Annotated in this window: 105 protein-coding genes (2 of these 105 only partly in view); 46 read left to right on the top strand and 59 right to left on the bottom strand. The window is 66.1% G+C overall.

Annotated elements, in window-relative coordinates; genetic code table 11:
• The 8 genes from fusA to H9K76_RS00780 form a co-directional block, all read right to left on the bottom strand.
• On the bottom strand, nt 1–1,932 hold the 5' portion of the coding sequence (gene fusA, locus H9K76_RS00815; RefSeq protein ID WP_187597732.1) for an elongation factor G. 177 nt of this gene lie to the left of the window's left edge; the window shows 1,932 of its 2,109 coding nt (coding positions 1–1,932); the start codon lies at nt 1,930–1,932; the stop codon falls past the left edge of the window.
• A gap of 167 nt (nt 1,933–2,099) precedes the next feature.
• The gene (rpsG, locus tag H9K76_RS00810) at nt 2,100–2,573 is read right to left on the bottom strand and encodes a 30S ribosomal protein S7 (RefSeq protein ID WP_187597731.1); all 474 of its coding nucleotides are present in this window, start codon (nt 2,571–2,573) and stop codon (nt 2,100–2,102) included.
• Nucleotides 2,574–2,740: 167 nt separating this feature from the next.
• A complete protein-coding gene (rpsL, locus tag H9K76_RS00805) occupies nt 2,741–3,118 on the bottom strand; it encodes a 30S ribosomal protein S12 (protein WP_013517317.1) in 378 nt (125 codons plus the stop codon).
• A gap of 300 nt (nt 3,119–3,418) precedes the next feature.
• Nucleotides 3,419–4,582, bottom strand: coding sequence for a D-alanyl-D-alanine carboxypeptidase family protein (locus H9K76_RS00800; RefSeq protein ID WP_187597730.1), 1,164 nt, complete (start codon nt 4,580–4,582; stop codon nt 3,419–3,421).
• A 100-nt stretch (nt 4,583–4,682) separates the two neighbouring features.
• On the bottom strand, nt 4,683–5,330 hold the full coding sequence (locus H9K76_RS00795) for an alpha/beta hydrolase (protein ID WP_187597729.1): 648 nt from the start codon (nt 5,328–5,330) through the stop codon (nt 4,683–4,685).
• A 109-nt stretch (nt 5,331–5,439) separates the two neighbouring features.
• Nucleotides 5,440–5,799 carry a (2Fe-2S) ferredoxin domain-containing protein gene (locus H9K76_RS00790; RefSeq protein ID WP_187597728.1) on the bottom strand — a complete coding sequence of 120 codons (360 nt, stop codon included), beginning with the start codon at nt 5,797–5,799 and terminating at the stop codon, nt 5,440–5,442.
• Nucleotides 5,800–5,808: 9 nt separating this feature from the next.
• Complete coding sequence (locus H9K76_RS00785; protein WP_187597727.1) at nt 5,809–6,906, bottom strand: VanZ family protein; 1,098 nt, start codon at nt 6,904–6,906, stop codon at nt 5,809–5,811.
• 27 nt (nt 6,907–6,933) lie between these two features.
• The gene (locus H9K76_RS00780; RefSeq protein WP_187597726.1) at nt 6,934–7,356 is read right to left on the bottom strand and encodes a CopD family protein; all 423 of its coding nucleotides are present in this window, start codon (nt 7,354–7,356) and stop codon (nt 6,934–6,936) included.
• A 248-nt stretch (nt 7,357–7,604) separates the two neighbouring features.
• On the opposite strand from H9K76_RS00780, the gene hemB reads away from it, so the two are divergent.
• Together hemB and H9K76_RS00770 are read left to right on the top strand one after the other, a co-directional pair.
• On the top strand, nt 7,605–8,615 hold the full coding sequence (gene hemB / locus H9K76_RS00775; RefSeq protein ID WP_187597725.1) for a porphobilinogen synthase: 1,011 nt from the start codon (nt 7,605–7,607) through the stop codon (nt 8,613–8,615).
• 59 nt (nt 8,616–8,674) lie between these two features.
• The gene (locus tag H9K76_RS00770; RefSeq protein WP_246475230.1) at nt 8,675–9,904 is read left to right on the top strand and encodes a magnesium transporter CorA family protein; all 1,230 of its coding nucleotides are present in this window, start codon (nt 8,675–8,677) and stop codon (nt 9,902–9,904) included.
• Between the two features lie 2 nt (nt 9,905–9,906).
• Here H9K76_RS00770 and H9K76_RS00765 read toward each other — a convergent pair whose 3' ends face one another.
• Nucleotides 9,907–10,599: a dienelactone hydrolase family protein gene (locus H9K76_RS00765; RefSeq protein WP_187597723.1), complete on the bottom strand. Its 693-nt coding sequence runs from the start codon at nt 10,597–10,599 to the stop codon at nt 9,907–9,909.
• 148 nt (nt 10,600–10,747) lie between these two features.
• Between H9K76_RS00765 and H9K76_RS00760 the strand changes: the two genes are divergently transcribed.
• From H9K76_RS00760 to H9K76_RS00735, 6 genes are all read left to right on the top strand, one after another.
• The gene (locus H9K76_RS00760) at nt 10,748–11,494 is read left to right on the top strand and encodes an SDR family oxidoreductase (protein ID WP_187597722.1); all 747 of its coding nucleotides are present in this window, start codon (nt 10,748–10,750) and stop codon (nt 11,492–11,494) included.
• Nucleotides 11,494–12,141, top strand: a complete 648-nt coding sequence (locus H9K76_RS00755; RefSeq protein WP_187597721.1) for a MarC family protein — start codon at nt 11,494–11,496, stop codon at nt 12,139–12,141. The genes H9K76_RS00760 and H9K76_RS00755 overlap by 1 nt, the downstream gene beginning before the upstream one ends.
• 37 nt (nt 12,142–12,178) lie before the next feature.
• The gene (creB, locus tag H9K76_RS00750) at nt 12,179–12,889 is read left to right on the top strand and encodes a two-component system response regulator CreB (RefSeq protein ID WP_187597720.1); all 711 of its coding nucleotides are present in this window, start codon (nt 12,179–12,181) and stop codon (nt 12,887–12,889) included.
• Between the two features lie 11 nt (nt 12,890–12,900).
• A complete protein-coding gene (gene creC / locus H9K76_RS00745) occupies nt 12,901–14,346 on the top strand; it encodes a two-component system sensor histidine kinase CreC (RefSeq protein ID WP_187597719.1) in 1,446 nt (481 codons plus the stop codon).
• 148 nt (nt 14,347–14,494) lie between these two features.
• Nucleotides 14,495–15,967, top strand: coding sequence for a cell envelope integrity protein CreD (creD, locus tag H9K76_RS00740; RefSeq protein WP_187597718.1), 1,473 nt, complete (start codon nt 14,495–14,497; stop codon nt 15,965–15,967).
• Entirely contained in the window at nt 15,964–16,227 is a 264-nt protein-coding gene (locus H9K76_RS00735) for a hypothetical protein (RefSeq protein WP_246475229.1), read from the top strand. The genes creD and H9K76_RS00735 overlap by 4 nt, the downstream gene beginning before the upstream one ends.
• Here the strand turns inward: H9K76_RS00735 and H9K76_RS00730 are convergent.
• The 9 genes from H9K76_RS00730 to H9K76_RS00690 all read right to left on the bottom strand — a co-directional run bounded on the left by H9K76_RS00730 (nt 16,224) and on the right by H9K76_RS00690 (nt 24,126).
• Nucleotides 16,224–16,751 (bottom strand): hemerythrin domain-containing protein, encoded by a 528-nt coding sequence (locus tag H9K76_RS00730; RefSeq protein WP_187597717.1) that lies wholly within the window; start codon nt 16,749–16,751, stop codon nt 16,224–16,226. The genes H9K76_RS00735 and H9K76_RS00730 overlap by 4 nt on opposite strands.
• Nucleotides 16,752–16,907: 156 nt before the next feature.
• The gene (gene map / locus H9K76_RS00725; RefSeq protein ID WP_187597716.1) at nt 16,908–17,714 is read right to left on the bottom strand and encodes a type I methionyl aminopeptidase; all 807 of its coding nucleotides are present in this window, start codon (nt 17,712–17,714) and stop codon (nt 16,908–16,910) included.
• The gene (locus tag H9K76_RS00720) at nt 17,711–17,944 is read right to left on the bottom strand and encodes a ParD-like family protein (protein ID WP_187597715.1); all 234 of its coding nucleotides are present in this window, start codon (nt 17,942–17,944) and stop codon (nt 17,711–17,713) included. The genes map and H9K76_RS00720 overlap by 4 nt, the downstream gene beginning before the upstream one ends.
• A gap of 227 nt (nt 17,945–18,171) precedes the next feature.
• A complete protein-coding gene (locus H9K76_RS00715) occupies nt 18,172–18,822 on the bottom strand; it encodes a phosphoadenosine phosphosulfate reductase domain-containing protein (protein WP_187597714.1) in 651 nt (216 codons plus the stop codon).
• A gap of 36 nt (nt 18,823–18,858) precedes the next feature.
• Entirely contained in the window at nt 18,859–19,581 is a 723-nt protein-coding gene (locus H9K76_RS00710; RefSeq protein ID WP_187597713.1) for an ABC-type transport auxiliary lipoprotein family protein, read from the bottom strand.
• A 14-nt stretch (nt 19,582–19,595) separates the two neighbouring features.
• Entirely contained in the window at nt 19,596–20,588 is a 993-nt protein-coding gene (locus H9K76_RS00705; protein WP_187597712.1) for an MlaD family protein, read from the bottom strand.
• Nucleotides 20,588–21,463, bottom strand: coding sequence for an ABC transporter ATP-binding protein (locus tag H9K76_RS00700; RefSeq protein WP_187600387.1), 876 nt, complete (start codon nt 21,461–21,463; stop codon nt 20,588–20,590). Before H9K76_RS00700 ends, H9K76_RS00705 begins: the two co-directional genes overlap by 1 nt.
• A gap of 27 nt (nt 21,464–21,490) precedes the next feature.
• Nucleotides 21,491–22,612, bottom strand: coding sequence for an MlaE family ABC transporter permease (locus H9K76_RS00695; protein WP_187597711.1), 1,122 nt, complete (start codon nt 22,610–22,612; stop codon nt 21,491–21,493).
• A gap of 254 nt (nt 22,613–22,866) precedes the next feature.
• On the bottom strand, nt 22,867–24,126 hold the full coding sequence (locus H9K76_RS00690) for a pyridoxal-phosphate-dependent aminotransferase family protein (RefSeq protein WP_187597710.1): 1,260 nt from the start codon (nt 24,124–24,126) through the stop codon (nt 22,867–22,869).
• A gap of 102 nt (nt 24,127–24,228) precedes the next feature.
• On the opposite strand from H9K76_RS00690, the gene H9K76_RS00685 reads away from it, so the two are divergent.
• Nucleotides 24,229–24,984 carry a GntR family transcriptional regulator gene (locus tag H9K76_RS00685; protein WP_187597709.1) on the top strand — a complete coding sequence of 252 codons (756 nt, stop codon included), beginning with the start codon at nt 24,229–24,231 and terminating at the stop codon, nt 24,982–24,984.
• Between the two features lie 57 nt (nt 24,985–25,041).
• Here H9K76_RS00685 and H9K76_RS00680 read toward each other — a convergent pair whose 3' ends face one another.
• The 3 genes from H9K76_RS00680 to H9K76_RS00670 all read right to left on the bottom strand — a co-directional run bounded on the left by H9K76_RS00680 (nt 25,042) and on the right by H9K76_RS00670 (nt 28,216).
• A complete protein-coding gene (locus H9K76_RS00680) occupies nt 25,042–26,562 on the bottom strand; it encodes a tripartite tricarboxylate transporter permease (RefSeq protein ID WP_187597708.1) in 1,521 nt (506 codons plus the stop codon).
• An 87-nt stretch (nt 26,563–26,649) separates the two neighbouring features.
• Nucleotides 26,650–27,174 (bottom strand): tripartite tricarboxylate transporter TctB family protein, encoded by a 525-nt coding sequence (locus H9K76_RS00675; protein ID WP_187597707.1) that lies wholly within the window; start codon nt 27,172–27,174, stop codon nt 26,650–26,652.
• A 28-nt stretch (nt 27,175–27,202) separates the two neighbouring features.
• Complete coding sequence (locus tag H9K76_RS00670) at nt 27,203–28,216, bottom strand: Bug family tripartite tricarboxylate transporter substrate binding protein (protein WP_187597706.1); 1,014 nt, start codon at nt 28,214–28,216, stop codon at nt 27,203–27,205.
• Between the two features lie 261 nt (nt 28,217–28,477).
• Here H9K76_RS00670 and H9K76_RS00665 point away from each other — a divergent pair, with 261 nt between their 5' ends.
• Both H9K76_RS00665 and H9K76_RS00660 read left to right on the top strand, forming a co-directional pair.
• Entirely contained in the window at nt 28,478–31,546 is a 3,069-nt protein-coding gene (locus H9K76_RS00665) for an FAD-binding and (Fe-S)-binding domain-containing protein (protein WP_187597705.1), read from the top strand.
• Between the two features lie 157 nt (nt 31,547–31,703).
• Nucleotides 31,704–33,374 (top strand): GMC family oxidoreductase, encoded by a 1,671-nt coding sequence (locus tag H9K76_RS00660; protein ID WP_187597704.1) that lies wholly within the window; start codon nt 31,704–31,706, stop codon nt 33,372–33,374.
• 45 nt (nt 33,375–33,419) lie between these two features.
• Here H9K76_RS00660 and H9K76_RS00655 read toward each other — a convergent pair whose 3' ends face one another.
• From H9K76_RS00655 to H9K76_RS00645, 3 genes are all read right to left on the bottom strand, one after another.
• Nucleotides 33,420–34,913 carry a hypothetical protein gene (locus H9K76_RS00655; protein WP_187597703.1) on the bottom strand — a complete coding sequence of 498 codons (1,494 nt, stop codon included), beginning with the start codon at nt 34,911–34,913 and terminating at the stop codon, nt 33,420–33,422.
• Nucleotides 34,914–35,049: 136 nt separating this feature from the next.
• Nucleotides 35,050–35,355, bottom strand: coding sequence for a hypothetical protein (locus H9K76_RS00650; protein WP_187597702.1), 306 nt, complete (start codon nt 35,353–35,355; stop codon nt 35,050–35,052).
• A gap of 71 nt (nt 35,356–35,426) precedes the next feature.
• Nucleotides 35,427–36,671: an ammonium transporter gene (locus tag H9K76_RS00645; protein WP_246475225.1), complete on the bottom strand. Its 1,245-nt coding sequence runs from the start codon at nt 36,669–36,671 to the stop codon at nt 35,427–35,429.
• Nucleotides 36,672–37,189: 518 nt separating this feature from the next.
• Here H9K76_RS00645 and H9K76_RS00640 point away from each other — a divergent pair.
• The 6 genes from H9K76_RS00640 to H9K76_RS00615 all read left to right on the top strand — a co-directional run bounded on the left by H9K76_RS00640 (nt 37,190) and on the right by H9K76_RS00615 (nt 42,556).
• On the top strand, nt 37,190–37,948 hold the full coding sequence (locus H9K76_RS00640) for a sulfite exporter TauE/SafE family protein (protein WP_187597700.1): 759 nt from the start codon (nt 37,190–37,192) through the stop codon (nt 37,946–37,948).
• Between the two features lie 62 nt (nt 37,949–38,010).
• Nucleotides 38,011–38,928 carry an arginase gene (gene rocF, locus H9K76_RS00635; RefSeq protein ID WP_187597699.1) on the top strand — a complete coding sequence of 306 codons (918 nt, stop codon included), beginning with the start codon at nt 38,011–38,013 and terminating at the stop codon, nt 38,926–38,928.
• A 189-nt stretch (nt 38,929–39,117) separates the two neighbouring features.
• Entirely contained in the window at nt 39,118–39,882 is a 765-nt protein-coding gene (locus H9K76_RS00630) for an ABC transporter substrate-binding protein (protein WP_187597698.1), read from the top strand.
• Nucleotides 39,883–39,956: 74 nt separating this feature from the next.
• Nucleotides 39,957–40,739: an amino acid ABC transporter permease gene (locus tag H9K76_RS00625; RefSeq protein ID WP_187597697.1), complete on the top strand. Its 783-nt coding sequence runs from the start codon at nt 39,957–39,959 to the stop codon at nt 40,737–40,739.
• A complete protein-coding gene (locus H9K76_RS00620) occupies nt 40,736–41,500 on the top strand; it encodes an amino acid ABC transporter ATP-binding protein (protein WP_187597696.1) in 765 nt (254 codons plus the stop codon). Before H9K76_RS00625 ends, H9K76_RS00620 begins: the two co-directional genes overlap by 4 nt.
• Before the next feature lie 162 nt (nt 41,501–41,662).
• Nucleotides 41,663–42,556: a DMT family transporter gene (locus H9K76_RS00615; protein ID WP_187597695.1), complete on the top strand. Its 894-nt coding sequence runs from the start codon at nt 41,663–41,665 to the stop codon at nt 42,554–42,556.
• 27 nt (nt 42,557–42,583) lie between these two features.
• Here the strand turns inward: H9K76_RS00615 and mrdA are convergent, their stop codons facing one another.
• Genes mrdA through H9K76_RS00595 form a run of 4 tightly spaced genes read right to left on the bottom strand, consistent with a single transcriptional unit; the run spans nt 42,584 to nt 47,180 of the window.
• Nucleotides 42,584–44,539 carry a penicillin-binding protein 2 gene (mrdA, locus tag H9K76_RS00610; protein WP_187597694.1) on the bottom strand — a complete coding sequence of 652 codons (1,956 nt, stop codon included), beginning with the start codon at nt 44,537–44,539 and terminating at the stop codon, nt 42,584–42,586.
• Nucleotides 44,540–44,593: 54 nt separating this feature from the next.
• A complete protein-coding gene (gene mreD / locus H9K76_RS00605) occupies nt 44,594–45,109 on the bottom strand; it encodes a rod shape-determining protein MreD (protein ID WP_187597693.1) in 516 nt (171 codons plus the stop codon).
• Entirely contained in the window at nt 45,106–46,080 is a 975-nt protein-coding gene (gene mreC, locus H9K76_RS00600; RefSeq protein WP_187597692.1) for a rod shape-determining protein MreC, read from the bottom strand. The genes mreD and mreC overlap by 4 nt, the downstream gene beginning before the upstream one ends.
• Before the next feature lie 56 nt (nt 46,081–46,136).
• A complete protein-coding gene (locus tag H9K76_RS00595; RefSeq protein ID WP_166067978.1) occupies nt 46,137–47,180 on the bottom strand; it encodes a rod shape-determining protein in 1,044 nt (347 codons plus the stop codon).
• A 541-nt stretch (nt 47,181–47,721) separates the two neighbouring features.
• Between H9K76_RS00595 and gatC the strand changes: the two genes are divergently transcribed.
• The 7 genes from gatC to H9K76_RS00560 all read left to right on the top strand — a co-directional run bounded on the left by gatC (nt 47,722) and on the right by H9K76_RS00560 (nt 55,895).
• Nucleotides 47,722–48,021 carry an Asp-tRNA(Asn)/Glu-tRNA(Gln) amidotransferase subunit GatC gene (gene gatC, locus H9K76_RS00590; RefSeq protein ID WP_187597691.1) on the top strand — a complete coding sequence of 100 codons (300 nt, stop codon included), beginning with the start codon at nt 47,722–47,724 and terminating at the stop codon, nt 48,019–48,021.
• Nucleotides 48,022–48,053: 32 nt separating this feature from the next.
• Nucleotides 48,054–49,535, top strand: coding sequence for an Asp-tRNA(Asn)/Glu-tRNA(Gln) amidotransferase subunit GatA (gatA, locus tag H9K76_RS00585; RefSeq protein ID WP_187597690.1), 1,482 nt, complete (start codon nt 48,054–48,056; stop codon nt 49,533–49,535).
• A gap of 20 nt (nt 49,536–49,555) precedes the next feature.
• Complete coding sequence (gene gatB, locus H9K76_RS00580) at nt 49,556–51,010, top strand: Asp-tRNA(Asn)/Glu-tRNA(Gln) amidotransferase subunit GatB (RefSeq protein ID WP_187597689.1); 1,455 nt, start codon at nt 49,556–49,558, stop codon at nt 51,008–51,010.
• Nucleotides 51,011–51,049: 39 nt separating this feature from the next.
• A complete protein-coding gene (locus H9K76_RS00575; protein ID WP_187597688.1) occupies nt 51,050–51,601 on the top strand; it encodes a YcxB family protein in 552 nt (183 codons plus the stop codon).
• Between the two features lie 347 nt (nt 51,602–51,948).
• Nucleotides 51,949–53,217 carry a SorA family sulfite dehydrogenase catalytic subunit gene (gene sorA, locus H9K76_RS00570; RefSeq protein ID WP_187597687.1) on the top strand — a complete coding sequence of 423 codons (1,269 nt, stop codon included), beginning with the start codon at nt 51,949–51,951 and terminating at the stop codon, nt 53,215–53,217.
• A 44-nt stretch (nt 53,218–53,261) separates the two neighbouring features.
• Nucleotides 53,262–53,597, top strand: coding sequence for a SorB family sulfite dehydrogenase c-type cytochrome subunit (gene sorB / locus H9K76_RS00565; RefSeq protein ID WP_187600386.1), 336 nt, complete (start codon nt 53,262–53,264; stop codon nt 53,595–53,597).
• Between the two features lie 450 nt (nt 53,598–54,047).
• Nucleotides 54,048–55,895: a sensor domain-containing protein gene (locus tag H9K76_RS00560; RefSeq protein WP_187597686.1), complete on the top strand. Its 1,848-nt coding sequence runs from the start codon at nt 54,048–54,050 to the stop codon at nt 55,893–55,895.
• Between the two features lie 19 nt (nt 55,896–55,914).
• Here H9K76_RS00560 and H9K76_RS00555 read toward each other — a convergent pair whose 3' ends face one another.
• Nucleotides 55,915–56,523 (bottom strand): DUF4124 domain-containing protein, encoded by a 609-nt coding sequence (locus tag H9K76_RS00555; RefSeq protein WP_187600385.1) that lies wholly within the window; start codon nt 56,521–56,523, stop codon nt 55,915–55,917.
• 78 nt (nt 56,524–56,601) lie between these two features.
• The gene (gene pyrE / locus H9K76_RS00550) at nt 56,602–57,300 is read right to left on the bottom strand and encodes an orotate phosphoribosyltransferase (RefSeq protein ID WP_187597685.1); all 699 of its coding nucleotides are present in this window, start codon (nt 57,298–57,300) and stop codon (nt 56,602–56,604) included.
• Nucleotides 57,301–57,310: 10 nt separating this feature from the next.
• On the opposite strand from pyrE, the gene H9K76_RS00545 reads away from it, so the two are divergent.
• On the top strand, nt 57,311–58,114 hold the full coding sequence (locus H9K76_RS00545) for an exodeoxyribonuclease III (protein ID WP_187597684.1): 804 nt from the start codon (nt 57,311–57,313) through the stop codon (nt 58,112–58,114).
• 40 nt (nt 58,115–58,154) lie between these two features.
• On the top strand, nt 58,155–59,123 hold the full coding sequence (locus H9K76_RS00540; RefSeq protein ID WP_187597683.1) for an alpha/beta hydrolase: 969 nt from the start codon (nt 58,155–58,157) through the stop codon (nt 59,121–59,123).
• On the opposite strand, the gene H9K76_RS00535 is transcribed toward H9K76_RS00540, so the two are convergent.
• Genes H9K76_RS00535 through H9K76_RS00525 form a run of 3 tightly spaced genes read right to left on the bottom strand, consistent with a single transcriptional unit; the run spans nt 59,105 to nt 62,105 of the window.
• A complete protein-coding gene (locus tag H9K76_RS00535; protein ID WP_187597682.1) occupies nt 59,105–60,142 on the bottom strand; it encodes a phosphotransferase in 1,038 nt (345 codons plus the stop codon). The two genes, H9K76_RS00540 and H9K76_RS00535, sit on opposite strands and share 19 nt — an antisense overlap.
• Nucleotides 60,139–60,915, bottom strand: a complete 777-nt coding sequence (locus H9K76_RS00530; protein ID WP_187597681.1) for an SDR family NAD(P)-dependent oxidoreductase — start codon at nt 60,913–60,915, stop codon at nt 60,139–60,141. The genes H9K76_RS00535 and H9K76_RS00530 overlap by 4 nt, the downstream gene beginning before the upstream one ends.
• Nucleotides 60,912–62,105: an acyl-CoA dehydrogenase family protein gene (locus tag H9K76_RS00525; protein WP_187597680.1), complete on the bottom strand. Its 1,194-nt coding sequence runs from the start codon at nt 62,103–62,105 to the stop codon at nt 60,912–60,914. Before H9K76_RS00525 ends, H9K76_RS00530 begins: the two co-directional genes overlap by 4 nt.
• 228 nt (nt 62,106–62,333) lie before the next feature.
• Here H9K76_RS00525 and H9K76_RS00520 point away from each other — a divergent pair, with 228 nt between their 5' ends.
• Nucleotides 62,334–63,023, top strand: coding sequence for a GntR family transcriptional regulator (locus H9K76_RS00520; protein ID WP_187597679.1), 690 nt, complete (start codon nt 62,334–62,336; stop codon nt 63,021–63,023).
• A gap of 138 nt (nt 63,024–63,161) precedes the next feature.
• Here H9K76_RS00520 and H9K76_RS00515 read toward each other — a convergent pair whose 3' ends face one another.
• Nucleotides 63,162–64,577 (bottom strand): aminotransferase-like domain-containing protein, encoded by a 1,416-nt coding sequence (locus tag H9K76_RS00515; RefSeq protein WP_187597678.1) that lies wholly within the window; start codon nt 64,575–64,577, stop codon nt 63,162–63,164.
• 209 nt (nt 64,578–64,786) lie between these two features.
• Between H9K76_RS00515 and H9K76_RS00510 the strand changes: the two genes are divergently transcribed.
• The 5 genes from H9K76_RS00510 (at nt 64,787) to H9K76_RS00490 (ending at nt 69,381) form a co-directional block, all read left to right on the top strand.
• Entirely contained in the window at nt 64,787–66,076 is a 1,290-nt protein-coding gene (locus tag H9K76_RS00510) for a hydroxymethylglutaryl-CoA reductase, degradative (protein WP_187597677.1), read from the top strand.
• Nucleotides 66,077–66,310: 234 nt separating this feature from the next.
• Complete coding sequence (locus H9K76_RS00505; RefSeq protein WP_187597676.1) at nt 66,311–66,787, top strand: hypothetical protein; 477 nt, start codon at nt 66,311–66,313, stop codon at nt 66,785–66,787.
• Between the two features lie 18 nt (nt 66,788–66,805).
• Nucleotides 66,806–68,188, top strand: a complete 1,383-nt coding sequence (locus H9K76_RS00500; protein WP_187597675.1) for a tripartite tricarboxylate transporter permease — start codon at nt 66,806–66,808, stop codon at nt 68,186–68,188.
• Nucleotides 68,189–68,521: 333 nt separating this feature from the next.
• On the top strand, nt 68,522–68,782 hold the full coding sequence (locus H9K76_RS00495) for a VF530 family protein (RefSeq protein ID WP_187597674.1): 261 nt from the start codon (nt 68,522–68,524) through the stop codon (nt 68,780–68,782).
• 35 nt (nt 68,783–68,817) lie between these two features.
• Nucleotides 68,818–69,381 carry a CbrC family protein gene (locus H9K76_RS00490; RefSeq protein WP_187597673.1) on the top strand — a complete coding sequence of 188 codons (564 nt, stop codon included), beginning with the start codon at nt 68,818–68,820 and terminating at the stop codon, nt 69,379–69,381.
• A 161-nt stretch (nt 69,382–69,542) separates the two neighbouring features.
• Here the strand turns inward: H9K76_RS00490 and H9K76_RS00485 are convergent, their stop codons facing one another.
• A complete protein-coding gene (locus tag H9K76_RS00485; RefSeq protein ID WP_187597672.1) occupies nt 69,543–69,788 on the bottom strand; it encodes a hypothetical protein in 246 nt (81 codons plus the stop codon).
• Nucleotides 69,785–70,378, bottom strand: coding sequence for an immunity 22 family protein (locus H9K76_RS00480; protein ID WP_187597671.1), 594 nt, complete (start codon nt 70,376–70,378; stop codon nt 69,785–69,787). The genes H9K76_RS00485 and H9K76_RS00480 overlap by 4 nt, the downstream gene beginning before the upstream one ends.
• 248 nt (nt 70,379–70,626) lie before the next feature.
• Here H9K76_RS00480 and H9K76_RS00475 point away from each other — a divergent pair, with 248 nt between their 5' ends.
• Together H9K76_RS00475 and H9K76_RS00470 are read left to right on the top strand one after the other, a co-directional pair.
• Entirely contained in the window at nt 70,627–70,977 is a 351-nt protein-coding gene (locus H9K76_RS00475; RefSeq protein ID WP_187597670.1) for a hypothetical protein, read from the top strand.
• Between the two features lie 181 nt (nt 70,978–71,158).
• Nucleotides 71,159–71,797 carry an MBL fold metallo-hydrolase gene (locus tag H9K76_RS00470; RefSeq protein ID WP_187597669.1) on the top strand — a complete coding sequence of 213 codons (639 nt, stop codon included), beginning with the start codon at nt 71,159–71,161 and terminating at the stop codon, nt 71,795–71,797.
• A 49-nt stretch (nt 71,798–71,846) separates the two neighbouring features.
• Here the strand turns inward: H9K76_RS00470 and H9K76_RS00465 are convergent, their stop codons facing one another.
• The 3 genes from H9K76_RS00465 to H9K76_RS00455 all read right to left on the bottom strand — a co-directional run bounded on the left by H9K76_RS00465 (nt 71,847) and on the right by H9K76_RS00455 (nt 75,484).
• A complete protein-coding gene (locus tag H9K76_RS00465; RefSeq protein WP_246475589.1) occupies nt 71,847–72,671 on the bottom strand; it encodes a M48 family metallopeptidase in 825 nt (274 codons plus the stop codon).
• Between the two features lie 79 nt (nt 72,672–72,750).
• Nucleotides 72,751–74,754, bottom strand: a complete 2,004-nt coding sequence (locus tag H9K76_RS00460) for a sensor histidine kinase (RefSeq protein WP_246475223.1) — start codon at nt 74,752–74,754, stop codon at nt 72,751–72,753.
• 22 nt (nt 74,755–74,776) lie between these two features.
• On the bottom strand, nt 74,777–75,484 hold the full coding sequence (locus tag H9K76_RS00455; RefSeq protein WP_187597667.1) for a response regulator: 708 nt from the start codon (nt 75,482–75,484) through the stop codon (nt 74,777–74,779).
• Nucleotides 75,485–75,659: 175 nt separating this feature from the next.
• Here H9K76_RS00455 and H9K76_RS00450 point away from each other — a divergent pair, with 175 nt between their 5' ends.
• Entirely contained in the window at nt 75,660–79,475 is a 3,816-nt protein-coding gene (locus tag H9K76_RS00450; protein WP_187597666.1) for a choice-of-anchor U domain-containing protein, read from the top strand.
• Here the strand turns inward: H9K76_RS00450 and H9K76_RS00445 are convergent.
• Together H9K76_RS00445 and H9K76_RS00440 are read right to left on the bottom strand one after the other, a co-directional pair.
• On the bottom strand, nt 79,450–80,436 hold the full coding sequence (locus H9K76_RS00445; protein ID WP_187597665.1) for a DMT family transporter: 987 nt from the start codon (nt 80,434–80,436) through the stop codon (nt 79,450–79,452). The genes H9K76_RS00450 and H9K76_RS00445 overlap by 26 nt on opposite strands.
• A 71-nt stretch (nt 80,437–80,507) precedes the next feature.
• Nucleotides 80,508–81,218: a helix-turn-helix domain-containing protein gene (locus tag H9K76_RS00440; protein ID WP_187600383.1), complete on the bottom strand. Its 711-nt coding sequence runs from the start codon at nt 81,216–81,218 to the stop codon at nt 80,508–80,510.
• 88 nt (nt 81,219–81,306) lie between these two features.
• Here H9K76_RS00440 and H9K76_RS00435 point away from each other — a divergent pair, with 88 nt between their 5' ends.
• From H9K76_RS00435 to H9K76_RS00425, 3 genes are all read left to right on the top strand, one after another.
• Nucleotides 81,307–82,692 carry an AmpG family muropeptide MFS transporter gene (locus tag H9K76_RS00435; RefSeq protein ID WP_187597664.1) on the top strand — a complete coding sequence of 462 codons (1,386 nt, stop codon included), beginning with the start codon at nt 81,307–81,309 and terminating at the stop codon, nt 82,690–82,692.
• Between the two features lie 148 nt (nt 82,693–82,840).
• Nucleotides 82,841–83,557, top strand: coding sequence for a response regulator transcription factor (locus H9K76_RS00430; RefSeq protein ID WP_187597663.1), 717 nt, complete (start codon nt 82,841–82,843; stop codon nt 83,555–83,557).
• A gap of 44 nt (nt 83,558–83,601) precedes the next feature.
• Nucleotides 83,602–84,840: a HAMP domain-containing sensor histidine kinase gene (locus tag H9K76_RS00425; RefSeq protein ID WP_187597662.1), complete on the top strand. Its 1,239-nt coding sequence runs from the start codon at nt 83,602–83,604 to the stop codon at nt 84,838–84,840.
• Between the two features lie 19 nt (nt 84,841–84,859).
• Here the strand turns inward: H9K76_RS00425 and H9K76_RS00420 are convergent, their stop codons facing one another.
• Nucleotides 84,860–86,167, bottom strand: coding sequence for a YbfB/YjiJ family MFS transporter (locus H9K76_RS00420; protein ID WP_187597661.1), 1,308 nt, complete (start codon nt 86,165–86,167; stop codon nt 84,860–84,862).
• Nucleotides 86,168–86,279: 112 nt separating this feature from the next.
• Here H9K76_RS00420 and H9K76_RS00415 point away from each other — a divergent pair, with 112 nt between their 5' ends.
• Entirely contained in the window at nt 86,280–87,206 is a 927-nt protein-coding gene (locus H9K76_RS00415; RefSeq protein WP_187597660.1) for a LysR family transcriptional regulator, read from the top strand.
• 17 nt (nt 87,207–87,223) lie between these two features.
• On the top strand, nt 87,224–88,282 hold the full coding sequence (locus tag H9K76_RS00410; RefSeq protein WP_187597659.1) for an NAD(P)H-dependent flavin oxidoreductase: 1,059 nt from the start codon (nt 87,224–87,226) through the stop codon (nt 88,280–88,282).
• A 34-nt stretch (nt 88,283–88,316) separates the two neighbouring features.
• Here H9K76_RS00410 and H9K76_RS00405 read toward each other — a convergent pair whose 3' ends face one another.
• The 10 genes from H9K76_RS00405 to H9K76_RS00360 all read right to left on the bottom strand — a co-directional run bounded on the left by H9K76_RS00405 (nt 88,317) and on the right by H9K76_RS00360 (nt 97,801).
• Nucleotides 88,317–89,075, bottom strand: coding sequence for a hypothetical protein (locus H9K76_RS00405; RefSeq protein ID WP_187597658.1), 759 nt, complete (start codon nt 89,073–89,075; stop codon nt 88,317–88,319).
• A gap of 22 nt (nt 89,076–89,097) precedes the next feature.
• Nucleotides 89,098–90,111, bottom strand: coding sequence for a glycosyltransferase family 32 protein (locus tag H9K76_RS00400; RefSeq protein ID WP_187597657.1), 1,014 nt, complete (start codon nt 90,109–90,111; stop codon nt 89,098–89,100).
• A complete protein-coding gene (locus H9K76_RS00395; protein ID WP_187600382.1) occupies nt 90,108–91,142 on the bottom strand; it encodes a glycosyltransferase family 2 protein in 1,035 nt (344 codons plus the stop codon). Before H9K76_RS00395 ends, H9K76_RS00400 begins: the two co-directional genes overlap by 4 nt.
• Nucleotides 91,143–91,171: 29 nt before the next feature.
• Nucleotides 91,172–92,359 carry a glycosyltransferase family 4 protein gene (locus H9K76_RS00390; RefSeq protein ID WP_187597656.1) on the bottom strand — a complete coding sequence of 396 codons (1,188 nt, stop codon included), beginning with the start codon at nt 92,357–92,359 and terminating at the stop codon, nt 91,172–91,174.
• 81 nt (nt 92,360–92,440) lie between these two features.
• Entirely contained in the window at nt 92,441–93,718 is a 1,278-nt protein-coding gene (locus tag H9K76_RS00385; RefSeq protein ID WP_246475221.1) for an O-antigen ligase family protein, read from the bottom strand.
• A gap of 187 nt (nt 93,719–93,905) precedes the next feature.
• On the bottom strand, nt 93,906–94,112 hold the full coding sequence (locus tag H9K76_RS00380; RefSeq protein WP_187597655.1) for a zinc-finger domain-containing protein: 207 nt from the start codon (nt 94,110–94,112) through the stop codon (nt 93,906–93,908).
• 4 nt (nt 94,113–94,116) lie between these two features.
• Nucleotides 94,117–95,055, bottom strand: coding sequence for a branched-chain amino acid transaminase (locus tag H9K76_RS00375; RefSeq protein WP_187597654.1), 939 nt, complete (start codon nt 95,053–95,055; stop codon nt 94,117–94,119).
• A gap of 44 nt (nt 95,056–95,099) precedes the next feature.
• Nucleotides 95,100–95,546, bottom strand: coding sequence for a glycerate kinase (locus tag H9K76_RS00370; protein ID WP_187597653.1), 447 nt, complete (start codon nt 95,544–95,546; stop codon nt 95,100–95,102).
• Between the two features lie 123 nt (nt 95,547–95,669).
• Nucleotides 95,670–97,058: a DNA repair protein RadA gene (radA, locus tag H9K76_RS00365; RefSeq protein WP_187597652.1), complete on the bottom strand. Its 1,389-nt coding sequence runs from the start codon at nt 97,056–97,058 to the stop codon at nt 95,670–95,672.
• Nucleotides 97,059–97,174: 116 nt separating this feature from the next.
• Nucleotides 97,175–97,801, bottom strand: coding sequence for a GntR family transcriptional regulator (locus H9K76_RS00360; protein WP_246475587.1), 627 nt, complete (start codon nt 97,799–97,801; stop codon nt 97,175–97,177).
• A gap of 192 nt (nt 97,802–97,993) precedes the next feature.
• Here H9K76_RS00360 and H9K76_RS00355 point away from each other — a divergent pair, with 192 nt between their 5' ends.
• From H9K76_RS00355 to H9K76_RS00335, 5 genes are all read left to right on the top strand, one after another.
• Entirely contained in the window at nt 97,994–99,697 is a 1,704-nt protein-coding gene (locus H9K76_RS00355; protein ID WP_187597650.1) for a thiamine pyrophosphate-binding protein, read from the top strand.
• Between the two features lie 119 nt (nt 99,698–99,816).
• Nucleotides 99,817–100,800: a tripartite tricarboxylate transporter substrate binding protein gene (locus tag H9K76_RS00350; RefSeq protein ID WP_187597649.1), complete on the top strand. Its 984-nt coding sequence runs from the start codon at nt 99,817–99,819 to the stop codon at nt 100,798–100,800.
• A 23-nt stretch (nt 100,801–100,823) separates the two neighbouring features.
• On the top strand, nt 100,824–101,630 hold the full coding sequence (locus tag H9K76_RS00345) for a VOC family protein (RefSeq protein ID WP_187597648.1): 807 nt from the start codon (nt 100,824–100,826) through the stop codon (nt 101,628–101,630).
• A gap of 251 nt (nt 101,631–101,881) precedes the next feature.
• A complete protein-coding gene (locus H9K76_RS00340; protein ID WP_187597647.1) occupies nt 101,882–102,526 on the top strand; it encodes a cysteine hydrolase family protein in 645 nt (214 codons plus the stop codon).
• 53 nt (nt 102,527–102,579) lie between these two features.
• Nucleotides 102,580–103,527, top strand: coding sequence for a LysR family transcriptional regulator (locus H9K76_RS00335; RefSeq protein WP_187597646.1), 948 nt, complete (start codon nt 102,580–102,582; stop codon nt 103,525–103,527).
• Here the strand turns inward: H9K76_RS00335 and H9K76_RS00330 are convergent.
• The 4 genes from H9K76_RS00330 to H9K76_RS00315 all read right to left on the bottom strand — a co-directional run bounded on the left by H9K76_RS00330 (nt 103,493) and on the right by H9K76_RS00315 (nt 108,465).
• Nucleotides 103,493–104,221: an ABC transporter ATP-binding protein gene (locus H9K76_RS00330; protein WP_187600380.1), complete on the bottom strand. Its 729-nt coding sequence runs from the start codon at nt 104,219–104,221 to the stop codon at nt 103,493–103,495. The two genes, H9K76_RS00335 and H9K76_RS00330, sit on opposite strands and share 35 nt — an antisense overlap.
• A gap of 38 nt (nt 104,222–104,259) precedes the next feature.
• Complete coding sequence (locus tag H9K76_RS00325; protein WP_187597645.1) at nt 104,260–106,149, bottom strand: branched-chain amino acid ABC transporter ATP-binding protein/permease; 1,890 nt, start codon at nt 106,147–106,149, stop codon at nt 104,260–104,262.
• Nucleotides 106,146–107,177 (bottom strand): branched-chain amino acid ABC transporter permease, encoded by a 1,032-nt coding sequence (locus H9K76_RS00320; protein ID WP_187597644.1) that lies wholly within the window; start codon nt 107,175–107,177, stop codon nt 106,146–106,148. Before H9K76_RS00320 ends, H9K76_RS00325 begins: the two co-directional genes overlap by 4 nt.
• 139 nt (nt 107,178–107,316) lie before the next feature.
• The gene (locus H9K76_RS00315) at nt 107,317–108,465 is read right to left on the bottom strand and encodes an ABC transporter substrate-binding protein (RefSeq protein WP_187597643.1); all 1,149 of its coding nucleotides are present in this window, start codon (nt 108,463–108,465) and stop codon (nt 107,317–107,319) included.
• 342 nt (nt 108,466–108,807) lie between these two features.
• On the opposite strand from H9K76_RS00315, the gene H9K76_RS00310 reads away from it, so the two are divergent.
• Complete coding sequence (locus H9K76_RS00310; RefSeq protein WP_187597642.1) at nt 108,808–109,422, top strand: glutathione S-transferase family protein; 615 nt, start codon at nt 108,808–108,810, stop codon at nt 109,420–109,422.
• A 144-nt stretch (nt 109,423–109,566) separates the two neighbouring features.
• On the opposite strand, the gene H9K76_RS00305 is transcribed toward H9K76_RS00310, so the two are convergent.
• From H9K76_RS00305 to alr, 3 genes are all read right to left on the bottom strand, one after another.
• The gene (locus H9K76_RS00305; protein WP_187597641.1) at nt 109,567–110,589 is read right to left on the bottom strand and encodes a cytochrome-c peroxidase; all 1,023 of its coding nucleotides are present in this window, start codon (nt 110,587–110,589) and stop codon (nt 109,567–109,569) included.
• Between the two features lie 295 nt (nt 110,590–110,884).
• Complete coding sequence (locus H9K76_RS00300; protein WP_187597640.1) at nt 110,885–111,712, bottom strand: hypothetical protein; 828 nt, start codon at nt 111,710–111,712, stop codon at nt 110,885–110,887.
• A gap of 61 nt (nt 111,713–111,773) precedes the next feature.
• Nucleotides 111,774–112,675, bottom strand: partial view of an alanine racemase gene (alr, locus tag H9K76_RS00295; RefSeq protein WP_187597639.1) — the 3' portion only. The gene runs 193 nt beyond the window's last position; only the last 902 of its 1,095 coding nucleotides appear in the window; its start codon lies beyond the right edge, outside the window; the stop codon is at nt 111,774–111,776.

Below are 112,675 nucleotides of genomic sequence, written 5' to 3'. Positions count from 1 at the left end.
GTCTTCCATGCCCTGCACCATGCCGCGACGCGACGACAGGTCGCCCATCACGGTACCGGCGTAGTCTTCCGGCGTTTCCACTTCCACGGCCATCATTGGCTCAAGGATGACCGGATTGGCCTTGCGGGCGCCTTCCTTGAAACCGAAGATGGCGGCCATCTTGAACGCCATTTCGTTCGAGTCCACGTCGTGGTACGAACCGAAGGTCAGGCGAACCTTGACGTCCACCACCGGGTAGCCGGCCAGCACGCCTTGCGTGAGCGCCTCTTCCACACCCTTCTGCACCGCAGGGATGTATTCGCGAGGAACCACACCACCCTTGATTTCGTCGACGAACTCGAAGCCCTTGCCAGCTTCCTGCGGCTCGAGCGTCAGAACCACGTGACCGTACTGGCCCTTACCGCCGGACTGACGAACGAACTTGCCGTCCACGTCGGTGACCGTCTTGCGGATGGTTTCGCGGTACGCCACTTGTGGCTTGCCCACGTTGGCTTCCACGTTGAATTCGCGCTTCATGCGGTCAACGATGATTTCCAGGTGCAGCTCGCCCATGCCGGCGATGATGGTCTGACCGGATTCTTCGTCGGTACGCACGCGGAAGGACGGATCTTCTGCAGCCAGACGCGACAGAGCGATACCCATCTTTTCCTGATCGGCCTTGGACTTGGGTTCCACAGCCTGTGCAATCACGGGCTCAGGGAACACCATGCGCTCGAGCACGATCGGCTGATCGACGTCGCACAGCGTTTCGCCGGTCGTCACGTCCTTCAGGCCCACGCAGGCAGCGATGTCGCCGGCGCGGATTTCTTCGACTTCGATACGCTCGTTAGCCATCATCTGCACGATACGGCCGATACGCTCCTTCTTGCCCTTCACGGCGTTGAACACGGTGTCGCCCTTGCTCAGGACGCCCGAATACACGCGCACGAAAGTCAGCTGGCCCACGAACGGGTCGGTCATCAGCTTGAATGCCAGAGCCGAGAACTTTTCGCTGTCATCGGCCTTGCGGGTCAGCTTCTTCTCTTCGTCGTCTGGATCGGTGCCGGCCACGTCAGGGATGTCCACCGGCGAAGGCAGGTAGTCGATCACGGCGTCCAGCATGCGCTGCACACCCTTGTTCTTGAACGCGGTACCGCACAGCATCGGCTGGATTTCGGTCGAGATGGTACGAGTGCGCAGACCGTTCTTGATCTCTTCCTCGGAGAGGTCGCCCTCTTCCAGGTACTTGTTCATCAGCTCTTCGCTGGCTTCGGCAGCAGCCTCCACCATGTTCTCGCGCCACTTCTGGGCGTCAGCCTGCAGTTCGGCCGGGATGTCCTGGTACTCGAACTTCATGCCCTGGGAAGCTTCGTCCCAGATGATGGCCTTCATCTTCAGCAGATCGACCACACCCTTGAAGTTGTCTTCGGCACCGATCGGGATCACCACGGGCACGGGGTTGGCCTTCAGGCGCAGACGCATCTGGTCGTAGACCTTGAAGAAGTTGGCACCGGTACGGTCCATCTTGTTCACGAAGGCCAGACGAGGCACCTTGTACTTGTTGGCCTGACGCCACACAGTTTCAGACTGTGGCTGCACGCCGCCCACGGCGCAGTACACCATGCAGGCACCGTCCAGCACGCGCATGGAACGCTCCACTTCGATCGTGAAGTCCACGTGGCCGGGGGTGTCGATGATGTTGAAGCGGTGCTCGGGGTACGACAGGTCCATGCCCTTCCAGAAGCAGGTCACTGCAGCGGAAGTGATGGTGATGCCGCGCTCTTGCTCCTGCTCCATCCAGTCGGTGGTGGCAGCGCCGTCGTGCACTTCGCCCAGCTTGTGGGTCACGCCGGTATAGAACAGGATACGCTCGGTGGTAGTGGTCTTGCCAGCGTCGATGTGCGCCGAAATACCAATATTGCGATAGCGCTCGATGGGGGTTTTGCGAGCCATGATGAATCCTTGGGTTAGATCGCTATTCTTTGGAACAGCCTACGCATATGCGAGTGGCCATCCGGTCTTCAAGGGGCCTCAATCAACACAAGGCCGCAGCGTGAAATACACACTGGCGGCCTTTATCGTGTCTGGAGATGAACCCCTGATGACTTCCGATCAGTAAATCAGAAGCGGAAGTGGCTGAATGCCTTGTTGGCTTCGGCCATGCGGTGCACTTCGTCACGGCGCTTCATCGCGCCGCCACGGCCTTCCGTTGCCTCGACCAGTTCGTTGGCCAGGCGCTGGGCCATGGACTTTTCACCGCGCTTGCGGGCGGCTTCCTTGATCCAGCGCATCGACAGGGCCAGACGACGCACAGGGCGCACTTCCACAGGAACCTGGTAGTTCGCACCGCCCACGCGGCGGGACTTCACTTCGACCATCGGCTTCACATTGTTGATGGCCGTGACGAACACTTCCAGAGGATCCTTCTCGGGGGACTTCTTGGCGATCAGTTCGAGAGCACCGTAGATGATGCGCTCTGCAACCGCCTTCTTGCCGCCTTCCATGATCACGTTCATGAATTTGGACAGCTCTACATTGCCGAACTTTGGATCCGGCAGAATTTCACGTTTGGGGACTTCGCGACGACGTGGCATTTTTCACCTCAATCTTTGCTTCAGTTGGTACCGTTCCCAGTACCGCGAGAGCCATCTTGAACTCTCACTTACTCGACCCGGACAAAACACTTGTCTTTTGGGTCACTACGTTTGAACGACCCGCCAAGGCCGACAAACACCGAAAATTTGTCTTGCAGAACGACCTATCAGGCCTTCTTCGGACGCTTTGCACCGTACTTGGAACGGGCTTGCTTACGGTCCTTGACGCCTTGCAGGTCAAGCGAACCGCGCACGATGTGGTAACGCACACCTGGCAAGTCCTTCACACGGCCGCCGCGCACCAGCACGACGCTGTGCTCTTGCAGGTTGTGGCCTTCACCGCCGATGTACGAGATGACCTCGAAACCGTTGGTCAGGCGCACCTTGGCAACCTTACGCAGAGCGGAGTTAGGCTTCTTAGGCGTCGTGGTGTACACGCGAGTGCACACGCCACGGCGCTGTGGGCAGTTTTCCATAGCAGGGCTCTTGGATTTGACAACTTCTACCGTGCGGCCCTGACGCACGAGTTGGTTAATGGTTGGCATTAAAAATGTCCCTAAACGTGAATTTGCTTCGTGAAAGCAAAAGGTTTGCTCGCTCCCGGCACCCCCGCAACAAGCTTGCAACGAGGACCAGAACGACAACGTGAATCCCTTCGGAATTTCCGAAAAGCCTTCTAATGTACCAGCTTGCCGTTTTTTAGGCAATCGCTGTTGCAATTTCCCATGCACCGGCCGCCGGCCAGGGCTCTCCCCCAAAGACGAACGCCCGCCAGATGACTGGCGGGCGTCCATTCGATACCTTCCGAAAACGCAGCCTGTTGCTATGCTTTCAGCAGCAATGGCTCACTTGATCCACAGGCGGATGGCATCCCACGCGCGGCCGAAGATGCTGGCCTGGGGCACGTCCTCCAGCGATTCCAGCGGCACCGCGGCCACCTGCTGGTCGCCCAGCATCACCTTGAGCGTACCGATCTTCTGGCCCTTGGTGAAAGGAGCGATCAGCGGCTCCTGGCGCTCGATCTGGGTCGTCACCTTGCCGGCGCTGCCCGAGGGCACGGTGATCACGATGGCTTCCGGGCGGCCGATCTTGAGCGTGTTCTGCGCGCCCTTCCAGATGGCCGGCGTCGCTGCGGGTGCGCCCGCATCGAACAGTTTGACGGCGTCGAACGCCGTGTAGCCCCAGTTCAGCAGCTTCTGCGATTCGTTGGCGCGAGCGGCCTCGGAGCTCGTGCCCAGCACGACGGAGAGCAGGCGGCGCTGGCCCACGTTCGGGAAGTCGCGCTTGGACGTGGCCACCAGGCAGTAGCCTGCGGCGTTCGTGTGGCCGGTCTTCATGCCGTCGACGGTCGGGTCGCGGAACAGCAGCGAGTTGCGGTTGTAGCTGTTGGATTGCGGCGTGCCCGGGTAGCGGTAGTTCTTCGTCGCGTAGTAGTGCATGTACTCCGGGAAGTCCTTCATCAGGCGCTGTGCCAGCAGCGCCATGTCGCGCGCCGTGGTCAGGTGGGTGGCCACGGGCAGCCCTTCCGGATTGTCGAAATGCGTGTTGGTCATGCCGAGCGCCTTCGCCTGCTCGTTCATGAGGCGCACGAAGTTTTCCTCGCTGCCGCCGACACCCTCGGCAAGCGCCATCGAGGCATCGTTGCCGGACTGGATGATCATGCCGCTGAGCAGATCGTCGACCTTCACCTGCATCTTGGGATCGATGAACATGCGCGAGCCGGGCATCTTCCAGGCCTTCACGCTGACGGGCAGGGTCTGCTCCAGCGTGACCTTCTTGGCGCGCAGCGCGTCGAACACCACATAGGCGGTCATCAGCTTGGTGAGCGACGCGGGTTCGATCTGCGCATCTACATCCTTGGAGGCCAGCACCTGGCCCGCGGTCACGTCCACCAGCAGGTAATTGCGCGCGGCGATTTCCGGAGGCTGAGGAACCTGCGCCATCACGAGCGTGGGGGCCAACAGGGCGGCACATGCGAGGGTTCGCATCTGAGACAGAAGTGACTTCATGGAATCGGGCAATCCAGACTGACTTGAGAAACAAAAACAAAAGGGCGATTCGCGCCGCCGCACTGGGCAGCGGCACGCAGGCCGGACGGACGGCAGCGCCTCAGGACACCGCGCCGGAGCGCAGGTGCCTGAGCACCAGCCCCTTGAGCAGCGGCAATTGTCCGTGAAAGAAATGACCGCCACCCGGCACGACAGTAACCGGGAGTATCTGAGGACGCGCCCAGTCCATGACCGAGGACAGCGCCACCGTATCGTCCGCCTCGCCATGAACGATCAACGTGCGCTCGTGAAGTTCCTGCGGAATCGGTGCCACCGTGAATCGGCTGGCGGCGGTTCCGACAAAGACGACCTGCTCGATCGCCCTGCTTGCCGCGAGCCGCTGCAGGGCATGGCTCGCGACGAACGAACCGAACGAGAAGCCCGACAGCGCGATCGGCCCGTCCGGCGCCACCTGCTCGATCACGGCCAGCATGTCGTCGAGCTCGCCCACGCCGTTGTCATGCACGCCCTCGGTACCGCCCACGCCGCGGAAGTTGAAGCGCACGCAGTTCCAGCGGCTTTGCACGAAGGCGCGCGCCAGCGTCTGCACGACCTTGTTGTCCATGGTGCCGCCGAACAGCGGGTGGGGATGTGCAACGATGGCCACGCCGCGCGCAGTCTCCCCGGGGGCGAGCTGCGCCTCGTCACGCAGGGCTTCTATGCTGCCCACGGGGCCGCGGAGGGTCAGGCGTTCGGTTTGAGCGTTCACGTCAATTCCGGGAGTTGGGCCCGGTCCGCGCCAACGGGCCGGGCAAGGGATGGAGAAAAAAGATGGAGGAAGCGTGTGGGAGGGAGCGCAAGACGCTGCCGGGCGGCGCTCACCGGCCCACTTCGGGCGGAGTGAGCAGGCGCTCGACCACCTGGCCATTCTTCAGGTGCGACTCGACGATCTCGTCGATGTCGCTTGCGTCGACATAGGTGTACCAGGTGCCTTCCGGATAGACCACGGCGATCGGGCCGCCGGCGCATCGGTCAAGGCAGCCCGCCTTGTTCACCCGCACCTTGCCCGGTCCGGCCAGGCCCGCCGCCTTCACCGCCGCCTTGCAGCGGGCAAAGGCGTCCTCCGCGCCGTGGTGGGCGCAGCTTTCCTCACCGTTCGTGCGGTCATTCAGACAGAAGAAGATGTGGCGCTGGTAGTAACCGGTCTTGCCTTCCGGTGTCTTGGTGCTGTCGCTCATGCGCGCATTCTAGGCGTCATCATGGCGGCGCGACACCCGGAGCACCACATAGACCAGCGCCGCATAAGGCCAGATCCAGCCCAACCATTGGGCCACGCCATAGAAGCGGATGAAGCGCCCCTGCTCCCAGGCCTGCAGGGTCTGCGCAAAATAGGCGCTCGTGGGAGCCTGGTTGAGCAGGTTCAGGTGCAGCATCAACACCAGCAGCAGCAGGGCCGCGCAGACCCGCCGAGGCACGGCCACCAGCAGCATGGAAAGCGTCAGCCCCAGCCCCAGGCCGATGCGCGTAGGCACGCTCTGCCATTCCCATGCGTGGCTCGGGCCATAGCTCAGCACGAAGGTGAGCGCGGTGACCAGCACGCCCACCGCCGCCGTCGTGACGGTGAAGATCGCACGCCGCCCCATGCCGCGAATGATGCAGTAGCCCAGAAGGCATGGAATCATCAGCCCCAGCATCACGGCGATCAGCTCACGCCCCGGGGACAGCGGCTCCATGATGTCGTCGGTGACGGGCAGCCACTCCAGGAACGGCGTGTCGGAAAGCCATTCGGTGAGCGCCATCTCGAGGCGCTCCCACATCTGCCCCAGTCCGAACGGCACGGCCGACGGGAACAACAGGGCCACGGGCCACATCGCGAGCAACACCAGGCCGCCGCGCGCCTGCGGCACGAACCAGCGGTCGCGAAAGCGGCTCCAGCGGGCGATCGCACCCATTTTTTCGAGCAGCTCCGCCAGCAACGCGCCCAGCAGCGTGCCGGCGGAATTCAGCACCAGATCCATGTTCGACGGCACACGGCGCGGCAGGTAGATCTGCGTGAACTCCATGGTGAGCGACAGCAGCGTCCCCGCGAGAAACGCCACCGGCACCGCGGAGCGCGTCCAGCCTGTCCGAAGCAGCGCCAGCGCCAGCAGGAACCCGAGCGGCGCGTATCCCGCGACGTTGGTGTTGATGTCGAACCAGGTCCAGTAGGGCGGCGGAATCTTCGCGAACAGGAAGACCCGCGGATCGACCCCTTGCGTGCGCCAGCCGTCGAACGGAAACAGGCTTGCAAAGACGATCAGCGCTGCATAGATCAGCGCGAGCGGCCAGGCGGAAGTCTTGTGCATGGACGATGTCTGCGCCTGGGCACAGCCTCAGAAAGGCTTGACCACCACCAGCAGCACCGCAGCCAGCATCATGAACACCGGAATTTCGTTGAACCAGCGAAACCAGACATGCGAGCGGGTCGACCGGCCCTGCTCGATCTTGCGCAGCAGCACGGCGCAGGCATGGTGATAGCCCACCACCAGCAGCACCACGAACAGCTTGGCATGCATCCACCCCTGCCCCCGGCCGATGCCGTAGCCCAGCCAGAGCCATGCACCCAGCAGAACCGCAGGCACGGCGATCATCGTGGTGAAGCGCAGCAGCTTGCGCGCCATGAGCAGCAGCCGGTCGCGCTCGGCCGTGGAGCCTTCCGGAACCATGGCGAGATTCACGAAGATGCGCGGCAGGTAGAACAGCCCCGCAAACCAGCTGGCAATGAACACGATGTGGAAGGCTTTGACCCAGAGCATCACCGCAGTGTAAGCCAGCCCACCCCTCCCACGGCCGGCCTTTTTGTCCCGGGGGAACCACGCCTTCACAAACCAACTCAATTGCCAGAATCTCGATTCGAGGAAAAGATGAATCGCCAGGGCCTGGTCACGGGATTCCAGAAGCTGGCCAAGCTCGGCGACTTGCCGCAAGCCTGCGATGTGGGCGAACGTCGCACTGGTGTCCTCGGCATTACCACCTTCGCCGCAATGTGGAGCACAATTTCGGAATGCATCTCTCCAACCCGACTCCCTTCCCCATCAACCGCCCCCGCCGCCTGCGCCGCGATCCCTTCACCCGCAACCTCGTGCGCGAGAACACGCTCACACCCCATGACCTGATCTATCCGGTCTTCGTGCATGAAGGCACGAACAAGCGGGTGGCCGTGCCGTCGATGCCCGGCGTGGATCGCCTGAGCCTGGACCTGCTGCTGCCCGTGGCCGAGGAATGCGTGAAGCTGGGCATTCCCGTGCTGTCGCTGTTCCCCTCGATCGAGCCCGAGCTCAAGACGCCGGACGGCAAGGAGGCACTCAACCCCGACGGCCTGATTCCGCGCGTGGTGCGCAAGCTGAAGGCGGAATTCCCGGACCTGGGCGTGCTCACCGACGTGGCGCTCGATCCCTACACCAGCCACGGCCAGGACGGTGTGCTGGACGAGACCGGCTACATCATCAACGACGAAACCGTGGAAATCCTGGTCGGCCAGGCCATGGCGCATGCCGACGCCGGCGTGGATATCGTCGCGCCCAGCGACATGATGGACGGCCGCATCGGCGCCATCCGCGAGGCACTCGAGGCCAACGGCCACATCCACACCCGCATCATGGCCTACAGCGCCAAGTACGCCAGCGCCTTCTACGGCCCGTTCCGCGACGCGGTGAACACGCGCGGTGCGCTCGGCAAGGCCGACAAGAACGTCTACCAGATGGACCCGGGCAACTCCGACGAGGCGCTGCGCGAGGTGGCGATCGACCTTGCCGAAGGCGCCGACATGGTGATGGTCAAGCCCGGCATGCCCTACCTCGACATCGTGCGCCGCGTGAAGGACGAATTCCGCGTGCCCACGTTCGCTTACCAGGTCAGCGGGGAGTACGCCATGATCAAGGCCGCGTCCGCCAACGGCTGGCTCGACCATGACAAGGTGATGATGGAGGCCTTGCTGGCATTCAAGCGCGCGGGAGCCGATGGCGTGCTGACCTACTTCGCCATCGACGCCGCGAAGCTTTTGAAGACCCCCTGAGGCGCTGCGCGCCATCTGCCGGGCCCATGCCCCCGTGATCCCTCATGTCGGAGACGCCGTTGGCCGAACCCTCCCCTCCTGTTCCGTTCCGCGTGTTCCATGTGCAGCCGGGCGCTCCGGCGCACGAGCTATTTGAATTGCCCACGGCCGCGCCGGCCGCGGGTTTTTTCTGGGTGGCCTGCACGCGCGCGTTTCTGGGCGACCACCTGCAGCGCGTTCAATCCACGCTGCAGGCCGTCACGGGCCAGCAACTCGTGGACCTGCATGTCTCCGACCTGCTGAACGCCCAGTTGCCCTCACACTACGACTACACCTCGCACTACGACCTGCTGGTGTTCCGGCGGCTGGTCGGGAGCGGACGGCCGCGGCCCAACGGCGCCGTCGATGCCCCGCCCGGCCCTGCTGCCGCGGACGGCGACAAACCCTCGGCCTCGACACCCGCGCCGGCGCTGCGCCGCATCCGCACCGGCGCCGTGGGATTCGCCGTGTTCGATCAGCTGCTGTTTTCCGTGCATCCCGACGAATGCACGGTCCGCGAGGCCTACGCGGCACGCCTGCTCGCTCTGAACACGGCGACGGCGGGCAGTCCCGCGGCGGAGACGGCCAGCATCCCCCAGGAGACCGCACAGCGCGACCAGCGCGCCGGACTGCTCACGGCCGCACGCATGCCCACCAGCCCGGCAGACATCATGCTGCGCGTAGTGAATCTCATCGTCGATGGCTACCTTGATCTGCGCCGTGAGCTCTCGCGCCAGCTCGACCACTGGCAGGTGGAACTGCTGCGCCCACGTGCGCGTGCCATCAACTGGACAGCGCTGCTCGAGTCGCGCCTGGCCCTGCACCAGCTCGACGAGATCTGCGAGGACCAGCGCACCGCCGTGCAGGACTGGATCGACGCCATCGAGGGCTGGCCCCAGCCCGCCACCCCCGCCGGGCTGCGCGAGATCGAACTGCTCAAGGTGCGCAGCCGCGACGTGCTGGAGCATATCGAACGCGTGGTACACCACGTGCGCCGCCTCGAGCAAAGCGCCGAGACGGCGGTGCAGATGCATTTCTCGCTGCAGAGCAACCGCACCAACGACATCATGCGCACGCTCACGGCCCTCACCGCCGTGTTCCTGCCGCTGAATCTGATCGCCGGCATCTTCGGCATGAACTTCGAGTTCATACCGTTCGTGCACCTGAAGGCAGGCTTCTGGTGGGCTCTGGGCACCATGCTGTGCATCGCGCTGGCGCTCACCCTGTTCTTCTGGCGCAAGCGCTACCTGGCGCGCACCGGGCAGGGCTGACGTCAGCCCACGTGCCGCGCGAAGAATGCCTGCGTGCGCTCGTCGGCGAGCTGCGACGCCGCGGCATCGAACGAGCCGCGCTGGTCGCAGTTGAAGCCGTGATCCGCCGCATACAGGAACACCTGGATCTCCGGGTGCGCCTTCTCGAGCGCCTTCACGCTCTCCACGGAAATGTGGGCATCGCGGTCGCCGAAGTGCGCCATCACCGGCACACCGGGCCGGCGGGCCATTTCCGTTTCCGTGGTCACGCCACCGCCGTAGTACGGGACAGAGGCCGAGAGCCCCTGCAACTGCTCTGCGGCGCGCCACGCGAGCAGCCCGCCCCAGCAGAAACCGAAGATGCCCACCCGCTTGCCGCCCGACTCCCTGGCCGCATGGTCGATGGCCGTCTGGATGTCGGGCAGCACGCCCGGTGCGGGCAGGCCTTCGACCCGGGCCTTGAGCGCGACACCTGTCTTCACATCCTCGCCGGTGTAGCCCAGGTCCACGTCCTGCTGCACGCGCGAGAAGGTCGCCGGTGCCACCACCAGGTAACCGCGCGCCGCCCAGCGGTCCGCCACCGAGCGGATGTGCGAATTCACGCCGAAGATCTCCTGCAGGACGACCAGCGCCCCACGTGCCTCGCCCTCGGGCCTTGCGACATACGCGGGGAAGCTGAAACCGTCTGCGGAGGTGAGTTGGACGAACGTGCTCATGGTGCGGGTCTCCAGAAAAGGGAATGTGGATGAAAATGACAAGCGGTGTGAGTCAAGAAAACCACACGGCTGGGGAACAGATCGCGGCAGAACTGAGGTTTTGGCGACAATCCAGTATTCAGAATCTTGGCATAAACGGAGATTTCACTTGGACAAGATCGCACTCATCACTGGCGGCAGTCGTGGTATCGGCGCGGCGACGGCGCTGCTTGCGGCCAGTCAGGGCTGGGCTGTGGCGATCAACTATGTGCGCCATGCCCATGCCGCCGAGGACATCGCTCGCCAGATCCGCGACGCGGGTGGCAAGGCCATCACCATCCAGGGCGACGTGTCCGTCGAGGCCGACGTGATCACCATGTTCGACACGCTCGACCATGAGCTCGGTCCGCTCACCGCGCTGGTGAACAACGCGGGCGTGGTCGATCACGCATCGCGCGTCGACCAGATGCTCGGCGAGCGCCTGCGCCGCATGTTCAGCATCAACGTGCTGGGCAGCTTCTATTGCGCGCGCGAAGCCGTGCGGCGCATGAGCACGCGCCATGGCGGTGCGGGCGGCAGCATCGTGAATGTGTCCAGCGCGGCTTCGCGCCTGGGCTCTCCCCATGAGTATGTGGACTACGCCGCTGCGAAGGGCGCCATCGACGTGATGACCGTCGGCCTGGCCAAGGAGGTGGCCGGCGAAGGCATCCGCGTGAACGCCGTGCGCCCGGGCTTCATCGAGACGGAGATCCACGCCAGCGGCGGCCGTCCGAACCGCGTGCAGGAACTCGCACCCGGCATCCCCATGGGGCGCGGCGGCTCCGCCGAGGAAGTGGCGCAGAGCATCGTGTGGCTGATGTCCGATGCCTCGCCCTACACCACGATGTCGTTCCTTGAGATATCCGGAGGCCGCTGATGGACCTGAAACCGCTCATCTCGCTGCTCGCCATCGTCAACCCGCTGGCGATCGTCCCCTTCTTCATCCACTACACGCAGGGCTTCAGCGACGACCAGAAGCGACAGACCGTGCGCACCGCCGCCATCAGCACCTTTCTCGTGATCTCGGGCTGCGCGCTGCTGGGCCTGCAGGTGCTGGACTTCTTCAACATCTCGCTGCAGAGCTTCCAGGTCGGCGGCGGCATGCTGCTGTTGATCAGCGCGATCAACATGCTCAACGCACGGCCCGCGGAAGACAAGCCCAACAGCGCCACGTTCGAGGCCGGCGCGGAGAAGGCCGCCATGGGCAACAGCATCGCCGTGGTACCGCTCACGATCCCGCTGCTCACGGGACCTGCCGCCATGTCCACGGTGGTGATCTATGCCAACCAGGCACACACGATCTGGCAGCACGTGGTGCTGCTCGGCTATGGCCTCGTGCTGGCGCTGGCGGTCTGGATCTGCTTCTCGCTCGCCGAACCGATCTCGCGCGTGCTCGGCAAGACCGGTATCAACGTGATGACGCGGCTGATGGGCCTGATCCTCGCGGCGCTGGCCGTCGAGGTCATGGCGGTGGGCCTGACCAAGCTGTTCCCGGTCCTGACCACGCGCTACCCACCGCTCTGATTTGCTCTGATTTGCCGCGCTGATCCACTCCATCGCCATGCCCGCCCGCCTGCTGCTTGTCGAAGACGATCCCGCCATTGCGCGCACCGTGATCTACACGCTCGAGCGCGAGGGCCTGCAGGTCAATCACAGCCTGCTGCTGGGCGACGCGCGCTCGCTGCTCGCGCAGGCGCATTTCGATGCGCTGATTCTCGATGTCGGCCTGCCCGACGGCAACGGCCTCGAGTTGCTGCGCGAGCTGCGCCAGCATCCCGCGCGCCAGTCGACGCCGGTGCTGGTGCTCAGCGCCCACGGCGAGGAAATCGACCGTGTGCTGGGGCTGGAGCTGGGCGCCGACGACTACGTCGCCAAGCCGTTCAGCCCGCGCGAGCTCGCCGCGCGCGTGAAAGGCCTGCTGCGCCGCGCATCGCCCGCGCAGGCACCCGTCGCCGCCACGCCGCATGCAGGCCCCTTCCATGACGACACCGTGGGCCAGCGCATGCATTTCAACGGCCAGCCCCTGGCGCTGACGCGCCGCGAGTACCGGTTGCTGTCCACGCTGCTCGCAGGAGCGGGCCGCATCCATTCGCGCGACAGCCTGCTCGCCGCCGCGTGGGGTGACGACAGCGACAGCACCGACCGCACCATCGACACGCACATCAAGACCTTGCGCGCCAAGCTGCGCGCCATCGACGCCGGCTGCGACTGCATCACCACGCACCGCGGCATGGGGTACTGCCTCGACCTGCCCGCCGCCGCGCGGGGCTGAGGAGAAGCCTCATGCGCCTGGGCCTGCGCCTGCTGTTCGCCTTCTTCCTCATCAACGGCATCGCGGCCTTCTTCATCCTGCGCGTGTTCACAGCGGAGATCAAGCCCAGCGTGCGCGAGGTGATGGAAGACATGATGGTGGACACCGCCAACATCCTGGCCGAGCTCGCCAGCGACGAGGTGGCCAGCGGCCGCATGCGCCTTGCCCTCCCCGGCCCCGAGAGCGACAGCACCTTCGCGCGCAGCGTGCGGCGCTATGCCACGCGCCCCATCGATGCGAGCATCTGGGGACTGTCCAAGCAGTCGCTTGACTTCCGCATCTACGTGGTGGACACCTCGGGGCGCGTCATCTTCGACAGCGAAGGCCGCGCCGAGGGCATGGACTATTCGCGCTGGCGCGACGTGGCGCTCACGCTGCGCGGCAAATACGGTGCCCGCGCGTCGCGCGACGTGGAAAGCGACGACTCGAGCGGCGTGATGTACGTGGCCGCGCCCATTTTCTCGGGCGACCGGATCATCGGCGCGCTCACCGTCGCCAAGCCCACACGCACGGTGCAGCGCTTCATCGAGCGTGCCGAGCGCAAGATCATGAAGGGCGGCGTGCTGCTGCTGGCCCTGTCGGCGCTGGTGGGTATCGCGGTCACCCTGTGGATCGTCTGGCACGTGCGAAGGCTGCGCGACTATGCACTCAGCGTGCAGGCCCCGACCGCGCTGCAGAGCACGCCGCCGGCGGTGCCCGAGGTGCCCGGCGAGCTCGGCGACCTGGCGCGCGCCATGGATCGCATGCGCGAGCGGCTCGAGGGCCGCGACTATGTCGAGGGCTATGTACGCGCCCTGACCCACGAACTCAAGAGCCCCGTGGCCGCGATTCGCGGCGCGGGCGAACTGCTGCAGGAAGACCTGCCACCCGCCGACCGCGCCCAGTTCGCCGCGCAGGTGGTGGAGCAGAGCGAGCGCCTGCAGCGCGTGATCGACCGCCTGCTCGAACTCAGCAAGCTCGAGCAGCGCCAGCACGTCGATCCTGCCGCACCCACGTCCCTGCGCCAATGCGCGCAGCAGGCCGTCCTTCAATGCTCCGCGCGCGCGGCCCAGCGCCATGTGCGCCTCGTGCTGCAGGGCGAAGGCGCGAGCGGACCGTGGGAAGCCGATCTCATCACGCTGGCCGTCGGCAACCTGATCGACAACGCGATCGACTTCTCCCCGGAAGGCGGCACGGTGCGCGTCTCGCTGCAAGGCGCCAGCATCACCGTGGACGACGAAGGCCCCGGCGTGCCGGAATATGCGCTGCCGCGCCTGGGCGAGCGATTCTTCACCACGGCACGTCCGGACGGCGCCCGCAGCGGCTCGGGCCTGGGCCTTGCCATCGTGCGGCGCGTGCTGGATCTGCATGACGGCGCCTGGGACATGGCGAACACGCACCCCGGCTTCAGCATCCGGTTGCACCTGAGCAAGAAATAGCACGCCGTGGCGGGCGACAGCGCTGCGCCCCGGGCCCGCGCGCAGCGACTTCACACCCGGACTTCACGCCCGCTTCACAGACTTCATGCGTGCATCACCCATGCACTGAAAACTGCGCTCCATGCATCTTCGATCCTGGAGCACTTCCTTGAAATTCCCCCTTCTCTCCAAACTCTTCGCGCTGGCGCTGGTCATCGCGCTGCTGCTGTTCGGCCTCGGCATGATCGAGAGCGTCGTGAACGACCGGCAGTACTACCGCAACGAGACCGAGCGCAGCGTCGTGCAGAGCCTTGCCGGCACACAGACGCTGGTCGGCCCCCTCATCCACAGTGCGTGCGTGGAAAGCTGGGATGTGGTGAGCGGCACCGGCAAGGACCGCAGCGTGAGCGAGCAGCGCCGCGAGTTCCTGCTCACCACCCTGCCCGAAAACCTGAAGGTGCGCACGCGCGCCGCCATGGAGGAGCGCGCGCGGGGACTGCACAAGGTCAACGCCTACACGCTCAAGGCCCAGGTCACGGCGCAATGGCCCGACATGCAGCAACTGCGCCCGCAGCGCACGATGAAGGATTCACGCATGCAATGCGGCGACCCCATCCTGATGATGGCCGTGGGCGATGCGCGCGGCATCCGCACCGCGCAGATGGAACTCGACGGCAAGAGCATCGCGCTCAAGCCCGGCACGTTCCACCCCATCTACACGCGCGGCCTGCATGCAGCCCTGCCCGAGGCCATCCGCAATGAGAAGGAGGCGCTTGAGGTCTCCCTCGACCTGGAACTCGTCGGCACACGCAGCGTGGCTTTTGTTCCGATCGGCGGCAACAACGACGTGCAGGTGCAAAGCAGTTGGCCGCATCCGTCCTTTGCCGGCCGCTTTCTGCCTTCCGAGCGCGAGGTGAGCGACGAGGGCTTCGATGCCCGCTGGCGCGTGTCGTCCCTCGCCACCACCGCGCAGCAGGATGTGCGCCTGGGTCGCAGGGCATGCACCGGAGACAACGATTTCGAGGATCGTGGCGAACCGAGCCAGGCGTACGAAGCCACCACCTCGGCAGCCGTGGACGTGGCCGCCGCCCTCCCCGCCCACATGGCCAGGCCCGTATCGGGCTGCGCGGACAGCTTCAGCATTGCCTTCGTCGATCCCGTGAATCCCTACCTGCTGGCCAACCGCGCAACCAAATATGGCGTGCTGTTCATCGCCCTCACCTTTGTCGCCGTGGGACTGTTCGAGCTGATGAAGAAGCTGCGCGTGCACCCCGTGCAGTACCTGCTGGTCGGCGCCGCGCTCACGAGCTTCTTCCTGCTGCTGGTCAGCCTGTCGGAGCACCTGTCGTTCGGGCTGTCCTACGCCATCGCTTCGAGCGCCTGCGTGCTGCTGCTCGGCTACTACGCGAGCCACATCCTGGGAAGCGTCAGGCTCGGCATTCCATTCGGCCTCGGTATCGCGACGCTCTACGGCATGCTGTACGTGCTGCTGCAGCTGGAGCAGACCGCACTGGTGGTGGGCTCGGTCGCGCTGTTCCTCGTGCTGGGCGCCATCATGGTCCTCACGCGCAGGGTGAACTGGTATGAGCTCGCCAGCCGCAACGGCCAGCGCACGTCGGGCGCCGAAGGAGCGGTGGCATGAGCACGGGCCCTCACCTTCCCGAGGGCTGCGGACCCGCCCTGACCTTCACCGAGGTGCAGCGGGTACAGCGTTACCAGGACCGCCTGTCGCGGGCGATTGCCGCGCGCGACCGGCAATCCCTGCACCGTGCCAAGCAGCAGGTGCTGGCCGCCGCCTACGCTCCGCGCCGGCGCGCGGTGTCGCCCGCATTGCGCCAGGCGCTGCGCCAGCTGTCCTGGCACATGGCGGCCCTGCTGCTCACACGCGATCGCAGCCGCTAGGCATCCGTGGTCGCGGCAGCCAATTCACCCCGTTCGCCGTGCGCCTCCTCATCCCGCGGCGAGCAGGCACCGCCGCAGCCATGGATGGGCTCGGCGGGCAGGTGGTCGGGCGACAGCACCTCGCCCGTCTCGGGGTTGTATCCCACGCGGCGCAAATGCAGCGCCAGGGCCGCATCCATGAGCTGGGTGTGCTGCACGACCCAGGCCTGCAGTTCACGGCCCATTTCGCGCAACACGAACAGTTCACCGTTTTCGGCGCGCTCCGTTCCCTCGCGCATCACCTGCAGCACCACCTTGTGCTGCACGCTGTGGCAATTGCCCGATGCGAACCGGGTGGCCGCCATCCAGCGGTCTTCCTGCGCGAAGTGGGCGTCGGTATGCGCCACCAGTGCCTTCCAGGCCGCGAGCACCGAGGCGTCGTCCGCCGTCTCGACCGCCTGCAGCAACTCGACGAACTCCTGATGCGTCTGATCCATCAAGGGCAGGTCCAGCGCCATTTCTTCAGACCATTGCAGTGCCACCATGGCTGCTCCTCTTTCTTCCGTCTTGGGTCCGGATAAGCGCGCTGCGGCAATCGGCAGCGCGCACGGACGACTCGACAGATTAGGAGCGTGGCTCTTCCTGCACTTTGATGTATGTCAGTCGCCAAGAGCGAAGCTATCGCCTGCTCATTGCGAGAATCAGATGGTGGCGTAGGGTCCCGTCCCGTCGGGCCAGCGCGTGAGCACGTCATAGCCTGTCTCGGTGACCGCCACCATGTGCTCCCACTGGGCCGACAGCGACTTGTCGTTGGTGATCACCGTCCAGCCGTCGCTGAGCTCGCGCGTGGCGGCCTTGCCGGCATTGAGCATGGGCTCGATCGTGAAGATCATGCCCGGCTCCAGCACCAGGCCGTGGCCCGGGACGCCATAGTGCAGCACCTGCGGCTCGTCGTGATAGACCGTGCCGATGCCGTGCCCGCAATACTCGCGCACGACGCCGAAGCGCTCGCGCTGCGCGACGCTCTGGATCGCAAATCCGACATCGCCCAGCGTCGCGCCAGGCTTCACGGCACGAATGCCGGCCAGCAGCGCCTCATAGGTCGTCTCCACCAGCCGCTTTGCCTGGTTCCCTGGCTGCCCCACGTAATACATCCGGCTCGTGTCGCCGATCCAGCCCCGGGACGTGGTGACGGCCACGTCGACATTGATGATGTCGCCGTCCCTGAGGATCTCTCCCGGCGACGGAATGCCGTGGCACACGACATGGTTGACCGAGGTGCACACGGTCTTGGGGAACCCCCCGTAGCCCACATTGGTCGGCACGCACCCGAGTTCGTTGACGATGAAGTCATGGCACAGCCGGTCGAGATCATCGGTGGAGACCCCTGGCTGCACGTGCGGCGTCAGCATGGCCAGCACACTGGCCGCCAGTCCCCCTGCCTCACGCGAAAGGGCAATCTCATCGGCGCCGCGAATCGGCACCACGCGCTGCTTTCCCCGTCTCACGACCGGCCTCCCTTGACCAGCCGCACAGGTGCTTTCGCCCCCTGCTCGGCACTGCGCGCCTCTTCGAGCAGCAGCGCACAGATGCCCGCGTAGTTGAGCTCTGGATGATGCTCCGCCATCTGTCCCACGCGCAGCCAGTGCTCGGCCTGTGCATTGATGGAGCGACTGAGCGCCGCGCTGGAGAGGCGGATGCAGTCGTGCAATTCGTCGGATATTTTTACGATTCCCATGAGGGGATCATACGATGAATATACGTTTCGTATATTCGCTGTTGGGAACAGCCTTGGGGTGGGGGGTGTCTTTGCCTTGCCTTGCTGTGCCATGCAGAAGTTTCTGCTGGGGTGTTGAGGGCGGAGGCCGGGCGTGCCCCCGCCGGGGGCAGTCCCGGCCTCTGTCCTAAAACGGACCTTGGCAACAAAAAAGCCCCAACCCAAGCGAAAAAAAGACTCCGCAAAAATCAATGCGAGAGATGCAACCCGCACTCCCGATTGTCCTCCCCCTTCGTGGGATCGACATAATCAAAATTGTTGGGCAACCCGTGCTCCACGAGGTATTCATAGAGCTGCTTGGACGACCAATGCAGCAGAGGCGCCACCTTGATGAGCCCATCCGGATTGATGCTCACCGGCTCCATCTGCGCCCGCACCGCCGTATCCGTCGCGCGCAACGCCGTGAACCAGACCTCGGGGGCCGTCTCGCGCAGAGCGCGGGCGAACGGCTCGAGCTTCACTTCCTCGGTGAATGCCGCATGGCGCGGATCGTCCAGCGCCGGCACCGGGCCGTCGACCGCCTCGCGGTGCGCACGGCTGCGGCGCGGCAGGTAGATCGACAGGTTCAAGCCCAGTTGCTTCGTCACCTCATCCGCGAACTGGTAGGTCGCCTCGGTGTTGTAGCCGTTGTCCATCCAGATCACGCGCATGTCGGGCTGCGCGCGTGCGCACATGTGCAGGATCACCGCCTCGAAGGGGCGGAAATTGGTGGTCACGATGCTGGTCTTGCCGAGCCCCACGGCCCAGTCCACGAGACCCTGCGCATCACGGCCCAGGGTTGCGTTGATGTGTGCCAGATCGATGGTCTGTTGCTGTTGCAGTTCTTGATTCGTCGTCATCTTGGTCTTCCTGAATGCCTTCCCGTGCAGGCCGGCTCAATACCCACTCTGCGCAACCCATTGCGCGATCTCGTCGGCCACCTGCGCTGCGGCTTCCGAAAGCGCCTTCGCGCCACCCGCGGCGTCCTGCGACGGGGCCGGGCGCTGCACGACAAAGAGGCGCTGCGCAATGAGTTCGTCACCTGCCTTCAGCGAGGCGACAAGCGAGGCACGCACCCGCACGAGGCCCGTGCTTTCCTTCTCGGAGCTGAACACGTGGCTGAACTCCTCCACCTCCGCGCGCAGGACCGTGGGTGACTTGCCGCCCGTGACCTGCTGGTCGATGTTCTGGTCGCCATAGATCACCGCGCGGCTCTGCAGGCTCAGGCGATCGCGCACGGCCATCTGCATCAGCGTGGCAGGCGTCTGGCTCCAGCGCGCGAGCGTGTAGGGATACAGCACCTGCGGGTTCGCATAGGCCAGCCGGTAGAACAGCGCGGTGCGGCCATCGGGCAGGCCGGCGGTGGCGAAGTCGGCCAGCGCGATCGGTGGCAGCGGCTGGCGTGGCTGTGCCGATGGCGCCGACGGTGCGTTCGCCTGGGCAGCGGTCAGCCCGGGGCCGAAGTCATAGACATCCGCGCGCTGCGGTGGCGTGGGCAGGATGGAGCCGCAGCCTGCCAGCAGGGCCGCCAGCGCCAGCGAGAGCGCCACGCGTGGAGCAGGGAAGAAAGAAAAATAATAATAAGAAGAAGAAAAAGAAGAGGAAGGTGTGGTTGCCATGGACGCTGCACCTTTCAATGCGCAGGGGTGGTTTGTGTGGCCAGCGGCGCCACGAACCCGGGCTCGCCGGGGCCCGCCGCACCGGCGCCGGGTCCGAAGATCAGGGCCTGCGGGTTCTCGTTGATGTTGTCCGCCGTACGGCCCAGGCGCTGCGCGGCGCGGCCGGTCTGATCGGCGGCGTTGTTCAGACGCGGGAGCGTCACGCGGCCGAAGCGGTCGGCTGCGGCGGCAAGCGCCTGGGCACTGACCGCGATCTCCCTGACCGGGCCGCCGTCCTGGCCCAGGCCCTGCACGGTCTTGCCGATGTCGTTGGCGGCGCGTGCCGCGCTGTCACCCGCCATACGCAGCGAAACCATGGTCTTCTGCGCGTCCCTGGCCAGCTCCGGCATCGACGCCAGGGCGGGGTCGAGCTTGGTGGCGACGGTGTTGTCCAGGCGTTTGACCAACGTGTTCACATTGCCTGCCGCCTTGCCGAGCTCGTCGAGCGCCGTGCCGAAGCGTTGCTGGTTGTCGTCGCCCAGCAGCGTGTTCAGGCGACGCGTGGCCTCGTTCACCTGCACGAGGATGTTCGGAATCTGTTCCGCGATCTGGCTGAACTGCGACGACTGCAGCGGCAGGCGCGGAACACCGTCGGCACCGGGCGGCACGGTTTCCAGCGGCGCATCGGCATCATCGAGCTGCACATGCGCGAGGCCCGTCACGCCCTGGTAGCCCAGCGTGGCGAAGGTGGTCCGCGTGACCGGTGCATTCTCGTTCACGGCAATACGGATCAGCACATTGCCCGATGCCTCGGGATCGAAGCCTATCGAAGTGACCTTGCCTACGGCCACGCCCTTGTAGCGCACGGCGGCCTGCGGCTGCAGCCCGGTGACGCTCTCCTTGCTGGACAACTCGTACAGCGTGTAGTCGGTCTTGTCGCGCGAGAGCCAGAGACCGAGGCCCGCGAGCAGCGCCGCAACCACGATCACGAAGATGCCCGCTGCCAGTGCATGTGACTTGTTTTCCATCAGCTCTCCTTGGCCGCAGGTACGGCCACGCGTTCTTCCTCGTGCTCGGCAGGCACCGCCGCCATGGCCCTGCGGCCGCGTTCTCCGAGAAAGAAGTGGTGAATGAAGGGGTGATCGAACCGCACCACCTCGGAAGGCGGTCCTTCGATGATCACGCGCTTTTCCGCCAGCACGGCCACCGTGGTGGACAGCGCGAACAGCGAGTCCAGATCGTGCGTGACCATGATGACGGTGAGACCCAGAGCGGCATGCATTTCCTTGAGCAGTTCGCAGAATTCATCGGAGCCGTTGGGGTCGAGCCCCGCGGTCGGCTCGTCGAGCAACAGCAGCGGCGGGTCCATGATGAGCGCGCGCGCCAGCGCCACGCGCTTGATCATGCCGCCCGAAAGGTCGGCCGGCATGCGGGTCGCCACCTCGGGCTTGAGGCCCACCATCTGCAGCTTGACCATCGCCGCATCGCGCACCAGCGCCGGCGGCAGCGTGCCCTGCTCCTGCAGCGCAAAGCCGATGTTCTCGAGCACGTTGAACGCGGAGAACAGCGCGCCATGCTGGAACAGCATGCCCACGCGGGCGGCCGCGCCCGCCGTGCTGAGCTCCGACGCGGGCCGTCCCAGCACCGTCACCGTTCCGGTGGTCGGCGTGGTCAGCCCGAGGATGTGGCGCAGCAGCACCGTCTTGCCGGTGCCCGAGCCCCCGACCAGCGAGACGATCTCGCCGCGCCGCACCGTGAGGTTCAGGTCCTTGTGCACCGTGAAGGCATCCGCGCCGGAGCCGAAGACGGTGGAGAGATTCCGGATGTCCACCACCACGGGCGCATCCTTGGGCGGCGGCGCGGGTGCCTGCGTGAACGCGGGCCGCGAGACATCCGTTTCCATGTATTGTTGGCGCGTGGCACTCATGGCTCAGAACCCCACGTTCTTGAATGCGATGGCGAACAGCGCATCCACGATGATGACCATGGTGATCGCGCTCACCACCGAAGCGGTCGTGCCCTCGCCCAGGCTCTGGGTGTTGGGCTCCACGCTCAGGCCCCAGTGGCAGCCGATCAGCGCGATGAACACGCCGAACACCACCGACTTGATCATCGCGAGCCACAGGTTGGCGGAGTTGACCGCGGCCGGCAGCGCCTGGACAAAATAGGCGGGCGAGATGTTCATCGCCATGTCGGCGGCCAGCATGCCGCCGGCCAGCGCCGCCAGCGTGGTCCACAGCGCGACGAGCGGCATCGCGATGCCCAGCGCGAGCGCACGCGGCATCACCAGGCGAAAACCGTGCGGAATGCCCATCACGCGCAACGCATCGAGCTCCTCGGTCACGCGCATCACGCCGATCTGGGCGGTGATCGCCGAGCCGGAACGGCCCGCCACCAGGATCGCGCCCAGCATCGGTCCCAGCTCACGGATCAGCGAAATGCCCAGGATGTTGACGATGAACGCCTCGGCCCCGAACTGCCGCAGCTGCAGGGACATCAGGTAGGCCAGCACCACGCCGATCAGGAAGCCCACCAGCGCCGTGATCGGCAACGCGGTGGCGCCCATGCGATAGAGGTGCGCAGAAATGTCGCGCCAGGGCCCCTTGCGGGGCTGCAGGACAAGGCGCAGCAGGTCGAACACCAGTTGCCCGATCAGTTGCACGAGATGCTTGAAATGATCCGCGGCCTTGAACAGGCGCGCGCCGAAGTTGTCGAGCTGCGCGTAGATCCAGGAGGGCCCGGGAGCGGGCTCCTTCACCTGGCTGAACTTGACGAGCTGCGCGAAGATCTCCTGTTGCGCAGGCGTGATCTCGAGGCCCGCCGGCTCGCGCTTGCCCCAATGGTTCCAGAGAATCTGTGCGCCCACATGGTCAAGCCGCGCGATGCCCCGCAGATCCCAGGAGGCGGCAGAGCCGGCACGCTCGAGCTCTGCATGCAGGGTGCGCCAGGCATCGCGGTCCGCAAAGGCCGCAGCCACCCAGTCTCCCTGCGCCTTCACGCTGGAGGCAGTGCCTGAATCGGCTTGTATCGACGGCGGATTCGTATTCTGCATCGCAAAGAAAATGGTGCGGAGCACGCACCCCTCAGGGCGCGCTCCGAAAGGCGGATTCTGCACGCTCGGCCCGGACCGCAGCGCCGTCCGTCGCAATGACCGGAAAGCGCACAAGCCCTATGCAAGGCCCCGGCTCCCGTCCGCCGCGCACATGGCCGCGTTCAGGCGTTGCCTCAGGCACCCATCATTCCACAAAAAGAAAAGGCGCTTGCGCGCCTTCTCTTCCCTCAAGTGTCAGACAAGTGCCTGTCCGACTATGCCACACGCAGTCGTGACTCGTCGATCTGCCCCACGGCCTGCGAAGGGTTGTCCGCGAAATGCCCCATGATGGCTTCGACGCCACTGCCCTCCAGCGCCACGCCCGAGAGCTTCAGGCCCATTTCCACACCGGCGACCATGGCCACCAGGGTCAGGTCGTTGCTGTCGCCCAGGTGGCCCAGCCGGAACATGCGGCCGCGCAGCTTGCCCAGGCCCTGCCCCAGCGAGAGGTCGAAGCGTTCGTAGATCAGCTTGCGCACCGCATCGGCGTCCACACCCTCCGGCATGATCACACCCGTGAGCACGGGGGAGTAAACACTCGCATCCGCACATTGGATCGGCAGGCCCCATGCATTGACCGCGGCGCGCACGCCCGCCGCCCAGCGCTGGTGGCGCGCGAACACCACGTCGAGCCCCTGGCCGAGGATCATGTCGAGCGCCTCCGAAAGCCCGTACAGCAGGTTCGTGTTCGGCGTGTAGGGCCAGTAGCCGCTCTTGTTCACCTCGATGATTTCATCCCATGCCCAGAAGGCCTTGGGAAGCCTGGCGGTCTTCGACACCTCGATCGCCTTCTGCGAGACCGCATTGAAGCTGATGCCCGGTGGCAGCATGAGACCCTTCTGCGAGCCCGACACCGTCACGTCGATGCCCCAGGCATCGTGCTCCAGATTCGCGCAGCCCAGTCCCGAGATCGAATCCACCATCAGCAGCGCCGGATGGCCCGCGGCGTCGATCGCCTTGCGCACCGCCGCGATGTCGGAGGTGACGCCCGTCGACGTTTCGTTGTGCACCACGCACACGGCCTTGATCCGGCGCTCGGTGTCCTTGCGCAGACGCGCCTCGATCATGTCGGCCTGCACGCCACGGCGCCAGCTCGGTGCATGCGGCAGGTGCTTGTCGATGCCTTCGTAGGCCATCACCTCGGGCTGCAGGCCCAGGCGTGTCGCCATCTTGATCCACAGCGATGCGAAATGGCCGGTCTCGTACATCAGCACATGATCGCCCGGGCTCATCACGTTGGTCAGCGCCGCTTCCCACGCGCCCGTGCCGGAGGCGGGATAGATCACCACGGGCTGCCGGGTCTTGAAGATCTGGCCGATCTCGCCGAGCACCTTGCGGCCGAGCGCGCCGAACTCCGGCCCGCGATGATCGATCGTCGGCAGGCTCATTGCACGCAGAATGCGATCGGGCACCGGGCTCGGCCCCGGAATTTGCAGAAAATGGCGACCTGTAGGGTGAAAATCCAGTTGCAGCATGTCGTGTTCCTTTCAGATCACATTTTGAATGCAAAATACAAAAATGGATGATCGATAACCCTTAGTATTGCCTATAACAGCGTAAAAATTGAATTCATTTTTATGATCAACGCGAACCAGACGAGCAGCAAACCCGTGGACGAGATTCCGCGCATGGCCCTTCACGAGCAGGTGGCCCAGCGCCTGCGCACCATGCTGGTGGAAGGCGTGATCGCACCGGGCGCCAAGCTCAACGAGCGTGAAATCTGCGAAGTGCTCAGCGTCTCGCGCACGCCGCTGCGCGAGGCCATCAAGCTGCTGGCCGCCGAGGGCCTGGTGGAACTGCTTCCCAACCGGGGCGCGGTGGCCGCGCGGCTCGACGAGAGCGACATCATCAGCACCTTCGAAGTGCTCGCTACGCTCGAGGGCATGTCGGGGGAGCTGGCCGCCGAGCGCATCACCGAGGACGAGCTCAACGAGATCCGGGCGATGCATTACGAAATGATGGCCTGCTTCACGCGCAAGAACCTCGCGGGCTACTACGACCTGAATGCCCGCATCCATGCGGCCATCAACGCCGCGGCGAAGAACCCGGTGCTCACGCAGGTCTACCGCAGCGTGAACACGCGCGCCCATCCGGTGCGCTTTCACACCAACCACGACGAGAACAAGTGGAAGCTCGCGGCCGCGGAGCATTCCGACATGCTGGACGCCCTGGCGGCACGTGATGGAGAGAAGCTCAAGCGCATCCTGGTGGGGCATCTGGTGAACAAGCGGGACGCCGTTCTGGGACAGTTGCGCGAGGCCCGGCTCGCCGCGGCCGGCAGCGAGAAAACCCGGGGCAAAGGCGCCAGGGCAACGGCGCAGGTCCGGCAGTGAGCAGGCGGCGCCATGCGCCGTCCTGCAGCGGCACCGCCGTAGCCCCAAGTCAACCGCTCAAGCCGCGTCGGCCACGAGCTTGTCCTTCTGCCCCCTGAGCTTTCCCAGCACCGCGCCGATCACCGGCCAGAACAGCAGCACCAGGGCCAGCGTCACGATCGTTCCCGACAGGCCGTTGTGCCAGAACACCGCGATGTTCCCGTTGCTGCCGAGCATGCTCTGGCGGAACGCGTCCTCCATGCGGTCGCCAAGCACCAGCGCCAGCACCATCGGGGCGAGCGGGTAGTCGAGCTTCTTGAACACGTAGCCGACCACGCCGAAGATCAGCATCATCCAGATATCGGACGACGAGCCGTTCACGGTGAACGCGCCGATCGCGCAGACCATCAGGATCATGGGCGCGACGATGGAGAACGGAATGCGCAGGATCGCGGCAAACAGCGGCACGGTCGAGAGCACGATGATCAGCCCCGCCAGATTGCCCATGTACATGCTCGCGATGAGGCCCCAGACGAAATCCTTCTGCTCGGTGAACAGCAGCGGGCCGGGCTGCAGGCCCCAGATCATCAGGCCGCCGAGCAGCACGGCCGCCGTTGCCGAGCCCGGAATGCCCAGCGCCAGCATCGGCAGCAGCGCCGACGTGCCCGCCGCATGCGCGGCCGTCTCGGGTGCGAGCACGCCTTCCGCCTCGCCCTTGCCGAAATGGTCGCCCCTGCGCGAGAACTTCTTGGCCAGGCCGTAGCCCATGAAGCTTGCCGCCACCGCCCCACCGGGCGTCACGCCCATCCAGCAGCCGATGGCGGACGAGCGCAGCATGGTCATCCAGTAGCGCGGCAGCCCGGCCCAGGTCTTGAGCACCACCTTGAGGTCGATGCGCGCCTTCTTGCCCTTGAAGGCAAGGCCTTCCTCGATGGTCATGAGGATCTCGCTGATGCCGAACAGCCCGATCACCACGACGAGGAAGTCGAACCCGCGCAGCAGCTCACCAGAACCGAAAGTCATGCGCAGCTCGCCGGAGATGGTGTCCATGCCGACGGCGGCCAGCAGCAGGCCCACGCCCATCGCCGCGACGATCTTGGCCTTGGCCTCCTTGCCCATGCCGATGAAGCTGCAGAAGGTGAGGAAGAACACCGCGAAGAATTCCGGGGGTCCGAACTCGAGCGCGAACGAGGCCACCAGCGGCGCGAGGAACGTGATGAGCAGCACGCCCGAGATCGCTCCGAGGAACGAGCCCGTGAACGCGAGCGTGAGCGCCTCTCCGGCCTGGCCCTGCTGGGCCATCGGATAGCCGTCGAAGGTGGTGGCGACCGACCACGCCTCGCCGGGAATGTTGAACAGCACCGAGGTGATCGCGCCGCCGAACAGCGCGCCCCAGTAGATGCAGCTGAGCAGGATGATGGCCGACGTCGGGCTCATGCCGAAGGTGAGCGGCAGCAGGATCGCCACGCCGTTCGGTCCTCCGAGGCCCGGCAGCACGCCGACGACGATGCCCAGCAGGATGCCGACGAACATCAGCCCCATGTTGTGCCACGAAAGCACGACGCTGAAGCCGTGCATGAGTGCGCCAAAGTCTTCCATCGTCCATGTCTCCGTTATCTGCAGGCCCGGCCCCGACCTTCTTCACGCCCCCGCTTCACAGGAGACGTCCGGCCATCACACTCAATATCAATACCCCAGCCACGCTTCCAGCGGCCCCTTGGGCAGCGGCACCTTGAACTGGATCTCGAACACCACGAACAGCACAAGGTTGGTGATGGCGCCCGTGGCAATGCCCTTCCACCAGGCATAGCCGCCCGCATAGCGCATGAACGCCGCGATGAACAACGCGGAGGCCACGTAGATGCCGAGTACACCGATCAGCGCGACGTAGATCGTGAGCGGCACCAGCACCTGTGCCACGCCCTTGAGCTGGGACCAGGTAGCGAACAGCTCCTTCGACGGGTGGCGAAGCACATGCCAGGCCACGCACAGCGCCGAGACCAGCACCGCGATGCCGATGCGCATGGGGAAGTAGCCCGCCTGCGGGCCCGTGTCGTCCCACCCGGCGCCTATGCGCTGGTTGTCCCAGATGACGATGGCTGCGAGCGCGAACAGAAGCGCTGCGACGGCCCACTCGACCGAGCGCCTGCTGACGCCCCGCTCCTCCTGGCCGCCAGTGGTTTCATCGAGATGGCTTGATGCGTCCGACATGATTGCTGGGCTCCGCTTGATGGCCTGCTCACTTCTTGCTCATGAAGCCGGCGGTCTTCATGATCTCGGCATGGCGCGCCTCGTCGGTCTTGAGGAACTCGACGAACTTCTGGCCCACCATGAAATCGGGGCGCAGCGCGTTCTTCTCGAGATACTCCTTGAACTCCGGCGTCTCGACCACCTTGGCGAGCAGGTTCTGATAGAACGTGGCCTGGTCGGGCGTCACGCCGCCGGGAAGAAAGAAGCCGCGCAGCATGTTGTAGGTGACATCGAGCCCCTGCTCCTTGCACGTGGGAATGTCGGCCCAGCCCTGCGAATCCGTGACCTTGGCGGTGTAGCCGCTGCGCTTGTCGGAGAACAGGCACAGGGCGCGCACCTGGCCCGCGCGCCACTGCGCGATCGATTCGCTCGGGTTGTTGGGGTTGGAGTCGATGTGCTTGCCCACGAGCTGGGTGCTGGCCTCGCCGCCACCCTTGTAGGGGATGTAGGTGAATTTCGCGCCGCTCCTGAGCTCGACCTCGGCGGTGATGACCTGGTCCTCGCGCTTGGAGCTCGTCCCGCCCATCTTGAACTTGCCGGGGTTCTTCTTCACTTCGGCGAGATAGTCGGCCGATGTCTTGTAGGGCGTCTCGGCGTTCACCCAGAGCACGAACTCGTCCTGCGCGACCATGCCGACCGGGGTGAGGTCCTTCCAGTTGAACGGCAGGCCCGTGGCCATGGGCACGGTGAAGATGCCGGTCGATGCCACCAGGATCTTGTGCGGCTCCTTGGCCGCACTCTTCACATCGAGAATGCCTTCGGCGCCCGAGGCACCCGCCTTGTTCTGGATGACGATCGGTACCTTCACCAGTTCGTGCTTGGTGATGGCCGCCTGGATCACGCGTGCCATCTGGTCGGACGCGCCGCCCGGCGAGAACGGCACGACGAATTCGATCGCCTTGCTCGGCGCCCAGTCGGCATGGGCCGTTCCGGCCAGCGCGAAAAGGGACAGAACGGATATCGCAGCCGCAGACGCGGCACGGACGGGTGTGGTGGCTTGCATGGTGGTTGTCTCCTTCATCTCATGTGTCTCATGTGAATCGGTCTGTGCCGCCCTTGCGGTACGAAAGAGCCTCGGCCCTTCGCATCGATCTGGGCGCTAGTTTTGCATTCAAAAGACAAATATGAATCATGGATTTCCCTGAATACCTCAGGAATACATGAGCAAATAATGCATGCAAAATTGAAAAACTGGTGTTTTCAGGAACGCAGGCCGTCTCAACGCACGACGGCCGCACCCCACAGAGAGCAGAAGGAAGAACTCATGCAAATCGACCCGCAACAACGCCTGGCGCCCGCAGGCACCGTGCTTCCACCCAACGAGGTCTGCCATGCGCTGGAGCAGCGGCTGCGCAAGGAGACGCAGGCCGAGGTGATGTTCGATGCCGCCTCGCGCGGCCGCTATGCGACGGACGCATCGATCTACCAGATCATGCCGGCAGGGGTGATGGTCCCGAAGACCGAGGACGACATCACCACCGCGCTGGCCATCGCACGCGATCTCAAGGTACCCGTGCTGCCGCGCGGCGGGGGCACGAGCCAGTGCGGCCAGACCACCGGCGCCGCGCTGGTGATGGACAACACCAAGCACTTCCGCAAGGTGCTCGACATCGACGTGAAGAACGGCACGGCGACGGTGGAGCCTGGCATCGTGCTCGATCACCTCAACGCGCAGCTCAAGCCCCATGGGCTCTGGTATCCGGTGGACGTGTCCACCAGCGCGCAGGCCACGCTGGGCGGCATGGCGGGCAACAACTCCTGCGGATCGCGCTCGATCCGCTACGGCAACATGGTGCACAACGTGCTCGGCGCGAGCGCCTGGCTGTCGAGCGGCGATCTGCTGAACTTCGGCCCCGTTGCCAGCCTGGGTGCGAAGGAGGCGAAGCTGGCCGGGTTCGTGCGCTCGCTCGCTCGCCAGCACCAGGCGGACATCGAGGCCCGCTGGCCGAAGGTGATGCGCCGGGTGGCGGGGTACAACCTCGACATCTTCCACAACCAGAACGAGCGCCCGTACACCGGCGACGGTTCGGTGAATCTCGCGCACCTGCTGATCGGCTCGGAGGGCACGCTGGCCTATACGAAGAGCCTCACGCTGCAACTGTCGGAGCTGCCGAAATCCAAGGTGCTGGGGGTCGTGAACTTCGAGTCCTTCCATCGCGCGATGGACTCCGCCCAGCACATCGTGAAACTCGGCCCCTGCGCGGTGGAGCTGGTCGACCGCACGATGATCGATCTCGCGCTGAGCAACCCCGCATTCCGCCCTACCATGGAGACCGCGCTGATCAACGGCACGCCCGCCGCGATCCTGCTGGTCGAGTTCGCGGGCGCGAGCAAGGAGGAACTGCGGCCCCGGCTGCGGCAGCTCGTCGAACTGATGGGCGATCTCGGCCTGCCCGGAACCGTCGTCGAGATGCCCGACGATGCGCCGCAGAAGAACCTGTGGGAGGTTCGCAAGGCCGGCCTCAACATCATGATGAGCCTGAAGGGCGACGGCAAGCCGGTGAGCTTCATCGAGGACTGCGCCGTGCCGCTCGAACACCTTGCCGAGTACACCGATGCGCTCACCGAGGTCTTCGCACGGCACGGCACGCGCGGCACCTGGTACGCCCACGCCTCCGTCGGCACGCTGCACGTGCGCCCGATCCTCGACATGCGCATCGACGGTCCGCTGGGCGGCGCGGCCAAGATGCGCGCCATCGGTGAAGAGGCTGCGGAGCTGGTGCGCAAGTACAAGGGCGCCTTCAGCGGCGAACACGGCGACGGGCTGTGCCGTGGCGAGTGGATCGAATGGCAGTTCGGCCCCGCCCTCAACGAGGCGTTCCGAGCCATCAAGCAGCAGATGGACCCGCTCTGCCTGTTCAACCCCGGCAAGATCATCGACACGCCGCGCATGGACGACGGCACGCTGTTCCGCTTCGCACCCGAGAGCAGCGGCAGGCCCTACAGGCGCATCCCGATCACGCCCGCGCTCGACTGGTCCGCATGGAACGTGAACGCCGACCCGGTCACGGAGGAGATCACCGCGCCCGGCACCGGCGGCGATGTGACCGGAGGTTTCGCCAAGGCCGTGGAGATGTGCAACAACAACGGCACCTGCCGCAAGTTCGACGCCGGCACCATGTGCCCGAGCTACCGCGTCACGCGCGACGAGCAGCACCTCACGCGCGGCCGCGCCAACACGCTGCGCCTGGCCCTGTCCGGCCAGTTGGGGCCCGACGCCTTCACCAGCGAGGAAATGCACGACACCATGGATCTGTGCGTGGGCTGCAAGGGCTGCAAGCGCGACTGCCCGACCGGCGTGGACATGGCGAAGATGAAGATCGAATTTCTCTCGCACTACAAGGCCCGGCACGGCCACACGCTCAAGGACCGGCTCATCGCCAGGCTACCTGACTATGCCGCGAAGGCCAGCCAGTTCTCATGGCTCATGAATCTGCGCAACACCCTGCCCGGCGCGGCATGGCTGGGCGAGAAGATGCTCGGCCTGTCCGCCCGCCGCAGCCTGCCCGCATGGCGCAGCGACACGTTCTGGCACATGCAGGACGAGGACCGCGCGCTGTTCTCCGATCTCGAATCCACGCTCGCCGCATCGCGTGCCCACAGGAAGGCCGCGGTGCTGTTCGTCGACACCTTCAACGGCACGTTCGAAACCGAGAACGCCCTGGCGGCAGCGCGCGTGCTCAAGGCGGCGGGCTATGTGCTCCACACCGTCGAGAAAGGCCAAGGCAGCCACCACTGCTGCGGCCGCACCTATCTTGCGGGCGGCATGGTGGATGAGGCACGCGAGCGCGCCGGCGCCCTGATCGACGCGCTGCTCCCCCTCGCGCAGGCCGGCGTCGCGGTGGTCGGCCTGGAGCCCTCGTGCCTGCTCACGCTGCGCGACGAGGCCCTGGTGCTGGGCCTTGGCGACAAGGCCGTCGCCGTGTCGAAACAGGCGCTGCTGTTCGAGGAGTTCATTGCCCGGGAGATCAAGGCCGGGCGCTTCGCGCTGAAGCTGCGTCCCGCCGGCAGGCAGATCCTGCTGCATGGCCATTGCCACCAGAAGGCATTCGGCGCCGTCACGCCGATCATGGACGTGCTCGGGCTCATTCCCGAAACCCGGGCGGAACTGATCGAGACCAGTTGCTGCGGCATGGCCGGCAGCTTTGGCTACGAGGCCAGGCACCACGAGGTCTCGATGCAGATGGCGGAGGCCGCGCTGCTGCCCGCCATCCGCCGGCAGCCCGATGCGATCGTGGTGGCCGACGGCACGAGCTGCCGCCACCAGATCGCCGACGGGGCACAGCGCGAGGCGGTGCATGTGGCGCGGCTGCTGGAGTCGCTCATGCTTTGAGAAAACATCACAAAGCTGCCGGAAGCGGCTGACGGCGTCTGACTCGCGCCACAAAATCAATAGCAGATCAGCGCTTCCCCTCTCGACACCGCCATGCCTTTTTGCACAATGACTGCACGAGACACAAGGCCCGTGCAGGGCAAGGCATCCGGTATCCATGAGCGACAACACCGAATTCGACTACATCATCATCGGCGGCGGCACGGCAGGCGCCCTGCTCTCCAACCGTCTGAGCGCAGACAAGCAAAAGAGCGTGCTGCTCATCGAGGCCGGACGCCGCGACGACTACCACTGGATCCACATTCCCGTGGGCTACCTGTACTGCATCGGCAACCCGCGCACCGACTGGCTCTACAACACCGAGCCCGATCCGGGCCTGAATGGCCGCACGCTGCGCTATCCGCGCGGCAAGACGCTCGGCGGCTGCTCCAGCATCAACGGCATGATCTACATGCGCGGCCAGGCGCGCGACTATGAGCATTGGGCGCAGGTCACGGGTGACGACGCCTGGCGCTGGGACAACGTGCTGTCGGCCTTCCGCCGCCACGAGGACCACTGGCGCCTCGACGATCCCGCCAGGGCCGACGACGCCTTCAAGCGCCTGCACGGCAGCAAGAGCACGGGTGGCTCCGGCGAGTGGCGCGTGGAAAAGCAGCGGCTGCGCTGGGACATCCTCGACGCATTCGCACAGGCCGCCACGCAGGCGGGCGTTCCCGCCACGGACGATTTCAATCGCGGCACGAACGAGGGCGTGGGCTACTTCGAGGTGAACCAGAAATCCGGCTGGCGCTGGAACACGGCCAAGGCGTTCCTGCGTCCCACCTGCTACGGCCGCCCGAACTTCGAGATGTGGACGAACGCACAGGCATCGAAGCTCATCGTCGAGACAGAGGCCAATGGAGTGCAGCGCTGCACCGGCGTGCAGGTGTGGACCGGCCAGGAGATGGTCACCGTGAAGGCGCACCAGGAGGTGATCCTCTGCGCCGGTGCCGTGAATTCGCCGCAGCTGCTGCAGCTCTCGGGCATCGGCCCGGCCGGCCTGCTCAGGCAGCACGGCATCGATGTGGTGCGCGACCTGCCCGGCGTCGGATCCAACCTGCAGGACCATCTGCAGATCCGCGCCGTCTACAAGGTGAAGAACGTGCCCACGCTCAACGTGCTGGCCAGCAGCCTCGTCGGCAAGGCGAAGATCGGCCTCGAGTACGCGTTCATGCGCAGCGGCCCCATGAGCATGGCGCCATCGCAACTCGGCGCATTCACTCGCAGCAGTCCCGAGATGGCGCACCCCAACATCCAGTACCACGTGCAGCCGCTCTCGCTCGATGCGTTCGGCGAGCCGCTGCACAGCTTCCCCGCATTCACGGCCAGCGTGTGCAACCTGAACCCGACCAGCCGCGGCACGGTGACGATCAAGCATGCGGATTTCAAAGCGGCGCCCGCGATCGCGCCCAACTACCTCTCGACCGACGCCGACCGCAAGGTGGCCGCCGACAGCCTGCGGGTGACGCGCCGCATCTGCGCCCAGCCGGCGCTCGCGAAATACTCGCCCGAGGAATGGAAGCCCGGCCCGCAGTACGAGACCGACGAAGACCTGGCGCGTCTTGCGGGCGACATCGCCACCACCATCTTCCATCCCGTGGGCACCACCCGCATGGGCCGGGACGACGACCCGATGGCCGTGCTCGACTCGCACCTGCGCGTGCGCGGCATCGCGGGCCTGCGCGTGGTGGATGCGGGCGCGATGCCGACCATCACGAGCGGCAACACCAACTCGCCCACCCTGATGATGGCGGAGATGGCATCGCAGTGGATCCGCAACGGGCAGTGACCCTGCCGGGTCACCCGTACGGAAAGTACGGGATATGCAGGAACCTCATGGCTTGCTCAACGCACCTGCTGCAACACCATATCGATCCTTGATGCGCCACACGACGATCTGATCACGATCGTCGTTCATTGCCTGTCCCACCGAAGTGCCGTTGCCGTAGGAGGGTGTGAAGCGGTACTCGTCGCGTGGCCCCTGGCATCGCACGGTGCCCTGGGGCGTGCTCTCGAACCAGCATCGAGCCGCACCAGCGTCGTCCGTAGCGCGGCCGTTCTCCACCCTCGTCAAGTTGAGCACGGTGGAGATGTAGCTGCTGAATTCGCCCTCGTTCCACACCAGCCATTGTCCCAGCAAGCTCTCGGCCGCAGGTGCGTCAGCGCCCACACTGAACTTCTGCATGTCCGTCCACTGCTCGCCGGGCAGCCGGATCTGGCCCGTGGTCGGCGACGTGAAGCGAATCTGCGCGTTGCCGTCGCTTCCAGCATCCACGCCGGACTGCGCGCCCCCACCATAGTGTCGGCCTCCTCGTACTTTCATCAGCGGCACGGAGCTTTCACCCTCCACATAGCTTCCTGATCCAATGCGGAACGTCGGGCTCCCATCCGCTTCGTACGCGTACACCTGCACAACCAGCGTGGAGGCCTGCAGATCCAGCGACAGGCCACGTCCAGGCCGGCCGGTGTTCTCCGAGTTGATGATCCACATGCCGGACTGAGGCACGCTATAGCTCTTGGCCGGATCGGCCCAACCCGTGGTCGGTGTGTCGTACTGAGGGCGGGTATTGGGTCCCACATTACCCGCGGCCATCCGCACCCCGACAAGCCTGCGTTTGCCCGCAGAGAACGACCTCGTCACCGAGCCCTCCAGCTGGCGGTCAAATCGCTGGAAGCTCACGTCCGCATAAGAGTCCGGAGCCTGCCAGCCCGTCCGGCAACTGAAGGTGATGCTGCCGTCGACAACGGCGTTCTGGCATGCGCCTTTGTTGGTTCGAAGACCCTGCGCGTCGTCCGTGATGATCAGGGGATAGGCGCTGGTGGGCTTGTTGTGTGCGTCGAGTTCGGCCACGAACCAGTACTCGAGAAAGTCCTTGCGCAAGAACTGGGTGGGCTGCAATCCATCGAACTGGAAACGGGAAATGGCCTTGGCCTGCTCCCCTGGGAACTTGATCGTGCCTCGAGTTGCGTCGGTGAACTGCAGTTCGACTGCCCCCGCCGATCCGGTTTCTGCAGCATCCAGCGCCGGGCCACCGAAATAGCGCCCGCCCTTGTACTCCATCAATTGCCCGCTGAAGCTGTTGCCGTTCATGGCTCCCGCCGTCAGATGGAAGGTGGCCTGTCCCGTGGGCGTGTAGTTGTAGACGGCCATCACCAGCGTGCCATCACGCACCTCGATGCCCATGCCTCGGCCCGGCTGGCCGTTGACCTCATCCGTCACCACCCAGTTGCCGGGGCTGACCGTGAAACCGGAGGCCGCCATCGCCACCGATCCCATCCAGGCCATGCCGAGAAGATATGCCGTGGCAGCTGCTTTCAACTTTCGCATGTGTCCGTCCATCAATGAAGTTGCGGGGACTGTATCAGCGGGCAACATCGACTTCCAGGCGCATGGGACCAGATGGCCCGCGCGAACCGGGGGATCACAAGGCGGCGCGCGCCACTCCGCGCTTTGCCAACAACTGTCAGCGCAATCGTCCCACGTACTTCCGCTCCTCCAGCCGTTGCCGGAGCATGTCGCCTGCGCGCTGGGCGAGCGGGACGCGCTGCCGGGTCTCAGGCTCCTCAAGCCATGCGGCCTCGAGGCGCGCGGCCCATTCGGGAAGCTCCGGCACGCTGTGGCTTTGCGCGTGCGTGCGTGCGAAGGTGATGATCGCCAGCGCATATTCCGGATTGGCTGCCATCCACTCGGTGTCGGTCACGCGTCCGGTGTGACGTCGCAGCAGGACATGCAGGTGCGCGGCGATGGCCAGGCGATCGTTTTCGCTCATGTCGTTTTCTCCCATGATGATCGAACCTCACTGTGCTCACGGTCGCATGCACCAGCCCGCACCCCTGTGGTTCAGGTGCCTGCGCTCTCGCGGTGCAGCGCGATGTCGAGCCCCACATACTCGGCCTCTTCGTCCACGCGCAGACCGATCAGGCTGTCGACCAGCCAGAACAGCAGCGCCGTCGCCACCAGGGTGAAGGCCCCGACGCCGAGCACGCCGATGGCCTGCGTGAGCACGCTGCCGCTGGCTCCCCCGATCTCCGGATCGGCGAACACTCCCGTGAGCAGCGATCCCACGATGCCGCCCACGCCGTGCACACCGAAGACATCGAGCGAATCGTCGGCACCCAGAAGGCGCTTGAGGCTGGTAGCGCCCCAGTAACAGGCCACGCCCGCCAATGCGCCGATGAGAAGCGCGCTGCGCGGTGTGACGAAGCCCGCGGCCGGCGTGATCGCCACCAGCCCGGCGACCAGGCCCGAGCACAGGCCCAGCAGGGAGGTCTTGCCGCGCACCAGGTACTCCGCGAACATCCAGCCCATCGCGCCCGCGCTTGCGGCAATGTGGGTCACGGCCAGCGCCAAGGCCGCACGCCCGTCAGCGGCCAGCGACGAGCCTGCATTGAAGCCGAACCAGCCGATCCACAGCAACGAGGCGCCGATCATCGTGAAGCCCAGGTTGCAGGGCTCGAAAGGTTCGCGGCCGTAACCGCGGCGGTGCCCGAGCATCCAGGCACAGACCAGCCCCGCGATGCCCGCATTCACATGGACCACGGTGCCGCCCGCGAAATCGAGCGCCCCCATGCGCGCGAGCCATCCCCCCGGCTCCCACACCCAATGAGCGATCGGCGCATAGACCAGCAGGCTCCACAGCCCGACGAACACCAGCATCGCACCGAAACGCATGCGTTCCACCCAGGCGCCGACCAGCACCGCCGCAGTGATCACCGCGAAGGCCAGCTGGAACATCGCGAATGCCGCCTCGGGCAGGTGCGGCGCGAGATGGCTGACCGCCACACTGCGGTGCACGGCGCTGAACTCGAGCCCTGCAAACCAGGCGCGCGAGTCCGATCCGATCCAGCCGTTGCCCGGCGTGAACGCCAGCGAATAGCCCAGCGCCAGCCAGAGAATGCTCACCACGGCCGCGATCGCCACCACGCTTGCCATGGTGTTGAGCACATTCTTCCTGCGCACCATTCCGGCATAGAACAGCGCAATGCCCGGAAGGGTCATGAGCAGCACCAGAATGGTGGCCACCATCACCCAGGCGGTGTCGACGGGACTGATTCCGTCGAGCGGAACCACGGATGGACGGCTCATGGAGTCCGCCAGCGCCTGCAGGGGCAGAAGGCCCACAACACAGGCACCGACACATCCCCAGGCCCTGAATTTGCCGCTACAAACCTTGCGCACTGTCATAGTTCCCCGCGTGTCCATGATGACGATCTGCAACCAAAATGCACAAGTCGTGCCAAGGTGTTTTTCATCGCACTGCATCAAAAGGGGCCGCGCCTGCGGATGTACGCTCCAAAATAGGGTGGGGAAATCACCAATGCACTATCGATGTGCAACCATTACAGTCTCCTTACTCGAAAGCGCGCCTCGGCACGCAGCGAGGGGACCGAGGAGACGCCACAATTCGAACACCATCACAATATCCGAGCATCCCCCATAAGATGCCAGTTCACCCAAGCGCCGCACATGCGGCGCTTTTTTTTGCCTGATGTTTTTCAATGGCGGCACCGCACTGGCCGTTGCTGGCAGACAGCGCCAAGAGGCGGTGCTGCTCTCCTCGCAAGGAGCCCGGCAAGCCCATGCGTCAATGAGACAATCGCGGGATGGAATGGATCATCGTTTCGCTGGCCTCGATGCTCGGCGGTTTTGTGGATGCAATCGTGGGCGGAGGCGGGTTGATCCTCGTCCCTGCGCTGTTCGCTACGTTTCCCACGGCGCCGCCCGCGACGCTGCTCGGCACCAACAAGAGTGGCGGGATCTGGGGCACGGCCGTCTCCTCATGGCAGTTCAGCCGCAAGGTGCAGATGCGCTGGCATGCCCTGCTGCCGGCGGCAGGCGCGGCGCTCGCCGGCTCGTTTCTCGGTGCATGGGCCGTCACGCTGATCTCCGGCGAGTTCCTGCGCAAGCTGCTGCCCTTTGTCCTGATCTGCCTGCTGCTGTATACGCTGGCCAAGAAGGACCTGGGCAAGAGCCATGCGCCGCGCTACCAGGGCAGCCGGGAGGTGACCATCGCCTGCGCGATCGGCCTGACCGTGGGGGCCTACGACGGCTTTTTCGGCCCCGGCACCGGCAGCTTCTTCATCTTCCTGTTCGTGCGCCTGCTGGGCTACGACTTCCTGAACGCCTCGGCCTCCGCCAAGCTCATGAATCTCGCGAGCAATGCCTCCGCACTGGTGCTGTTCGGCATGAAGGGGCACATCTGGTGGCACTACGCCATTCCTCTGGCGCTCTTCAACATCATCGGCAGCGTGGCTGGCACCCACCTCGCTCTCAAGCATGGCGCGGGGTTCGTGCGTAGCATCTTCATTCTCGTGGTGAGCGCGTTGATCCTGAAGACGGGCTATGACGCCTTCCTGAGATGAACATCCCAGGGACCAAGCCGCCTATCATTCCATCCGGGACTCAAGGAAGGTCGGGTATCTCTATGCGAGGAATCACTTTGATCGGCGCGCCCACCGATGTGGGGGCCAGCGTGCTCGGAGCCAGCATGGGGCCGGAGGCGCTGCGCATCGCGGGCATCGCCCAGGCATTGCGCGCGCGGGACATGAAGGTGTTCGACTATGGCAACCTGCTCGGCCCGGGCAATCCGCAGGCCCCCGCGGAGGGCGGATTTCGCCACCTCGACGAGGTGACGGCCTGGAACCGCGCCCTGTTCGCCGCCACGCTGGACACCCTGTCCGCAGGCCGGCTGCCACTGATGATGGGCGGCGACCACTGCCTGGCGATCGGCTCGATCAGCGCCGTCGCGCAGCACTGCCGTGCACGGCAGCAGCGCCTGAAGGTGCTCTGGTTCGACGCGCACGCCGACTCCAACACGCCCGCATCGAGCCCGAGCGGCAACCTGCACGGCATGCCTGTCGCCTGCCTGCTGGGCCACGGGCCCGAGCAGCTGACGCATCTGGCCGACACCTCCCCGGTGCTCGCGCCCCGGGAGGTCACGATGATCGGCATCCGCAGCGTCGATCCCGCGGAGCGGCAGTTCGTGAACGAACACGGCATCGACGTCTACGACATGCGCACCATCGACGAGATGGGCATGCGTGCGGTCATGCAGTCCGCGCTGGCGGACGTCGATGCGGGCACCCACCTGCACGTGAGCTTCGACATGGATTTCCTCGATCCCGGCGTGGCACCCGGTGTGGGAACGCCCGTGCGCGGCGGCCCGACCTACCGCGAGACGCAACTGTGCATGGAAATGCTGGCCGACTGCGGCGCGCTGGCCTCGGTGGACCTGGTGGAGCTCAATCCGGCGCTCGACATCCGCAACCAGACCGCCGAGCTGGCCGTCGAATTGCTGGAGAGCCTGTTCGGCAAGTCAACGTTGATGCGCGAAAAGCGTTGATCGTGTGGGATCCCTGCGTCTGCGGGTTAATCCCCGCAGATCGGGATGACCACGGCCAGTCCGTTTTTTTATAATGTGGCTGCTTTATGACACCGCCCCGCTACAAGAGGGGGTCAAACGGTTCCGGCTTGTGATCTGCAATGCCGGATTTTTTTGTACCTGATGCGATCCCGCAGGAATGAGACCTACATGAAGAAAATCTTTGCATCCGTAGCCGCCGCCGTGGCTCTGTGCGCCGCTGTGTCGGTGCAGGCTCGCCCACTGGACGCCATCCAGAAGAGCGGCAGCATCACCCTGGCCTCCGAAGGCCAGTACGCGCCTTTCAATTTCTTCAAGGGAAAACAGCTGACGGGCTATGAAATCGAGGTGGCGGAAGCCGTCGCGAAGAAGATGAACCTGAAGTACGAGTGGAAGGCCGTCGGCTTTGACGCCCTGCTCACCGGCCTCGCGCAGGACCGCTGGGATCTGGTGATCGCATCGCACGGCATCACCGAAGAACGCGCCAAGGCCGTGACCTTCACACACCCCCACTACTGCTCTGGCGGCATCATCGTCTCGATGAATCCCTCCATCAAGACCGCCGCCGACCTGGCAGGCAAGGTGGTGGCCGTGCAGACCGGTACGAGCTACCTCGAGCACGTCAAGCAGGTGCCCGGCGTGAAGGAAGTGAAGAACTTCCCGACCGACGAAGCCGCCCGCAGCGCGCTGGCCTCCAAGCGCGTGGACGCCTGGGTGACCGACCGTTTCGTCGCCAAGGAAATGCTGGCCAAGGCACCGAAGGCCGGCTTCAAGACCGGCGACATGCTGTTCATCGAACAGATCGCCGCCGCCGTCTCCAAGGGCAACACCGGCCTGGCCGACGCCTACAACACCGCCCTGAAGGCACTGATCGCGGATGGCACCATCAAGGCCATCTCCCAGAAGTACTTCCAGGAAGACGTGACCTGCAAGTAACAGGCACGCCCTTTCATTCCACACCAATGACGCCGGAGCCTTACGCTCCGGTCGTTCGTTACGCCTGATTTCCCATGCTTCTAGCCCTCTGGCCCGCGCACTGGAGCCGCAACCAACGCAGCAATGCGACACTGGTTGCGGCTTTGGTGTTGATGGTGCTGGTTCTTGCACTGCTCGGCCAGCTTCTTTCGTTTTTCCCCGAACCCATCGGCTCCAACGCCGAGCTGTTCAAAGAGGGCGCACTGACCACGCTGTACCTGACCATCATCAGCGGCGTCGTCGGACTGATTCTGGGCACGAGCGCAGCGCTCGCCCGCACCTCGCGCAACATCGTGCTGCGCTGGATCGCCAGCATCTACATCTGGGCCATTCGCGGCACACCGCTGCTGGTGCAGATCCTGTTCGTCTACTTTGCCCTGCCGGTGCTCGTGCCGGGCCTGAACCTGCCTGATTTCGCCGCCGCAGTGGTGGCGCTGGGCCTGAACGTCGGCGCGTACAACGCCGAGGCGGTGCGTGCCGGCCTGCTGGCCGTGCCGCGCGGCCAGACCGAGGCGGCGCGTGCGCTCGGCCTGCCCAGGAGCCGCGTGTTCCTGGACGTGGTGTTCCCCCAGGCGTTCAAGATTTCCCTGCCGCCGCTGGTGAGCAACTTCGTCGCGCTGCTCAAGGACTCCTCGCTCGCCTACGCGATCGGCGTGGTCGAGCTCACCAACGTGGGCAACCGCATCCAGTCGGCCACCTTCCAGCCGGTGGAAACGCTGGTGACGGTGGCGATCACCTATCTGATCCTGACCACGCTGGTCACGCAGGTGGCCGCCGCCATCGAGTACCGCTTCGATGTGGAGGGCCGCGCCAAATGAGCCACGCCAACAAGCAGGATACGCAGAAGTGCTACATCGTGGCCGACAAGGTCTGCAAGTCGTTTGGCACCCACCAGGTGCTCAAGGACGTATCGACCTCGTTCAATACCGGTGAAGTGACCGTGATCATCGGCGCCTCGGGCTCCGGCAAGAGCACGCTGCTGCGCGCCATCAACCGGCTCGAGCCGCACGACAGCGGCACGATCACCATCGACGGCGTGCCCGTCACCGACGATGCGAAGACGCTGCAGGCCCAGCGCTGCGAGGTCGGCATGGTGTTCCAGCAGTTCAACCTGTTCGGCAACATGACGGTGCTGGACAACGTGTCGCTCGCGCCGCGCCGCATCCGAGGCCTCTCGCGCGAGCAGGCCCATGCGCGGGCGATGACGCTGCTCACCCGCGTGGGCCTCAAGGACCATGCGAACAAGTACCCCTGGCAGCTCTCGGGCGGGCAGCAACAGCGCGTGGCCATTGCCCGCGCGCTCGCGATGGAGCCCAAGGTGATGCTGTTCGACGAGCCCACCTCGGCACTCGATCCCGAGATGGTCCAGGAGGTGCTCGACGTGATGCGCGAGCTTGCGCGCAACGGCATGACCATGATCATCGTGACCCACGAAATGGGCTTCGCCCGCGAAGTGGCCGACCGCGTGATGTTCTTCGACCAGGGCCGCATTACCGCAGAGGCACCGCCTGCCGAGTTCTTCGGCAACCCGGCGAATGACCGCATCCGTGCCTTTATCGGCAGAATGTCGAATCATTGACAGCGCGGGGCCAACCGGTTTTCCGGCCACCTCCGCAGTCCTGCGAGCGCGGGAAGCCCCAGCCACAATGATGAGATAGCCCCTCAGACGCGACGCAAAGCCGCGACAGTACTCTCGTACGGCAAGGCTTTGGCCGAACCACCCAACAGAATTCCATCCGCTATGCGTTCCGAGCGCCGTGGCCTCGTGGCCCTTTTGATCGTCACCATCGTCTGGGGAACCACCTTCCCGGCGATGAAACTGCTGTCCAGCCATCTGGACGCCCTGCAGATCATCTGGGCGCGCTTTGCGATCGCCCTGTGTGTGCTGCTGCCCATGTGGCGCGGCATGCGCAGCAACGAGCGCCGCTGGGGCCTTGCGCTCGGCGTGCTGCTGTTCATCGCGTTCTGGCTGCAGATCGAGGGCCTGGCCCGCACCTCCAGCAACCGCAATGCCTTCGTCACCGGGCTCAACGTGCTGGTGGTGCCGATTCTCGCGATGCTGGCGCTGGGCCGCCGCTATGGGCTGGCGCTGTGGGTCGCCTGCGGCATGGCGCTGCTGGGCATGACGTTCATGTTCCACGAGAACGAACCCTGGAACCTGGGCGACACGCTCACCCTCGCCAGCACGTTCTTCTACGCCATCTACATCCTGGCGCTCGAGGAATGCGCGCGGCGCACTGCCGGGCAACCGCTGCGCGCCACGCGCATGGCGGCGGCGCAGGCAGCCGTGATGTTCGTGTCGGCCACCATCCTCGTCCTGGTGCGTCATGGTGACGTGCCGAGCGCCCTGGGCCCGCTGTTGCACCTTCCCGCCACATCATGGGCCGCGCTCGTCTACCTCGGCGTGTTCGCGAGCGTGATGGTCGTCACGCTCCAGGCCTGGGGCCAGCAGCGCGTGGACGCCATGCGCAGCGCGATCATCTATGGGCTCGAGCCCGTCTTCGCGGCCACCATGGGCTGGTTCCTGATCGGTGAAACGCTGGGCCTGAACGGCCTGCTGGGCGCGGCGCTGATCGTGGGCGCGCTGATCGTGAGCCAGTTGCAGCCGCCGAAGGAGGTGGTGGCTGCGGCGTGATCCGCCGCGCTCGGTGGGTTGCTCCCGTCAGGGCGCCGGCGGCTCGTTCGCCGTGAGCGAAATATCTGCCGCCTTGCGCGGCGTGCCGATCGGCGCGGTGGCCTGGCCCTTCGAGACGGCGGCCAGATCGGCCTCGCTCGGGTACTGCCCGAGCAGCCAGTAGTCGAACACCCGGCGCACGATGGGGCCCGCGGCGGCGGCGCCGAAGCCGGCGTTCTCCACGATCACGGCCACCGCGATGCGCGGCTCCTCGAGCGGCGCAAAGGCGGAGAACAGCGAGTGGTCGCGCTTGTGCTCGTCGAGCAGCTTGGCGTTGTAGCGCACGTTCTGGCCCAGGCTCACGGCCTGCGCCGTGCCGGTCTTGCCGCCCGAGGTGTACTGCGCGCTGGCGAACAGCCGCGCGCCCGTGCCGACCTTGTTCACCAGGCCAAGCGACTTGTGGATGATCTCGATGTTCTTCGGCTCATAGCCCAGGGAGACGCCGGGAGGCTGCTGGATGTCGACGATCTTGCCCGTGACCGCGTCCTTGGTGGCCTTGGCGATATGAGGTGTGAAGCGCGTGCCGCCGTTGGCCAGCGTGGCCTCGGCACCCGCCAGTTGCAGGATGGTGAAGTTGTTGTAGCCCTGCCCGATTCCCAGCGACACGGTTTCGCCCGAGTACCAGCGCTTCATCTCGGGGCGCTTGTAGGTGTTGCGCTTCCAATCGGTGCTGGGCAGCGTGCCGCGCACTTCGCCGTTCAGGTCCACGCCGGTGATCTGGCCGAAGCCCAGCGGCTTCATGAAGTCGTGGATCATGTCCACACCCATGTCGACGGCAAGCGAATAGAAATAGGTGTTGCTCGAATACTGGATCGCGCGGTACATGTCCACGCCGCCCAGGCCGCCTTCGTGGCTGCGGAAGGTGCGGCCGCCATAGTTGAAGTAGCCCGGATCGCTGTACACCTGCGTGGGCGAGCGCTTGTTCAGCTGCAGCGCGGCCAGCCCCATGAACGGCTTGTAGGTCGAGCCCGGCGGGTAGGTACCGCGCAGCGCACGGTTGAGCAGCGGCTTGTTGATCGATTCATTGAGCGCCTGCCAGTTCTCCTGGTCAATGCCTTCGACGAACAGGTTCGGATCGAACGTGGGCTTGCTCACCAGCGCGAGGATCTCGCCGTTGCGCGGGTCCATCGCGACGAGCGCCCCGCGCCGGTCGCCGAACATTTCCTCCACCAGGCGCTGCAGCTTGATGTCGACCGACAGCATCACGGTATCGCCCGGCGTCGCGGCGAAGCTCGCGAGGCGGCGCACGGCGTGGCCACCGGCGGAGGTCTCGAGGCGCTCCACGCCGGTGTGGCCGTGCAGGGTCGACTCGTAGGAGGACTCGACGCCGAGCTTGCCGATGTAGTCGGTGCCGCGGTAGTTGGCAGCGTCGTCGGAATCCTCGATGCGCTCCTTCTCGCGCTGGTTGATGCGGCCGATGTAGCCGATCAGGTGGCTGCCGGTCTCGCCCAGGGGGTAGTTGCGGAACAGGCGGGCCTTGATGTCCACGCCGGGGAAGCGGTAGCGCTGGGCCGCAAAGCGGGCGACCTCCTCGTCCGTCAGGCGCGTGCGGATGGGAATGGACTCGAAGCTCTTGGAATCCTCCATGAGCCGCCGGAACTTGCGGCGGTCGCGCGAACTGATGTCCACGATCCGGGACAGCTCCTCGATGGTGTCGTCCAGATTGGAGACCTTGGAGCGCATGATCTCAAGCGTGTAGGCCGAATAGTTGGAGGCCAGCACCACGCCGTTGCGGTCAAGGATCAGGCCCCGGTTGGGCACGATCGGCACGACGGCCGTGCGGTTGCTCTCGGCCTGGTCGGCCAGGTCGTCATGGCGCACCACCTGCAGCACCAGCAGGCGCGAGACGATGAGCAGGAATGCCAGAAAGACCAGGAAGCCGACGACGATCACCCGCAAACGGAAGCGAGAGACGTCGGCCTCTACATTTCGCAATTCAGTCATGGTGTGCGGGCTTCATGGGTGGCCGGTCGGACAAACAGGCAGGCACGGCAAGCATCAGAGCGGCCGGTTCTCGTCCGGATCGGGCGGACGCCGCTGCGGCGCAAGCAGGATCCACGTGGCAATCGGCCACAGAACGGCTTCCAGCGCAGGTGCAATCAGACCTTCGAGGCCTGGCAAAGTTCCCCCGGAGATCAGGCGCAGCAGGAGCTCGATCGCGTGAGCTCCCACGAACAGCGGCACCATCTGCAGCGCCTGCAGCCACACGTTGAACCACAGCATGCGGCGGCTGGACATCTGGGCCGCATACATCAGCAGGCAGTACACCAGCGCATGCTGGCCGAGCAGCGCGGACTGGCTCACATCCATGCACAGCCCGAGGATGAAAGCCACGCTCATGCCCACGCGCTGCGGCTGGTGGATGCCCCAGAACGCAAGCAGCACCATCAGCCAGTCGGGCGTCCAGACCACGCGCCCGAGCGGCAGCAGATTGATGGCCAGCCCCACGACAAAGCTGGCGACGATGAACAGCGGGCTGACGGGGAGCAGCAGCTGCTGGCCCTTGGGCATCATGGGCGGCCTCCATTCTGGGCACGGCCCGGAAGGTCCTTCGTGGCCTTGGCCGGCTTTTCGGCCTTGCCGGATTTCGGCGCCGGTACCTCGGCCTCGACCTCGGCACGCACGCCGTCGGTGAGCGGCTTGAGGACCGAGACGTATTGCGCGCCGCTCATCTGTGCAAGGGGCTGGCAGTAGATGCGCGAGAACGACGAATCGGCGCGCTTTTCCACCTTGATCACCCTGGCCACCGGCAGCCCGGGCTGGTAGACGCCGTCCATGCCGCTGGTACTGAGCAGATCGCCCTCTTGTACATCGGCATTGCTTGGCATGAAGCGCAGCTCCATGCCTCCGCCATGCAGCATCACGGGATCGCCATAGGCCACGCCCCGCGCACCGGTGCGCATGTTCCGCACAGGGATCGCCTGGTCGCGGTCGATCAGCAGCGTCACCTCGCTGGAGAGCGGGAACACCCGCGTGACCTGGCCGAGTACGCCCGAAGCATCGATCACCGGAGAGCCCGGGACGACGCCGGCGATCTGCCCACGATCGATGACCACGCGACGGGTATAGGGGTCTGCGGCATCGTAGACGACCTGCGCGGCCATGCCTTCGGCCTTGACGCGCTCGCGCAGCTCGAGCAACTGGCGCAGCTGGGTGTTCTCCTGCAGCAGCAGGTCGACCTGGTTGGCCTGCTGCGACATGGCCGCCATCCTGCTCTGGGCTTCGTCACGGCCCTTCTGTGCATCCTCGAGCGCCTGGAAGTAGCCCGCGCCGTACTGTGCGAACTCCACCGGCTTGAGCATGGCCCACTGGATCGGCATGAGCACCGTCCCGATCGCGCCACGGATGGGCTCGGTGACATGGAAACGCGCATCCGCCACCATCAAAAACAGCGCCAAGGCGCTGTAGAGAGTCAGGCGTGCGAGGGGCGAGGGGCCGTGCTTGAAAAGAGACGGGGCCTTTCGGTCCAGCGTGCCTAGAGGCATGGCCTACTCCATTGGACTACGCACCCTGCATGCACCACGCTGGCCCGCTCTTTCGGTCACTCGTTGGTGAAGATGCCGCCGTGGCGGTCCATGCGCTCCAGCGCAATGCCGCAACCACGCACCACGCAGGTCAGCGGTTCTTCGGCCACCAGCACCGGCAGGCCGGTTTCCTCGGCCAGCAGGCGGTCGAGGTCGCGCAGCAGCGCACCGCCGCCGGTCAGCATCATGCCGCGCTCGGCGATGTCGGCGCCCAGTTCGGGCGGTGTCTGCTCCAGCGCGTTCTTCACGGCGGAGACGATCTGGTTCAGTGGCTCGGTCAGTGCCTCCAGCACTTCGTTGCTGGAGATGGTGAAGCTGCGCGGCACGCCCTCGGACAGGTTGCGGCCCTTGACTTCCATTTCCTTGACTTCGGAGCCAGGGAATGCGGAGCCGATGTTCTTCTTGATGGCTTCGGCGGTCGGCTCGCCGATCAGCATGCCGTAGTTGCGGCGGATGTAGTTGATGATGGCTTCGTCGAACTTGTCTCCACCCACGCGCACGGAACCCTTGTAGACCATGCCGCCCAGCGAGATCACGCCCACCTCGGTGGTACCGCCGCCGATGTCCACCACCATCGAGCCCGAGGCTTCGGAGACCGGCAGGCCCGCGCCAATACCGGCGGCCATGGGTTCCTCGATCAGGTCGACGCTGGTGGCGCCGGCCGCTTCGGCCGCATCGCGGATCGCGCGGCGCTCCACCTGGGTGGAGCCGCAGGGCACGCAGATGATGATGCGCGGGCTCGGCGTGAGCACCGAGCGCGGATGAACCATCTTGATGAACTGCTTGATCATGTTCTCGGTGATCACGAAGTCCGCGATCACGCCGTCCTTCATGGGACGGATGGCTTCGATGTTGCCTGGAACCTTGCCGAGCATGGCCTTGGCCTCGCGGCCCACTGCCTGGATCACCTTCTTGCCGTGGGGTCCGCCTTCGTGGCGGATGGCGACCACCGAGGGTTCGTCGAGGACGATGCCCTTGTCACGGGCGAAGATCAGGGTGTTGGCGGTGCCCAGATCGATGGCGAGGTCGGTGGAGAAGTACCGACGGAAAGCTCCGAACATTCAAGAATCCTCTCAGGCACGGCAGGCACATCGGCGTGCCGTCGCCGGGAAAAACGGGGTAGATTTTGGCCTTGTTCGCACACTGACCGACAGTGCGGAGGGTATTGCGGCAAAGCCGGCATAATACCGCAACACCTGTGAATAACTGCTGTCAAAACCGCCTGGATTGGGGCTTTACACACAGTTTCCTTGCGGAATTCGCCCCTCGCGACCACGATCCATTGTTTCTGCACCGCGCAAGGCGCCGCCACGCACCGAAATGGGGACGAAACGGCCGCGAAGCAGGGGGAGCAGAGTGCAGCAAATGACGTCGGCCATCTCCGCGATCCAGGCCTCCGGGCCATGATCGTCGCCGGCCCGGCCCCTGGCCGCATGGGGCTTTGACCAAGCCTGCCAGGCGGCCTTGCCCGCACACGCCGGAGGTGCCGGGTTCAAAGGCAGGATAATAGATGGCTTCCCCTTTTGCGCATCCACCGGCCGGCACCCTGCCTGGGCTCTCCGGCGTATCGATGCCCGGGTCGACTTCCTCCCAGAGATTTCTATGGCACTGACACAAGACGACATTGCCCGCATTGCCAATCTGGCACGGCTGGAACTTAACCAAAACGAGAGTGAGCGCATGCTCACTGGACTCAATCAGTTCTTCGAGGTGGTCGAGCAGATGCGCGCCGTGGACACCTCGAGCGTGACGCCGCTGTCGCATCCCGTGGCCGCCATCCAGGAGATCGCGCTGCGCCTGCGCGAGGACGTGGTGAGCGAGCCCGACAACCGCGAGGCCAACCAGAAGAGCGCACCCGCGGTGGAAAAGGGCTATTTCCTCGTCCCCAAGGTCATCGAGTAAGTCCAGAGAACAACAAGAAAAGAGCACACAGCATGAGCACTCCCGCTTCCAGCGATCTGCACGACCTGAGCCTCGCCCAATTGGCGGCCAGGCTCAAGGCCCGCGAGGTTTCCTCCGTCGAGGCCGCACAGCATTTTCTCGCCCGCGCCAAGGCCCACGATGACCTCGGCGCCTATGTCCACATCAACGAGGACGTGACGCTCGCCCAGGCCCGCGCCGCCGACGCCGCCATTGCCGCCGGCAGCAGCGCGCCGCTTGCCGGCGTGCCCATCGCCCACAAGGACCTGTTCGTCACCAAGGACTTCCCGACCACCGCCGCGTCGAAGATGCTCGCGGGCTACCAGTCGCCGTTCGACGCGACCATGGTGAGCCGGCTGGCCGACGCCGGCTGCGTCACCCTGGGCAAGCTCAACATGGACGAGTTCGCCATGGGCTCGGCCAACGAGAACTCCGCCATCGGCAAGGTGCTGAACCCCTGGGACAAGGCCCGCGTTCCGGGCGGCTCCTCGGGCGGCTCGGCGGCTGCGATCGCGGCGCGCCTGGCGCCCGGCGCCACCGGCACCGACACCGGCGGCTCGATCCGCCAGCCCGCGTCGTTCTGCGGCGTCACCGGCATCAAGCCCACCTATGGCCGCGCCAGCCGCTACGGCATGATCGCATTCGCATCGAGCCTCGACCAGGCCGGCCCCATGGCCCGCTCGGCCGAAGACTGCGCGCTGATGCTCTCGGCCATGTGCGGTCCCGATGCGGACCGCGACTCCACGAGCCTCGACACGCCCGCCGAAGACTTCACGCTGCGCCTGAATGACTCGCTCGAAGGCCTGCGCATCGGCATTCCCAAGGAATTCTTCGGCGACGGCCTCGCCGCCGACGTGCGCGCAGCCATCGACGGAGCGCTCAAGGAGTACGAGAAGCTTGGCGCCAGGCTCGTGCCCATCAGCCTGCCGCGCACCGAGCTGTCGATCCCGGTGTACTACATCATCGCGCCGGCCGAAGCCTCGTCCAATCTCTCGCGCTTCGACGGCGTGAAGTTCGGCCACCGCGCCAAGGACTACACCGACCTGCTGGACATGTACAAGAAGACCCGCGCCGAGGGCTTCGGCGACGAGGTCAAGCGCCGCATCATCATCGGCACCTATGTGCTGAGCCATGGCTATTACGATGCCTACTACCTGCAGGCGCAGAAGATCCGCCGCATGATCGCCGACGACTTCCAGGCCGCGTTCAAGGAATGCGACGTGATCGCCGGGCCCGCTGCCCCCACGGTCGCCTGGGCGCTGGGCGGCAAGAGCGACCCGCTCGCCAACTACCTGGCCGACATCTACACCCTGCCCGCCTCGCTCGCCGGCCTGCCCGGCATGAGCGTGCCCGCCGGCTTCGGCGAGGGCGGCATGCCCGTGGGCCTGCAGCTCATCGGCAACTACTTCGGCGAAGCGCGCCTGCTCAATGCAGCCCACCGGCTGCAGCAGGCCACCGACTTCCACCTGCGCCAGCCCGCTGGTTTGAGCCAGTGAACCAGCAGGAGAACAAGAACATGACAGAACAGACCATCAAGCTCATCAACGGCTATGAAGTGGTGATCGGCTTCGAGACGCACACGCAGCTTGCCACCCAGTCCAAGATCTTCAGCCGCGCCAGCACCGCCTTCGGCGCCGAGCCCAACACGCAGGCCTGCCCCGTGGACCTGGCGCTGCCCGGCACGCTGCCGGTGATGAACCGCAAGGCCGTGGAATGCGCGATCAAGCTGGGCCTGGCGCTGGGCTCGCACATCGCGCCCGTGAGCATCTTCGCGCGCAAGAACTACTTCTACCCCGACCTGCCCAAGGGCTACCAGATCAGCCAGTTCGAGATTCCGGTGGTGCAGGGCGGCACGGTGAGCTTCTTCGTCGGCGACGAGAAGAAGACCGTGCGCCTGGTGCGCGCCCATCTGGAGGAGGACGCGGGCAAGTCCGTGCACGATGAATTCATCGGCCAGTCGGGCATCGACCTGAACCGCGCGGGCACGCCACTGCTCGAGATCGTGACCGAGCCCGACATCCGCAGCACCGAGGAGGCCGTGGCCTACGCCAAGGAGCTGCACAAGATCGTCACCTGGATCGGCATCTGCGACGGCAACATGCAGGAGGGCTCGTTCCGCTGCGACGCCAACGTGTCGGTGCGCAAGCCCGGCCAGCCGCTGGGCACGCGCCGCGAGATCAAGAACCTGAACTCGTTCCGGAACATGCAGATCGCCATCGACTACGAGATCCGCTGGCAGATCGAGGAAATCGAGGACGGCCGCACGATCCAGCAGGCCACCGTGCTCTTCAACCCCGACACGGGCGAGACCCGCGCCATGCGCACCAAGGAAGACTCGGCCGACTACCGCTACTTCCCCGATCCCGACCTGCCGCCGCTGCATGTGGCCGCCGACTGGGTGGAGAAGGTGAAGGCGGACATGCCCGAGCTGCCCCGCCAGCGCGCGGACCGCTTCGTCGGCCAGTACGGCCTGCCCGAATACGACGCCACCACGCTCACGCAAAGCCAGGGCATGGCCGACTACTTCGAGGTCGCAGCCAAGGTGTGCGGACAGCCCAAGCTGGCCTCCAACTGGGTGATGGGCGAGATCTCGCGCCGCCTCAACCACGAGGAAATCGCGATCGAGCAGGTGAAGGTGTCCGCCGAGCAACTGGGCGCGCTGATCCAGCGCATCCAGGACGGCACCATCAGCAACAACGCCGCGAAGCAGGTGTTCGAGGTGCTGTGGACCGGCGAGGGCTCGGACGTCGACGCGGTGATCGAGGCCAAGGGCCTCAAGCAGATGAACGACACGGGCGCGCTCGAGAAGATCATCGACGAGGTGATCGCCGCCAACCCCGCCAACGTCGAGCAGTACAGGGCCGGCAAGGACAAGGCGTTCAACGCGCTGGTCGGCCAGGTCATGAAGGCCTCCAAGGGCAAGGCGAACCCGGGGCAGGTCAACGAGCTGCTCAAGGCCAGGCTGGCATGATGGCCGGGCCCCTTCTCCCTCTGGCGGGAGAAGGGGCTCATGTCCATGCCCCACAATGCGCCCATGGCCGAAATCACCTATCGCATCACCGAGGAAGACTACATCGCGGCCCAGCGCCTGTACCGCAGGCGAGCCCGCTCGTGGCAGCGCTATGTGCTGTACGGCATCACGCTGCTGGGACTGGTGATTGCCGCGATTGCGCTGTTTGCGGGTCAACGTCCCAACTGGACCTTCACGGTGGTGGGGCTGGCCTATGCGAGCATGCCCTGGTGGATTCACAAGGTACTCACCGAACCCCTGGCACGCCGCAACTTCCGCAAATACCCGGCGATCCAGCAGCCGCAGACCCTGCGCCTCCTCGAGGCCTCCGAGCCTGGCGGCGACGCGGAAGGGGTCACGGTCTCGGCACCGTCGGGCGAGAGCCGCCTGCAATGGGCGCTCATCACCCGCTGGGTGGACGACGAGCACTACCTGCTGATGTTCCTGCAGCCCCACCTGTACTACATCGTGCCCAAAAGCGCGGATCCGCATGGCGCCGTGATTCCCCGCCTGAAGACCCTGCTTGCACAGCACGTCGGCCCATCGATCTGACAACGTGACGCGGATCTCCTCGCGCTGAGATCGCACAGGCTCTGAGCGGCTGCACGCGAGGGACTTCGGCCAGAGCCTGGCCATCCTCATCCTGCCCTCCCCCTCCGCCTGAAGCCCGCCTGCACGGCATGCCGATGCCCGCGGTGAAATCAGCATGGCATGCGCTATTCAAAAAAAGGAAAACGCTAATGAAATCAATCGATTGGATCAGTTTGCGTTACCTGAAATTTGATTTTTCCGCACCCTGCCTCCATCAATGGCTCGTGCTATCTTGCCCGTGGCAGCTCCGGCGGCCCCACAAATTCGCAGACTTCGAAAACAAAACCTATCACCTCAGGAGATACGCGATGAATACCACGACCCCATCCGATGCGCGCGGCGGCAGCCGGCACGACCGACGGCGTGCGCTCAAGGCCCTGGGCGCCGCAGGCGCCAGCGCCGGACTGCTCGGCTCGCCGCTGCGGGCGCTCGCGGCCGACGCCCCCGCCCCGAAGACCATGACGCTACCCTTCGCCAATGGCGAGCGCGAACTGGTGACCTTCCCGCAGAAACGACCGCTGATTCTGCAAACCAGCCGTCCCCCGCAACTCGAGACACCGTTCGAGGTGTTCAACGACGGGCTGCTCACGCCCAATGACGCGTTCTTCGTGCGCTACCACTGGAGCGGCATTCCCACCGACATCAAGCCCGAGGAGTTCCGCGTGAAGATCTCGGGCCTGGTCGATACGGCGCTCGAACTGTCGCTTGACGAACTCAAGGCCCTGGGCGAGCCCGTCAGCCTGGTCGCAGCGCACCAGTGCTCGGGCAACAGCCGGGGCTTCTTCGAGCCGCGCGCCAATGGCGGCCAGCTCGGCAACGGCGCCATGGGCAATGCCAAGTGGACGGGTGTCCCGCTCAAGCGCGTGCTGGAGAAGGCCGGCGTGAAGAAGGGCGCGGTGCAGGTGAGCTTCAACGGCATGGACAAGCCGCCGGTCGATGGCGGCCCCGACTTCGTCAAGGCGCTCGACATCGACCACGCACTGGATGGCGAGGTGATGCTGGCCTGGGCCATGAACGACAAGGACCTGCCGATGCTCAACGGCTATCCGTTGCGCCTCATCGTGCCCGGCTACTACGGCACCTACTGGGTCAAGCACGTGAATGACATCCAGGTGCTCGACAAGGTGTTCGACGGTTTCTGGATGGCATCCGCCTATCGCATTCCAGCCAATGGATGCGCCTGCACGCCGGCCGGCAAGGGGCCGACGAAGACGGTGCCGATCAACCGTTTCAACACACGCTCGTTCATCACCAGCCTGCAGGACGGGGCCAAGGTCAAGGCCGGCAAGGAAATCGTGCTGCGCGGCATCGCCTTCGACGGCGGCCAGGGCATTGCGGAAGTCTCCGTTTCCATCGACGGCGGCAAGACCTGGACGGTGGCGAAACTGGGCGAGGAACTGAGCCGGTATTCCTTCCGCGAATGGAAGGCGTCGTTCAAGCCGCCGAAGAAGGGCGAGTATGAACTCAAGGTCCGTGCCGTGAACCGCGCGGGCCAGGGCCAGCCGCTCGAGGCACTCTGGAATCCCGCGGGCTACATGCGCAACGTCGTCGAAACCGTCCGTGTGACGGCAGCATGAGGAAGCAGGACACCATGACGAACATGACACCCCACTCCTCCCTGATGTCCATCGCCCGCACCGCAGCCGCCGTGGTTGCGCTGTGCGGAGCGGCACAGCACGCCGGCGCACTCGAGATCGACCTGCCCGCGGAAACCGCAATCTACAAGGAAAGCAGCCTGCCGGGCTACACGCTCACGCTGCAGAACTGCCTGATGTGCCACTCGGCGCAGTATGCGCAATACCAGCCGAAAACATCGCCGCGCAGCTACTGGGAGGCCACGGTCAAGAAGATGAAGCATCCGTTCGGCGCACCGTTCCCCGAGGCCGATATCCCGGCCATGGTGGACTACCTGACCAAGACCTACGGCGCGGAAAGCACTTCGGCCGCCGCCAAATAACCATTGGCGACCTCTGCGCCGCCTGCCAGCCATCTCCTGCACGGGAGATGGCTTTTTCTTTTACGCCCTCCCTGCGCTGATCTCACGGATCTCTCGGCTCCCGTCCGCAGGGCCTTCCTGACAGGCTGAGGGACCTTCATGCACGCGTCACTCGGATTGGCTCAGAGCTTCCCTGCCTGCGCCACATCAACACATGGTCGCGCCCGGCCGGTTAACCGCTTCGCATTGCAACAGCGCTCACCTACATTGGGATCACCCTCAAATTGCGAGTATTTGCGCAATTTGCGAATAGATACGTTTCTTATCGTTTGCATTTTGAAATCACAAAAAGCAATTGAATTAATCTATTAATAGTAGAATTTAAATTCTCGCGACAAGGCTTCATTTCAGAGGCATGTACAGAGCAGGCTCGCACTTGGTCGCGCCTGTTTCCTGTCACGAAAGAATTGCATGGGCCAGCCTACACCACCGAGCAACGTCACCGACTGCACGCGCCCCACCGGGTCGAGCCTGGGCGGGTACGCTCACGATGACATCGACGGTGGCGGCGAGACCCTGCAGCGGATGCACGCGGCACTGGACATGCAGGCGAAGATGCTCGATGCGAGCGTGGATTGCATCAAGCTCCTGAACACCGACGGCACGCTCGCCCACATGAACCTCTCGGGCTGCCGCGCGCTGGGTGTCTCCCCGGAATCCGGCTTCGGCATGAAATGGCTGGAGCTGCTGCCCCCCGAAGTCCACGCTGCGGGCCAGCGCGCCTTCCGGCAGGCACTGCGCGGCAGCAACGCACGTTTTCTCGGCAAGAGCGCCGTACCGGGCAAGACCCCGCAATACTGGGACAACAACCTCACGCCGGTGCTGGACGACGGCGGCAATACCGTGAACATTCTCTGTGTCTCGCGCGACATCACGCTGCAACGCGAGACCGAGGAGCGCCTGCGCAAGGCCAACGGAATCGACGAGCTCACCGAGCTTCCCAATCGCCGCGCATTCCACGACCAGCTGCGATCCCTGTTGCAGCAGGCGGGCACCAGGAAGCAGAGCGCCTTGCTGATGATGATCGATCTCGATCATTTCAAATACCTCAACGACACGCTGGGACACGCCGCCGGCGACCATCTGCTGCAGGTCGTCGCCAGGCGCATCCAGGGCAGCCTGCCCGCGTCAGCCTTCGTGGCCCGGCTGGGCGGTGACGAATTCGCCGTGCTGGTGCAGGACATCAAGGATGACGAGACGCTGCAGCGCACGGTCAACAAGGTGATGGCGCAGCTCGACCCTCCCATCCACCACGCAGGCAAGCGCATCAACGGCAGCATGAGCGCGGGCTGCGCGATCTATCCGCGCGATGCGTCCGATCCCGGCCAGCTTGCGAGCCATGCGGACGTGGCCCTCAATGACATGAAGGCCAGCGGCCGCGGCGGTGCGCGTTTCTACAGCGCCAGCATGTTGCGCCCGCTCGAAGAGACCGCCGCCCAGCTCGAGCAGGCCCGGCGCATCGTGCGCGAGGGCTGGGTACAGCCCTACTACCAGCCCAAGATACGGCTGGCCGATCGCAGGCTGGTGGGGCTCGAGGCGCTGCTGCGCTCGCAGAACCCCGGGCACGCGGGCCTGCAGACGCCTGCCATGGTGCAGGCCGCATTTCGTGATTTCGATCTGTCCACCCGCATGGCAGAGGCGCTACGCGCCCGCGTCTTCTCCGACATCGCAGGGTGGCTGGCGTCAGGCCTTGCCGTGGTGCCTGTCTCGATCAATGCGGCTCCGGTCGAATTCATGCGCGACAACTATGCCGAGAGGCTGCTCAGGCAACTCGAGAAGGCGGGGGTCGATCCGGCGCACATCGAACTCGAGGTGACAGAGCAGACCCTGGACGAGCGCGGCGCCGAATATGTCGCACGCGCACTCAACCTGCTGCGGCAGGAGGGCATCCGGGTGGCGCTCGATGACTTCGGCACCGGCCACTCCTCGCTCACCCGCCTGCGCAACTTCCCGGTGGACTGCCTGAAGATCGATGCGAATTTCGTGGGCAATTTCGGCCAGGACCCGGCCGTCACGGCCGTGGTCAACGCCATCGGGCAGATCGGCTCGGCCCTGTCGCTCGAACTGGTGGCCGAAGGCATCGAAACCGAGCCGCAGTGCCGCGCGCTCGAAGCCGTCGGCTTCAGCATCGGGCAGGGTCACCTGTTCAGCAAGGCCGTTTCTGCGGACGCCATTGCCGCGCTGCTCTCACGTTCCCACGGGGCCGGAGGGGCGGCCATCGCCCATCCCGCGCAGGCAACGGTCATCCAGACGGCCTGAATACCGGACGACCTGCGCGTCAGTTCTTCGCGCCCGACGGACCCGGGTGATCGACGGCCCATAGCAGCTTGAGCTGTACCAATTCGGCGTCGAAGCGTTGCGAGACGCGTCGCTTCTCCTCCTGCTGCGCGGCAATGTAGCGCTGCTGATCCGCCAGTTCCTCTTCGTTGTCCGCGATGCGGCGCTGCAGCTTCGTGGGGGCCTTTTTCGGATCGTTCTGATAGAACTCGAGCTCGGTGTTGATGCTGACGCGGTCGGCCCGCAGCTGCTCGATGCGCTTGTTGGCGAGCACGATCAGGTCGTTGAACGGCTCCATCGCGGCCACACGCTCGGCCTGGTGCGTTGCCTCGTCGGGGTAGCGGGTGATGAGCGCGCGCTCGCGGCGCTTCTGTTCCTGGACCCGCGCCTTCTGCTCGGCGTCGGCACGGCGCTGTGCCTCGACCTCCACGCGTTCGTTCTCGGAAAGCGTCGGCCCCATGCGGCGCCGCTCGGTGCCGGTACGGTCCAGCACGCGCTGCTCGCGGTCGATGCACTCGGGGATGGGGCGGTCTGCCGTCAGGCGGCGGCCATTCTTGTCGACGCAGGTGTAGACGCTTTGGGCAACGGCGCATTGCGCGGCCATCGCCATGCCGACGAAGAAAAGTCCTGGAAGAAAATGCCCTGCCACCGCTTTCAAGCCGTCCCCTTCATGGATTTGGGTAGTGTCTCAGTCGCCGACCCCGTAGCGCACCCGGTAGGCCAGAACCCGTTCGTGGTGGGCCTTCATGTCTTCGCCGCCACCACTTGCCGCGAGATACTGCAATAAGTCTGCCAACTTTGCGATCGTGCAGACCTGCATGCCGAGCTCGCGACGCACGTACTGCACCGCGCTGTGGTCCACGTCGCGGCCGTTCTCGGTTGCCTTCTCCTGGCGATCCAGCGCGATGGCGATGCCGTAGGGCGTGGCGCCTGCGGCCTGGATGAGCGCGATCGACTCGCGCGCCGCCGTTCCGGCCGACATCACGTCATCGATGATCAGCACCCGGCCCTTGAGCGGAGCACCCACCAGCGTGCCGCCCTCGCCATGGTCCTTGGCCTCCTTGCGGTTGTAGGCGAACGGCAGGTTGCGGCCGTGGCGCGCCAGTTCCACGGCGACGGTGGCCGCCAGCGGAATGCCCTTGTAGGCGGGGCCAAAGACCATATCGAACTCCATGCCACTCGCAAGAATCGCTTTTGCATAGAATTCGGCGAGGCGGCCCATCTTGGCACCGTCATCGAACAGCCCCGCATTGAAGAAATAGGGGCTCATCCGCCCGGCCTTGGTTTTGAATTCCCCGAAGCGCAAAACGCCGGATTCCACTGCAAATTGCACGAAATCCAGCGCCAACTGGTCCGTATCTGCCGTCTTCTCGTTCTTGTCCATCATGAATTCATCCTTGTTCAAATTAACCAGCCTCAACCTCAACGGCATCCGCTCGGCAGCCTCCAAAGGCGTGCTGGAATGGCTGGATCAGAGTCGCCCGGATTGTATTTGCGTACAGGAAATCAAGGCGCAGGCGGCCGATATTGCCGATAAATTCGAATCCATTGGCGAGCTCAAGGGCCACTTCCATTTTGCGCAGAAGAAGGGCTATTCGGGCGTGGGCGTGTACACCCGCCATGAGCCCAGCGACGTGGTGATCGGCTATGGCTCGGGCGAATTCGACGCCGAGGGTCGCTATGTCGAGACACGCTTCGACACGCCAGGCCGCAAGCTGTCGATCATCAGCGCCTACTTTCCCAGCGGCTCCTCGGGCGATCTGAGGCAGCAGGCGAAATTCCGCTTTCTTGCGGAATTCCACATGCAGTTGATGAAATTGAAGGCAGAGCGCGATTTCATCCTCTGTGGAGACGTCAACATCGCCCACCAGCAGATCGACCTGAAAAACTGGCGCAGCAACCAGAAGAACAGCGGTTTCCTGCCCGAGGAACGCGAATGGATGACAAAGTTGTTGCACACAACTGACCCGACCGGGGGTCTGGTGGACGTGTATCGTCAGCTTCAGCCCACGGCAACTGACAATTGTTATACATGGTGGAGCAACCGCGGCCAGGCCTATGCCAACAACGTCGGGTGGCGCCTGGACTATCACCTCGCAACGCCCGCCCTGGCCGCGCTCGCGAAAACCGAGGAAATCTACAAGAGCCAGAAGTTCTCGGACCACGCCCCCATCACCGTGGGATACGACTTCAAGCTGTAAAAACGGGGCCGCGATCGAAGATCTGTCGATAATGGATGAGATGAATTCTCATTCTCAGACAGATCGACCCACTTCCGGCACGCTCTCCCGCCGCGGCCTGGTGGCTCTCGGGCCGGCGGCATGGCTGCTGACCGCCTGCGCCGCACCTGGCACGGGCGCGCCCTCCTCCATCGACCTGCGGCAGGCGCCCGCCGTGCGACTGCCGCGGAGCCACCAGCTGGACATGCGCGACGCCGTCAGCGGCCATGTCCGGCGCATCTTCGTGCAGGTGCCGGATTCGCCGGCGCCGGCCGGCGGCTATCCAGCTCTGTATGTGCTCGACGGCAACGCCAGCTTCACGGTCGCCGCGCAACTGGCCCGCAATGCCGGCCTTCGCCCGGCGGCCCTGCGCAAGGACCCGCTGCTGGTGGTGGGCATCGGCTATCCGACCGATGGCGCCATGGACTCCGCCGCGCGCAAGCGCGACTACACGCCGCCGCCCGCGGCCGGCGATGACACGGGCGGTGCCGACTCTTTCCTGGATTTCATCGAACACCAGTTGCAGCCGGCACTGCGAAGCGCATGGAGCCTCGATCCAAGACGCCAGACCCTGTTCGGCCATTCGCTGGGCGGGCTGCTGGCGCTGCATGCGCTCACATCACGCAACGGACTCTTCACGCGCTATGCCGCCGCCAGCCCTTCGCTGTGGTGGAACGGTACGCGCGAGCTGCAGGCGCTTGAGGCGTGGGCGGCTCGCGGCGCGCCCACGGCATCGGCCGACGTGCATCTCCAGTTGCGTGTCGGCGCCCTCGAACGCGCGGGGACGGCCAACGCGGATCCGGCCCGCGCCGCGCGCATGGCCGAGCGCCGCATGAACGAGCATGCACAGGCGCTCGCGGCCCGCCTGTCCAGGCCGGAACTCTCCCACCTCCAGGTGGATTTCGAGGAACTGCCCGGCCTCGACCACGGCGGCACGCTGCTGCCGTCGCTGATCGAGGCCATGGCGCTGGCTCAGCGCGAGGCCATGTAGCGCTGCGCAGCCTCCCATCCAAGGTCGGCCAGCGGACCGGCCTTGCGGCCCGTTTCCACAGCATCGTCCGCGGACGCATTGCCTTCGGCCGCGCGCTGCGCAATGCCGTGCAGGATCGCCGCCATGCGGAACAGGTTGTAGGCGATGTAGAAATCCCAGTGCCCCGCCGCGTCGCGCCCTGTCGCCTCGCCGTACCACTTCACGTACTGCTCCTCGGACGGGATGCCCAGGTCCGCGAGATCGAGCCCTCCGATGCCGCGCCAGAGGTCATGCGGAATGCGCCAGCCCATGCATTGGTACGACAGGTCGGCCAGCGGGTGGCCGAGCGTCGAGAGCTCCCAGTCCAGCACGCCGATCACGCGCGCCTCGGTGGGATGGAAGATCAGATTGTCGAGCCGGTAGTCGCCATGCACCAGCGTGGTCTCGTCGCCTTCCGGCAGATGCCCGGGCAACCAGTCCATGAGCTTGTGCATGGCGTCGTTCACGGGCAGCGTGGATTCCCTGCACTGGCGTGTCCAGCGTGCGATCTGCCGGGCGACATAGTTGCCTTCCCTGCCGTAGTCCTGGAGCCCCGCCGCCTTGTAGTCGACCGCATGCAGCGTGGCGATCACGCGATTCATCTCGCGGTAGATCGCCAGGCGCTCGGCCTGGTCCATGCCCGGCAGGCCCTGGTCCATGAACACGCGGCCCTGCAGGAACTCCATCACGTAGAACGGCGTGCCGATGAGACTGTCGTCCTCGCAATAGTCGAGCATGCGCGGCACCGGCACCCCGGAGCCGGCAAGCGCCTTCATCACCCGGAACTCACGGTCGATCGCGTGGGCCGAGGCGACCAGTGTTCCCGGCGGCTTCTTGCGCAGCACGTACTGGCGGTTCTTGCCCGCATCGATGCGGAACGTGGGATTGGACTGGCCGCCCGCGAGCACGCTCACGCTCAATGCGTCGGCATCCGCGAGGCCCTTGCCGCGCAGGTAGGCTCCCAGCGCGTCCACGGGGAGACTGAGTGCTGCCGCGCTCATAGCCCGCTCACCAGGTGTGCGCCGTCCACGGCCACCGTGGCGCCCGACATCGCCGCGCCCGCATCGGAGGCCAGCAGCAGCAGCGGCCCGTCCAGGTCGGAAAGCTCGCTGAAGCGGCGGCTGGGAATGCGCATGCGCAGCTTTTCACCGAGTTCGCTGGTCAGGAAGTCCCGGTTCAGGTCGGTGATCACATAGCCCGGCAGCAAGGCATTCACGCGGATACCGTAACGCGCGAGCTCGAGCGCCATCGCCTTGGTGGCCTGGATCACTCCGGCCTTGGAGATGGCGTACGGAGCCACGCCGCCGCCCACGCGTTCGCCGAGGATCGAGGCCACGTTCACGATGGCTCCCCCCTTCTTCGCGGCCACCATGCGGCGCGCGCCTTCGGTGGCGACCAGCCAGTTGCCCTTGAGGTTGGTGTCCATCACCTGGTCGAAGTCGTCCTCGGTCTGCTCGAGCAGCGCGCGCGTGACGGTCACGCCCGCGTTGTTGATGACCACGTCGGGCACGCCCCACGCGCCCATCGCATCAAAGCAGTCGCGCACGCTCTGCGCGTGGCTCACATCGAGCGAGAAGGCACGCGCCTGCCCGCCGCCCCGCACGATCTCATCCACCACGGACTGCAGCTTGTCCGCGCGCCGGGCCGCCACAGCCACCTTCGCGCCCTGGGCCGCGAGCATCCTCGCGAAATGGGTGCCGAGGCCGCTCGATGCGCCGGTCACGAGGACCAGCTTGCCCTCAAGGCTGAATTTGTTCATCACGTCGCTGCTCATGCCGGACCCTCCGCCGCCGCTGCGGCCGTTTCAGCCAGATGCACGAGCTTCCTCGCCATGCTCCAGCGGTGCACTTCGCTCGGGCCGTCATAGATGCGGAAGGCACGCATGTCGTTGAAGATGCGCATCACCGGCGTCTCGCCGGTCACGCCCTGCCCGCCCAGCATCTGCACGCTGCGATCCACCACGCGCCATTCGGCCTCGGAGCAGATCACCTTGGCACGGCTCGACTCGTAGTTGCCCTTCTCGCCCTGGTCGAGCAGCCACGCGGTATGCCAGATGTTCAGGCGCGCGGTATGCAGATCCATGTCGTTGTCGGCCAGCATGAAGCCCACGCCTTCGTGCTCCGCCAGCGGCTTGCCGAACGCCTGGCGCCTGCGGGTGTATTCGAGCGCGGTCTCATGCGCGCGGCGCGCCTGGCCAAGCCAGCGCATGCAGTGCGTGAGGCGCGCGGGCGCAAGCCGCACCTGTGCATAGCGGAAGCCCTTGCCGACCTCGCCCAGCACGTCGCTCGCGGGCACGCGCAGGTTGTTGAAGCGCAGCACGCCGTGGCCCCCGGTGAAGCAGGAGTCCATGGCGTCCATGCTGCGCTCGAGCACGATCTCGGGACGGTCCATGTCGGACAGGAACATGGTGGCCGAACCGTCTTCCATGCGCGCCATGATGATCACGTAGTCCGCGCCTTCGGCCCCGGTAATGAACCACTTCACGCCGTTGATGAGGTAGTCGTCGCCGTCCTTCACGGCCGTGGTGGCCAGCATCGAAGGGTCCGCGCCGGCGCCGGGCGACGGCTCGGTCATGGCGAAGCACGAGCGGGTCCGTCCCTCGACCTGCGGACGCAGCCAGCGCTCCTTCTGCGCTTCGGTGGCCACCTCTTCCATCAGGTGGATGTTGCCCTCGTCCGGCGCATGGATGTTCATCGCCGTGGGGCCGAGCCAGGAGTAGCCAGCCTCCTCGAACACCACGGCCTTCTCGATGTGCGTGAGGCCGATGCCGCCCAACGCCTTCGAGGCATGCGGCGTGAGCAGGCCCGCTTCACGGGCGCGGCCGACCAGTTCGCGGCGCAGCTCCTCACTCGGCCCGTGCGCCGACTGCCGCGGATCGCGCTCCAGCGGAATCACCTGCTCGGCGATGAAGCGCCGCGTTCTCTCCTGCAGTTCGCGCAGTTGCGGGGAAAGCGAAAAATCCATGAAGTTCTCCTGCTGACACGGGCGCCCGGCCTGCAAGGCCATACATATCACTCCACACAACTCCAGCGCGGCGCCCAAAATTGTTGAACAATATTGAAGCACGGCGAGAAGACATACAGCTATCCTGTTGGCGACAGCATAGACAGGGCCGGCGGAGCTTTCCTCCGTTTGTCGCCTCTCAGTAAGATACCCGTTACTTTCATCCGCATTGGCCCTATGACACGCACCATGATGACCGAGCAACACGACGACGAAGCGGCACAGCACGGTGCGGAAGGTGTACGCAGCGCCTCCGGCAGCGTCTTCTACGGCATCATGAGCGGGCTGGAAGCGCAGGCCTTCGTCCCCGGGCAGCGGCTGGTGGAGGTCGACCTGGCCGAACAGTACGGCGTGAGCCGCAATTCCGTGCGCGAGGCACTGCAGCGCCTCGCCGCCGAAGGCGTGGTCGAGCTCTCACGCAACCGGGGGGCCGCCATCCGCTCGCTCACCCTGCAGCAGACCCTCGAAGTACTCGACGTCGCCGAGCGCATGACCGGCCTGCTGGCACGCAGCGCGGCACACGGCGTCCAGGAGGGACGCCCGCGCACAGCCATCGAGCAGGCCCTGCGCGAACTCGGTGCCGCCGATGCGGCACAGGACACCGAGGCCTTCGCACGCGGCCGTCGCAGCCTCTACCGCGCGCTGCTCGATGCCAGCGGCAGCCAGGAACTGCGGCGGCTCTTCCCCGCCATCCAGATGCCCATCGTCTATGCACAGCATCGCCCGTCCACGCTGCAGAAGGTCCGCATGCGCGACTACCAGGCCATGTGCGACGCCATCCTCTCGGGCAACGCCCCGGCGGCCGACAAGGCGGCCATGGCGCACGTGCAGAATGTGCGCGAGGCTATTGTGCGCAGGCATGCAGAGACTGCGCAGTAGTTGCCGAATGCGTTGCAGTTGCACTTAACATTCATGCCTGCCCTGGGCTTCCCCAGGCTTCGCTGACGGTTGACTTCGTTCTTTTTGTGATGCATCCCGATTCACGAGCAACTCGTTCATGCGTTTTTTGAAAGCCCTCTAGGAATCCCGCCCGCCCCTATTACGCAGCAACCCCGCCACCGCCGTCTGAAACCGCGGATCCAGCATCGCCGCCACGTTGCAGCGCGACCATTCCGACCGCGCCGACGAATCCAGATGAAAGACGCGCCCCGGCGCCATCTTCACTCCCTGTGGCAGCAGGGCCTCGGCCAGCCGTAGCGAGTCGTCCATGCCGGGAAATTTCACCCACAGGTACAGGGTCTGTGCATTGCGCGCGAACACCGTGCAGCCTTGCTCGTCCAGCCATTGCTGCGCCTGTTCGGTGGCGGCTCCGAGCTTCTGGCGCAGCTTCACCAGATGGCGCTCGTAGCGGCCTTCGCGCAGCATCACGTCGACCATGCGCTCGCAGTACTCCGACCCGCTCACGTGGATCAGCGCCTTCAGGTCGGCCAGGTCGTTGGCGAGCGCCGCGCTGCATGCGATGTAGCCCACGCGCAGCGCCGCCGAGAACGACTTGGAGAAGCTGCCGATGTAGATCGTGCGCTCGAGCTGGTCGAGCGTGGACAGCCGCACCGCCGACGTCGGCTTGAAATCGGCGAACGGATCGTCTTCCACGATCGCGAGGTTGTGCTTCTCTGCCAGTTGCAGCAGGCGATACGCCTTGGCGGCGCTGATGTCCGAGCCCGTGGGGTTGTGCGCCACCGACTGCGTGAAGAAGAGGCGCGGGCGCTCTGCCGCGAGGATGCCCTCCAGCGCCGCCAGGTCGGGCCCGTCGGCCAGGCGCGGCACGCCGATCACGCGCGCGCCCGCGAGCTTGAGCTTGCCGAACAGCAGGTAATAGCCCGGCTCGTCGACCAGCACGGTCGCGCCCGGCGGCACGAAGTAGCGGATCACCAGGTCAAGCGCATCGTTTGCGCCATGCGTGAGCACCAGCTGGTTCGGCGTGACGCCGAGCCCCAGCACGCCCAGCTTGCGCACCAGGCTGTCGCGCAGCGGCGCATAACCGAAGCGGTTGCCATAGCGGAACAACGATCCGAGCCCCGTGCGCACCACCTTCTGGTAGTAACGGTCCATGCGCATGTCGGCCAGCCATCCGATCGGCGGGAAACCGTCACCCACGGCGGCCACTTCGGGCTGCGTGATGAGCTGCTCGCGCGCCAGCCAGACGGTGTCCATCGCGCGCACGAGCTGCCCGCTGTCCTCGTCGGCCACTCTCGCCTTGCGCAACTGCTGCGAGACGTAGAAGCCGGAGCCGCGGCGCGGCTCGATCAGCCCGCGCGAGACCAGCAGGTCGAAGGCCGACACCACGGTGTTCTTGGCATAGCGGTGCAACTGGGCCAGCTCGCGCAGCGAGGGCAGCTTGTCGCCCGGCTGGTACACGCCATCAGCGATCTGCTGGCCGATCAGGTCTGCCAGCTTTTCCGCGATCGGCGCGGAGCGTCTTGTCTCGTTCATGCGGTCTGCCTCTTCTCTTTCTTGTCTGTCTTCTGCGTGCATGGTGGTTTTCGGGGGGCGCACCGGACCACGGCAGGCCCGGATTGTTGCACTGCAGCGAGACTGTTTGCCCAAACTGTACCTTTAATCAAGGGTACAGTTTGAATACAGTTTGTCCAACTGTTTGAATCTGCGCCGATGGGGCGCATTCTTTTTCCGGACCCTTGAACATGGCCATCGACTCCCGCCTTCCCAATTTCCGCGCACTCAATCCCGCCCAGCGCTGGGACCATATCGCCAACGCCTGCAACCTGAGCGCCGAGGAGCGTGCCCTGATCGCCAACCCCGGCGCGCTGCCGCACTCGCTGGCCGACGGCATGATCGAGAACGTGATCGGCACCTTCGAGCTGCCGATCGGCGTGGCGGGCAACTTCCAGATCAACGGCCGTGACGTGCTCGTGCCGCTGGCCGTGGAAGAGCCTTCCATCATTGCCGCCGCGTCGTACATGGCCAAGCTGGCACGCGAGGATGGCGGCTTCCAGACCTCGAGCACCCAGCCGCTGATGCGCGCGCAGGTGCAGATCGTCGGCGTGAACGACCCGTATGGCGCGCGCATCGCGCTGTTCAAGGCCCGCGATGAAATCCTTGCGCTTGCCAACAGCCGCGACAAGGTGCTGATCGGCCTGGGTGGTGGCTGCAAGGACATCGAGGTCCATGTGTTCCCAAGTTCGCCACGCGGCCCGATGGTGGTGATGCACCTGATCGTGGACGTGCGCGACGCCATGGGCGCGAACACCGTCAACACCATGGCCGAATCGGTCTCGCCCCTGGTCGAGAAGCTCACCGGCGGCTCGGTGCGCCTGCGCATCCTGTCCAACCTGGCCGACCTGCGCCTGGCCCGTGCCCGCGTGCGCCTGACACCGGAGACGATGACCACCAAGGAGCGCAGCGGCGCCGAGATCATCGAAGGCATCCTGGACGCCTACACCTTCGCAGCCATCGACCCCTACCGCGCGGCAACGCACAACAAGGGCATCATGAACGGCATCGACCCGGTCATCGTTGCCACCGGCAACGACTGGCGCGCGGTGGAAGCCGGCGCGCATGCCTATGCCAGCCGCAGCGGCCACTACACCTCGCTCACCACCTGGGAGAAGGACAACAGCGGCGCACTGGTCGGCACGATCGAGCTGCCCATGCCCGTGGGCCTGGTCGGCGGCGCCACCAAGACGCACCCGCTGGCCCGCCTGGCACTCAAGATCATGGATGTGAAGTCCGCGCAGGAACTCGGCGAGATCGCCGCGGCCGTCGGCCTGGCCCAGAACCTGGGCGCGCTGCGCGCCCTGGCCACCGAGGGCATCCAGCGCGGCCACATGGCTCTGCACGCACGCAACATCGCACTGGTCGCGGGTGCCGTGGGCGAGGAAGTCGAACAGGTCGCCAAGCGCCTGGCCGCAGAGCATGACGTGCGCACCGATCGCGCGCTCGAAGTGCTGGCCGAACTGCGCGGCGCGAAGTAACCCCATTCCCGCCTTCCCCATGCGCAGCGGTGCATGGGGCGGCCGGTTGGATGCCGGCCTGGCCGCGCCGGGCGCTCGCCCTCGTCCTTCCCTTCTTCATCCGGCGTCCATCCATATCCCACCGCACCCATCGGACCCATCGGACCCATCGCACCCATCGCACAAGGCGCGCGCAGGCCACTGCACGCGCCCGCGTCGGGCATTCCCCGAGCATTCCAAGGAGACACAGGCACCATGACCACCCACCAACAGCCACCCGCCGGCCACGAGCGCTGGCAACTCGCCGAAGTCTGGGGTGACACCGTCGACCTGAAGCACCTGGCAGGAGCCATCGTGATCGGCATCGGCATCAGCGTGACGGGCTACTTTCTTGCCACGCGCTGGCTCGCCACCATCGTCGAATCCAAACAGCTGGCGCAGGCCTACGCCATGCTGGCAGGGCTCGCCGGATGCATTCTGGCGGGGGTGATCTGCGCGCGCATCTTCCCCCCGAAGCGCACGGTGACCGAGCAGGACATCTCCAGCGATCCCGCCTGGCGCGCCGAAGTGCTGGCCGAGCTGGAAAACCAGCCCGGGGGACTCGGCACCATCGACGACCTGCCGCCTGCCGTGGTGAATGAACTCAAGGAGCTCAAGCTCTACGAGCTGTTCGCCGAATCGGGTGCCGCCCCCGCACCTTCCTCCACCCGCGCGCGCCCCGCCAAACACTGACCCCTGAAGAGCCAAGACATGGATTCCCTTCTCATCAACCAGATCGCCGTCGCGGCAGGCATGGGGCTGATCGGCGCCGTGGTGTTCGCGGCCATCGGCCTCGTCTCCGGCACCGACGAAACCACCACGCTCGCACCGCTCACCCTGCTGGTGGTGCTGCTGGGCGTGCCGCCCGCCGGCGTGTTCACCTTCTTCCTCGCCGGCGCCGTCGCCAAGCACATGACGCATGCGGTGCCCACGGCACTGCTCGGCATTCCGGGCGACACGCTGGCCACGCCGCTGCTGCAGGATGCCGACATGCTGCGCAAGCTCGGCGTGCCGCACATCGCTCTGCGCAAGATGGTGTCGGGGGCGATCATCGCCGCCTTCGTCGCAGTGCCGCTGGCCGTGCTGTTCGCCGTGATGCTCGCGCCGTTCGGCCAGGCCATCACCAAGACCGCACCGTGGATCTTCCTGTGCGCCGCCATCCTGATCGCCTATTTCTCCAAGGGCCGCTGGGCCGCCGTCGCGCTGCTCGTGCCCTTCGTGGTCGTGATCATCGCGCTGCAGACGCTCACCGCCAAGTACGACACCAAGCTCAGCATCAGCTACTTCCTCGGCATCGCCATCGGACCGCTGATCGCCGACCTGTTCTCCGTGCTCTCGCCACAGGGCCGCGCACGCATGGCGCGCGACAAGGTGCACCAGTTCAACCTGGCTCCGGACGTGAAGGGCTGGTCGGGTTACTTCCCCAATCCATTCAAGGTGCTGGACAGGAAGCAGACCGGCTGGACACTCACCACCGCCGCCATCTCCAGCGCCACTTTCGTGTTCAGCCCCGTGGCGATGACCGTGGTGCTCGGCGAGCTCGTCGGCTCGCGCGTGAAGCATGCCTACCATCGCCTGACCACGGTGCTCTCCGCGCGCAACGGCGTGACCGAGGCGACCTACATCGCCGAGGCGCTGATTCCGCTGATCGCCTTCGGCCTGCCCTTAAGCCCCGTCGCCGCGGGCCCCGCCGCACCGCTGTTCAACGCGCCGCCGCGCTTCACCGTGGACGCCGCCACCGGACAGACCCACAACCTGCACAACCTGCTGAACCACTGGGAATTCCTCGGCTACGGCCTGCTCGCCGTCGCGCTCGCCGCGATCGTTTCCTATCCGTTCGCGATGAACTATGCGCGCCGCGCGGCCCTGTTCGTCTCGCGCCGCGTCAGCCACGAAGCCATCATCGCCACCTTCGTCGGCCTGATCATCGTGATCAGCGTGTGGGAAGGTGCACTACTCGGCCTGCTGGTCATCCTGACCATGGGCCTGCTGGGCGGACTGCTCTCGCGCAACTTCGGCTTCAACACCGGCGTGCAGTTCATGGGCTACTACACGGCCGTGCTCAGCGTGCCGGCGCTGGTCAAGCTGTTCTGACCGCACAGGCATTCGCCCCTGCCCAAGCCGATCCCGCAGCCCTGCCGGATCGGCTTTTTTATTTTTCGCCGAATACCGGGTTCTATGGGTCGCGTGACGAAGGATCTGTGGTGCTTGGGGTGAGAGTTTTCGTTTGGAGGTGCTGATATGGCCCCTCATACTTTGTTGCAAAGGCTTGCCGTACAGGAGTACTGCCCGCGCCTTTGCGTCGCGTCTGAGGGGCCATCTCAGCATTGGCGTGAACAGTTCAAGGCGGGCGCGCGCTGCGCAGATTGTCGTTTGGGGAGCATCGCTGCAGACCCGGTGAAGCGTGCAATGCGGGACAATCACGGCATGACGACCGCCCCAGCACCCGCACCACAGCAACCGCGCAACCCGCTCCACGGCATCACCCTCGAACGCATGGTGACCGAGCTCGCCGACTATTTCGGCTGGTACGAACTGGGCGAACGCATTCCGGTGCGCTGCTTCACGCACGACCCCAGCGTTTCATCGAGCCTGAAATTCCTGCGCAAGACACCGTGGGCGCGTGAGAAGGTCGAAGGGCTGTACCTGTTCATGCTGCGGGAACAGAAACGGGATGCCGCGCGTTGAGCGCAGGCCAACCCTCTCACCCACAAAGACCCGCCATGCACCAGACGCCTCCCCACTTCACCTATCACCCCAAGGCCTATGAATTGGAGGTGATCGAAGCCATCGACCTGGACTGCGAATGCTGCGGGCAACGCCGTGGCTGGATCTACAGCGGCAACGTCCACTGTATTGCCGACGTGGACAACGTCTGCCCATGGTGCATTGCGGACGGATCGGCCCACCGCAAGTGGGACGCATCGTTCAGCCAGGACATCGAGGGAGTGACCATCGACGGCGACGCGCAGATCGACGGGGCATCGCCGCAAGCGGCGGACGCGGTGATGCACCACACGCCCGGCTACAGCAGCTGGCAGGGCGCCGTGTGGAAAACGCACTGCGGCGACGTCTGTGAGTTCCACGGCGACATCTCGCCGCAGGAACTGGCGTCGCTGCCACCGGACGCAGAAGCCCTGTTCCGGCAGGATCACGGCTGGCTGTTCCGCAACCACCCCACGCTGCACGACCTGGCCGAAAACTACCGCCCCCAGGGCGACCTGAGCCTCTACAAGTTTCTCTGCAGGCACTGCGGCATCGTGCGACTGCATGCCGATCTGTCCTGAGCGGAGTTTCTCCGGCGTTCAGGCGTCGGTTGAACCATCGGATTGCGCCAAAGACAAGTGCGCGTCGCTGGCATCCTTCAGTTGCCGCAAGCGAAACGCGGCCGCTCGCCTTTCAGCGTTCATCCAAGTTCTCCACTTGAAAGCGATCACTTCCCCCTGAGTTACCCAAAAACTGCAGCAGCCCGCCGTTGTAGCCGTCTGCGATCAACCGCCAGAGCATGACCAGTGCCGACGTATGCACCCATTTTCGAGCGCTCCAACGGCCCCATTGCGGCAACCTTGGGCACTGCCCAGGTCGGTGGAGCCGCGAGCAAACGTCCATCCTCCAGAGCAACGAGGATGCGCTCCTTCTCGAAGATCACATCAACGATGGGAGATCCGACAACCGGTGGCATATCCAGGTTCATGCAGCGCCTTTCCTGGACCGGAACTTGCCAATGTAGGGCAGCCCATTGAACAGCTTCGATGGGTCCGCCACCTTGAATGAGGGATCCGCGTACACGAAGGCCGCGTTCGCTTTGTCCATTCCGCGCTCCAGGCAAGCCCGGACAACGATCTCGGCTGCCTGGTCCGTGGCGATGGTGCTCTCATCGACAATGGCACGCACCGACACGGGTTGAGCGAACCAGATGATCTGCATGAGATCGTCGTCGTAGAGAAACTTCATACCGGCATCAACACAAAAGCCGCAACCCGTCACGTCCTCTGCGGCCTCCTCGATGTCTTCGACCTCAAGATCCCAGTAGCCATCAGCGTGGTCAAAGTAGCGCCAGAATGCGTCTTCTGGCAGAGCAGTCATGCCAATCCAGAAATGCAGCGCTTCAAACGGGCGCTCGCTGCGCGGCGGCCCATACTCCTTCACCCAGTCGAAGAGTGTGCCCGGAACCAACCCTTCTCGTTTTTCAAGTGCGGGATAGCCACCCGCCGGCGTGCGATGGAGCGCCTCGTCAACGAGCGCACGCCTGAATTCCTCGCTGTGTTCCTGGCTTTGATTCATCGGTTCCCGATCCAGTCTGAATGGTTTCACCTGCAGCAGTGCAGATGCAAATGGGGGCGCTATGGCATCGAATGGATCTCGTGGGCGCGTGTCAAGGAACGCATCGACGATGCCTTAGCATACGCGTGCATTTTGCCGAACAGCTCTCTTCTCCGAGAGGGAGAACCCCGATCAAACACTCCCGGCATGACCTATGCCGAGATCACGAAACCACGCGTATTGGACACGCCAAACATCCGAGCCATGTCATGCGCCTTGTACACCTCATGCGCCTCACCAGCTTGCTTGGCGTAGCGTTCTTGCAAAGCTCATGCAACCTCGCACCTGCGAAACCAGACAAAGCCACAGTGAGCATCCGCTGGACCGATGTCAATTTCGGTGAAGAGCTTACGGCCATGTTTCCCTGCGATGTCGTTGGGCTCGAGGTCGTCACGACAGGCTATGCACCTCATGAACCTGTGGAGGTGAAAATTGCTTTGGAAAACGATGCGGATGAACCGGAAATCGTTCATCCAGTGGTGGACCATCAAGGCATAGCACGCATGCATTTTCAAGCCAGGGAATGTCGTGAAGACGAAAGCCATCCATCGTCCCACTGAACTTCCCATTTCGAGCGAGCGAAATGGGGGGCCATGCAGTGGCTCACGGCATACCGACATCCCAGCGACCTCGTTCCACATCGCCATCCATTGAATAGCACGGTATCCACTTCCGAGGGCACTCCTGGCTACACTCTGCTTGAAATTCAGCCACGTTCGGTTAGCAAAAATCACTCACCCCATGCTCCAGTACCTCACCGTTCCCGTCACCCAGTTCCAGCAGAACGCCTCCATCGTCTGGTGCGATGCCACCGGGGATGCCGCCATCATCGACCCCGGCGGCGATCTCGGGGTGTTGCTGGAGGAGGTCGGCCGGCTCGGGCTGAACCTCAAGGCACTGTGGCTCACGCACGCACATATCGATCACGCGGGGGGCACGGGCGAGCTCGCGCAGAAGCTCGGCCTGCCGATCATCGGCCCCGAGGAAGGCGACCAGTTCTGGATCGACGGGTTGCCGCAGCAGAGCCAGATGTTCGGGTTCCCGCCGGCCATGTCGTTCACGCCCACGCGCTGGCTGCATGACGGTGACACGGTGCAGATCGGCAACGAGGTGCTGAACGTGCGCCACTGCCCGGGCCACACGCCCGGCCATGTGGTGTTCCATGCGCCGCAGATCGACCGTGCGTTCGTGGGCGACGTGCTGTTCGCGGGCAGCATCGGGCGCACCGACTTCCCCAAGGGCAACCACCAGCAGTTGATCGACTCGATCACGCAGCGCCTGTGGCCGATGGGCGACCAGACCGTGTTCATTCCCGGCCACGGTCCCGAAAGCACCTTCGGGCGCGAGCGCCGCACCAACCCCTACGTCGGCAATACATGAGCTGGCGATCAGTGATGGCTTGCTGACGCTCTACTCGCGGCAGCTCAGTTCACTTGCGCTCGCGCAGCGCGGCCTTGTAGAGCCCGTCGACGCGCGAGACGTTCTCCTGCAACTCCTTGATGCGGTTCGGCCCGCTCGGGTGGGTCGACAGGAACTGCAGGCCCTGTTGCCCCGTGGCCTTGCCCATCTTCTCCCAGAGCGTGATCGACGCCTGGGGATTGAAGCCGGCGCGCGCGGCCAGCTCGAGCCCGACGAGGTCGGCATCGGTCTCGTCCGAACGGCTGAACTTCAGCGTGAGCAGTTGCCCGCCCAGGTTCGCGGCGGCACGGCCCATGTCGCCAAGGCCCAGCAGGGATGCCCCCAGCGAAATGCCGATGTTGGTGGCCTGCGTCTTGGCCAGGCGCGCGCGCGAATGCTCGCGCAAGGCATGCGCCATCTCGTGGCCCATGATCATGGCGATCTCGTCGTCGGTGAGCTTGAGCTGGTCGAGGATGCCGGTGTAGAACGCGATCTTTCCGCCGGGCATGCAGAACGCATTGATCTGCTTGCTGCCGATGAGGTTGACCTCCCAGCGCCAGCCACGCGCGCGCTCGTTCCATGGATAGGTGTAGGGAATCAGCCGCTTCGCGATGCCGCGCAGGCGCACGACTTGCGGGTTGTCGTCGCCACCGAGCGCACGCTGCGCCTTGGCCTGTGCGAGCAGCTGGTCGTACTGCTGCGTGGCGGCGTTCTCCAGCGTTTCGGCGGGCACGAGGTTGCGCAGTGCCGAGGCATTGCCCACGTCGACCTGCGCGAGCGCCGGAGTCGCGGCCGCCGCTGTCGCTGCCAGCAGAAAGGCCCGGCGCGGATTCCAGGGCGCGCCCGCGTGCGGCATTGCGCACAGGCACGAAGGGAAGTCCGCCAGGGGCGTTTGCGATGAGGTGCGGGAATGCTGCTGCGTCATACCTGCAAGTTTAGAGCGTGGAGATCGTCGGCTGAAGAGTGTCCGCATTCTCGCGCTGCTTGTACAGCGGTAGCCACAGCGTGAACTCCGTGCCCCGGGCCGGCGCGGGCTGCCAGTCGCAGTGCGCACCCAGCGCCCTGGCGCGGCTGCGCACGTTGCCCAGGCCGCGGCGGCCGGGCGGTAGCGCCTCGGGCACGGGGGGTATGAAGGGGCGGCCATTGTCCCGCACCCAGACCTGCACGCCGGGCATGCCATTGCGCGCGGCCTCCATGGTCCCGACCGCGATGTCGTCCGCGCCACTGTGCTTGACGATGTTCGTGAGCACCTCCTGCAGGATGCGCAGCACATGCAGCGCGCTCTGCGCATCGAGCCAGGGCAACGGCGGCAGGTCGCTCACCTGCCAGCGCAGTGCCAGACCGGCACCCTCCAGCCGTGGCCCGAGCCGGAAGCGCAGCGCCGCCAGCAACGCCAGCAGGTCGGCATGCACCGGCTCCAGCGAATCGATGGAAAGCTTGAGGTCGTCGATGCACTCGCGCAGCATCTGCGCCACGTCCACCGTGTCGGCGGGGGCCTCCTCCACCAGACGCAGCGCGCTGATCAGCGACGAGCCCACGCCGTCGTGCATCTCGCGCATCAGGCGCTGGCGCTCGTGCAGCAGTGTCTGTTCGCGCTCTGCCAACCGCAGCCGCTCGTGGGCCTGCAGCAGCTCGCGCTCCTGCGCGGCCAGGCGCTCGGCCAGGGTGGCATGGGCGCGCGCGGCCAGGTCCTGTGCGCGGCTGTAGCGCGTGAAGACGATGACCAGGAACAGCATGAACAGGCCCACGCTCACATAGGGCGACAGGTAGACCCCCTCCACGTCGAAGCGGTAGCTCTGCATCGCCATGTCGTGCAGGCCTATGGGCGGCACCATCGCAGCCCACACGGCCAGCATCAGGCTGCTGCGGCTGCGCAGTCGCCACGCACCGACGGCTACGGCGACCAGCAGCGCCAGCACGGCCGGTGCCAGCAGCAGGCGCAAGAGCGGCACCAGCGCGAGGTACGCTGACCACCAGGTCGGCAACGTGAGCACGGCAACGACGCCCAGGTACAGTGGCAGCGCCCGGCCCAGCCGTGGCCAATGCTGGCCCTGCACACGGCACAGGAAGTGGAACATGCACACCAGTGCCGCCAGCAACGCCACCAGCGTCAGCCACGAGAACCAGGCAAAGTCCACGTCCAGCCCCTCGTCGTCCACCAGGAACAGCAGGGCCGCCACCGACTGGCAGGCCGACATCACGAAGAACAGCAGGAACAGGCGCACCTCATCACGCCTGCTGCGCCGGTACTTGAACCACAGCGCCAACGCGAACAGGCTGAGCATCAGGAAACCCGCCCGCCAGTACGACACCAGGCTGGTCTGCCAGAACGTGCGCCAACGCCAGGACGGCAGCAGCTCCTGCGCCGGTCCTGCCCACAGCGACGACAGCATGCCGCCCACACCGGGCAGGCTGGCCATGCGCACATGCACCTGCGCCGGGCCACCCGGCCGGGCCAGCCCCCCCAGGTCGATCCACACCGGGTGGTTGAAACCGTTCCAGAGCCGGTCGCCGTCCCCGCCGCCGGACTGCCAGGCCAGCCGTCCCCCCACGTAGACCCCGAGCGTGCCCACCGTCTGCCAGCGCGGGAGGTACAGCCGAACTCCCTCCGCCATGCCGTCCAGCGCCTCGGCGGGCAACTGCATGCGGTACCACAGCACCTCGGGCACATCCACGCGCAGCGACTGGCCGAGCCCGCCCCAGCGCGCTCGGGGCCGGGCATGGGGCAGCGCCACCGGCTGCCAGGGCGTCGCGGCGTCGAGCACCGCGCGGTCGGCCGCGTCCAGCGCCGCCGCATCGAGGGCCTGCGGCGGCATCCAGGCCGTGCTGGGTGAAGGCCAGACCAGCGCCTCGGTCACATGGGTCTGCGCCGCCGCCGGCAGGGCGCAGCCGGCCCACGCGACAACCATCGCAACCAGCGCTTTCAGGAAAAGCGCCATCCGCCAGTTCCGGCCCGAGTTTTCAGCCACCATCCAGCCATCCCTGGCGGGCGCCTTCGCGCACGGCTTCGGCGCGGTTGCCCACCTGCAGCTTGGCATAGATACGGCGCACAAAGGAGCGAACCGTGTGGCGCGACACTTCCAGGGCCCCGGCCACCTCGTCGGTGGTGAAACCGCGCGCCACCAGGCGCAGCACCTCGGCCTCGCGCGCCGACAGCTGGGTTCCTGCATCCGCCTGGGCGGGCATGCCCGGCGCAGTGGGAGCCGCAGCCCGCAGCAGCAGCTTGCGCGCCACCATGGGGTTGATCGGACTGCCGCCCGCGTGCAGGCTGCGGACCTCATGCACCAGCGCCTGCGCACTCAGGTCCTTGAGCAGGTAGCCCATGGCCCCGGCCTCGATGGAGCGCAGCACGTTCTCCTCGTCGCCAAAGATGGTGCTGACCATCACCGCGCAGGCCGGTTGCGCGGTGCGGGCTGCGGCAATCACGTCCAGACCCGAGCCGTCGGGCAGCCCCAGATCGACCAGCAACACATCGAGCGCCGCATCGGGTGTCTGCGAGGCCAGCCGCGCCAGCGCTTCGGCACGGCTCGCAGCCGCCCAGGCCAGGCACAGCCCTTCGGCCGCCGCCACGGCGCGCGCCACGGCCTGGCGACAGGCGGCGTCGTCTTCGACGATGGCCAGGCGGATGGAGCTGGCCGGGTCGGGATCGGATGTTTGCAAGGCGGACATGGCGGCATCTTGCCCACAAATGCGCCGCTCGGCCATGTAGCCGTTTGAGGCTACATACAAATGTTTACTTAACTTATAAGCTGAAGCATGCGCTTCCGACGCCATCCGGACGTCGTACCGCCCCAGTTCAACCCGCGCTGCAGCCTGTCACCTGCCAGTGCACGGAGCTACCAAAATGAAGCACTCCCTCCGCAACCCGCTCCTTGCCGCCTGCCTGGCCGTGCCGCTGCTGGCCCAGGCGCAGGTCTGCTCCAGCCCCAACGCCACCAGCGACTACATCGTGGGCGAGGCGCAGGGCCGCGCCAGCGCCATGCACTGGGCAACGGGGCTGGTCTGGTCGCGCTGCATCGAGGGCGCCACGTTCGACAACGGCCAGTGCAGCGCCCAGTACCCCACGGACAACTTCCAGAAAACCTGGATGGACTGGGCCGACTACGACACCGGCCGCGCAGGGCTGCTGCCCGCGCCCTTCTACAACAACGTCAATTGGGGCCTCAACGCCGCCCTCGGCCCCAACCGCCTGCTCGATGGCACCTGGCGGATGCCCTACGCCACCGAATACAGCGCGCTGATGGCCGGCTGCCCCAGCGGCTGGCCCGACATTGCCACGAACCAGGAGGTGCTTCCCAGCGACCACGGCGGCGGCATCCGCAACACCTTCTGGACTGCCTCGCCCGACCCCACTTCGACCGGTGCGGCCTGGCGGGCCAACCCCGGCAGCGCAAGCGGCGAGATGCTGAGCACCGCTAGCCCCGAAGAAGTCCGCGTGGTGCGCGGCGGCCAGCCGTTCAACGCCCTGTCCAGCCTGACCCTCGCCACGGGGGCGGCGGGCCAGCCGCACGTTTTCGCCCCCATCACGCTCACCAGCCCGCCGGGCACCACCGCCTGGGGCGGCCTGCGCATCAGCAGCGGGCGCTTGAGCGTCAACGCCGGCCCCTGGGTAAGCGAGGCCATCGTCAAGAGCGGCGACAGCATCCGCGTGCGCCTGCTGGCCCCGCCCACCGGCATGGCCTCGACCACGCTCACCCTGCGCAGTGGCCAGACCACCGGCACCAGCGACAACGGCGCCAACGGCGGCCAGGAGGCCACCGTGATGCGCGAGGAAACCACCAACCTCAGCGTGACGGCCACCGGCACCTTCACTCCGCGCATCTGCCGCGCCGCGCCCACCGGCACGGGCGACGGCACGAGCTGGGCGCAGGCCGCCAGCCTGGCCGATGCGCTGGCCGACTTCAGCTGCAGCGAGATCTGGCTGCAACGCACCAACTCCAACGGCGGCCCCTTCTACGCGCCGCCCGGCGGGCGGGGCTTTGTCATCGAGCGCAACGTCAAGCTCTACGGCGGCTTCGTCGGCACCGAAGCCACGCTGGCCGAGCGGCCCCAGCCCGTGTCTCCTGGCACGACGGTGCTGAACCCCGACGGCAACAGCCGCGTGCTGTACCTGGACGGCAGCCTGGGCATCCCACTGAATGACACACTGATCGACGGTGTGATGCTGCTGCGCGGCGCGGCGGCCGGGCCTGGGGCCAACGGCGGCGCGCTGTACTGCAACGGCGCGGGCGCGGGCAGCGTCTGCAGCCCCCGGCTGCACATGGTGTACATCGGCGCCTCGTTCGCCGACGGCCATGGCGGGGCCCTGTTCAACGACGCCAGCCGGGGCGGCATCAGCAGCCCGGTGCTGACAAACGTCCTCATCAGCGGCAACAACGCTGCGGGCAACGGCGGCGCGATCTACAACCGGGGCGAGGGCGGCACCAGCAGCCCCGTGCTGCGCAATGTCCATGTGGAGAACAACCACGCCGAGGGCGGCAGCGGCGGAGCCCTGTACAACCTCGCCAAGGGCAGCGGCGGCGTCAGCAGCCCGGTGATCGAGCAGGCCAGTTTCGACGGCAACGATGCGGGTGGGTACGGCGGCGCCATCCACAGCCTGACGGAGGACGGCGGCACCAGCCACATGGAGGTGCGCAACACCACCTTCTCCACCAACCAGTCCGCCGCCAACACGCCCGGCGGCGCCATCGCCATCGTGGGGGTGGGCGGAGATGCCCGCCTGGACGTTGTGCACGCCACCTTCATGAAGAACACGAGCGGCAGCACCAGCAACGCGCTCTTCACCCAGGGCGGTGCGGTGCGCGTGGGCCAATCCGTTCTATGGGGCGATCCCACCCCGCAGCGTGCCCAGGCCATCACCTTCTCTACCGGCTCCACCACCATCACCGACAGCCTGATCCAGGACGGCTGCGCGGGCGGCAACGTGGCCTTCATCGGCGGCACCGCCACCTGCAACGGCGTGACGCTGGACGCCGATCCCGAGCTGGGCGCGCTCGGCGCCAACGGCATGGATGGCTTCCCCATCCTCTGGGGCTACCTGCCCGAGCTCACCAGCCTGCTGCAGGACGCCGTGACCTGCACACTGCCGACCGACCAGCGCGGCATCGCCCGCCCGCAGGGCGTGGGCGACACGCCATGCGACATCGGCGCGCTGGAGCGGCGGACCCCTGTGGAACTGGCCATCACCGTCACCGGCAGCGGCACGGGCACCGTGACAGGCGCCCCGTTGGCCTGCGCCACCGGCACCTGCAGCTACAACTACCCTGGCGAGGACACCTCGCAACTCGTCACCCTCACCGCCACGCCCGCCGTGGACCACACCTTCACCGGCTGGAGCGGCGACTGCTCCGGCACCGGCACGTGCAGCGTCACCATGGACCGGGCCCGCAGCGTGCAGGCCACGTTCACCAGCCCCACCCGCTACACCATCGGCGGCACCCTCAGCGGACTCGAGTACGAAGGACCGCTGGTGCTGAACAACAATGGCGGCGACGGCATGGCACTTGTCTCGGACGGTCCCTTCACGTTCGGCACACCGCTGGCCCCCGGTGCCGCATATGACGTCACCATCCGCTTCCAGCCGCCGGGCCGAACCTGCGTGGTCCACAACGGCAGCGGCCACGCCAACGCCGACGTGACGGATGTGCAAATTATCTGTCCGCCCATCACCTACACCGTCACCGCCAGCCCGGCATCCCATCTGACCTGCGAACCCAGCGCGGTCCGCCCCTTCTCCACTGCGCAGTGCTACGCCAACCCGCCGCCCGGCCAGATAACGCAGAGCATCAGCGGCTGCGGCGGCCAGCGCGTGGAGAACCGCAACATTTTCTTTACCGGACCTGTCACCAGCGACTGCACCGTCACCGCCACCTTCGCGCCCATGCCCACCCACACCCTGGGCGGCACCGCCACGGGCCTGACCGGCACCGGCCTGCTGCTGCGCAACGACGGCGAAGACCTGCCCGTGACCGCCAGTGGTACCTTCAGCTTCACCCATCCGCTGGCCGATCGCAGCAGCTACGCCGTCACCATCGCCACCCAACCCACGGGCCAGCGCTGCACCATCACCAATGCCAGTGGCAGCAACGTCACCGCCAACGTGAGCAATGTGCAGGTGGCCTGCGCGCCGTACTTCGAGGGAACGACGGTGCCCGCGAGCGGCCCCGGGGGCACCGGCAGCGCAACCTTCACCGGCGGCGGCGGTGGCTGTCGGTTTGACCTGGCCAGCACCCGTTTCGAGGCCGCGCCCACACCGGCACCACCGGGCCACACGCTGCCCCAGGGCGTGCTGCGCATCGGCCTGGTGGACTGCAGCGCCGACCTCGTCGCCATGGAAGTGACCTGGCCCGAGACCGTGGCGGGCTACACCAAGCATGGCCTGGCCACCCGCACCGCGACCGGGGCCAGCTACTTCGCGCCTGCGGGCCTGGCCATCAGTGGCCGCACGGTGCGCTTCACCCTGACCGACGGCCAGCAGGGCGACGACGACTGGACGGTGAATGGCACCATCGCCGACCCCGGCGGTCCCACGGCACCGGTGGACGGTACCGGTGCGGTGCAGCCGGTGCCCACACTGGGAAGCAGCGCTCTGGCCCTGCTGGGCACGCTGCTGGCCTTCCTGGCGCTACCGCTGCTCAGGAGATCGCCGGTCCGCTCCTGACCGGCAGGGACTGTGCGCGCGAAGCCTTGAGCTCCGCGCGCACGACCACCAGCAGGCCCAGCATCACCAGCGCCAGTCCCACCCAGGACTGCAGCGCCTGGTGCTCGCCCACCACCCAGATCGCGAGCACAAAGGCGGCAACGGGCTCGATCAGCGACAGCGTCACGCCCGTCGGCCCCGAGATGCCGCGCAGGCCGCTGGAGAACAGCGCATGCGCAATGCCCGACACCACCACGCCCAGATAGACCGCCACGAGCAGCGACGGCGCACTGAATCGCGGCACGCCAGCGAGCAGGAAGGCCACGGGCACCGCGAACAGGGCCGCGCCGCTGAACACGTAGAAATTCACCAGCTCGGGCGAGGCGCGCGAGACCAGGCGCTTGTTGATCAACGCATAGGCCGCATACGACAGCCCCGCCAGCAGACACAGCACCAGCCCCGCGACCGACAGCGGTGCAGCGCTTGCGCCCTTGCTGAGCGCCATCGCCACGCCGCCCGCGATGCTCACCGCCGTGCCGCACCACCACAGGGGCGACAGCGGTGCACGCAGAAAGACCGCCTGCATGAAGCCCGCCCAGATCGGGCTCGATCCGATCGCCACCGCCGTCCCCACCGCCACGCCCGTGAGCTTCACGCCCGCATAGAAGCAGATGCTGTAGCCGCCGATGCCGATCGCCGCGAGCGCTATGTGGCGCATGTCCATTCCCAGCGACGCCGGACGGGGAAACAGCGGCTGCCCCGCCTGGCGCTGCCTGCGGTGCGCAACACACCAGCGCAGGGCGGCGTAGAAAACCGCCGATACGGCGAGCTGCGCCGCGCCCAGCCAGTAGGGGGACAGCCCGGCACCGCCCAGGCTCTGCGCGGTGCCGGTCGTGCCCCAGAAGATCGCCGCAATGCTGACCAGCGTGATGCCCAGCGCAGGCGAGATCGCATGATGCGGAGTGTGGTTCCTGTTCGTCATGCCGCCATGATGCGGCGCGGCGCGGCAGCGGTTTGTAGAGAAACGCTTGTTGTGCAGCCTGTAAGAGGACCCTATGCCGGCTTGCGCCGCAGATCCCGCGCCCCGACATGGCGATCCCGGCGCAGCGCGAATGCCAGCGCGCTCGCGCTGCGGTAGCCATAGCGCAGCGCCGTGGTTTCGAGCGACTCGCCGCGTGCGAGGGCCACCTCGGCCGCATCAAGCCGCAGGTCGCGCAGCCACTGCTGCGGCGTCTTGCCGGTGAGCTCGAGCCAGCGCAGATGAAAGCGCTGGGCGCTCAGGTGCACGAGCGCTGCCATGCGGCGCGTGTTCCAGTCCTCGTGCAGGTGGCGCGTGACCTGTTCGCGCACATGCGCCAGATCGAGATCGCGGCGTGCGATCACGCGCGGGGCATCCAGCAGATCATCAAGGCGGTTGCCCGCATCGCCGCCGTCCACCGGGGCCTGCTGCGCACCGCGCAGGGCGCCGGGAACCGCAAAGCGCCGTACCTTGTCCACTCCGCTGCGGTCATGCGGCGCGTCGATCACGAGCAGGCGCGCGCCGGGCGAGGCGAGGAACCCGTGCTCCACGCCCGCGGGCACCACCATGCCGCAGGCGGCGTCGACAAACGCCGCGCGGCCATTCACCTCGAGCTCCATGCGGCCTTCGAGCGCGTAGAGGATCTGCGCGTGGTCATGCGCATGCGCCGCATGCTCGCCGCTGTAGTGGCGGATCGAGGCGACGGGCGCAGTCAGCAGAAAAGGCGGATGGGCATGGCGGGCCATGCGGCAAATAGTAGCGCGAACCCTGATGAAGGGTTGCGCCAGCCCGCAGTCCGCATAATGGCGGCTGCCGCTTCCAACCTGGCTTTCCATGTCTTCCGAATCCACCGCAACGCCCACCATCACCTCCGAAGCGCCCTCCAAGTCGTGGCGCGACGCCTGGCTCGTCTACCTGCGGCCCGAGAGCCTGCGCATGCTCTCGCTCGGCTTCGCGGCAGGACTTCCCCTGCTGCTGGTGCTGGGAACGCTGTCGTTTCGCCTGCGCGAGGCGGGGATCGACCGGGGCACCATCGGCCACCTGAGCTGGGTGGGCCTGGCCTATGGCTTCAAGTGGGTCTGGGCGCCCATCGTCGACCGGGTGCCGCTGCCCTGGCTCACCCACGCCATGGGGCGCCGCCGCAGCTGGCTGCTGCTCGCGCAGGTCGGCGTGATGTGCGGGCTCGCGGGCATGGCGCTGTCCAATCCGCAGACCGCCCTCGGGCCCATCGTGGCGTGGGCGCTGGTCACCGCGTTTGCTTCGGCCACGCAGGATATTGCGCTCGATGCCTACCGCATCGAATCCGCGCCCGCCGACGAGCAGGCTGCGCTCGCCGCGAGCTACCAGCTTGGCTACCGGCTGGCCATGATCTGGTCCGGCGCGGGTGTGCTGTGGCTGGCCGCACGCTCGGAAATCGCCGCATTGGCCGGCAATTACCAGGATGCCGCGTGGCGCACGGCCTATCTGGTGATGGCGGCATCGGTGCTGGCCGGCGTGGTGACCGTGCTGCTCTCGCGCGAGGGCAAGGGCCGCGAGCTGCCGCCCGCGCGCAGTGCCGGAGAATGGCTGCAAAGCGCGCTCATCGAGCCCTTTGCCGATTTCTTCCGCCGCTACCGGTGGCATGCCGCGGTGATCCTCGCCCTCATCGCCGTCTATCGCATCAGCGACGTGGTCATGGGCATCATGGCCAATCCGTTTTACGTGGACACGGGCTTCACCAAGGATGAGGTGCTCTCGGTGGTCAAGACCTACGGCATCATCATGACCATCGTCGGCGGCTTCGTCGGTGGCGCGATGTCCATGCGCTTCGGCGTGATGCGCGTGCTGATGCTGGGTGCGATCCTGAGCGCGCTCACCAACCTGATGTTCGCCTGGCTCGCCAGCATCGGCCATAGCGTGCCCGCCCTGATCCTGGTGATCTCGGCCGACAACCTGGCCTCGGGCATCGCATCGGGCGCATTCATCGGCTATCTCTCGAGCCTCACCAACATCAGCTACTCGGCCTCGCAGTACGCCCTGTTCTCGTCGCTGATGCTGCTGCTGCCCAAGTTCGTCGCGGGCTTCTCGGGCGACTTCGTGAATGCCTACGGCTACAGCAATTTCTTCATTTCCACGGCACTGCTGGGCATTCCGGTGCTGCTGCTGGTATGGGCCGCGGGGCACGTGAAGAAAAGCAGTGAGCGCGCAGGTTCGACCACCCCTGCCGTCGATTCGCCGTGACCGTGCCTAGGGACCCTAGCGCTTTACCTTTCTTTACGGAAACAGCGAACGAGAGCAGCACGCCTCATGCACCATTGGCCCGGACACTCTTGCGCATGCAGCGCACGGTGCCCGATTTCGTGATCGCGCAACACAAGACCTCCACGCCATGCCCCACAACCTGCTGATGATCGAAGACGACGCCCGACTGGCCCAGATGGTGAGCGAGTATCTCGGGCAGTCCGGCCTGCACGTCGCGCATTGCGGCGATGGCCAGGGCGGACTGGCGCGGCTGACCGGCCCCGATGCGGCCGAGCTGCCCGACCTCGTGATCCTCGACCTGATGCTGCCCGACATGGACGGCCTCGAGATCTGCCGCCGCATCCGCGCCCTGCCCGCTCCCGCATCGCAGGTGCCCGTGCTCATGCTCACGGCCAAGGGCGACCCGATGGACCGCGTGATCGGCCTCGAGATCGGCGCCGACGACTATCTGCCCAAGCCCTTCGAGCCACGCGAGCTGCTGGCGCGCATCCGCGCCATCCTGCGCCGCCGCGAGACGGGCGTGCAGCCCGCGGCGCAGACCCTGCGTTTCGGCTCGCTCGAGATCGACCGCGATGCCCGCACCGTCACGGTCAACGGGCAGCTGGCCGACCTCACCTCGTACCAGTTCGACCTGCTCGTGACGATCGCCGAGCGGGCGGGCCGCGTGCTCACGCGCGACCAGATCATGGAGGCCGTGCGCGGGCGCGAGCTCGAGGCATTCGACCGCTCCATCGACGTGCACATGGGCCGCATCCGCGCCGCCATCGAGGCCGACCCCAAGAATCCGCGCCGCATCCTGACGGTGCGGGGCGTGGGCTATGTGTTCGCCAAGCAGCAGGATTGACCCCGCATGACGCCGCAGCGCCCGCCAGCCCGAGTAACGCGCCCATGTCCCTGATCAGCCCCTTCTCCCGCCGCCTCTATCTGCGCATCTGGCTCGCGGTGGTCGGTGGCGTGGCGGTGTTCGCGTTCGCGATCGGGATCGCCTGGCGCGTGGCGGCCGAGCACAACGCGCAGAATCAGCAGCCTCCGGCACGCCAGATCACCATCGTGAACAGCGAGGGCCAGCCCATCCTGGAGGGCCTCGCGACGCGCGAGCGGCGCGAGCCTGGCGAACCGTCCGACTTCAGCATCGAGACCGAGTCCGGCGAGAAATTCCAGATGCAGCTCTCCGCGCGCGCACCCCGCCCCGAAGGACGGGGAGGACGCGAGGGAGCGCGCGACGTGTCGTTCTGGCTGCGCCCGCCGTTCGGGTTCATCTGGGTCCTGGCCGCGGTCGGCATGGCCGTGACGATCGGCGTGTTTCCCATCATCCGCAAACTGCTGCAGCGGCTTGAGAACCTGCAGCGCAGCGTCAAGCGCTTCGGCGAGGGCGACCTCAAGGTGCGCGTGCGTGCCCAGGGCCACGACGAAGTGGCCGACCTGGCCCGCCAGTTCAATGCCGCCGCATCGCGCATCGAGACGCTGGTGCAGTCGCACAAGTCGCTGCTGGCCAACGCGTCGCACGAGTTGCGCTCCCCGCTCACGCGCATCCGCATGGGCATGGAGCTGATGCAGGATGGAGCGCCATCGCCCGCCTCGCGCGCCGAGATATTGCGCAACATCGCCGAGCTCGATCAGCTCGTGGACGAGATCCTGCTCGCGAGCCGGCTGGACGCCGGGGCTTCGGACGTCGGCACGATGGAACCGGTCGATCTGCTGGGCCTTGCGGCCGAGGAGTGCGCACGCGTCGATGCCGACCTGAATGCCCACACCCAGGGCCTGCAGGCGGCCGATCTCGACGTGCAGGGCATCGCCAAGCTGCTGCGCCGCGCCGTGCGCAACCTGCTGGAGAACGCCCGCCGGTACAGCCAGGGAGAGATCACGCTGGAACTCGCGCGCGAGGGCAGCCAGGTGGTGATCCGGGTGTGCGATTTCGGCCCCGGCGTCGCGCCCGACCAGCGCGAGCGCATCTTCGAGCCGTTCTACCGGCTGCCGGGCGCAAGCGAGCGTTCGGGCGGCGTGGGTCTGGGTCTCGCCCTGGTGCGCTCGATCGCACAGCGCCACCACGGCAGGGTCACCTGCGAGGATCGCCCCGACGGGCAGAGCGGCGCCTGCTTCGTGCTGCGGCTTCCGGCCGGCGAGTAGGGGCTCCTGCGCTCGCGGCTCACCGGCCCTGGCGGCCTTCGCGGCGCTCGGGCCACAGCCACAGTGACGCCAGGTACAGCGCAGCGCCGATCACCAGCGACAGCGCGGCGCATTCCAGCCCGCGCTCAAATCCGCTGCCCTCGGGCGAATGCACCAGCAGCCACGCCACCAGCGGCGGCCCGGCGATCTGGCCCAGTCCGTACAGGCCCGTGATCATTCCCACGAAGCTGTCGGCCGACGCGGGCCAGCTGCGGCGCGCCTCCTGGATACCGAAGAAGGTGATCGCGTTGAATGGCAGCCCCACCAGCACGCTGCCGATCGCAAAGCCCGCCGTGGTGGGCCACAGCAGCCCCAGGCCGATGCCGGCCGCCTGCATCAGGTAGGCACCCGCGAGCAGGGAGCGGCGCGACCAATGCACCGGCAGCCGCGTGCTCACCAGAATGCCGACCACCGCGCCTGCCCCCGCAATGGGCCAGAACAGGTCCGCCCAGCCCGAGTCGGCCGGCATCACGGTACGCGCGATCACCGGCAGGAACGTGGCCGTGATGATGTAGCCGAAGCCCGCCAATCCGTAGCCCACCGCGTGCACCACGCGCGCCGCCACAGGTTCTGCGGACGACTCTGCGGATAGTCCTGCGGATCGCTCAATCTCAATGGTTCGCTGCCGCTGCGGTGCCCCCGGCGCAGGCGGCTCGCCATGCAGCGCCGCCGGCCCCTGGATCAAAGGCCAGATCAGCACGCACAGCACGAGCGCCAGGGCCGTGAACATCCACCACCCGCTGGACGCGTGCCATTGCGCAGCCACCATGGCGCTTGCGAACAGCCCCGTCAGCAGGATTCCCAGGCCCGGCCCGCAGAAGATCAGGCCCGAAAGGGCAGGCCGCCCGAGCCCCGCCAGCCGCACCATGCACCACGACGAGGTTCCCAGGAAGGTGAGCGCGCTCGCCATGCCCGCAAAGAAGCGCAGCGTGGGCCAGAGCTGCGGCACCGGAAACGCCATGGCAGCCGTCAGCAGCAACGTGGCGATCAGCCCCGTCCAGGTGATGCGCGCCGGATTCCAGACCGCGTACAACTTCGGTGCAACCCACGGCAGCGCCATGCCCATGAATGCGCCCAGCAGGTAGCCCAGGTAATTCGCCGTGGCCAGCCAGCTGCCCTGTGCCAGGTCGAGCACGCCATCGTGCAGCATCATCGGCAGCAGCGGCGTGAAGGCGAAGCGGCCGATGCCCATGGCAACGGCCAGCGACGCCATGCCGGCCAGTGCCACCACCAGGGGATGGACGGAGCCCTGTACGGCCGGGCTGGCGGGCAGCGGAAGGGATTTCATGGCAAGGGACATGGTGAAGGCAGGGCCTTTTGATCTTTTTTTAAGATTAATTGATGTGCAATAATCTCGCAACAAGATTTTTAAGCCCTTTCTTTTTTGACCGGAGCCCGTCATGGATCTGCTCAACCTGGACATCTTCCGCACCGTCGCCGAGGAGCGCAGCGTCACGCGCGCGGCCGAGCGCCTCGGACGCGTGCAATCGAACGTGACCACCCGCGTGCAGCAGCTGGAGGAGCAACTGGGCAGCCCCCTCTTCCTGCGCGAAGGACGGCGCATGGTGCTGACACCGGCGGGCCACACGCTATTGGGCTATGCCGACAGGCTGCTCACGCTGGCCGAAGAGGCGCGGCAGGCCCTCAAGCCCGATGAGGCCAGCGGCCGCCTGCGCGTGGGTGCGATGGAGAGCACCTCCATCACGCGCCTGCCCGTGCCGCTCGCACGGGTGCATGCCGACTGGCCCGACCTTCAGCTCGACCTGCGCACGGCGCCTTCGCGCCAATTGGTGGAGGACGTGCTCGAGCATCGCCTCGACGTCGCGCTGGTCGCCTGGCCGCCGCCGGGCCTGGACGTGGATGACGCAACGATGTCGTACACGCCCATGTACACCGAGTCGCTTCTGATCGCGCTGCCCGCGACCCATCCTCCCGTGACGGCGGGGGCGCCGCTGCAGGTCGACACCATCGCCGTCTTCAAGCGCGGCTGCACCTACCGGCAGATCGGCGAAGACTGGATGAAGCAGGCCAACGGATACGCACCGCACGTGCTGGAGCTCGGCTCCTACCCCGCCATCCTGGCCTGCGTCGCCGCGGGACGATGCGCGGGCATCGTGCCCCAGGCCATGCTGGACCAGATGCGCTCGCCGCCCGCATTGCGCTGGGTGCCCATCGAAGACCGCGTCACCATGCTGGTGACGCGCGAGGGGTACGACACGCCTGCGTTCAACGTCTTTCGCAAGGCGCTGCAGGACGACCTGTGCGCCACGACCCCGCCGGAAGGCGCACCGGAGCGCGCGCCTGAACTGCTGACCACCGAACCCTGACGAACAAGGAGACCTCCATGACCACCGCCTCACTGCTTGCGCAATTGAACATCAAGCACCCGATCATCCAGGGCCCGATGACCGGATCGGACACACCGGCGCTCGCCGCCGCGGTCTCGGGCGCCGGAGCGCTCGGCATGCTGGGCTGCGGCATGCGTTCGCCGGCGGCCATGGCGGAGGCCGCGGAGAAGGTGCGCGCCGCCGCGCCGGGCCGCCCGTTCGGCATGAATCTGTTTGTGCTCAAGACGCCATCACCCGACGAGGCCACCGTGAAGAAGGCCCTGCAGAGGCTGGCGCCTCTCTATGCCGAATTCGGTCTCGAGCCCGGCGTTCCGGCCCAATGGTGCGAGGACTTCGGCGCGCAGTTCGAGACGCTGCTCTCGCTTGCGCCGCCCGTCGCCAGCTTCACCTTCGGCATCCTGAGCCGGGAGCAGGTGGAGCGGCTGCACGCCGCGGGCAGCTTCGTCATCGGCACCGCCACGACCGTGGCGGAGGCCGAGGCATGGGAACGCGTGGGGGCCGACGCGGTCTGCGCAAGCGGCATGGAGGCAGGCGGCCATCGCGGCACGTTCCTGGGGGACTTCCACGCCAGCATGATCGGCACCCTGCCGCTGGTGTCCGAGTGCGCGCAGCGCCTGGGCGTACCCGTGATCGCGGCGGGCGGCATCATGAACGGCCGTGCGATCGCGGCCGCGCAGTCCCTGGGCGCCGCGGCCGTGCAGATGGGCACGGCCTTCCTCGCATGCCCCGAATCCGGCATCGGCCCCGCCTACCGCAACGCCATGGCGACGGCATCGGCCACCGACACGCGCTGCACGCGCATCTTTTCGGGCCGGTATGCACGCGGCATCGTCAATACCATGATGGAGAAGCTCGCCGAATTCGAGCACGACGTGCCCGAGTACCCGGTGCAGAACGCGCTGACCGGCGCGCTGCGCCGCGCTGCCGCGGCCCAGGGCCGTGCGGACTACCTCTCGCTGTGGGCGGGCCAGGGCGTCGCGCTGGCGCGGGCAATCCCGGCCACCGAGCTGGTGGAGACGCTCGCGCGCGAGATCCGGGACGCGGCGCGCGGCTGACGGAATCGGGGTCGGCCAGGCCCGAAGGGCCCGCTCAATCGTTCCACCAGCGCGTCTTCTCGCGCTGGTGCCGGTGCTTGAATCGCACAAACACATTGTCGTTCGCGTCGCGCTGCAGCCGCTCGAACAGCTCCATCACCACCGCGCCCAGCGGGTGCAGGCTGCAGACATCCTCGAGCCGCCAGCGCAGGTTGCGCAGCGTGTCGTCGCTGCCGGGAATGAAGCCGGCGATGCCGTCGAACAGGCCCACGCGGTGCGTCCACAACGCGTCCAGCGACTCCTTGCGGTCCGGCGTGGCGGCATCCACGCCCTTGATGTAGCGCTCCGTCTCCCCGAGCTTGACCGTGTTCACGAGCAGCGGGCCGTTCATGGCCACCGCGCGCAGCAGCGGATCGGTGTCGTGGTCGATGAAGGTATCGCAGGCCGATATCAGCCAGCGCATGTCCAGGCGCGCGACAAGAAAGTCGCGCTCGGCCATCCACATGCGCTTGAATCGCTCGTAGTTGGCCTCCACGTCGGCCTCGCGGCGGATCAGCACGATCAGCATGGCGTGCTGGTACAGCAGCTCGCTCTGCCCGATGAACTCCCGCCGCACCTTGGCCAGGTGCTCGTTCAGGTCGGCGCTGGAGCCATGCGCGTGCACGGGGGTGTCATCGCCCGTGACGATGCGGTTGCGCCAGTCCGCGAAGTCCTGGGAGTCGAGCTGCTGCGTGAAGGCGTCCGCACCAAAACGGCGGCGATGCCGCGTGAAGGAGAACCACTTTTCGAAAGCTGATTTACGACGATGGATCATGTGTGCAGAACCATAGCATGTCTCATGCACGGGGCGTGCCAGCGTTTCCTAGAAAGCGGCCGACGATGCTGTCCGCGCGCACCAGGCCGCGCTGCATGTACAGCTCCATGCGCTTGCGATCGGGCTTGCGCAGCTTCACCATCGGCGGCAGGTGCTCTGCCGCGGGGCGCATCATCAGCTGCACCTTGAGGTTCGCACGATTCCAGCCGGCAGCCACGTGGTACAGGAACGGGCCGTCCTCCGCGCGCTGCAGCGCAAGCCGGTAGCCGCCGCGCGTGCGCATCACGTACTGCAGCGCAAGATGCATGCTCAGATACTCGGGCGAGAAGATGCGCTGGCGCAGCTGGTCGTAGACACCTTCCTCGCGCAGCCGATCGAGGTACTGCGCATTGCTGCCCGGCACCACGCGTGTCGTGAACTCATGCTGAAGGTCCTCGATGAACGGACTGCCGGGCGGTGCCGCCATGAACCAGTTCTCGACCACCGGATAGGCCGCGTCGCTCGTGAACTGTTCGAGATAGAACCCCACATAGTCGCTTTGCGTGCGGGCCTGCGCCTCGATCGCCCAGTCGAGCGATGTGGTGAGGATCGTGCTCGCATCGAGCCAGATGCCGCCATGCCTGCGCAGCAGCTCCACGCGCACCCAGTCTGCGCGCTTGGGCGCGCTCGCCTGGTCGAGCGCCGCCGGAATGCCGTCGAGATACCGCAGGGCGCTTTGCTCGTCGAGGATGCGGATCTCGAACCCCGGGCACATGGCGTGCCAGTTCTCGAAGCAGCGGCGGATCAGCTCGGGCTGCGTCGGCCCCGTCCAGAAGGCCCAGATGATGCGCGGAATGGCGCAGGGCTGGGCACGCGGCACCGCTGCCGAGGCCGGCGCCGTCCGTGCGGCATTCCCCGCGGGAATCTCATACAGCCGGAACGGCGTCTGCACATGGTCGCGTACCGGCTGCCGGAGCAGTGCGTGAAAGCTGTAGATCAGGCGCGCGAGCAGCAGTTCGCCACGATCGCGCATCGGCAGGGCAGGTGTTGCGCTCATGAGCCAATACCTGCCATGGCCGCGGCCTTCAGCCACTGGCGCAGCTTGGCCCTGCGCAGCCACCAGCCACGCGACCCGTAGGCCTTGCACAGCGCATCAGGTGCCAGGGGGGACGACGCCGCAAAGGACTCGCGCACCGTGCGCATCGCACCCTGGCGCTCGGCGGCGGAGCCTTGCATGCCGTCGAGGTAGCGCATCGCACCGATGAAGTTGCGCGCGCTCTGGTGCGCCAGGGCCAGCTGCAGGCGGGCATCGCCCGCGCACCCGCTGCCTTCAAGTGCCGCGCGAAACGCCACCAGCGCACGGGCCTGGTCGATCGCCTTGCCGAGATTGGGGGTCGCCAGGATGCTGGTGGCACGCTGGCGATAGGCCACCCACGGCTGGTCGGCATAGTAGAAGCTTGAGGCGCGCAGCATCATCAGGGGCATGGTCGCCATGTCCTCGAAATACTGCCCCACGGGAAAGCGCAGGTCATCGGCCCACAGCGAGCGGCGCGAGATCTTGGACCATGCGTGCAGCTCGCCCGGCATCAGCACGTCGGCCAGCACGCTGCAGCGATCGGACAGCAGCCCGCGCGCGGCCCCGTCGAAGCTGCTGCGGTGCAGCTCGCCGCGCAGGCGGTGCTTGAGCGTCATGCGTTCGCGCCATACCTGGAAGTCACACAGCACCACGTCCGGCGCATGCGTCCGGGTGATGCCCTGCAGGGCCGACAGGCTGCCGGGAAGCAGCTTGTCGTCGGAGTCGAGGAACCAGAGGTATTCGCCCGTGGCCGCATCGATCATGGAGTTGCGCGCGGCGCTCAGGCCCTGGTTGCGCTCGTGCGCCATCAGGCGCAGTTGCCCCGGCCAGCGCCGGGCAAGCGCCTGCATGAGCGCGGCCGAGCCATCGGTGGAGCAGTCATCGAGCACCAGCACTTCGACGCCGGCCTGCGCGCCGCCCAGCTGCTCGACCTGCGCGATCACCGACGCCAGGCACTCCTCCAGGTAGGGCTCGACATTGAAGACCGGCACCAGCACGCTGAGCCAGTTCATGCCGCCGGCGCGGCCCTGTTCGACATTCGTCATATGCGGGAAAAATCTGCGGTTGCATCTGCTCCGCGGGCCAGTATCTGCCCGAAGAGCGCTTCGTAGCGCGAGATCATGCGCTCCAGTGTGTACAGCGTGTTCGCATCATGGCACCCCTGCGCCGCCAGCCTTTCACCCAGCCCGGGCTCGGTGAGGACGCGCGCCAGCGCATCGGCGAGGGATGCCGGATCCTCGTGCTCCACCAGCAGGCCGTTGTGCTCGTGCGCGATGACCTCCTGCACGCCCGGTGCGCGGGTTCCGATCGCCGTGCAGCCCGCCGCCATGCCTTCGATGAGCGACAGCGGCATGCCCTCCCAATGCGTCGAAAGCAGGCAGATGCGATGCGCCATCAGCAGGCCCGGGACATCCTTGTGGTGCCCGAGGAACTCCACCTGACCGGCGAGCCCCAGTTGCTCGCTGAGCTGGCGCGCCTGCTTCTGTGCGCTGGCCTTGCCGCCGCCGGCCAGCTTCACCGGAGGCGTGAGCCCGCGCTCGCGCAGCAGTGCCATCGCCCGGATCAGGGTGGTGTGGTCCTTCTGGCGGGCAAAGCGCGCCGCCATCACGATGCCGGGGATGCGTTCGCCCCAGGGGTGATCGGCTGCCGTGGCAAATGGCGCGGTGCGGATGCCGTTGGAGATGGCCAGCGTCTTCGCGGGCGGGGTGCCACGCGCGAGCAATGCCTGCCGGACGCCCTCGGACACACCGACGATCGCATCGGTGCGCTGCGAGAGCCACAGCATCTGCCGCGTGCGCGACCAGGTGTAGCGCTCGCGCGAGTTGTGCTCCACGTGCACGAGGTGCGGCACGTGCGCGATCAGCCCCGCGTAGCGCGCCCAGAGGTGATCGCTGAAGCCGTGCGCCACGAGAATGTCGGGCTGGAAGCAGCGGCAGATCTTCACCAGTTGCAGCACGGTCGCGAGATGCGCCCATCCCGCCACCACCTCGACGGGAATGCCTTCCCGGACCAGCGCCTCCACGCGCGCCGGATCGGTGTGGCGCTTGCGGCGCAGCACCAGCAGGGGTTCGAACTGCCCGCCCGCCAGATGCCCGCGCACCAGATCGAGCGCCACCTGCGTGGCACCCGAGAAGCCTCCGGTGACGAAGTGCAGGACCCGCGGCCGGCGACCACCGGTCGGGGCGCCGGCGTCACCCGGGAAAGAACGGGAATCCGTGGAAATTGGCATGGCAGCGAGTGTAAGCGCAGGGTACGCACGGCCTCGAGAGGCCTGTACCAGTTCCCCCATCCCCGCCCCACGCCGTGCAGGTCAGGCGACAGGCCGCGAGCGCTCGAGTCCTTGGAGCATGGACCAGAGGAGGATCAGGCTGAACAGGTAGAACATGATCCCGCTGTTGTGCGCAAAGAAAACCTGCGTCAGCCCGAAGCCCACATACAGCACGGGCACGCACACGCCGCACAGCCGCACGGCGAGCACCATGCGCCGCAAGGCGGGATCGCCGCCCTCGTAGGCGCGCATGCGTTCACCCGTCGGCCAGAACATCCAGATCGGCAGGACGTAGAACCACAGCAGCAGCGCCAGGCCCACGAGGCCGGTCTTCACGAACACGTCGAGCACCTCGTTGTGCACGAACTTGTATTCGATGATCGCGGGCTTGTAGAGGCCCTCTGCCACGCGCTTCTGCTTTTCCTGCGTGTAGCCCGCGACGCCCCAGCCCAGCAATGGCTTTTCCTTGCCCGCATCCCAGGCGAAGCGCCAATGCTCAAGACGCTGCCCGACCGAGGTGTTCGCATCGCGCGTGCGTTCATAGACCCGGATCTCCGAGGTCATCTCGTCCCAGCGGGTGGCAAGCATGTCCCGGTTGAGCACCGACATCAATCCGCCCACGACCATCAGCCCGACGATCACACGCCAGAAAAGACGCGCACGGTAGCGATACAGCAGCGCCAGCCCGAAAGGCATGGCGACGATGAGCGACAGCCAGCCGCCGCGCGAAAGCGACAGCACCGACGCGTCCATGCCGGCCACGATGGCCACAGCCGCGAGCACCTTCTCGCCCACCGACAGCTGCTTGTGGACCGTGGCCACGAACACGGCCAGCAGCACGGCCAGCAGCAGCGCGAGGTTGCCGTACTGGATGGCATTGGTGCGGCCCGTGGCCCGCCACTCGCCCAGGCCGTAGACCTGCCACGCCGCCAGTGCGCCGGCGCCGATGCAGCCCACGACCAGGCCCCAGAAGAAAGCCCGGGGACGCGTGCCGAACACCGCGGCATAGAACAGGCACGGCAGGGCCAGCAGGAACTTGGCGGGCCTGTCCGCCTGCCCCAGGCCTGCCACGGGATCCGCCATGGCCACCCATAGCAGCCCCATGGCGAAGATGCAGGCAGCAAACCACAATGTGAGTGCTTGCTGCTTCTCAAAAGGCCATTTGCGAATGGAAAACAGAGCGCCGATCAGCAGCAGCGCGGCACCATAGGAATAGCCCGAAGGCAGCCACAGCGCCATGCCGGGCACGGCAAAGGCGGCAACAGAGTTCAGTTGCTGTTGCCACGGCAACGTGGCGAGGGGACCGGAAACGAATTTCAAGATAAGGGGACTCTTGTAGAACCGCAGTGAATGCAGAACGCAGTTTGTCCCACAAGCGCGGTCTGCTGCCAAGCGTGCAAACAACAATTCACCGCTCTGGCAACAAATCGCAAGCGCGCGGCCGGATGCGGCCGCGCGCGTTCGAGAGATGACAACCTATCCGCGAGTACGGGCGCTTGCCGGCCGCTCAGTGGCCGGCGCTGACCACTTCACCAGCCTTCAGGCGATACACCGTACCGCAGTACGGGCACTTGCCCTCGCCGGAATGCGCCACGTCGAGATAGACCTTGGGATGGGAATTCCACAGCTTCATGTCCGCCTTGGGGCTGGGGCAGTACACGCCGCCCTGGGCATTCAGGTCCTTGGCCAGGAGTTCAACGATTGCTTGGGACATGAGATCAGACCTTTGTGAGCCAGTGAGCGTATTTCGGATTGCGGCCATTGACGATGTCAAAGAACGCGGTCTGGATCTTCTCGGTCAGCGGGCCGCGGCTGCCGGAGCCGATTTCCACACGGTCGAGTTCGCGGATCGGCGTGATTTCTGCGGCGGTGCCGCTGAAGAAGGCCTCGTCGGCGATGTACACCTCGTCACGGGTGATGCGCTTTTGCACCACTTCGATCCCGAGATCCTTGCAGATGGCGAACACCGTGTTGCGGGTGATACCGTTGAGAGCACCGGCAGAGAGGTCGGGGGTGTAGACGACGCCGTTCTTGATGATGAAGACGTTCTCGCCCGAGCCTTCCGAGACGAAGCCGGACGCGTCGAGCAGCAGCGCTTCGTCGTAGCCGTCGTCGGTGGCTTCCATGTTGGCGAGGATGGAGTTCGTGTAGTTGCTCGATGCCTTCGCCTGCGTCATCGTGATGTTCACGTGGTGGCGCGTGTAGCTCGACGTCTTCACGCGGATGCCGCGCTGCATGCCGTCTTCGCCCAGGTACGCACCCCAGGCCCAGGCCGCCACGATCATGTGGACCTTGTTGCCCTTCGGAGAAACGCCCAGCTTCTCGGAGCCGATCCAGGTCAGCGGACGCAGGTAGCAGGATTCCAGCTTGTTCTCGCGCACCACGGCACACTGCGCCTCGTTCACCTCGTCCTTGGAGAACGGCAGTTGCATGCGCAGGATCTTGGCGCTGTTGAACAGGCGGTCGGTATGGTCCTGCAGGCGGAAAATGGCGGTGCCCTGTTCCGTCTTGTAGGCACGAACGCCTTCAAACGCGCCGCAACCATAGTGCAGCGAATGTGTCAGCACGTGGATCTTGGCATCGCGCCAGTCCAGCATCTGGCCGTCCATCCAGATCTTGCCGTCACGGTCTGCCATCGAGGGAACTACGGGGCTCATGTGAATCCTTATTTCAATTGCTGTTGATCGCAAAACCCGGGATTTTACGATTGAGTGGACGAAATGGCCGCAGACGCCCCCTCGGAGCCGTCTTCCTCGGGATTCCCGGGGCGTGTCAATTCCCACTTGACCACTCGGCCATTGACAAGCTCGACCGTCACGAACGACCGGGTTCCGTCCGTCCAGCGGTAGATCTCGGGGTCCTGGCCCAGCTCCGTGAGGCGTTCGCCGAGCGACTGTGTCATCGCGATCACGTGCAGCAGATTGACGCCGGGACGCAGCTTGGCATTGAGCATGACCGCACTGCCAACATAGCCAATCGGGCGCTTGTTGGCCTTCTGCATCACGTTCATGATGCGCGTGTAGTGCAGCAGCGCCCACATCACCAGCCCGCCCAGCACCGTGATCGGCCCTTGCCAGCCCCAGGCGTTGTAGGACGCAAAAAACAGGCAGACGATACCCAGCGGAATGAGATATTTGCGGAAATTCATGGCGGGCATTGTCTTATGACTTGCCCGCACAGGCCCTGTGGATGCTGCGTAGAGCCCAACCCGTCTGTGTGGGGATGCGAATGCACAGGCCGGCCCCCTCCCATCCACGGGGAGGAAAGCGCGTCACCCCAGGCCGCGCACGATGTTCATGGCCTCTTCCACGCGCTCCACGGCATGGATCTCGAGCCCCTCGATCGGCTTCTTCGGCGCATTGGCCTTCGGGACGACGGCCACGGAGAAGCCGAGCTTGGCCGCCTCCTTCAGGCGCTCCTGCCCCCGGGGGGCCGGGCGTACCTCGCCGGCCAGGCCGACCTCGCCGAAGGCGATGAAGCCCTTGGGCAGGGCCTTGCCGCGCAGGCTCGAGGTGATCGACAGCATGACCGCCAGATCCGCCGCGGGCTCGCTGATGCGCACGCCGCCGACCGCGTTGACGAACACGTCCTGGTCGGCACAGGCCACACCGGCATGGCGGTGCAGCACGGCCAGCAGCATGGCCAGGCGATCACGGTCAAGGCCCACCGAAAGGCGGCGCGGCGCGGGGCCGGACGAGTCGACCAGCGCCTGGATCTCCACCAGCATTGGCCGCGTGCCCTCGAGCGTGACCAGCACGCAGCTGCCCGGCACCGGCTCGCTGTGCTGCGAAAGAAAGATGGCGCTCGGGTTGGTCACGCCCTTGAGGCCGCGCTCGGTCATCGCGAACACCCCGATCTCGTTGACCGCGCCGAAGCGGTTCTTGATCGCGCGGACAAGGCGGAAGCTCGAATGCGTGTCCCCCTCGAAATACAGCACCGTATCGACCATGTGCTCGAGCACGCGCGGGCCGGCCAGTGCTCCCTCCTTGGTGACGTGGCCCACGAGGATCATCGAGATGCCGGTGGATTTGGCGGCGCGCGTGAGGTGCGCCGCACACTCGCGCACCTGCGCGACCGAGCCCGGGGCGCTCGTGAGCTGGTCGGAATACACCGTCTGGATGGAGTCGATCACCACGACGGCGGGCTGCGTGGCCTCGACGGTCGCAAGGATCTTCTCGAGCTGGATCTCCGCCAGCACATTCACCTGGCTGTGGTCGAGCCCGAGCCGGCGCGAGCGCAGCGCCACCTGCGCGCCGCTTTCCTCGCCGGTCACGTACAGCGTCGGCATGCCGGTGCGGTGCAGCGCATCCATGGCCTGCAGCAGGAGCGTGGACTTGCCGATGCCCGGATCGCCGCCGATCAGCACCACGCCGCCCTCGACCACGCCGCCGCCGAGCACGCGGTCGAGCTCCTCGATGCCGCTTGCCGTTCGGGCCACGTCCTGCGCCTCGATGGCGGCCAGCGGCGTGACGGCCTGCGCCTGCGCGAGCCCCGCGTAGCTGGACGCGCTCATGCGGTTCTTGCCCGCTCCGCCATTGCCGCCTTCGACGACGGATTCCACCAGCGTGTTCCATGCGCCGCACGAAGGGCATTTGCCCAGCCAGCGCGGACTGGTGCCGCCACATTCGGTGCAGGTGAAGATTGCCTTGTCTTTGGCCATGGGTGCTGAGGAACTGTGGGGTGGGAAAGGGAAAGGGGAACTACTGTTGAAATATACAGCAGCAGGCAATTCCCCGCACGCAACGCCCTGCGCGCGGCGGCACCGCCATCACCCCGTCATTTCGCCAGCTCGTCGCCCAGGAAGATCCGTGCCAGCCCCTGCGTGACCGCTTCGACGATCTGTTCGCGGCGCAGCGCGATGTGTTCGTCCATGAGCTGCGCCGCAGCCTTCGTGTCGCGCCGCTCGATTGCATCGGCGATCGCGCCATGCTCCTTCTGCGTGGAGTCGCGACCTACCTTTTCCATGTCGATCCAGCGGATGAAGCGCACGCGCTCGTTCAGATTGCCGAGCATGCGCGCAAGCTCCGCGTTGCCCGACATGGCGGCGATGCGGTTGTGAAAGGACTCGTCGAGCTCCACCAGCTCCTGCACTGCCGTGCCCGGCGCGGCCGCGCGGCTCAGCGCAAGGAATTCCTGCATCTCGGCGATCTGCAGGGGGCTCGCCCGCTCGACCGCATAGCGAAGGCACTCGCGCTCCACCGCCATGCGCGCCTCGTACAGGTCCAGCACGTCCTGTACCTGCAGCGGGCGGCGCATATAGCCGCGCGTGCAGGGCTCGAGAAAGCCCTCGGTCACCAGCCGCGCCAGCGCCTCGCGCACGGGCGTGCGGCTCACACCCAGCCTCTGCGCCAGCTCGATCTCGCTGAGCCGCTCCCCGGGCTTGAGCTGGTAGCTGATCGCCATGTCGCGCAGTGTCTGGAACACATCGCTGCCCCGTTCGCGGCGCACCTGCGAGATCGCGTTCGAGCGGGGACTCGAACGCGGCTTGCGCGTCGGCTTGGCTTGCGCGCCGACCTTGCGCTGGATTGTTTTCACCTCTGGCATGTTTTAAGTATACTTAACTGGATTCTTAATTCGATTTCAAGGAGATCCGCAATGAGCACGACGCCCATGAATGGTGCAGACGCCATGGTACGAATGTTGCAACACAACGGCGTGAAGCATATTTTCGGACTTTGCGGCGACACCAGCCTGCCGCTCTACGACGCGATGGCGCGCCTGGACCACGGCATGGACCACATCCTCACACGCGACGAACGCAGCGCGGCCTACATGGCCGACGGCTATGCGCGTGTGACCGGCAAGGTGGGCGTCTGCGAAGGCCCGAGCGGCGGCGGCGCCACCTACCTGCTGCCCGGCCTCGTGGAGGCCAACGAGTCGTCGATCCCCGTGCTCGGCATCACCACCGACGTCTCGGTGGGCGCGCGCGGCAAGTTCCCCCTGACCGAGCTCGATCAGCAGGCGCTGTACCGCCCGCTGACCAAGTGGAACACCACCATCGACCGCGTCGACCAGATCCCGCACGCCATGCGCTCCGCATTCCGCGCGATGACCACGGGCCGCCCGGGTGCGGCGCACATCTGCCTGCCCTACGACCTGCAGAAGCACGAGCTGCCCAACCCGCAGGACGTGTGGGCACAGCCGGGCCACGACCACTATCCGGCCACGCGCAGCGCACCCGATCCGGCAGCCGTCGAAGATGCGGCCGCGCGGCTCGTGGCCGCCAGGGCGCCGGTGCTGATCTGCGGCGGCGGCGTGGTGATCTCGGGCGCCAGCCAGGCGCTGGATGCGCTCGCAAGCCGCCTGAATGCGCCGGTGTGCCTCACGGTGAGCGGCCAGGGCAGCCTGGCCGACACGCACCCGCTCAATGCGGGCGTGGTGGGCACCAATGGCGGCGTCCCCGCCACGCGCGCCGTGGTCGCCCAGGCCGACCTGGTGCTGTTCATCGGTTGCCGCGCGGGCTCCACCACCACCGAACATGGCCAGATGCCGGGCCGTGGCGTGACCATCCTGCACATCGACGTCGATGCGATGACCATCGGCACCAACTACCGCACCGACGTGGCCATGGTGGGCGATGCTCGCCTCGCGCTGGAGGCACTCGACGCGGCGGTGCAGAAGATCATCAATCGGCGCCCGCAGGACACGGCAGACGGCCGCGCGCTCGCGGCCCGGGCGCGCATGGAAAAGCTCGCGTTCTTCGCGCCGCTCGCACAGTCGGGCGAGCTGCCGATCCGCCCCGAGCGCGTGCTGGACACGCTCAACCGGCTGCTGCCCCGCCGGGCGATCGCCGTGGCCGATCCCGGCACGCCCTGCCCCTACTTCTCCGCGTATTTCGACGCCCCGCAGGAAGGCCGGCACTTCATCACCAACCGCGCGCACGGGGCGCTGGGCTACTCGCTGTCGGCGGCGTTCGGTGCGGCCGTGGGCCAGCCGGACTCGATGGTGATCTCGGCGATGGGCGATGGCAGCTTCGGCTTCACCTGCGGCGAGCTCGAGACCGTCGTGCGACGCAATGTGCCGCTCAAGATGATCGTCTTCTCCAACTCCGTCTATGGCTGGATCAAGGCCAGCCAGAAGACCGGTTACGGCGAGCGCTATTTCTCGGTGGACTTCAACCGCACCCAGCATGCGCGCGTCGCGGAAGCGTTCGGCGTGAAGGCCTGGACCGTGCAGGAGCCCTCCGACCTGGAGTCCGCGCTCAAGGCCGCGTTGGCACACGACGGCCCGGCCCTGGTGGACATCCACTCGCAGCCGCTGCAGGACACGGCCGTCCCCGTGAGCCAGTGGATGGGCTGATGCGCCCGGGGCCGCCGGTCGCACCTTCTGCGCCACGGTCTGTGCTGCAATCCGTGCCGAGGCCCGCGCCCCGACCACCGAATCTCGTTTCCGAACCTCACTTTTCAAAGGAGCACCGCATGAGAGGACCTGTTCTGAACCGCCGCCACGCCGTCGCCCTGGGTGCCGCTGCCGCCGCATCCGGCTTCTCCGGGTGGGCCTCGGCCGACGAGGCGCCAATGCGCCTGCAGGTGACCTTCCCGCCCGGCGGCAGCACGGACATCGCCGCCCGCATCATCCAGCCACGCCTGTCCGAAGTGGCGGCACGCCCGGTGATCGTGGAGAACCGTCCCGGCGCAGCCAGCCAGATCGCCACGCAGTACGTTGCCAAGTCCACCCCGGACGGCAATACGCTGCTGGTGAGCTTCGATACGCATGCGATCAACCCGATCGCGAAATCCCGGCTGCCCTACGACACGTTCAAGGACTTCGTCGGCATCACGCTGGCCGTGCGCTTTCCGCTCGTGATCGGTGCGAACGCCCAGGCGGTGCAAGGCAAGGACCTGCGCGACTTCATCAAGGAGGCCAAGGCCAACCCGGGCAGGTTCAGCTACGCATCGACGGGTGTCGGCTCGATGAACCACCTGGTGATGGAGGACATCAAGCGCCGCTCGGGCACGTTCGTACTGCACGTGCCGTTCGGCGGCGGCGGGCCGGCGGTGCAGGCCGTGCTGGGCAATGTCACCACGCTCACGCTGCTGAGCTATGCGGCACTGCGCGGGCAGATCGCAGCCGGCAAGATCCGCCCTCTCGCGGTGACGGGCGCCCACCGCCTGCCCGAGCTGCCCGATGTGCCGACGGTGGCCGAGTGCGGTTTTCCCGGTTTCGAGGCCTACTCATGGATCGGCATCTTCGCGCCATCGGCCACGCCGCCGGCCACGGTGCAGCGCCTGACGCGCGAATTCCAGGCCACGCTGCAGACGCCCGACATCCGCAGCAAGCTCACGCAGGCCGGATTCGAGGTGATCGGCAGCGACGGCCCGGCACTCGACAGGCATACGCACCAGGAGTACGAGCGCTGGCGCAAGTTCGTGCAGGAAACCAGACTCAAGCTGGAGGAGTGAGAAGAGTGAGAGACTCGGGTTCCATGACGCTTTCGCATTCACTTGACCATGTGGTCATCGCCGTCGATGACCTCGCACGCTCCATCGAGCAGTACCGCGCGCTCGGCTTCACGGTCTACCCCGGCGGCGACCACCAGGGACGCAGTTCGCACAACGCGCTCATCGTGCTGGCCGACGGCTCGTACCTCGAGCTCAAGGCCTGGCGTTCCCCCGCACCCGCGGAGCGCTGGTGGACAGTGCTGGAGCGCAGCGGCGAGGGCCTGGTCGACTTCGCCCTGCGCTCAGACGCGCCGGAGGACGAGCGGGCGGCAGCCCGCGCACGCGGGCTGGTCACGCTCAAGGGCCCGGTTCCCGGTGAACGCGTGCGCCCCGACGGCCAGTACCTGCGATGGACCACGGCACGCCACGACACCGCCGACGTGCCCTTTCTGTGCGGCGACATCACGCCGCGCAACCTGCGCGTGCCCGATGCGCCCGAGCTGCTGCACCACGCCAACGGCGCCAGCGGGGTCGAGGAGATCACCGTGGCCGCACACGACCTCGACGTGAGCGTCGCACGCTGGCGCGCGCTGCTGGGCGACGACCTGAAGCTGGCCGCCGCAACGGACGATGCCACACAAGGCCTGCGCAGCGTGCGCATCGCACTGGGTGGCTTCGACGTGGTCCTGCAGGGGCTCGCGCCGCAGGGCGGCAATGCGGCCCTGGCGCAGCACCTTGCAACACGTGGCGAAGGACCGGTCAGCGTGGTGCTGCGCGGCGTCGCGGGCCCGCTGGCGAGCCCCGCGCAGGAGCATGGCTTCACCGGCATGGAGCCATCAGCGCGCGGCTGACGGCGGGACTGAAGCTCGTTCGGGGCCTGTCGCGCGAGATCGCGCAGCACCGTGCCGGGCTTAAAAAAAACCGACGGCAAGGGCCAGTTGCTCGAACTGTACCGGCTGCTGGACGAACTGATCGCACTCGAACGCCAGTGAGCCCATGGCCTGTGCAGGCCGTGCACAAGTCCTGCACGCGCTGGCGTGTTGTGGGCAGGGACATGCCTGCCTAGACTTTCCGGCATCCCTTTTCAACACAGGTCTGCCTCATGTCTCACGCCTCCTCCCCAGCCACCAACGCGCACCCCACGATTCGCGCGATGTCGGGCGCCTCGCCGCTTGCCGAACTGGACGCACGCGGCACCGCGCTGCTGGTCATCGATTTCCAGAACGAATATTTCTCGGGTCGCATGCCGATCCCCGCGGGCGAAGCGGCCCTGCGGAATACGCAGCAGCTCGTCGCCTGGGCCGACAAGCACGCCATTCCCGTGTTCCAGGTCCAGCACGTGGCCCCCGAGGGCTCTGCCCTCTTTGCACTCGGCGGCGCCACCGTGGCCTTTCATCCCCAGATGCAACCACGCGCGGGCGACGTACTGGTGCGCAAGGAGAACGTGAGTGTCTTCGTGGGCACCGACATCCATGCGCAACTGCAGCAGCGCGGCATCCGCACACTGGTGATCGCCGGCCTGATGACCCATGCCTGCGTTGCGGGGGCCGCGCGCGATGCCGCACCGCTCGGCTACCAGGTGATCGTGGCCTCCGACGCGTGCGCCACGCGCGGCATCACGCGATTCGATGGAGAATCGGTGGATCACGAGGCACTGCACCGCGCCGCGCTCGCCGAGATCGAGGACACGTTCGGCGACGTGCTGCGCAGCTCGGACATCCTGGCGCTGCCGCTTCGGATGCCATGAACGGATGAATGCATGAAGAAAGGCGGGCCGGGCCCTGCCGGAGGGAATACATCGTGGACAGACTGCAAGCCATGCGCATGTTCCGGGCCGTCGTCGAATCGCGTGGGTTCAGCGCGGCCGCCGATGAACTGGGCACCACGCACTCCACCGCATCCCGCCAGGTCAAGGAGCTCGAGGCCGCGCTGCGCGTGCAACTGCTCAACCGCAACACGCGCGGCGTGACGCCGACCGAAGCCGGCGAGCACTACTACCGGACCTGCGTGGAGGTGCTCGACCGCATCGGCGAGACGGAGCGCGTCCTCTCCCGCAGCCAGCGCGGCGCGGAACTTCACGGCACACTGCGCATGTCGCTGCCCCATGCGGTCGGCATGCTGGAGCTGCAGGATTGGCTGCCCGCATTCGCCACGGCTCATCCGCACCTTGCCATCGACCTGCAATGCACCGATCGCCTCGTGGACATGCTCGGCGAAGGCATCGACGTGGCGGTGCGCATCAGCGCAGGGCTGCCCGACAGCGCGCTGGCCGCACGCAAGCTCACCGAATCGCCGATGGTGCTGGTCGCCTCGCCGGCCTATGCAGAACGGCATGGCCCGGTGCACAGCGTTGCCCAGTTGCAGGCTCTGCGGCTGATCACCTATTCCGCCGACCGCAGGCCCGTACGCTGGCAGTTTCACGACAAGGCTCAGGGCACCATGCCTTCACATACCCTCCAGGTGGCTCCCGGTGGTGGCCTCAGAACCGACTCGATCGCGTCCGCCCATGCGGCCGCCGTGGCGGGCCTGGGCATCGGCGCGTTCACGTTGCGCACCGTGCAGACGGCAATGGAGCGCGGCCAGCTGGTGCGCGTCTGGCCCGAGGTGCATCTGGGCCTGCTCGGCTACTTCGCGGTGTACCCCTCGACGCGCTTCATCTCGCCTGCGGTGCGTGCGCTGGTGGATCACATGGCCGCGCACTATGGCGATGCCTTCAGGCCCGCACCGCCCCCAGGTAGGTCTCGATGACGCGTGCGTCGTGCAGCAGGTCGCGCGCGGCTCCGCTGAGCACGACGCTTCCCGTTTCCAGCACATAGGCGCGGTCGGCCACGCGCAGCGCCGCCCGCGCATTCTGCTCGACCAGCAGCACCGAGACCCCATGCGCGCGCAGGGAGGCCACCACGTTCAGCACCTCGCGCACGATCAGCGGCGCGAGGCCCAGCGATGGCTCGTCCAGCATCAGCAGGCGGGGCCTTGCCATCAGCGCCCGGCCGATGGCAAGCATCTGCCGCTCGCCTCCCGAGAGGGTCGATGCGAGCTGGGCGCAACGCTCGCCCAGGCGCGGAAAGATCGCGTAGACCTCGTCCATGCGCTGCGACTGGTCACGCTGGCCTTTGCGCCAGAGCGGGAACCCGCCCAGCAGCAGGTTGTCCTTCACGGTCATGTCGCCGAACAGCTCCCGCTTTTCCGGCACCAGGGCAACACGCTCCGCGACCATGCCCTCCACCGTGGCGCGCGCGATGCGCCTGCCATCGAGCTCCATGCCGCCGCGCGCGGGAAGCAAGCCCATGATGGCCGACAGCAGCGTGGTCTTGCCTGCGCCGTTCGGGCCGATCACGGTGACGATCTCGCCGCTGCGCACCTCCAGGTCCACGGGGTGCACGGCCTCCACCGCGCCATAGGAGACGCTGAAGCCGTGCAGCTGCAGCAGCGGTTTGTGCAGCTGCGGTTGCGCCTGCTGCGATGGGTCTGCCTTGGCGTTCACGGCGTCACCTCCACCTCGTGCGGTTCGTTCTCGCCGCCACCCAGATAGGCATCGAGCACGCGTTTGTCGTTCTGGATCTGCTCCGGCGTGCCGCTGGCGATCACGGTGCCGAACTCGAGCACCGTCACCCGGTCGGCCAGGTTCATCACAAAGCCCATGTCGTGCTCCACCACGAGAATGCCGAGGCCTTCCGCGCGCAACTGGCGCAGCAGTTCGGTGAGGGTCTGTTTTTCCAGATGGCGCAGGCCCGCTGCCGGCTCGTCCAGCAGCAGCGCCGAGGGGCCGCTTGCGAGCGCGCGCGCGATCTCCACGATGCGCTGCTGCCCAAGCGCAAGCGATGCGGCAGGCTGGTCTACAAAGGCGCCGAGGCCACAACGCTCGATCTGCCTGCGCGCCTCGGCGAGCACCGCAGCCTCCTCACGGCGGTCGCGCAGCAGCATCGAGGCCACCCAGCCCTTGTGCGCCCGCAGGTGCGCGCCCAGCGCCACGTTCTCGAGCACCGTGCGCGTGCCCAGCAGGCGCACGTGCTGGAAGGTGCGCGACAGGCCCAGACCTGCATAGCGGCGCGATGGCGCGTCGCGCATGGTCTCGCCCATGAAGCGCACGCTGCCCTCGGTGGGCGAGTCGACACCCGAGATCATGTTGAAGAAGGTGCTCTTGCCCGCGCCGTTCGGGCCGATCAGCGCATGCACTTCTCCTGCCGCGAGCGTCATCGCCACCTTGTTGTTGGCGACGAGGCCGCCGAACCTCTTGGTGACGTTGTCCGCCTCCAGCAGCACCGTGCCCGCCGGTGCGGGCTGGCGCTGATCGAGCTGCGCGGCATCGCCAGCTTGCAACCGGGAAGTGGATGGAGCGATCCAGCGCGCGGTGAGCCTTTGCAGCGTGGGCCAGAGCCCCCCCGCAAAGCGCTGCAGCACGAGCACCATCAGCAGGCCGAAGACGATCACCTCGAAGTTGCCGCTGGTGCCGAAGATGGCGGGCAGGATGTCCTGCAGCTTTTCCTTGAGCAGCGTGATGACCGCCGCGCCCAGCACGGCGCCCCACAGGTGGCCCGCGCCGCCCACCACCGCCATGAAGAGGTACTCGATGCCGATGTTGAGATTGAACGGCGCCGGGCTCACAAAGCGCTGCATGTGCGCATAGAGCCAGCCGGAGATCGTCGCGAGCAGGGCGGCCAGCACGAACAGCTTGGTGCGGTAGTGCGCCGTGTTCACGCCCATCGATTCGGCCATGATCTGGCCGCCCTTGAGCGAGCGGATGGCCCGCCCCTCGCGCGAGTCGAGCAGGTTGTGCATGAGCCAGAGCGCGATCAGCAGCACGATCCAGATCACCACGCCCATGCGGCGAGGCGAGTCGAGCAGGAAGCCGCCAAGCGCGAGCGGCGGAATGCCGCGCAGGCCGGTCTGCCCGCCCAGGAATTCCATGTTGCCGAACAGGTAGTACAGGCTGAGCCCCCACGCGATGGTGCACAAAGGCAGATAGTGGCCCTGCAGCTTGCCCGTGATCGAGCCCAGAATCCACGCCACGACGAATGCGATCACAAGCCCGAACAACAGGCCCACCCAGGGCAGCAGCGGTGCGGCGACCCAGGACGACAGCAGTTGCGCGGCCACCGGGGAAGTGCAGATGAAGGCCGTGGCATAGGCGCCCACCCCCACGAATGCGGCCTGGCCAAAGGACGTCATGCCGCCCACGCCGGTGAGCAGCACGAGGCCGACGGCCACCAGCGCGTAGAGCCCGATGTAGCCCATCAGCACCTGCGTGAAATCGGGCAGGAAATTCCAGGACAGCGCGAGCACGGCGATGGCCGCCAGCGTCACGGTGCGCGTGCCGAGCTTCGCGCCACCCTTGCCCGTGGCCCGTGTGCCGAGGGAGCCGGTGTTCATGATTCGTCCTCCTCGACATGGTGGCTGCTGCGCGAGCGCCACCACAGCACCGGAATGATCAGCGTGAAGACCAGCACTTCCTTGTAGGCGCTGGCCCAGAAGGAGGAGAACGCCTCCAGCAGCCCCACGAGCAGGGCACCCGCCAATGCCAGCGGATAGCTCGCCAGCCCCGCGACGATGGCGGCGACGAAACCCTTGAGGCCGATGAGAAACCCTGTGTCGTAGTAGATCGTGGTCAGCGGAGCGATCAGGAGGCCGGACACCGCGCCGATCAACGCTGCCAGCGCGAAGCTCACGTCGCCCGCGAGCGCCGTGGGTACGCCCACGAGCCGCGCGCCCACGCGGTTGATGGCCGTCGCGCGCAGCGCCTTGCCGACCATCGATCCCTCGAAGAACGCGTAGAGCAGCAGCACCAGCAGCAACGCCACGCCCACGACCACCAGCGACTGGCCGGAGATCGACAGGTCGCCTAGCTGGAACTGCGCTTCGGAGAACGCCGGCGTCCGCGACCCCTCTGCCCCGAAGAACAACAGCCCCAGTCCCACCATCACGCCATGCATCGCCACGGACACGATGAGCAACAACAGCACGCTCGCGTCGGCGATGGGACGGTAGACAAGGCGGTACATCAGCGGCCCGAGCGGCGTGACGATGCACAGCGTGGTCAATGCCTGCAGCATCAGCGCGGACGGCTGCACCAGCAGCGCGAGCACCGCGGCCGCCACCGGCACCACCACGCTCCACAGGCATGTGGCGCCCCAGTTCACCGTCTCGCCGCGCCATGTGCGCCATACATCCGCCGCCAGCGACATCAGCGCCACCACCAGCAGCAGCCACAGCGTGGTCGGCACCTTGCCGGTCTGCATCATCGCCATGGTGAGGGCGCCGAACGCGACGAACTCCCCCTGCGGAATGAAGATCACGCGCGTGACCGAAAACACCAGCACCAGCGCCACCGCCATCAGGCCGTAGATGGCGCCATTGACTATGCCGTCCTGCCCCAGCAGCAAGGCAATCTGCAGATCCATGTTCGATCACCCTTGCCGCGATGCGGCGGCATGCAATTTCAAAAGGGCGGAGCGCCCGACGTCCACCGGCGCCGGATCAGGCGGGGTCCCCGCGGTCGGCAGGCCGTGGCCCCTGCCCTGCTCCCAGCGAAGGTCTTGCCTACGGGGTGTATTTCCAGGTTCCGTTCTCGATCTTGACCATCACCACGCCGTGCTGGATGCCGAGGTGATCGGTCGGCGACATGCTGAACACGCCGTGCGCACCCGCGATGCCCTTGACGTTCTCCATGGCATCACGCAGTGCCGTGCGGAAAGCCTCGGTGCCCGGCTGGGCCTTCTTCAGCGCTTCGGGAACGGCGGCGCCCAGCACCTGTGCGGCGTCCCAGAGGTGCGCACCGAAGGTCGCGGCCGAACCCTTGCCGTACTTGGCCTCATACGACTCGACATAGGCGACTGCGGACTTCTTCACCGGATGGCTGTCGGGCAACTGGTGCGCAACCAGCACCGGCCCCGCGGGCAGCAGCGTGCCCTCGACGTCCTTGCCACCCACGCGCAGGAAATCGGCATTCGCGACGCCGTGCGTCTGGTAGTACTTGCCCTTGTAGCCGCGCTCCTTGAGCGTTTTCTCGGGCAGCGCGGCGGGCGTGCCGGAGCCCCCCACCAGCACCGCGTCTGGCTTGGCGGCCATGATCTTCAGTGCCTGGCCGGTCACCGACGTGTCGGTGCGCGAGAAGGCCTCGGTGGCCACGATCTTGATTCCCCGTGCCTCCGCCGCCTTCTTGAATTCCTGCTGCCAGCCTTCGCCATAGGCATCGTTGAAGCCGATGTAGGCCGCCGTCTTCACGCCGCTCTTGGCCATGCTCTCGGCGATGGCCTCGGCCATCATCGCGTCGTTCTGCGGTGTCTTGAAGACCCAGGCCTTCTTGGCGTCCATCGGGCTGATGATGCGTGCCGAGGCACCCAGCGTCACCATCGGTGTCTTGTTCTCCGCCACGACGTCGATCATCGCGAGCGAGTTGGGCGTGGTGCTGGAGCCGATGATCACGTCGGCCTTGCTCTCGCTGATCAGCTTGCGGGTATTGGCAACGGCGGCGGTGGTATCCGAGGCGTCATCCAGGATGATGTAGTTCACCTTCTGGCCGCCGATCGTCGTGGGCAGCAGCGCCACGGTGTTCTTCTCCGGAATGCCGAGGGACGCCGCCGGCCCGGTGGTGGAGACGACGACTCCGACGTTGATGTCGGCCCACACCGCGCTGCATGCGGCAGCCAGCATGGTTGCGACGAATCCCAGTTTTGCCAAGCGATTCATACCAGTCTCCTGATGGATGGATTGCACCCGCGATACCACTGCGATCGTCTCCACCAAGCGCCGAACGGAGCCACTCGCTCCGCCGCGCTTCCGCCCTTCTGCAGTGCACCGAGGAACAGAGAAAGAAGAAAGAATGACTAATAATTTAACTTGTTAAATAATCACTGACTACTTTTTTGCATACTCGTTTTCACTAGCGTCGTGCAGGCTCGCGGGTCTTGCGCACAGTCTCGCACACCCCCGAAAGTTGTGACTTATATTTAACCCGAATGCAGAAGATGCTCGTGCATCCTCACGCCCCTCGGGCCGCGCCGCGAGCCATTCCCTCCTGGAGACAGACAGATGAACCCATCCCTCACCCTTTACTACACACCCGGCACCTGCGCGCTGGCCGTCCGCATTGCGCTGGAAGAAGCCAACGCGCCCTACCGGCTCGAACGGGTGGACTTCGCATCGCAGCAACAGCGCACGCCCGAATACCTGGCCATCAATCCGAAGGGCCGCGTGCCCGCGCTGGTCACGGAGCAGGGTGTGCTCACCGAAGCGCCCGCCCTGCTCGCCTATGTGGCCCAGCGCTTTGCGGACGCCAGGCTGGCGCCCACCGACCTGTTCGGATTGGCCCGCCTGATGGAATTCAACAGCTACCTGTCCTCGACCGTGCACATCAACCATGCCCACCGCCCGCGCGCCGGCCGCTGGGCCGATGATGCAGAGGCCCAGGCCGCCATGCAGCAGAAGGTTCCCGCCAACATGACCGAGAACTTCTCCTATATCGAGCACCACTATTTGAACGGCCCGTGGGTTCTGGGCGACGACTACAGCGTGTGCGACGCCTATCTGTTCACGATGTCCGGCTGGCTCAAGAGCGATGGCGTGGACATCGCGCAATTCCCCAAGGTGCACGACCACCACAGGCGCATGAGCGAACGCGCCGCAGTCCAGCGCGCGCTGGCCTGATCGCGGCTAGTGGCATGGGCTTGCATTGACACGCCTGGCAGTTGTCTGTCGCCCATGGCCCACAAAAAGAAAAACCGGGGCCTTTCGGCACCGGTTTTCCGCGCATCACCTCTGCCCGAAAGTGCACCGGGCACACGTAATTTATCACTCAAATGGTTGCGGCCGCTTGGTTGTGTCGCTTGAAGGCGGCAAAATAGGCAAAGTCAACTGGGGTTGATCCCCTGTCAGCGTCTTAAGGAAGGCCACAATGTCCCTGTTTTCTACAGGGGTAAATGTCTTGCCGAGCTGGATTTTCCCCATGGTGTCAACCGCCTCGGCCAGCGTGTCGGCCGCTCCATCGTGGAAATAGGGATAGGTCAATTCCACGTTGCGCAGCGTCGGCACCTTGAAGTTGAAGCGCTCCGCGTCATTGCCGGTCACCGCGGAGCGGCCCTCCGCAGGATTGTCTGTCTTGTACGCCTCGACCAGCCCCATCTTCTGGAATGAATTGCCGCCCAGGTTCGGGCCGTTGTGGCATGCAACGCAGCCCGACGCCTTGAACAGCTGGTAACCACGCAGCTCCTGCTCGTTGATCGCCTTCATGTCGCCCTTGAGCCACCGATCAAAGCGTGCATTGGGGGTGACCAGTGTCTCCTCGAACGCGGCGATGGCGGCGGTCACCTCGCTGATACCCAGCCTGTCGTTGCCGAACACCTGCCTGAATTCGGCCACGTATTGCGGAATCGAGCGCAGCATGTCGACGGCCAGATCATGCGTGAACGCCATCTCGCCGGGGTTGGCGATCGGGCCGCCGGCCTGCTCCTTGAGGTCCTTGGCGCGACCGTCCCAGAACTGCGCCAGGTTGAGACTGGAATTCAGCACAGTCGGCGAGTTGATCGGCCCCTTCTGCCACTTGTCGCCGATGGACGTCTTCAGGTTGTCAGCGCCGCCGGTGCTCAGGTTGTGGCAGGAGTTGCACGAGATGAAGCCCGAGCGCGAAAGGCGCGGATCGAACCATAGCTTCTTGCCCAGCTCCACCCTGGCCGGGTCGGCAACCTTGGCCGCCTCGATCGGCTGCACGGGTTCCTGCGCGCGGACGGCGGCAGCCGAAAGCATGGCGGCAGCGGCGGCCGCACCGAGCGCGCCTCGCAACAGGCCTCGGCCGGACAACGGGGATATGTTTTTCATGGGGACTCCATTGCTTGATTTCCAGCGCACCTGCAGATCCGGCAACCACGGAACAGAAGCAAGAGCTCGACGCGCAAGCCGCGTTCTGGCCGTGCCTCATCGAAGCTGCCTCGTGGAAGCGCAGTCCTGATTCGCTGTATTTCAATTTTTCGTGAATCCCCGTCATGCCCCTTTGATGCCAGGCAAGAGCATTGGCATCCGCTGTGAGTCGGCCCAAGCAATAGGGCAAGTCAATGCCAAAGGATCAATGAATCCGAACTTGGCGAACAACGGACTAAAGAAGGACGGAGGCTGCTCAGCGCGAGCGCATCATCTGCACGGCATGCGGCAGGGACTGCGCCTGCGGCAGCCAGTGGTCGAGCGCCCAGCCCAGCGCCACGGCACAGAGCAGCGCACCGAGCAGGGGCTTCCACGTCAGGCGCACGGCCGCCGTGAACCAGCCCGCGCGCTCGGCCCCCATGAGCGCACGTGCCGTGGCCACCGAGAAAGCCAGCTCCACGGCCACGGCCAGAAGCACTTCGGAGCCGAAGTACAGCCAGACCAGCGTACCCGCGCCCAGCACCACGCCCACCGCGACCACGAAGATCGCGACGACGGGCACCACGACGATCGCGCCTTCGTCGGCGCCACCGGCCACCTCCAGCGCGCCGGAGGCCACATCGCCCAGGATGTCGGAGCCGCCGCCCCCGTCGAAGCTGCCCGAGGCACCGCCGCCCGTGAAGTCGCCACCGCCCCCGCTCTGGGGAGAGCCCGCGCCCGACCCTCCATGCCCGCGCGGCATGGCGATGTCGACGACGTCCAGCATGTCGGCAGCATCGATGTCGGCATCCCCACGGTCCTCGCGCAGCAGCACCCATCTGGACCACTCATGGAGCACCAGCAGGTAGACCAGGTAACCGGCACCCAGCGTGACGAGATAGCGCAGCGCAAGCGAGCCGTCGCCCCAGAGCATCAACTGGAAGTGCGAGACGGCCCAGGTGAAAAGCATCATGAAGCCGCCGATCAGCCAGCCGTGCAGCCGAAGCGCGTTGCGCTGCCTGAGCGTCTGGTGGAAATCCTCACGCCGTGGCACGCGCATGCGGCGCCAGTTGGAGGTGCGGGCTTGTGAGCGTGGAGCTGCCATGGTCAGGGGTGATATGGGGGCGAATCCTAGCCCACAACCCGCACACCCGTCCAACGGAGTTTCAGTCCACGACGACGGGCACGCGCGGCGCGAGCGCGCACATGAGCTCATAGCCCACCGTGCCCGCAGCCTGCGCCACCTCGTCGATCGGCAGCACCACGCCGTTCGAGGCCTTGCCCCAGAAGGTCACCTCCGAGCCGATCCCCGTACCGGGCACGCCGGTGATGTCCACGGTGAGCATGTCCATGCTCACGCGCCCGACGAGTTGCGTGCGCACGCCGTTCACCAGTACCGGCGTGCCGGTGCTGCAGTGGCGCGGATAGCCGTCGGCGTATCCGCAACTCGCCACGCCGATGGTCATCGGGCCTTCGGCCACGTAGGTCGATCCGTAGCCGACGGTGTCGCCCTTCTCCAGGTGCTGCACGCCGATCAGCTTGCCCGACAGCGTCATCGTCGGCTCGAGCTCCCAATCGGCGATGGTGCGTTGCGGGTAGTCCGGCGCGCTGCCATACAGCACGATGCCGGCACGCACCCAGTCGCCGCGCACGTCGCTCTCGCTGCCCCGCAGCAGCGTGGCCGCACTGTTGCTGAGGGTGCGCTCGCCGGGCAGGTCCCGCGTGGCCTCCAGGAAGACCTGGAGCTGGTGATGGATGCCGCGCGGCCCGTCGGCGTCGCTGAAATGGGTGATGAAGCCGATTTCGTCGACCTGGGGAAGCGCATTCAGGCGCGCCCAGGCCGCGCGGTAGCGCTCGGGCGTGAAGCCAAGCCGGTTCATGCCCGAGTTCATCTTGAGAAAGACATGGTGCGGATTCTGTGTCTTGTGCGCGGCCAGCCAGTCAATCTGCTGGTCACAGTGCACGGAGTGCCAGATCCCCAGGCGCGAGCAGAGTTCGAGGTCGCGCGGCTCGAACACCCCCTCCAGCAGCAGGATCGGGCCGCGCCAGCCAAGCTGGCGGATGCGCT

This window comes from Diaphorobacter ruginosibacter (assembly GCF_014395975.1).
Taxonomy (GTDB): Bacteria; Pseudomonadota; Gammaproteobacteria; order Burkholderiales; family Burkholderiaceae_C; genus Diaphorobacter_A; species Diaphorobacter_A ruginosibacter.
Note: the sequence above shows the minus strand (reverse complement) of the source record. Positions and strands in the feature narration are given on the sequence as shown.

What these genes read in the sequence shown, in the direction of transcription:
- rpsG (WP_187597731.1), bottom strand. Translation starts at nt 2,573, where the DNA reads ATGCCACGTCGTCGCGAAGTCCCCAAACGTGAAATTCTGCCGGATCCA.
- rpsL (WP_013517317.1), bottom strand. Translation starts at nt 3,118, where the DNA reads ATGCCAACCATTAACCAACTCGTGCGTCAGGGCCGCACGGTAGAAGTT.
- H9K76_RS00800 (WP_187597730.1), bottom strand. Translation starts at nt 4,582, where the DNA reads ATGAAGTCACTTCTGTCTCAGATGCGAACCCTCGCATGTGCCGCCCTG.
- H9K76_RS00790 (WP_187597728.1), bottom strand. Translation starts at nt 5,799, where the DNA reads ATGAGCGACAGCACCAAGACACCGGAAGGCAAGACCGGTTACTACCAG.
- H9K76_RS00785 (WP_187597727.1), bottom strand. Translation starts at nt 6,906, where the DNA reads ATGCACAAGACTTCCGCCTGGCCGCTCGCGCTGATCTATGCAGCGCTG.
- H9K76_RS00780 (WP_187597726.1), bottom strand. Translation starts at nt 7,356, where the DNA reads ATGCTCTGGGTCAAAGCCTTCCACATCGTGTTCATTGCCAGCTGGTTT.
- hemB (WP_187597725.1), top strand. Translation starts at nt 7,605, where the DNA reads ATGCATCTCTCCAACCCGACTCCCTTCCCCATCAACCGCCCCCGCCGC.
- H9K76_RS00765 (WP_187597723.1), bottom strand. Translation starts at nt 10,599, where the DNA reads ATGAGCACGTTCGTCCAACTCACCTCCGCAGACGGTTTCAGCTTCCCC.
- H9K76_RS00755 (WP_187597721.1), top strand. Translation starts at nt 11,494, where the DNA reads ATGGACCTGAAACCGCTCATCTCGCTGCTCGCCATCGTCAACCCGCTG.
- creB (WP_187597720.1), top strand. Translation starts at nt 12,179, where the DNA reads ATGCCCGCCCGCCTGCTGCTTGTCGAAGACGATCCCGCCATTGCGCGC.
- creC (WP_187597719.1), top strand. Translation starts at nt 12,901, where the DNA reads ATGCGCCTGGGCCTGCGCCTGCTGTTCGCCTTCTTCCTCATCAACGGC.
- H9K76_RS00735 (WP_246475229.1), top strand. Translation starts at nt 15,964, where the DNA reads ATGAGCACGGGCCCTCACCTTCCCGAGGGCTGCGGACCCGCCCTGACC.
- H9K76_RS00730 (WP_187597717.1), bottom strand. Translation starts at nt 16,751, where the DNA reads ATGGTGGCACTGCAATGGTCTGAAGAAATGGCGCTGGACCTGCCCTTG.
- H9K76_RS00720 (WP_187597715.1), bottom strand. Translation starts at nt 17,944, where the DNA reads ATGGGAATCGTAAAAATATCCGACGAATTGCACGACTGCATCCGCCTC.
- H9K76_RS00715 (WP_187597714.1), bottom strand. Translation starts at nt 18,822, where the DNA reads ATGACGACGAATCAAGAACTGCAACAGCAACAGACCATCGATCTGGCA.
- H9K76_RS00710 (WP_187597713.1), bottom strand. Translation starts at nt 19,581, where the DNA reads ATGGCAACCACACCTTCCTCTTCTTTTTCTTCTTCTTATTATTATTTT.
- H9K76_RS00705 (WP_187597712.1), bottom strand. Translation starts at nt 20,588, where the DNA reads ATGGAAAACAAGTCACATGCACTGGCAGCGGGCATCTTCGTGATCGTG.
- H9K76_RS00700 (WP_187600387.1), bottom strand. Translation starts at nt 21,463, where the DNA reads ATGGAAACGGATGTCTCGCGGCCCGCGTTCACGCAGGCACCCGCGCCG.
- H9K76_RS00695 (WP_187597711.1), bottom strand. Translation starts at nt 22,612, where the DNA reads ATGCAGAATACGAATCCGCCGTCGATACAAGCCGATTCAGGCACTGCC.
- H9K76_RS00690 (WP_187597710.1), bottom strand. Translation starts at nt 24,126, where the DNA reads ATGCTGCAACTGGATTTTCACCCTACAGGTCGCCATTTTCTGCAAATT.
- H9K76_RS00685 (WP_187597709.1), top strand. Translation starts at nt 24,229, where the DNA reads ATGATCAACGCGAACCAGACGAGCAGCAAACCCGTGGACGAGATTCCG.
- H9K76_RS00680 (WP_187597708.1), bottom strand. Translation starts at nt 26,562, where the DNA reads ATGGAAGACTTTGGCGCACTCATGCACGGCTTCAGCGTCGTGCTTTCG.
- H9K76_RS00675 (WP_187597707.1), bottom strand. Translation starts at nt 27,174, where the DNA reads ATGTCGGACGCATCAAGCCATCTCGATGAAACCACTGGCGGCCAGGAG.
- H9K76_RS00670 (WP_187597706.1), bottom strand. Translation starts at nt 28,216, where the DNA reads ATGCAAGCCACCACACCCGTCCGTGCCGCGTCTGCGGCTGCGATATCC.
- H9K76_RS00665 (WP_187597705.1), top strand. Translation starts at nt 28,478, where the DNA reads ATGCAAATCGACCCGCAACAACGCCTGGCGCCCGCAGGCACCGTGCTT.
- H9K76_RS00660 (WP_187597704.1), top strand. Translation starts at nt 31,704, where the DNA reads ATGAGCGACAACACCGAATTCGACTACATCATCATCGGCGGCGGCACG.
- H9K76_RS00655 (WP_187597703.1), bottom strand. Translation starts at nt 34,913, where the DNA reads ATGCGAAAGTTGAAAGCAGCTGCCACGGCATATCTTCTCGGCATGGCC.
- H9K76_RS00650 (WP_187597702.1), bottom strand. Translation starts at nt 35,355, where the DNA reads ATGAGCGAAAACGATCGCCTGGCCATCGCCGCGCACCTGCATGTCCTG.
- H9K76_RS00645 (WP_246475225.1), bottom strand. Translation starts at nt 36,671, where the DNA reads ATGAGCCGTCCATCCGTGGTTCCGCTCGACGGAATCAGTCCCGTCGAC.
- H9K76_RS00640 (WP_187597700.1), top strand. Translation starts at nt 37,190, where the DNA reads ATGGAATGGATCATCGTTTCGCTGGCCTCGATGCTCGGCGGTTTTGTG.
- rocF (WP_187597699.1), top strand. Translation starts at nt 38,011, where the DNA reads ATGCGAGGAATCACTTTGATCGGCGCGCCCACCGATGTGGGGGCCAGC.
- H9K76_RS00630 (WP_187597698.1), top strand. Translation starts at nt 39,118, where the DNA reads ATGAAGAAAATCTTTGCATCCGTAGCCGCCGCCGTGGCTCTGTGCGCC.
- H9K76_RS00625 (WP_187597697.1), top strand. Translation starts at nt 39,957, where the DNA reads ATGCTTCTAGCCCTCTGGCCCGCGCACTGGAGCCGCAACCAACGCAGC.
- H9K76_RS00620 (WP_187597696.1), top strand. Translation starts at nt 40,736, where the DNA reads ATGAGCCACGCCAACAAGCAGGATACGCAGAAGTGCTACATCGTGGCC.
- H9K76_RS00615 (WP_187597695.1), top strand. Translation starts at nt 41,663, where the DNA reads ATGCGTTCCGAGCGCCGTGGCCTCGTGGCCCTTTTGATCGTCACCATC.
- mrdA (WP_187597694.1), bottom strand. Translation starts at nt 44,539, where the DNA reads ATGACTGAATTGCGAAATGTAGAGGCCGACGTCTCTCGCTTCCGTTTG.
- mreD (WP_187597693.1), bottom strand. Translation starts at nt 45,109, where the DNA reads ATGATGCCCAAGGGCCAGCAGCTGCTGCTCCCCGTCAGCCCGCTGTTC.
- mreC (WP_187597692.1), bottom strand. Translation starts at nt 46,080, where the DNA reads ATGCCTCTAGGCACGCTGGACCGAAAGGCCCCGTCTCTTTTCAAGCAC.
- H9K76_RS00595 (WP_166067978.1), bottom strand. Translation starts at nt 47,180, where the DNA reads ATGTTCGGAGCTTTCCGTCGGTACTTCTCCACCGACCTCGCCATCGAT.
- gatC (WP_187597691.1), top strand. Translation starts at nt 47,722, where the DNA reads ATGGCACTGACACAAGACGACATTGCCCGCATTGCCAATCTGGCACGG.
- gatA (WP_187597690.1), top strand. Translation starts at nt 48,054, where the DNA reads ATGAGCACTCCCGCTTCCAGCGATCTGCACGACCTGAGCCTCGCCCAA.
- gatB (WP_187597689.1), top strand. Translation starts at nt 49,556, where the DNA reads ATGACAGAACAGACCATCAAGCTCATCAACGGCTATGAAGTGGTGATC.
- H9K76_RS00575 (WP_187597688.1), top strand. Translation starts at nt 51,050, where the DNA reads ATGTCCATGCCCCACAATGCGCCCATGGCCGAAATCACCTATCGCATC.
- sorA (WP_187597687.1), top strand. Translation starts at nt 51,949, where the DNA reads ATGAATACCACGACCCCATCCGATGCGCGCGGCGGCAGCCGGCACGAC.
- sorB (WP_187600386.1), top strand. Translation starts at nt 53,262, where the DNA reads ATGTCCATCGCCCGCACCGCAGCCGCCGTGGTTGCGCTGTGCGGAGCG.
- H9K76_RS00560 (WP_187597686.1), top strand. Translation starts at nt 54,048, where the DNA reads ATGGGCCAGCCTACACCACCGAGCAACGTCACCGACTGCACGCGCCCC.
- H9K76_RS00555 (WP_187600385.1), bottom strand. Translation starts at nt 56,523, where the DNA reads ATGGCGATGGCCGCGCAATGCGCCGTTGCCCAAAGCGTCTACACCTGC.
- pyrE (WP_187597685.1), bottom strand. Translation starts at nt 57,300, where the DNA reads ATGATGGACAAGAACGAGAAGACGGCAGATACGGACCAGTTGGCGCTG.
- H9K76_RS00540 (WP_187597683.1), top strand. Translation starts at nt 58,155, where the DNA reads ATGAATTCTCATTCTCAGACAGATCGACCCACTTCCGGCACGCTCTCC.
- H9K76_RS00535 (WP_187597682.1), bottom strand. Translation starts at nt 60,142, where the DNA reads ATGAGCGCGGCAGCACTCAGTCTCCCCGTGGACGCGCTGGGAGCCTAC.
- H9K76_RS00530 (WP_187597681.1), bottom strand. Translation starts at nt 60,915, where the DNA reads ATGAGCAGCGACGTGATGAACAAATTCAGCCTTGAGGGCAAGCTGGTC.
- H9K76_RS00525 (WP_187597680.1), bottom strand. Translation starts at nt 62,105, where the DNA reads ATGGATTTTTCGCTTTCCCCGCAACTGCGCGAACTGCAGGAGAGAACG.
- H9K76_RS00520 (WP_187597679.1), top strand. Translation starts at nt 62,334, where the DNA reads ATGATGACCGAGCAACACGACGACGAAGCGGCACAGCACGGTGCGGAA.
- H9K76_RS00515 (WP_187597678.1), bottom strand. Translation starts at nt 64,577, where the DNA reads ATGAACGAGACAAGACGCTCCGCGCCGATCGCGGAAAAGCTGGCAGAC.
- H9K76_RS00510 (WP_187597677.1), top strand. Translation starts at nt 64,787, where the DNA reads ATGGCCATCGACTCCCGCCTTCCCAATTTCCGCGCACTCAATCCCGCC.
- H9K76_RS00505 (WP_187597676.1), top strand. Translation starts at nt 66,311, where the DNA reads ATGACCACCCACCAACAGCCACCCGCCGGCCACGAGCGCTGGCAACTC.
- H9K76_RS00500 (WP_187597675.1), top strand. Translation starts at nt 66,806, where the DNA reads ATGGATTCCCTTCTCATCAACCAGATCGCCGTCGCGGCAGGCATGGGG.
- H9K76_RS00495 (WP_187597674.1), top strand. Translation starts at nt 68,522, where the DNA reads ATGACGACCGCCCCAGCACCCGCACCACAGCAACCGCGCAACCCGCTC.
- H9K76_RS00490 (WP_187597673.1), top strand. Translation starts at nt 68,818, where the DNA reads ATGCACCAGACGCCTCCCCACTTCACCTATCACCCCAAGGCCTATGAA.
- H9K76_RS00485 (WP_187597672.1), bottom strand. Translation starts at nt 69,788, where the DNA reads ATGAACCTGGATATGCCACCGGTTGTCGGATCTCCCATCGTTGATGTG.
- H9K76_RS00480 (WP_187597671.1), bottom strand. Translation starts at nt 70,378, where the DNA reads ATGAATCAAAGCCAGGAACACAGCGAGGAATTCAGGCGTGCGCTCGTT.
- H9K76_RS00475 (WP_187597670.1), top strand. Translation starts at nt 70,627, where the DNA reads ATGCGCCTTGTACACCTCATGCGCCTCACCAGCTTGCTTGGCGTAGCG.
- H9K76_RS00470 (WP_187597669.1), top strand. Translation starts at nt 71,159, where the DNA reads ATGCTCCAGTACCTCACCGTTCCCGTCACCCAGTTCCAGCAGAACGCC.
- H9K76_RS00465 (WP_246475589.1), bottom strand. Translation starts at nt 72,671, where the DNA reads ATGCCGCACGCGGGCGCGCCCTGGAATCCGCGCCGGGCCTTTCTGCTG.
- H9K76_RS00460 (WP_246475223.1), bottom strand. Translation starts at nt 74,754, where the DNA reads ATGGCGCTTTTCCTGAAAGCGCTGGTTGCGATGGTTGTCGCGTGGGCC.
- H9K76_RS00455 (WP_187597667.1), bottom strand. Translation starts at nt 75,484, where the DNA reads ATGTCCGCCTTGCAAACATCCGATCCCGACCCGGCCAGCTCCATCCGC.
- H9K76_RS00450 (WP_187597666.1), top strand. Translation starts at nt 75,660, where the DNA reads ATGAAGCACTCCCTCCGCAACCCGCTCCTTGCCGCCTGCCTGGCCGTG.
- H9K76_RS00445 (WP_187597665.1), bottom strand. Translation starts at nt 80,436, where the DNA reads ATGACGAACAGGAACCACACTCCGCATCATGCGATCTCGCCTGCGCTG.
- H9K76_RS00440 (WP_187600383.1), bottom strand. Translation starts at nt 81,218, where the DNA reads ATGGCCCGCCATGCCCATCCGCCTTTTCTGCTGACTGCGCCCGTCGCC.
- H9K76_RS00435 (WP_187597664.1), top strand. Translation starts at nt 81,307, where the DNA reads ATGTCTTCCGAATCCACCGCAACGCCCACCATCACCTCCGAAGCGCCC.
- H9K76_RS00430 (WP_187597663.1), top strand. Translation starts at nt 82,841, where the DNA reads ATGCCCCACAACCTGCTGATGATCGAAGACGACGCCCGACTGGCCCAG.
- H9K76_RS00425 (WP_187597662.1), top strand. Translation starts at nt 83,602, where the DNA reads ATGTCCCTGATCAGCCCCTTCTCCCGCCGCCTCTATCTGCGCATCTGG.
- H9K76_RS00420 (WP_187597661.1), bottom strand. Translation starts at nt 86,167, where the DNA reads ATGAAATCCCTTCCGCTGCCCGCCAGCCCGGCCGTACAGGGCTCCGTC.
- H9K76_RS00415 (WP_187597660.1), top strand. Translation starts at nt 86,280, where the DNA reads ATGGATCTGCTCAACCTGGACATCTTCCGCACCGTCGCCGAGGAGCGC.
- H9K76_RS00410 (WP_187597659.1), top strand. Translation starts at nt 87,224, where the DNA reads ATGACCACCGCCTCACTGCTTGCGCAATTGAACATCAAGCACCCGATC.
- H9K76_RS00405 (WP_187597658.1), bottom strand. Translation starts at nt 89,075, where the DNA reads ATGATCCATCGTCGTAAATCAGCTTTCGAAAAGTGGTTCTCCTTCACG.
- H9K76_RS00400 (WP_187597657.1), bottom strand. Translation starts at nt 90,111, where the DNA reads ATGAGCGCAACACCTGCCCTGCCGATGCGCGATCGTGGCGAACTGCTG.
- H9K76_RS00395 (WP_187600382.1), bottom strand. Translation starts at nt 91,142, where the DNA reads ATGAACTGGCTCAGCGTGCTGGTGCCGGTCTTCAATGTCGAGCCCTAC.
- H9K76_RS00390 (WP_187597656.1), bottom strand. Translation starts at nt 92,359, where the DNA reads ATGCCAATTTCCACGGATTCCCGTTCTTTCCCGGGTGACGCCGGCGCC.
- H9K76_RS00380 (WP_187597655.1), bottom strand. Translation starts at nt 94,112, where the DNA reads ATGTCCCAAGCAATCGTTGAACTCCTGGCCAAGGACCTGAATGCCCAG.
- H9K76_RS00375 (WP_187597654.1), bottom strand. Translation starts at nt 95,055, where the DNA reads ATGAGCCCCGTAGTTCCCTCGATGGCAGACCGTGACGGCAAGATCTGG.
- H9K76_RS00370 (WP_187597653.1), bottom strand. Translation starts at nt 95,546, where the DNA reads ATGAATTTCCGCAAATATCTCATTCCGCTGGGTATCGTCTGCCTGTTT.
- radA (WP_187597652.1), bottom strand. Translation starts at nt 97,058, where the DNA reads ATGGCCAAAGACAAGGCAATCTTCACCTGCACCGAATGTGGCGGCACC.
- H9K76_RS00360 (WP_246475587.1), bottom strand. Translation starts at nt 97,801, where the DNA reads ATGGCGATCAGCTACCAGCTCAAGCCCGGGGAGCGGCTCAGCGAGATC.
- H9K76_RS00355 (WP_187597650.1), top strand. Translation starts at nt 97,994, where the DNA reads ATGAGCACGACGCCCATGAATGGTGCAGACGCCATGGTACGAATGTTG.
- H9K76_RS00350 (WP_187597649.1), top strand. Translation starts at nt 99,817, where the DNA reads ATGAGAGGACCTGTTCTGAACCGCCGCCACGCCGTCGCCCTGGGTGCC.
- H9K76_RS00345 (WP_187597648.1), top strand. Translation starts at nt 100,824, where the DNA reads ATGACGCTTTCGCATTCACTTGACCATGTGGTCATCGCCGTCGATGAC.
- H9K76_RS00340 (WP_187597647.1), top strand. Translation starts at nt 101,882, where the DNA reads ATGTCTCACGCCTCCTCCCCAGCCACCAACGCGCACCCCACGATTCGC.
- H9K76_RS00325 (WP_187597645.1), bottom strand. Translation starts at nt 106,149, where the DNA reads ATGAACACCGGCTCCCTCGGCACACGGGCCACGGGCAAGGGTGGCGCG.
- H9K76_RS00320 (WP_187597644.1), bottom strand. Translation starts at nt 107,177, where the DNA reads ATGGATCTGCAGATTGCCTTGCTGCTGGGGCAGGACGGCATAGTCAAT.
- H9K76_RS00315 (WP_187597643.1), bottom strand. Translation starts at nt 108,465, where the DNA reads ATGAATCGCTTGGCAAAACTGGGATTCGTCGCAACCATGCTGGCTGCC.
- H9K76_RS00310 (WP_187597642.1), top strand. Translation starts at nt 108,808, where the DNA reads ATGAACCCATCCCTCACCCTTTACTACACACCCGGCACCTGCGCGCTG.
- H9K76_RS00305 (WP_187597641.1), bottom strand. Translation starts at nt 110,589, where the DNA reads ATGAAAAACATATCCCCGTTGTCCGGCCGAGGCCTGTTGCGAGGCGCG.
- H9K76_RS00300 (WP_187597640.1), bottom strand. Translation starts at nt 111,712, where the DNA reads ATGGCAGCTCCACGCTCACAAGCCCGCACCTCCAACTGGCGCCGCATG.